At 72.4% G+C, this 112,159-nt stretch carries 104 protein-coding genes and 2 pseudogenes (1 of these 106 cut by a window edge); 51 read left to right on the forward strand and 55 right to left on the reverse strand.

All coding sequences use genetic code 11. The annotated features are described in order from the left end of the window. Positions 1-94: 94 nt before the first annotated feature. The 4 genes and pseudogenes from AB0G35_RS07740 to AB0G35_RS07755 all read left to right on the forward strand — a co-directional run. Positions 95-1,174: pseudogene (locus tag AB0G35_RS07740) on the forward strand (APC family permease); the annotation flags it as partial. A gap of 97 nt (positions 1,175-1,271) precedes the next feature. Beyond that, a complete protein-coding gene (gene xseA, locus AB0G35_RS07745; protein ID WP_360945365.1) occupies positions 1,272-2,507 on the forward strand; it encodes an exodeoxyribonuclease VII large subunit in 1,236 nt (411 codons plus the stop codon). Between the two features lie 187 nt (positions 2,508-2,694). Continuing rightward, entirely contained in the window at positions 2,695-2,898 is a 204-nt protein-coding gene (locus tag AB0G35_RS07750) for an exodeoxyribonuclease VII small subunit (protein WP_360946025.1), read from the forward strand. A gap of 383 nt (positions 2,899-3,281) precedes the next feature. Then, positions 3,282-3,875: a malonic semialdehyde reductase gene (locus tag AB0G35_RS07755; protein WP_360945368.1), complete on the forward strand. Its 594-nt coding sequence runs from the start codon at positions 3,282-3,284 to the stop codon at positions 3,873-3,875. 114 nt (positions 3,876-3,989) lie between these two features. Here the strand turns inward: AB0G35_RS07755 and AB0G35_RS07760 are convergent, their stop codons facing one another. Further along, positions 3,990-4,499 (reverse strand): DUF4245 domain-containing protein, encoded by a 510-nt coding sequence (locus tag AB0G35_RS07760; protein ID WP_360946028.1) that lies wholly within the window; start codon positions 4,497-4,499, stop codon positions 3,990-3,992. Positions 4,500-4,762: 263 nt separating this feature from the next. Here AB0G35_RS07760 and glpX point away from each other — a divergent pair, with 263 nt between their 5' ends. Beyond that, positions 4,763-5,794 (forward strand): class II fructose-bisphosphatase, encoded by a 1,032-nt coding sequence (gene glpX / locus AB0G35_RS07765; RefSeq protein ID WP_360945371.1) that lies wholly within the window; start codon positions 4,763-4,765, stop codon positions 5,792-5,794. A gap of 86 nt (positions 5,795-5,880) precedes the next feature. Here glpX and AB0G35_RS07770 read toward each other — a convergent pair whose 3' ends face one another. Beyond that, complete coding sequence (locus tag AB0G35_RS07770; RefSeq protein WP_261955911.1) at positions 5,881-6,240, reverse strand: WhiB family transcriptional regulator; 360 nt, start codon at positions 6,238-6,240, stop codon at positions 5,881-5,883. Positions 6,241-6,465: 225 nt separating this feature from the next. Next, complete coding sequence (locus AB0G35_RS07775) at positions 6,466-7,227, reverse strand: DUF1707 domain-containing protein (RefSeq protein ID WP_360946031.1); 762 nt, start codon at positions 7,225-7,227, stop codon at positions 6,466-6,468. Between the two features lie 291 nt (positions 7,228-7,518). On the opposite strand from AB0G35_RS07775, the gene AB0G35_RS07780 reads away from it, so the two are divergent. The 5 genes from AB0G35_RS07780 (at position 7,519) to AB0G35_RS07800 (ending at position 15,070) form a co-directional block, all read left to right on the forward strand. Next, positions 7,519-9,195 carry a fumarate hydratase gene (locus AB0G35_RS07780; RefSeq protein ID WP_360945374.1) on the forward strand — a complete coding sequence of 559 codons (1,677 nt, stop codon included), beginning with the start codon at positions 7,519-7,521 and terminating at the stop codon, positions 9,193-9,195. 113 nt (positions 9,196-9,308) lie between these two features. Continuing rightward, complete coding sequence (locus AB0G35_RS07785; protein WP_360945377.1) at positions 9,309-10,721, forward strand: class II fumarate hydratase; 1,413 nt, start codon at positions 9,309-9,311, stop codon at positions 10,719-10,721. A gap of 146 nt (positions 10,722-10,867) precedes the next feature. Then, entirely contained in the window at positions 10,868-11,596 is a 729-nt protein-coding gene (locus AB0G35_RS07790) for a DUF402 domain-containing protein (RefSeq protein ID WP_360946034.1), read from the forward strand. 222 nt (positions 11,597-11,818) lie between these two features. After that, complete coding sequence (locus AB0G35_RS07795) at positions 11,819-12,502, forward strand: class I SAM-dependent methyltransferase (RefSeq protein ID WP_360945380.1); 684 nt, start codon at positions 11,819-11,821, stop codon at positions 12,500-12,502. 90 nt (positions 12,503-12,592) lie between these two features. After that, on the forward strand, positions 12,593-15,070 hold the full coding sequence (locus AB0G35_RS07800) for a SpoIIE family protein phosphatase (protein WP_360945383.1): 2,478 nt from the start codon (positions 12,593-12,595) through the stop codon (positions 15,068-15,070). A gap of 81 nt (positions 15,071-15,151) precedes the next feature. Here AB0G35_RS07800 and AB0G35_RS07805 read toward each other — a convergent pair whose 3' ends face one another. Then, entirely contained in the window at positions 15,152-17,449 is a 2,298-nt protein-coding gene (locus AB0G35_RS07805) for a transglycosylase domain-containing protein (RefSeq protein WP_360945386.1), read from the reverse strand. A 402-nt stretch (positions 17,450-17,851) separates the two neighbouring features. Here AB0G35_RS07805 and AB0G35_RS07810 point away from each other — a divergent pair, with 402 nt between their 5' ends. The 5 genes from AB0G35_RS07810 (at position 17,852) to AB0G35_RS07830 (ending at position 21,673) form a co-directional block, all read left to right on the forward strand. Then, positions 17,852-18,754: an SPFH domain-containing protein gene (locus AB0G35_RS07810; RefSeq protein WP_360946037.1), complete on the forward strand. Its 903-nt coding sequence runs from the start codon at positions 17,852-17,854 to the stop codon at positions 18,752-18,754. Beyond that, on the forward strand, positions 18,751-19,020 hold the full coding sequence (locus AB0G35_RS07815; RefSeq protein WP_360945390.1) for a hypothetical protein: 270 nt from the start codon (positions 18,751-18,753) through the stop codon (positions 19,018-19,020). Before AB0G35_RS07810 ends, AB0G35_RS07815 begins: the two co-directional genes overlap by 4 nt. An 84-nt stretch (positions 19,021-19,104) precedes the next feature. Continuing rightward, positions 19,105-19,629, forward strand: a complete 525-nt coding sequence (locus tag AB0G35_RS07820; RefSeq protein WP_360945393.1) for a PadR family transcriptional regulator — start codon at positions 19,105-19,107, stop codon at positions 19,627-19,629. Beyond that, positions 19,626-20,315: an ABC transporter ATP-binding protein gene (locus AB0G35_RS07825; protein WP_360945396.1), complete on the forward strand. Its 690-nt coding sequence runs from the start codon at positions 19,626-19,628 to the stop codon at positions 20,313-20,315. The genes AB0G35_RS07820 and AB0G35_RS07825 overlap by 4 nt, the downstream gene beginning before the upstream one ends. Beyond that, complete coding sequence (locus AB0G35_RS07830) at positions 20,312-21,673, forward strand: hypothetical protein (RefSeq protein ID WP_360945399.1); 1,362 nt, start codon at positions 20,312-20,314, stop codon at positions 21,671-21,673. The genes AB0G35_RS07825 and AB0G35_RS07830 overlap by 4 nt, the downstream gene beginning before the upstream one ends. Before the next feature lie 7 nt (positions 21,674-21,680). Here AB0G35_RS07830 and AB0G35_RS07835 read toward each other — a convergent pair whose 3' ends face one another. After that, on the reverse strand, positions 21,681-22,640 hold the full coding sequence (locus AB0G35_RS07835) for a hydrogen peroxide-inducible genes activator (protein WP_360945402.1): 960 nt from the start codon (positions 22,638-22,640) through the stop codon (positions 21,681-21,683). Positions 22,641-22,771: 131 nt separating this feature from the next. Between AB0G35_RS07835 and AB0G35_RS07840 the strand changes: the two genes are divergently transcribed. Both AB0G35_RS07840 and AB0G35_RS07845 read left to right on the forward strand, forming a co-directional pair. Further along, positions 22,772-23,326, forward strand: coding sequence for a peroxiredoxin (locus AB0G35_RS07840; RefSeq protein WP_360945405.1), 555 nt, complete (start codon positions 22,772-22,774; stop codon positions 23,324-23,326). A 5-nt stretch (positions 23,327-23,331) separates the two neighbouring features. Next, positions 23,332-23,865, forward strand: a complete 534-nt coding sequence (locus AB0G35_RS07845) for an alkyl hydroperoxide reductase (RefSeq protein ID WP_030412180.1) — start codon at positions 23,332-23,334, stop codon at positions 23,863-23,865. Positions 23,866-23,945: 80 nt separating this feature from the next. On the opposite strand, the gene AB0G35_RS07850 is transcribed toward AB0G35_RS07845, so the two are convergent. The 4 genes from AB0G35_RS07850 to AB0G35_RS07865 all read right to left on the reverse strand — a co-directional run bounded on the left by AB0G35_RS07850 (position 23,946) and on the right by AB0G35_RS07865 (position 29,360). Beyond that, positions 23,946-25,460 (reverse strand): AI-2E family transporter, encoded by a 1,515-nt coding sequence (locus tag AB0G35_RS07850; protein ID WP_360945408.1) that lies wholly within the window; start codon positions 25,458-25,460, stop codon positions 23,946-23,948. A gap of 124 nt (positions 25,461-25,584) precedes the next feature. After that, positions 25,585-26,286 carry a transglycosylase SLT domain-containing protein gene (locus tag AB0G35_RS07855; protein ID WP_360945411.1) on the reverse strand — a complete coding sequence of 234 codons (702 nt, stop codon included), beginning with the start codon at positions 26,284-26,286 and terminating at the stop codon, positions 25,585-25,587. A gap of 452 nt (positions 26,287-26,738) precedes the next feature. Continuing rightward, positions 26,739-28,076: a PhoH family protein gene (locus tag AB0G35_RS07860; RefSeq protein WP_360945414.1), complete on the reverse strand. Its 1,338-nt coding sequence runs from the start codon at positions 28,074-28,076 to the stop codon at positions 26,739-26,741. Positions 28,077-28,580: 504 nt separating this feature from the next. Further along, on the reverse strand, positions 28,581-29,360 hold the full coding sequence (locus tag AB0G35_RS07865; RefSeq protein WP_360946040.1) for an isoprenyl transferase: 780 nt from the start codon (positions 29,358-29,360) through the stop codon (positions 28,581-28,583). Between the two features lie 140 nt (positions 29,361-29,500). Here AB0G35_RS07865 and mgrA point away from each other — a divergent pair, with 140 nt between their 5' ends. Then, a complete protein-coding gene (gene mgrA, locus AB0G35_RS07870) occupies positions 29,501-30,535 on the forward strand; it encodes an L-glyceraldehyde 3-phosphate reductase (RefSeq protein WP_360945417.1) in 1,035 nt (344 codons plus the stop codon). Between the two features lie 278 nt (positions 30,536-30,813). On the opposite strand, the gene AB0G35_RS07875 is transcribed toward mgrA, so the two are convergent. Continuing rightward, positions 30,814-31,548, reverse strand: a complete 735-nt coding sequence (locus AB0G35_RS07875) for an A24 family peptidase (RefSeq protein ID WP_360945420.1) — start codon at positions 31,546-31,548, stop codon at positions 30,814-30,816. A 58-nt stretch (positions 31,549-31,606) separates the two neighbouring features. Here AB0G35_RS07875 and AB0G35_RS07880 point away from each other — a divergent pair, with 58 nt between their 5' ends. Next, on the forward strand, positions 31,607-31,981 hold the full coding sequence (locus AB0G35_RS07880) for a DUF192 domain-containing protein (RefSeq protein WP_360945423.1): 375 nt from the start codon (positions 31,607-31,609) through the stop codon (positions 31,979-31,981). Positions 31,982-32,124: 143 nt separating this feature from the next. On the opposite strand, the gene AB0G35_RS07885 is transcribed toward AB0G35_RS07880, so the two are convergent. Continuing rightward, positions 32,125-32,496 carry an ArsR family transcriptional regulator gene (locus AB0G35_RS07885; RefSeq protein WP_360945426.1) on the reverse strand — a complete coding sequence of 124 codons (372 nt, stop codon included), beginning with the start codon at positions 32,494-32,496 and terminating at the stop codon, positions 32,125-32,127. A 163-nt stretch (positions 32,497-32,659) separates the two neighbouring features. On the opposite strand from AB0G35_RS07885, the gene AB0G35_RS07890 reads away from it, so the two are divergent. Further along, a complete protein-coding gene (locus tag AB0G35_RS07890) occupies positions 32,660-33,928 on the forward strand; it encodes an MFS transporter (RefSeq protein WP_360945429.1) in 1,269 nt (422 codons plus the stop codon). 86 nt (positions 33,929-34,014) lie between these two features. Here AB0G35_RS07890 and AB0G35_RS07895 read toward each other — a convergent pair whose 3' ends face one another. Beyond that, positions 34,015-34,596 carry a TetR/AcrR family transcriptional regulator gene (locus tag AB0G35_RS07895; protein WP_360945432.1) on the reverse strand — a complete coding sequence of 194 codons (582 nt, stop codon included), beginning with the start codon at positions 34,594-34,596 and terminating at the stop codon, positions 34,015-34,017. Between the two features lie 117 nt (positions 34,597-34,713). Here AB0G35_RS07895 and AB0G35_RS07900 point away from each other — a divergent pair, with 117 nt between their 5' ends. Beyond that, on the forward strand, positions 34,714-35,238 hold the full coding sequence (locus AB0G35_RS07900; protein ID WP_360945435.1) for an RDD family protein: 525 nt from the start codon (positions 34,714-34,716) through the stop codon (positions 35,236-35,238). On the opposite strand, the gene AB0G35_RS07905 is transcribed toward AB0G35_RS07900, so the two are convergent. From AB0G35_RS07905 to AB0G35_RS07965, 13 genes are all read right to left on the reverse strand, one after another. After that, on the reverse strand, positions 35,213-35,851 hold the full coding sequence (locus tag AB0G35_RS07905; protein ID WP_360945438.1) for an OmpA family protein: 639 nt from the start codon (positions 35,849-35,851) through the stop codon (positions 35,213-35,215). The two genes, AB0G35_RS07900 and AB0G35_RS07905, sit on opposite strands and share 26 nt — an antisense overlap. A gap of 12 nt (positions 35,852-35,863) precedes the next feature. Beyond that, positions 35,864-36,451 carry a hypothetical protein gene (locus AB0G35_RS07910; RefSeq protein ID WP_360945441.1) on the reverse strand — a complete coding sequence of 196 codons (588 nt, stop codon included), beginning with the start codon at positions 36,449-36,451 and terminating at the stop codon, positions 35,864-35,866. 61 nt (positions 36,452-36,512) lie between these two features. Further along, entirely contained in the window at positions 36,513-37,223 is a 711-nt protein-coding gene (locus AB0G35_RS07915; protein WP_360945444.1) for a pilus assembly protein TadG-related protein, read from the reverse strand. 20 nt (positions 37,224-37,243) lie between these two features. Beyond that, entirely contained in the window at positions 37,244-37,408 is a 165-nt protein-coding gene (locus tag AB0G35_RS07920) for a membrane protein (protein ID WP_033266190.1), read from the reverse strand. Positions 37,409-37,857: 449 nt separating this feature from the next. Beyond that, positions 37,858-38,751, reverse strand: coding sequence for a DUF5936 domain-containing protein (locus tag AB0G35_RS07925; RefSeq protein ID WP_360945447.1), 894 nt, complete (start codon positions 38,749-38,751; stop codon positions 37,858-37,860). A gap of 77 nt (positions 38,752-38,828) precedes the next feature. Next, positions 38,829-39,818 carry a type II secretion system F family protein gene (locus tag AB0G35_RS07930; RefSeq protein WP_360945450.1) on the reverse strand — a complete coding sequence of 330 codons (990 nt, stop codon included), beginning with the start codon at positions 39,816-39,818 and terminating at the stop codon, positions 38,829-38,831. Beyond that, positions 39,815-41,155, reverse strand: a complete 1,341-nt coding sequence (locus tag AB0G35_RS07935; protein WP_360945453.1) for a CpaF family protein — start codon at positions 41,153-41,155, stop codon at positions 39,815-39,817. Before AB0G35_RS07935 ends, AB0G35_RS07930 begins: the two co-directional genes overlap by 4 nt. Beyond that, on the reverse strand, positions 41,152-41,661 hold the full coding sequence (locus AB0G35_RS07940) for a TadE family protein (RefSeq protein WP_360945456.1): 510 nt from the start codon (positions 41,659-41,661) through the stop codon (positions 41,152-41,154). Before AB0G35_RS07940 ends, AB0G35_RS07935 begins: the two co-directional genes overlap by 4 nt. Continuing rightward, positions 41,658-42,041, reverse strand: a complete 384-nt coding sequence (locus AB0G35_RS07945) for a TadE/TadG family type IV pilus assembly protein (RefSeq protein ID WP_360945459.1) — start codon at positions 42,039-42,041, stop codon at positions 41,658-41,660. The genes AB0G35_RS07940 and AB0G35_RS07945 overlap by 4 nt, the downstream gene beginning before the upstream one ends. 3 nt (positions 42,042-42,044) lie before the next feature. Further along, a complete protein-coding gene (locus tag AB0G35_RS07950) occupies positions 42,045-43,484 on the reverse strand; it encodes an AAA family ATPase (RefSeq protein WP_360945462.1) in 1,440 nt (479 codons plus the stop codon). 13 nt (positions 43,485-43,497) lie between these two features. Beyond that, the gene (gene cpaB, locus AB0G35_RS07955) at positions 43,498-44,217 is read right to left on the reverse strand and encodes a Flp pilus assembly protein CpaB (protein ID WP_360945465.1); all 720 of its coding nucleotides are present in this window, start codon (positions 44,215-44,217) and stop codon (positions 43,498-43,500) included. 111 nt (positions 44,218-44,328) lie between these two features. Further along, the gene (locus AB0G35_RS07960) at positions 44,329-45,762 is read right to left on the reverse strand and encodes a hypothetical protein (protein ID WP_360945468.1); all 1,434 of its coding nucleotides are present in this window, start codon (positions 45,760-45,762) and stop codon (positions 44,329-44,331) included. Between the two features lie 393 nt (positions 45,763-46,155). After that, positions 46,156-47,031 carry a trypsin-like peptidase domain-containing protein gene (locus tag AB0G35_RS07965; protein ID WP_360945471.1) on the reverse strand — a complete coding sequence of 292 codons (876 nt, stop codon included), beginning with the start codon at positions 47,029-47,031 and terminating at the stop codon, positions 46,156-46,158. Positions 47,032-47,277: 246 nt separating this feature from the next. On the opposite strand from AB0G35_RS07965, the gene AB0G35_RS07970 reads away from it, so the two are divergent. Next, positions 47,278-48,648 (forward strand): M14 family metallopeptidase, encoded by a 1,371-nt coding sequence (locus tag AB0G35_RS07970; protein ID WP_360945474.1) that lies wholly within the window; start codon positions 47,278-47,280, stop codon positions 48,646-48,648. Positions 48,649-48,726: 78 nt separating this feature from the next. Here AB0G35_RS07970 and AB0G35_RS07975 read toward each other — a convergent pair whose 3' ends face one another. Further along, on the reverse strand, positions 48,727-48,918 hold the full coding sequence (locus AB0G35_RS07975; RefSeq protein ID WP_360945477.1) for a hypothetical protein: 192 nt from the start codon (positions 48,916-48,918) through the stop codon (positions 48,727-48,729). Positions 48,919-48,930: 12 nt separating this feature from the next. Beyond that, on the reverse strand, positions 48,931-49,740 hold the full coding sequence (locus AB0G35_RS07980; RefSeq protein WP_360946043.1) for a helix-turn-helix transcriptional regulator: 810 nt from the start codon (positions 49,738-49,740) through the stop codon (positions 48,931-48,933). Between the two features lie 174 nt (positions 49,741-49,914). Between AB0G35_RS07980 and AB0G35_RS07985 the strand changes: the two genes are divergently transcribed. After that, complete coding sequence (locus tag AB0G35_RS07985; RefSeq protein ID WP_360945480.1) at positions 49,915-50,247, forward strand: hypothetical protein; 333 nt, start codon at positions 49,915-49,917, stop codon at positions 50,245-50,247. 69 nt (positions 50,248-50,316) lie between these two features. Here AB0G35_RS07985 and AB0G35_RS07990 read toward each other — a convergent pair whose 3' ends face one another. The 4 genes from AB0G35_RS07990 to AB0G35_RS08005 all read right to left on the reverse strand — a co-directional run bounded on the left by AB0G35_RS07990 (position 50,317) and on the right by AB0G35_RS08005 (position 54,264). Beyond that, positions 50,317-51,804 carry a gluconate:H+ symporter gene (locus tag AB0G35_RS07990; RefSeq protein WP_360945483.1) on the reverse strand — a complete coding sequence of 496 codons (1,488 nt, stop codon included), beginning with the start codon at positions 51,802-51,804 and terminating at the stop codon, positions 50,317-50,319. A gap of 146 nt (positions 51,805-51,950) precedes the next feature. Then, on the reverse strand, positions 51,951-52,361 hold the full coding sequence (locus AB0G35_RS07995) for a RidA family protein (RefSeq protein WP_360945486.1): 411 nt from the start codon (positions 52,359-52,361) through the stop codon (positions 51,951-51,953). 2 nt (positions 52,362-52,363) lie between these two features. Beyond that, on the reverse strand, positions 52,364-53,122 hold the full coding sequence (locus tag AB0G35_RS08000; protein WP_360945489.1) for an IclR family transcriptional regulator: 759 nt from the start codon (positions 53,120-53,122) through the stop codon (positions 52,364-52,366). Beyond that, a complete protein-coding gene (locus AB0G35_RS08005; protein ID WP_360945492.1) occupies positions 53,119-54,264 on the reverse strand; it encodes a sugar kinase in 1,146 nt (381 codons plus the stop codon). Before AB0G35_RS08005 ends, AB0G35_RS08000 begins: the two co-directional genes overlap by 4 nt. Positions 54,265-54,475: 211 nt before the next feature. Between AB0G35_RS08005 and AB0G35_RS08010 the strand changes: the two genes are divergently transcribed. Together AB0G35_RS08010 and AB0G35_RS08015 are read left to right on the forward strand one after the other, a co-directional pair. After that, positions 54,476-55,765, forward strand: a complete 1,290-nt coding sequence (locus AB0G35_RS08010) for an amino acid deaminase (RefSeq protein ID WP_360945495.1) — start codon at positions 54,476-54,478, stop codon at positions 55,763-55,765. A gap of 59 nt (positions 55,766-55,824) precedes the next feature. Continuing rightward, entirely contained in the window at positions 55,825-57,462 is a 1,638-nt protein-coding gene (locus AB0G35_RS08015; protein WP_360945498.1) for a D-aminoacylase, read from the forward strand. A gap of 72 nt (positions 57,463-57,534) precedes the next feature. Here AB0G35_RS08015 and AB0G35_RS08020 read toward each other — a convergent pair. Continuing rightward, positions 57,535-59,568, reverse strand: a pseudogene (locus tag AB0G35_RS08020) (P-loop NTPase fold protein); the annotation flags it as partial. A 199-nt stretch (positions 59,569-59,767) separates the two neighbouring features. Here AB0G35_RS08020 and AB0G35_RS08025 point away from each other — a divergent pair. Next, on the forward strand, positions 59,768-60,979 hold the full coding sequence (locus tag AB0G35_RS08025) for a pyridoxal phosphate-dependent aminotransferase (RefSeq protein ID WP_360945501.1): 1,212 nt from the start codon (positions 59,768-59,770) through the stop codon (positions 60,977-60,979). An 85-nt stretch (positions 60,980-61,064) separates the two neighbouring features. Continuing rightward, positions 61,065-61,526: a hypothetical protein gene (locus AB0G35_RS08030; protein ID WP_360945504.1), complete on the forward strand. Its 462-nt coding sequence runs from the start codon at positions 61,065-61,067 to the stop codon at positions 61,524-61,526. Positions 61,527-61,824: 298 nt separating this feature from the next. Here AB0G35_RS08030 and AB0G35_RS08035 read toward each other — a convergent pair whose 3' ends face one another. Next, complete coding sequence (locus tag AB0G35_RS08035; protein WP_360945507.1) at positions 61,825-63,654, reverse strand: phosphoenolpyruvate carboxykinase (GTP); 1,830 nt, start codon at positions 63,652-63,654, stop codon at positions 61,825-61,827. A 238-nt stretch (positions 63,655-63,892) separates the two neighbouring features. Between AB0G35_RS08035 and AB0G35_RS08040 the strand changes: the two genes are divergently transcribed. Beyond that, positions 63,893-64,609: a hemolysin III family protein gene (locus tag AB0G35_RS08040; protein WP_360945510.1), complete on the forward strand. Its 717-nt coding sequence runs from the start codon at positions 63,893-63,895 to the stop codon at positions 64,607-64,609. Between the two features lie 174 nt (positions 64,610-64,783). After that, entirely contained in the window at positions 64,784-65,470 is a 687-nt protein-coding gene (locus tag AB0G35_RS08045) for a TetR family transcriptional regulator (RefSeq protein ID WP_360945513.1), read from the forward strand. Here AB0G35_RS08045 and AB0G35_RS08050 read toward each other — a convergent pair. The 4 genes from AB0G35_RS08050 to AB0G35_RS08065 all read right to left on the reverse strand — a co-directional run bounded on the left by AB0G35_RS08050 (position 65,460) and on the right by AB0G35_RS08065 (position 70,423). Beyond that, a complete protein-coding gene (locus AB0G35_RS08050; RefSeq protein WP_360945516.1) occupies positions 65,460-65,678 on the reverse strand; it encodes a hypothetical protein in 219 nt (72 codons plus the stop codon). The genes AB0G35_RS08045 and AB0G35_RS08050 overlap by 11 nt on opposite strands. After that, on the reverse strand, positions 65,675-67,051 hold the full coding sequence (locus AB0G35_RS08055; protein WP_360945519.1) for an amidase: 1,377 nt from the start codon (positions 67,049-67,051) through the stop codon (positions 65,675-65,677). The genes AB0G35_RS08050 and AB0G35_RS08055 overlap by 4 nt, the downstream gene beginning before the upstream one ends. A gap of 180 nt (positions 67,052-67,231) precedes the next feature. Further along, positions 67,232-68,242 carry an NADP-dependent oxidoreductase gene (locus AB0G35_RS08060; RefSeq protein WP_360945522.1) on the reverse strand — a complete coding sequence of 337 codons (1,011 nt, stop codon included), beginning with the start codon at positions 68,240-68,242 and terminating at the stop codon, positions 67,232-67,234. A gap of 135 nt (positions 68,243-68,377) precedes the next feature. Beyond that, positions 68,378-70,423 carry a thioredoxin domain-containing protein gene (locus AB0G35_RS08065; RefSeq protein ID WP_360945525.1) on the reverse strand — a complete coding sequence of 682 codons (2,046 nt, stop codon included), beginning with the start codon at positions 70,421-70,423 and terminating at the stop codon, positions 68,378-68,380. 146 nt (positions 70,424-70,569) lie between these two features. Between AB0G35_RS08065 and AB0G35_RS08070 the strand changes: the two genes are divergently transcribed. Further along, positions 70,570-73,881 (forward strand): tetratricopeptide repeat protein, encoded by a 3,312-nt coding sequence (locus AB0G35_RS08070; protein ID WP_360945528.1) that lies wholly within the window; start codon positions 70,570-70,572, stop codon positions 73,879-73,881. 252 nt (positions 73,882-74,133) lie between these two features. Here the strand turns inward: AB0G35_RS08070 and AB0G35_RS08075 are convergent, their stop codons facing one another. Beyond that, a complete protein-coding gene (locus AB0G35_RS08075) occupies positions 74,134-74,385 on the reverse strand; it encodes a hypothetical protein (RefSeq protein WP_360945531.1) in 252 nt (83 codons plus the stop codon). A 4-nt stretch (positions 74,386-74,389) separates the two neighbouring features. Continuing rightward, the gene (mca, locus tag AB0G35_RS08080; RefSeq protein ID WP_360945534.1) at positions 74,390-75,262 is read right to left on the reverse strand and encodes a mycothiol conjugate amidase Mca; all 873 of its coding nucleotides are present in this window, start codon (positions 75,260-75,262) and stop codon (positions 74,390-74,392) included. 137 nt (positions 75,263-75,399) lie between these two features. On the opposite strand from mca, the gene AB0G35_RS08085 reads away from it, so the two are divergent. Continuing rightward, a complete protein-coding gene (locus AB0G35_RS08085) occupies positions 75,400-75,810 on the forward strand; it encodes a DUF4307 domain-containing protein (protein ID WP_360945536.1) in 411 nt (136 codons plus the stop codon). A 397-nt stretch (positions 75,811-76,207) separates the two neighbouring features. Beyond that, positions 76,208-76,705 carry a transcription elongation factor GreA gene (gene greA / locus AB0G35_RS08090; protein WP_360945539.1) on the forward strand — a complete coding sequence of 166 codons (498 nt, stop codon included), beginning with the start codon at positions 76,208-76,210 and terminating at the stop codon, positions 76,703-76,705. A gap of 408 nt (positions 76,706-77,113) precedes the next feature. Here greA and AB0G35_RS08095 read toward each other — a convergent pair whose 3' ends face one another. The 3 genes from AB0G35_RS08095 to ilvA form a co-directional block, all read right to left on the reverse strand. Continuing rightward, entirely contained in the window at positions 77,114-77,962 is an 849-nt protein-coding gene (locus AB0G35_RS08095; RefSeq protein ID WP_360946046.1) for an ABC transporter permease, read from the reverse strand. Between the two features lie 44 nt (positions 77,963-78,006). After that, on the reverse strand, positions 78,007-79,080 hold the full coding sequence (locus tag AB0G35_RS08100) for an ATP-binding cassette domain-containing protein (protein ID WP_360945542.1): 1,074 nt from the start codon (positions 79,078-79,080) through the stop codon (positions 78,007-78,009). Positions 79,081-79,324: 244 nt separating this feature from the next. Next, the gene (ilvA, locus tag AB0G35_RS08105; RefSeq protein ID WP_360946049.1) at positions 79,325-80,488 is read right to left on the reverse strand and encodes a threonine ammonia-lyase; all 1,164 of its coding nucleotides are present in this window, start codon (positions 80,486-80,488) and stop codon (positions 79,325-79,327) included. 286 nt (positions 80,489-80,774) lie between these two features. On the opposite strand from ilvA, the gene AB0G35_RS08110 reads away from it, so the two are divergent. From AB0G35_RS08110 to AB0G35_RS08120, 3 genes are all read left to right on the forward strand, one after another. Continuing rightward, complete coding sequence (locus tag AB0G35_RS08110) at positions 80,775-81,275, forward strand: MarR family transcriptional regulator (protein WP_360945545.1); 501 nt, start codon at positions 80,775-80,777, stop codon at positions 81,273-81,275. A gap of 219 nt (positions 81,276-81,494) precedes the next feature. Further along, positions 81,495-81,947, forward strand: a complete 453-nt coding sequence (locus AB0G35_RS08115; protein WP_360945548.1) for a sigma factor-like helix-turn-helix DNA-binding protein — start codon at positions 81,495-81,497, stop codon at positions 81,945-81,947. Continuing rightward, the gene (locus tag AB0G35_RS08120; RefSeq protein WP_360945551.1) at positions 81,944-82,228 is read left to right on the forward strand and encodes a hypothetical protein; all 285 of its coding nucleotides are present in this window, start codon (positions 81,944-81,946) and stop codon (positions 82,226-82,228) included. The genes AB0G35_RS08115 and AB0G35_RS08120 overlap by 4 nt, the downstream gene beginning before the upstream one ends. An 84-nt stretch (positions 82,229-82,312) precedes the next feature. Here AB0G35_RS08120 and AB0G35_RS08125 read toward each other — a convergent pair whose 3' ends face one another. After that, positions 82,313-83,473 (reverse strand): cystathionine gamma-synthase, encoded by a 1,161-nt coding sequence (locus AB0G35_RS08125; protein WP_360945554.1) that lies wholly within the window; start codon positions 83,471-83,473, stop codon positions 82,313-82,315. 240 nt (positions 83,474-83,713) lie between these two features. On the opposite strand from AB0G35_RS08125, the gene AB0G35_RS08130 reads away from it, so the two are divergent. From AB0G35_RS08130 to AB0G35_RS08145, 4 genes are all read left to right on the forward strand, one after another. Next, entirely contained in the window at positions 83,714-84,844 is a 1,131-nt protein-coding gene (locus AB0G35_RS08130; RefSeq protein WP_360945557.1) for a hypothetical protein, read from the forward strand. Positions 84,845-84,943: 99 nt separating this feature from the next. Beyond that, the gene (gene msrA, locus AB0G35_RS08135) at positions 84,944-85,618 is read left to right on the forward strand and encodes a peptide-methionine (S)-S-oxide reductase MsrA (protein ID WP_360945560.1); all 675 of its coding nucleotides are present in this window, start codon (positions 84,944-84,946) and stop codon (positions 85,616-85,618) included. A gap of 50 nt (positions 85,619-85,668) precedes the next feature. Next, positions 85,669-85,995 (forward strand): DUF6247 family protein, encoded by a 327-nt coding sequence (locus tag AB0G35_RS08140; RefSeq protein ID WP_360945563.1) that lies wholly within the window; start codon positions 85,669-85,671, stop codon positions 85,993-85,995. A 494-nt stretch (positions 85,996-86,489) separates the two neighbouring features. Beyond that, complete coding sequence (locus tag AB0G35_RS08145; RefSeq protein ID WP_360945566.1) at positions 86,490-88,421, forward strand: SpoIIE family protein phosphatase; 1,932 nt, start codon at positions 86,490-86,492, stop codon at positions 88,419-88,421. Between the two features lie 214 nt (positions 88,422-88,635). Here the strand turns inward: AB0G35_RS08145 and AB0G35_RS08150 are convergent, their stop codons facing one another. Beyond that, positions 88,636-89,475, reverse strand: a complete 840-nt coding sequence (locus AB0G35_RS08150) for a helix-turn-helix transcriptional regulator (RefSeq protein WP_360945569.1) — start codon at positions 89,473-89,475, stop codon at positions 88,636-88,638. Positions 89,476-89,625: 150 nt separating this feature from the next. On the opposite strand from AB0G35_RS08150, the gene AB0G35_RS08155 reads away from it, so the two are divergent. Together AB0G35_RS08155 and AB0G35_RS08160 are read left to right on the forward strand one after the other, a co-directional pair. Beyond that, entirely contained in the window at positions 89,626-90,363 is a 738-nt protein-coding gene (locus AB0G35_RS08155) for an SDR family oxidoreductase (protein WP_360945572.1), read from the forward strand. A 164-nt stretch (positions 90,364-90,527) separates the two neighbouring features. Continuing rightward, positions 90,528-91,433 (forward strand): phosphorothioated DNA-binding restriction endonuclease, encoded by a 906-nt coding sequence (locus tag AB0G35_RS08160; protein ID WP_360945575.1) that lies wholly within the window; start codon positions 90,528-90,530, stop codon positions 91,431-91,433. Positions 91,434-91,627: 194 nt separating this feature from the next. Here the strand turns inward: AB0G35_RS08160 and AB0G35_RS08165 are convergent, their stop codons facing one another. Together AB0G35_RS08165 and AB0G35_RS08170 are read right to left on the reverse strand one after the other, a co-directional pair. Continuing rightward, entirely contained in the window at positions 91,628-92,950 is a 1,323-nt protein-coding gene (locus tag AB0G35_RS08165; protein ID WP_360945578.1) for a DUF2786 domain-containing protein, read from the reverse strand. 4 nt (positions 92,951-92,954) lie between these two features. Next, entirely contained in the window at positions 92,955-93,365 is a 411-nt protein-coding gene (locus AB0G35_RS08170) for a helix-turn-helix domain-containing protein (protein WP_360945581.1), read from the reverse strand. Positions 93,366-93,444: 79 nt separating this feature from the next. On the opposite strand from AB0G35_RS08170, the gene AB0G35_RS08175 reads away from it, so the two are divergent. Next, positions 93,445-93,939 carry a DUF4440 domain-containing protein gene (locus AB0G35_RS08175; RefSeq protein ID WP_360945584.1) on the forward strand — a complete coding sequence of 165 codons (495 nt, stop codon included), beginning with the start codon at positions 93,445-93,447 and terminating at the stop codon, positions 93,937-93,939. 28 nt (positions 93,940-93,967) lie between these two features. Here the strand turns inward: AB0G35_RS08175 and AB0G35_RS08180 are convergent, their stop codons facing one another. Together AB0G35_RS08180 and AB0G35_RS08185 are read right to left on the reverse strand one after the other, a co-directional pair. Further along, positions 93,968-95,236: an Ig-like domain-containing protein gene (locus AB0G35_RS08180; RefSeq protein WP_360945587.1), complete on the reverse strand. Its 1,269-nt coding sequence runs from the start codon at positions 95,234-95,236 to the stop codon at positions 93,968-93,970. A 294-nt stretch (positions 95,237-95,530) separates the two neighbouring features. Continuing rightward, a complete protein-coding gene (locus AB0G35_RS08185; protein ID WP_360945590.1) occupies positions 95,531-95,869 on the reverse strand; it encodes a hypothetical protein in 339 nt (112 codons plus the stop codon). 110 nt (positions 95,870-95,979) lie between these two features. Here AB0G35_RS08185 and AB0G35_RS08190 point away from each other — a divergent pair, with 110 nt between their 5' ends. Beyond that, positions 95,980-96,330, forward strand: a complete 351-nt coding sequence (locus AB0G35_RS08190) for a hypothetical protein (protein ID WP_360945593.1) — start codon at positions 95,980-95,982, stop codon at positions 96,328-96,330. A 70-nt stretch (positions 96,331-96,400) separates the two neighbouring features. Here AB0G35_RS08190 and hutH read toward each other — a convergent pair whose 3' ends face one another. From hutH to AB0G35_RS08215, 5 genes are all read right to left on the reverse strand, one after another. Then, positions 96,401-97,945, reverse strand: coding sequence for a histidine ammonia-lyase (hutH, locus tag AB0G35_RS08195; protein ID WP_360945596.1), 1,545 nt, complete (start codon positions 97,943-97,945; stop codon positions 96,401-96,403). Positions 97,946-98,055: 110 nt separating this feature from the next. Then, positions 98,056-99,162 (reverse strand): diguanylate cyclase, encoded by a 1,107-nt coding sequence (locus AB0G35_RS08200; protein WP_360946052.1) that lies wholly within the window; start codon positions 99,160-99,162, stop codon positions 98,056-98,058. A gap of 233 nt (positions 99,163-99,395) precedes the next feature. After that, on the reverse strand, positions 99,396-100,208 hold the full coding sequence (locus AB0G35_RS08205) for an enoyl-CoA hydratase-related protein (RefSeq protein WP_360945599.1): 813 nt from the start codon (positions 100,206-100,208) through the stop codon (positions 99,396-99,398). A gap of 129 nt (positions 100,209-100,337) precedes the next feature. Then, positions 100,338-101,492 carry an adenylate/guanylate cyclase domain-containing protein gene (locus tag AB0G35_RS08210; protein WP_360945602.1) on the reverse strand — a complete coding sequence of 385 codons (1,155 nt, stop codon included), beginning with the start codon at positions 101,490-101,492 and terminating at the stop codon, positions 100,338-100,340. Between the two features lie 227 nt (positions 101,493-101,719). Continuing rightward, positions 101,720-102,592 carry a biotin--[acetyl-CoA-carboxylase] ligase gene (locus AB0G35_RS08215; protein WP_360945605.1) on the reverse strand — a complete coding sequence of 291 codons (873 nt, stop codon included), beginning with the start codon at positions 102,590-102,592 and terminating at the stop codon, positions 101,720-101,722. A gap of 131 nt (positions 102,593-102,723) precedes the next feature. On the opposite strand from AB0G35_RS08215, the gene AB0G35_RS08220 reads away from it, so the two are divergent. The 8 genes from AB0G35_RS08220 (at position 102,724) to AB0G35_RS08255 (ending at position 109,292) form a co-directional block, all read left to right on the forward strand. Beyond that, on the forward strand, positions 102,724-104,313 hold the full coding sequence (locus tag AB0G35_RS08220; protein WP_360945608.1) for an acyl-CoA carboxylase subunit beta: 1,590 nt from the start codon (positions 102,724-102,726) through the stop codon (positions 104,311-104,313). Positions 104,314-104,383: 70 nt separating this feature from the next. Then, positions 104,384-104,599, forward strand: a complete 216-nt coding sequence (locus AB0G35_RS08225) for an acyl-CoA carboxylase epsilon subunit (RefSeq protein ID WP_360945611.1) — start codon at positions 104,384-104,386, stop codon at positions 104,597-104,599. A gap of 138 nt (positions 104,600-104,737) precedes the next feature. Then, positions 104,738-104,866 (forward strand): hypothetical protein, encoded by a 129-nt coding sequence (locus tag AB0G35_RS08230; RefSeq protein ID WP_360945614.1) that lies wholly within the window; start codon positions 104,738-104,740, stop codon positions 104,864-104,866. A gap of 161 nt (positions 104,867-105,027) precedes the next feature. Further along, a complete protein-coding gene (locus tag AB0G35_RS08235; RefSeq protein ID WP_360945617.1) occupies positions 105,028-106,512 on the forward strand; it encodes a penicillin-binding protein 2 in 1,485 nt (494 codons plus the stop codon). A gap of 43 nt (positions 106,513-106,555) precedes the next feature. Continuing rightward, positions 106,556-107,170 carry a nucleoside triphosphate pyrophosphatase gene (locus tag AB0G35_RS08240; RefSeq protein WP_360945620.1) on the forward strand — a complete coding sequence of 205 codons (615 nt, stop codon included), beginning with the start codon at positions 106,556-106,558 and terminating at the stop codon, positions 107,168-107,170. A 49-nt stretch (positions 107,171-107,219) separates the two neighbouring features. Further along, the gene (locus AB0G35_RS08245; RefSeq protein ID WP_360945623.1) at positions 107,220-107,747 is read left to right on the forward strand and encodes a hypothetical protein; all 528 of its coding nucleotides are present in this window, start codon (positions 107,220-107,222) and stop codon (positions 107,745-107,747) included. 90 nt (positions 107,748-107,837) lie between these two features. Next, a complete protein-coding gene (locus tag AB0G35_RS08250; protein WP_360945626.1) occupies positions 107,838-108,668 on the forward strand; it encodes an MOSC N-terminal beta barrel domain-containing protein in 831 nt (276 codons plus the stop codon). Positions 108,669-108,725: 57 nt separating this feature from the next. Continuing rightward, a complete protein-coding gene (locus AB0G35_RS08255; protein ID WP_360945629.1) occupies positions 108,726-109,292 on the forward strand; it encodes a DJ-1/PfpI family protein in 567 nt (188 codons plus the stop codon). Between the two features lie 40 nt (positions 109,293-109,332). Here the strand turns inward: AB0G35_RS08255 and AB0G35_RS08260 are convergent, their stop codons facing one another. Together AB0G35_RS08260 and AB0G35_RS08265 are read right to left on the reverse strand one after the other, a co-directional pair. Further along, entirely contained in the window at positions 109,333-111,465 is a 2,133-nt protein-coding gene (locus AB0G35_RS08260) for a PQQ-binding-like beta-propeller repeat protein (protein ID WP_360945632.1), read from the reverse strand. 48 nt (positions 111,466-111,513) lie between these two features. Continuing rightward, a protein-coding gene (locus AB0G35_RS08265) for a protein kinase (RefSeq protein WP_360945635.1) crosses the window boundary here: on the reverse strand, positions 111,514-112,159 show its end. Its footprint extends 1,592 nt past the window's final position; only the last 646 of its 2,238 coding nucleotides appear in the window; its start codon lies beyond the right edge, outside the window — the gene reads right to left on this strand; the stop codon is at positions 111,514-111,516.

Consider the following 112,159-nt stretch of genomic DNA (forward strand, 5'->3'; position numbering starts at 1 on the left):
CCACGACTCGATCTGCTCAACCGTCAGCGACTTCTCACACAGTCACACCAACGAGCCCCACCCCACACAGTCACACCACATGCGGTTGCAGTACTTGGTGCCGTCGGTGCACTAGTGGGTGTGGACGGCGCTGGCCGTGGTGGTGACGACGCTGCTGAACCTGTGGGGCGTGCGGACCGCTGCGGTGGCCGGCTTCGCGGTGCTGGCCATGGAACTCGTGGTGCTGCTGGTCTTCGTCGGGGCGGCGGTGTACGTGCTGGTCACGGAGGGGGCGCGGCGGGGCTGGAGCGAGCCGTTCACCGGCGAGGGCGGCTTCTCCCCCGTGGCGGTGCTCGCGGCGGTGTCGGTCGCGGTCCTGTCCTTCCTGGGCTTCGATGCGATCGCTTCGTTCGCGGAGGAGTCGGCGGGGAGCCCGTCGCGGGTGGCGCGGGCGGTGCTGACCTGTCTGGGGGTGGCGGGGGTGCTGTTCGCCGTGCAGACGTATCTCGCGGCGTTGCTGGCCCCGGTGTCCGCGGCCGGACTGGCGGCATGGCCGGGTGAGCAGGGCGGCGCCTTCTACGCGACGGCGGAGGCGGCCGTCGGACCGTGGCTGGGGCAGCTGGTGGCGGCCGGCAAGGCGGTCGGGGCCGCGTTCGCGGCGCTGGCGGGGCAGGCGGCGGCCGGGCGGCTGCTGTTCGCGATGGCCAGGGACCGGCGGCTGCCGGGGGCGATGGCCGAGGTGGACGCCCGCCGCGGGGTGCCGCGCCGGGCGCTGCTGACTTCGGCCGTGGTGACGCTGGTGGCGGCGGTGTGGGCGGCGCGCCGCGACGACGGGCTGGACCAGCTGTCGTCGATCGTGAACGTGGGGGCGCTGACCGCGTTCGGGCTGCTGCACGCCTCGGTGATCGGGTGGTTCCGCTTCCGGGCGCGGGAGCGGGCCGGGGTGCCGGGCGTGCTGCGGCACGTGGTGGTGCCGCTGCTGGGGCTCGCGGTGGTGGTCGCGGTGCTCGTGGCGGCGTCGCCGACGGCGCAGGTGGTGGGCGGGTGCTGGCTCGTGGTGGGGCTGGTCGCGCTGGCGGTGCAGTACGGGCGGCGTGCGCGGGCCGGAAGGGCGGCGGCCGAGGGCGCGGCGGGGACCGAAGGCGGACGGGGGACCGCGGGCGAGGCCGAGGGCGAGGGCGTGGCGGGGGACTGAGGGCGAGGGCGTGGCGGGGGACCACGGGCGAGGCCGAGGCGGGGGACTGAGGGCGAGGCGGCCGGCGCTGTCGGTGGCCGCCGCTACTCTCGCTCGTATGGCTGTCTCCACGTCCCCCGAAACGCCGATCCCGGTCGGCGAGGTGTCCCGGCTCATCGGCGGCTGGATCGACCGGCTCGGCGCGGTCTGGGTCGAGGGGCAGATCACCCAGCTCTCCCGCCGTCCGGGCGCCGGGGTGGTCTTCCTGACGCTGCGCGATCCGTCCTACGACATCTCGCTGCGGGTGACGTGCTACCGCCAGGTTTTCGACAAGGTCGCGGACGTGATCAGCGAGGGCGCCCGGGTGGTGGTGCACGCCAAACCGGAGTGGTACGCCCCGCGCGGTCAGCTGTCGCTGCGGGCCGCCGAGATCCGGCCGGTCGGGGTCGGTGAGCTGCTCGCGCGGCTGGAGCAGCTGAAGAAGTCGCTCGCGGCGGAGGGGCTGTTCGCGGCGGACCGCAAGAAGCCGCTGCCGTTCCTGCCGCAGCTGATCGGGCTGGTCTGCGGGCGGGCGAGCGCCGCGGAGCGGGACGTGCTGGAGAACGCCCGGCACCGCTGGCCGGCGGTCCGCTTCGAGGTGCGCAACGTACCCGTGCAGGGGGTGCATGCGGTGCCGCAGGTGATCGCGGCGGTGCAGGAGCTGGACGCGCTGCCCGAGGTGGACGTGATCATCGTGGCTCGCGGCGGCGGCAGCGTGGAGGACCTGCTGCCGTTCTCCGACGAACAGCTGGTCCGGGCGGTGGGCGCGGCGGTGACGCCGGTCGTCTCGGCGATCGGACACGAGCCGGACACCCCGCTGCTGGACCTGGTGGCCGATCTGCGCGCCTCGACGCCGACGGACGCGGCGAAGAAGGTGGTGCCGGACGTGGGCGAGGAGCTGGCCCGGGTGCAGCAGCTGCGGGAACGGGCGCTGCGCGCGGTCGAGGGCTTCCTGCAGCGGGAGGAGCGGGGGCTGGCGGCGGCGCTGCACCGGCCGTGCATAGAGCGTCCGCAGCGGATGGTGGAGGAGCGCGAGGAGCAGGTCACGGCCCTGATGGAGCGCGGCCGGCGGACACTGGGGCATCTGCTGGACCGGGCCGACTCGGAGCTGACGCACACCCTCGCGCGGGTGGTCGCGCTCTCCCCCAGGGCGACGCTGGAGCGCGGTTACGCGGTGCTCCAGAAGGCGGACGGCGCGGCGGTGCGCTCCCCGGGAGAGGTCGAGGCCGGCGAGGAGCTGCGGGCCCGGGTGTCCGCAGGTGAGTTCCGGGTGCGGGTGGACGGCGTCCAGGGCGCTGTCGGTGGCCCCGAATAGGGTGGGAGACATGGCGAAGGCGCAGGCGAAGACGGAGCGGGAGACGGACGGCGTGGCGGAGACGGAGCAGGGCCCGGCGGCCGGCGCGGACACCGGCGCGCGGACCGCGGGGAGCGCGGAGCCCGCCGCGGAGCCGCGTCCGGACGCCGCCGGAGCGGAGCCGGGCGCGCCCGGGGCGGCGGACGGGGTGCCCCCGGTGGAGTCCACGCTCGGCTACGAGCAGGCGCGGGACGAGCTGATCGAGGTCGTCCGCAGCCTGGAGGCGGGCGGTACGACGCTGGAGGAGTCGCTGGCGCTGTGGGAGCGCGGCGAGGCGCTGGCGAAGGTGTGCCGCCGCTGGCTGGACGGCGCCCGGGCCCGGTTGGACGCGGCGCTGGCGGAGGAGCGCTAGGCACGGCAGGCGCAGCAGGAGGCCGAACCGCCAGGCCGGCCGAGCCACGAGGCGCCAGGCCAGCCGAGCCACGAGGCCGGCCGAGACGGCGAGGCCGGCCAAGCCGCTGGCCGCACGTAGATCGGGCGTCACACAGATCAGGCGTCACACAGATCGGGCTTCAGGCAGATCAGGCGTCACGCAGCACGTCCCTTCACCCCAACCATGTGAACCGGCTCACAACACCCACGATTTAGTTGAACATTAATCTATCTGCTTTAGAGTGGAAAGCACGGAGAACCGTGCAGTATGTGGACTGCGGTATCCGCATCGTGGTACTCGCCGCCCCCGCGGCGGCTGCCGCAGACCGTTGAACACCGAGCTGACCACCGAGGTGCCCTTTTATGTCTCTCGCCCTTGACGCCGCCGCGCAGGACCTCCTGTTCCGCGAGGCCCAGACCGCCAACACGTTCACGGACGAGCCGGTGACGGACGAGCAGGTCCAGGCGATCTACGACCTGGTGAAGTTCGGCCCGACCGCCTTCAACCAGTCGCCGCTGCGGATAACCCTGGTCCGCTCCCCCGAGGCCCGGCAGCGCCTGGTCAACCACGCCATGGGTGCCAACGGCCCGAAGACCCTGACGGCGCCGCTGACCGCGATCCTCTCCGTCGACCTGAACTTCCACGAGAAGCTGCCGGAGCTCTTCCCGCACGCCCCCGGCATCAAGGACACCTTCTTCGCCGAGGCCGCCGTCCGCGAGGTCGCCGGCACCCAGAACGCCACCCTGCAGGCCGGCTACTTCATCGTCGGCGTCCGCGCCGCCGGCCTGGCCGCCGGCCCGATGACCGGCTTCGACTTCGCCGGCGTCGACAAGGAGTTCTTCGGCGACGGCAAGCAGAAGTCGTTCCTCGTCATCAACATCGGCAAGCCGGGCCCGGACGCCTTCTTCCCGCGCTCGCCGCGCCTGACCTTCGACGACGCCGTCAGCACCGTCTGAGGCCGTAACGGAAACCACGAAGGGGCCGCCGCACCCAGCCCGGGTGCGGCGGCCCCTTCGCGCGTCCCTGCACATCTCCGTGCCGGCCCGGCACGGCTCGGCGCCGCGTCGCGGTCAGCCCTTCTTCGCCACCAGCGCGGCCGCCAGGTCCGCCAGCCGCCCGTACGGCGCGGTGCCGGTGACAACGGTGGTCACGCCTTCCTCCTCGCGGACCAGCGCCCGGTACTTGTCGCCCTCGTAGCGGTCCCACTTCTTGCTGCCGACGGCCTGCTTGCCCTCGGTCCTGGTGGCGCCGAGCGTGACCTCCTGGATGAACTTCCGCGCCGGCGCGTCACTCTGCTCGACCGCCGCGTACTCCTCCTCCGGATCGAGCAGGCCCAGGTGCCAGGCGCCGCCCTTGCCGTCGTCGCTCGCCTTGTAGGAGACGGAGGTGGCGCGCCAGGTCTTGGGGAGGCCCTGGGGCGCGGCGACCGGATAGGGCGCCGCCCGCCGGGCGGTGATCAGCTCGACGCGGTAGTCGACCGCCTTCACCGCGCTCTTCGCCGCGTCCGCGCTCTCGTCGTGCGGGATGAAGATGTAGATCGCCCCGACCAGGACGCCGATCACTGCCAGCGACAGGACCATGTCCCGCACCGTCTGCCTGCCTCGCATACCTGCCACGCCCCTATGGTCCCCCATCCCGGCGCCGCGCCTGACAGGCCCCCCGGTGACGCCTGTCACCTGCGCAAACACCGCGCCGCACATCCCTCGGTCGGCCGCTCATGCGAAGGGCCCTCTGCTCATTTTGGCGACGTGCGGATACTGTGAACCTCTGGGGGAGACCCCCGCGCCCCCGCACAGCCACCCTCACTCCTCCACGGCCGTCGCCGTACAGAAAGGTGCGCTCGATGACCGAGCATCATCTCCCGTCCCAGCTTGAGGTCAGCCCCGAGGCCCCCGACCGCAACCTCGCCCTGGAACTCGTCCGGGTCACCGAGGCCGGTGCCATGGCGTCGGGCCGCTGGGTGGGGCGAGGTGACAAGAACGGCGCGGACGGCGCGGCGGTCAAGGCCATGCGCGCCCTGATCCACACGGTGTCCATGAACGGGGTCGTGGTCATCGGGGAGGGCGAGAAGGACCACGCCCCGATGCTGTACAACGGCGAACGCGTCGGGGACGGCACCGGCCCGGAGTGCGACGTGGCCGTGGACCCGGTGGACGGTACGACGCTGACCGCCAAGGGCATGGCCAACGCGGTCTCCGTGATGGCGGTCGCCGAACGCGGCTCGATGTTCGACCCGTCCGCGGTCTTCTACATGGACAAGCTCGCCACCGGCCCGGAGGCGGCGGACTTCGTCGACATCACCGCCCCGGTGGCGGTGAACATCAAGCGGATCGCCAAGGCGAAGAAGTCCGCGGTCGAGGACGTCACCGTGGTGATCCTGGACCGGCCGCGCCACGAGGGCCTGGTCAAGGAGGTCCGGGAGGCGGGCGCCCGGATCAAGTTCATCTCGGACGGCGACGTCGCCGGCGCGATCATGGCGGCGCGTGAGGGCACCGGCGTCGACCTGCTGCTGGGCATCGGCGGTACGCCCGAGGGCATCATCACCGCCTGTGCCATGAAGTGTCTGGGCGGTACGCTGCAGGCGAAGCTGTGGCCCAAGGACGACGAGGAGCGGCAGCGCGCCCTGGACGCCGGCCACGACCTGGACAAGGTCCTGGAGATCGACGACCTGGTCCGCGGCGACAACGTCTTCTTCGTCGCCACCGGCATCACCGACGGCGAGCTGCTGCGCGGCGTGCGCTACCGCGCCGAGACCGCCTACACCCAGTCTCTGGTGATGCGGTCCAAGTCCGGCACGATCCGGCAGATCGACTCCCAGCACCGGCTGTCGAAGCTGCGCGCGTACAGCTCGGTGGACTTCGAGCGCCCGAGCTGACGGCTCCCGCCGGAACGGCCGCGGACGCACTTCGCCCCCGCCGGAGAGGCTCCGGCGGGGGCGAAGTGGCCCATACGCGCGGTCGGTCAGCCGGCCGCGGGCATATGGGCCGCACGCTGCAGCTCGGACTCCCGGCGCCGGCGCCGGGTCAGCACGACCCTGCGCTCGGCCGCGGTGAGCCCGCCCCAGACGCCGTACGGCTCCGGCTGGAGCAGCGCATGCTCCCGGCACTCGACCATCACCGGGCAGCGGGCACAGACCCGCTTCGCGGCTTCTTCCCTGGCCAGCCGCGCGGCGGTCGGCTCCTTGGACGGGGCGAAGAACAGCCCGGCTTCGTCCCGGCGGCACACCGCCTCGGAATGCCAGGGACCGGCCTCGTCGCGCGCAGGCACTCGCGGGGACGGAACGACAGCGGCATCCTGCAGGGGCTGATGCGGTAGCAGCACGGTCTACTCCTGACGACGGCTTCGGCGAGAGAAATCACCCTTGCCCGTCTCGCTGCGCACGGCCTTTTTCCGCACCCCGCAGCCGTACGAGAGACGATGCACCAGCCCTACCCGCTGTGCGCACGCTTATGCACACCGTGGCGATCGTGCGGAAACGAGATCACGCGACAACGCGAAAAGTCGCACCGCACCCACGGGACGTCCGTACGCCAGCGGCCGTCGTCGCTACCTCCTGCGGAAGCGGTCCCGGCGCTCCTGCCGCTCCAGGCGCAGCCGTTCGTGCCGCTCGCGGTGCTCCTCGCGCAGCTGCCGGCGCAGCTCGCGGTGGTCCTCCCACAGCCGGTCACGCAGGTCGCGGATCAGCGCCCCGCGCTTGGGCCGGGCCTCCACGCTGCCCAGGACGGCATAGCCGGTGACCTGGATCTGCGGGGCGTCGCCGTCCTCCGCCTCATGGGTGTCGATCTCGAACGAGCCCAGGATTCCGGAGCCGCTGCTGCGCAGCGTGACGTTCTCCGGCACCCGTATCTCCACGCTCCCGAAGAGGGAGGTGACGGTGATCTGGACCTGCTGCTGCGGGAAGACCGCCTCGGTGAGGTCGATCTCGACGGAGCCGAAGACCGCGACGGCGTTGATCCGCGCCGGGACGTGCCAACGCCCCTTGCGGGTGGCGGCGCTGAAGATCGCGACGAGGTTCTGGTCCGGGGGCGGCGCTCCGGTGCCGTGCGCGGGCGCCGCGCCCGGCCCGGGCTGCGGGCGGCCGCCGGTCGCCGCCGGCAGGTCGCGGACCACCGGCTCCAGTTCGCCCAGGGTCTTGGCGCGGTAGACCGTGTCGATCCGCTCGGCGTGCTCCTCGGGATCGAGGCGGCCCTCGGCCAGCGCCTCGCGGAGTATCCCGGCGATCCGGTCGCGGTCCGCGTCGGACGCCCGGATGTCCGCCTCGGCCACGGGCGTGCCCGCTGGCCTGGTCGCGGCCTTGGTCAGGTCCACCGATTGCGGGGTCTCGGGGCCCACTCGTCCCCCGTTGTCTGCATCCACCACCCCAGCGTACCGAAACGCGATAGATCGCGACTAGGGATCGCGGCGGCGGACCGCACCTCGGCCGGACCGGCACCGGACCCGGAACCGGACCTGGACCCGGACCCGGAACCGGCCCTGGAACCGGAGCCTGCCGCCGACTGAGCCTTACCTCACAGCCGCGTCCGCGCGCCGGGGTTCTACGCTGTTGGGGCGCTGCCGTAGAAGCCAGCCAGACCCCTCCGAGTAAGGATTGACCGCGAGATGCCGGAATTCGCCTACACCGACCTGCTCCCCACCGGCGAGGACAAGACCCCCTACCGCCTCATCACGAAGGAAGGTGTCAGCACCTTCGAGGCAGACGGCCGGACGTTCCTCAAGGTCGAGCCGGAGGCGCTGCGCAAGCTGGCGGAAGCGGCGATCCACGACATCCAGCACTACCTGCGCCCGGAGCACCTCGGGCAGCTCCGGAAGATCATCGACGACCCCGAGGCCTCGGCCAACGACAAGTTCGTCGCCCTCGACCTGCTGAAGAACGCCAACATCGCGGCCGCCGGCGTGCTGCCCATGTGCCAGGACACCGGCACCGCGATCGTGATGGGCAAGCGCGGCCAGAACGTGCTCACCCAGGGCGGCGACGCCGAGGCGCTCTCCCGCGGCATCTACGACGCGTACACCCGGCTGAACCTGCGCTACTCGCAGATGGCCCCGCTGACCATGTGGGAGGAGAAGAACACCGGCTCCAACCTCCCGGCGCAGATCGAGCTGTACGCGACCGACGGCGACGCCTACAAGTTCCTCTTCATGGCCAAGGGCGGCGGCAGCGCCAACAAGTCGTTCCTCTACCAGGAGACCAAGGCGGTCCTCAACGAGGCCTCCATGATGAAGTTCCTGGAGCAGAAGATCCGCTCGCTCGGTACGGCCGCCTGCCCGCCGTACCACCTCGCGATCGTCGTCGGCGGCACCTCGGCCGAGTACGCCCTCAAGACCGCCAAGTACGCCTCCGCGCACTACCTGGACGAGCTGCCCGCCGAGGGCTCCCCCACGGGCCACGGCTTCCGCGACAAGGAGCTGGAGGAGAAGGTCTTCGAGCTGACGCAGAAGATCGGCATCGGCGCGCAGTTCGGCGGCAAGTACTTCTGCCACGACGTCCGTGTGGTCCGCCTCCCCCGCCACGGCGCCTCCTGCCCGGTCGCCATCGCGGTCTCCTGCTCGGCCGACCGCCAGGCCGTCGCCAAGATCACCGCCGAGGGCGTCTTCCTGGAGCAGCTGGAGACCGACCCGGCCCGCTTCCTGCCCGACACCACCGACGCCGAGCTCACCAAGGGTGCCGGCCCCGACCTCGACGCGGTCGCCATCGACCTCAACCGCCCGATGGACGAGGTCCTCGCCGAGCTGACCAAGCACCCGGTCAAGACCCGCCTCTCGCTCACCGGCACCCTGGTCGTCGCCCGCGACATCGCGCACGCCAAGATCAAGGAACGCCTGGACGCCGGCGAGGAGATGCCGGAGTACCTCAAGAACCACCCGGTCTACTACGCGGGCCCGGCCAAGACCCCCGAGGGCTACGCCTCCGGCTCGTTCGGCCCGACGACCGCGGGCCGGATGGACGCCTACGTCGAGCAGTTCCAGGCCGCCGGCGGCTCCAAGATCATGCTCGCCAAGGGCAACCGCTCCCAGCAGGTCACCGACGCCTGCGCCACGCACGGCGGCTTCTACCTCGGCTCCATCGGCGGCCCGGCCGCCCGCCTGGCCCAGGACTGCATCAAGAAGGTCGAGGTCCTCGAATACGAGGAACTCGGCATGGAGGCCGTCTGGAAGATCGAGGTCGAGGACTTCCCCGCCTTCATCGTCGTCGACGACAAGGGCAACGACTTCTTCACTTCGCGGGAACCTGAGCAGCCGACGTTCACCAGCATCCCGGTGCGCCAGGGCGCCTGACCGTACGGCCCTGACCGGCCCGCCGCACACCACCGCCCCGCCGAGCGAACTGCCGGCGGGGCGGAGTGCGTCGGGCCGGGAACAGATCCCCTCCGGCGGGCACTGTCATAGGTATGAGTGACACGAGTGCAGTGGGTGACGGTGGCGGGTTCCGGGTCGAGCACGACTCCATGGGCGAGGTGCGGGTGCCCGCGCACGCCAAGTGGCGGGCGCAGACGCAGCGGGCGGTGGAGAACTTCCCCGTGTCCGGGCAGCGGCTGGAGCGGGCGCACATCGAGGCGCTGGCGCGGATCAAGGGCGCGGCCGCCAAGGTGAACGCCGAGCTGGGCGTGCTGGAGAAGGACGTCGCGGAGGCCGTCCAGGAGGCGGCCGCGGCGGTCGCGGGGGGCGAGTGGGACGCGCACTTCCCCGTCGACGTGTTCCAGACGGGCTCCGGGACGTCGTCGAACATGAACACCAACGAGGTCATCGCCACGCTGGCGAGCGAGCGGCTGGGGCGGGACGTCCATCCGAACGACCACGTCAATGCGAGCCAGTCGTCGAACGACGTGTTCCCGTCGTCGATTCATATCGCGGCCACTTCTGCGGTGCTGAACGATCTGATTCCGGCGCTGGAGCATCTGGCGGCGGCGTTCGAGCGCAAGGCGGAGGAATTCGCGGACGTCGTGAAGTCGGGGCGGACGCATTTGATGGATGCCACGCCGGTGACGCTGGGCCAGGAATTCGGGGGATATGCCGCCCAGGTGCGGTACGGGGTGGAGCGGCTGCGGAGTGCGGTACCGCGGCTGGCGGAACTGCCGCTGGGCGGTACGGCCGTCGGGACGGGCATCAATACGCCGCCGGGATTCTCCGCCGCGGTGATCGCGGAAGTGGCCCGGGCGACCGGGCTGCCGCTGACCGAGGCGCGCAATCATTTCGAGGCGCAGGGCGCGCGGGACGGGATCGTCGAGACCAGCGGGCAGTTGCGGACGATCGCCGTCGGGCTGACGAAGATCGCCAATGACCTGCGGTGGATGGCCTCGGGGCCGCGTACCGGGCTCGCCGAGATCAACCTGCCGGATCTCCAGCCCGGTTCGTCGATCATGCCGGGGAAGGTCAATCCGGTGATTCCGGAGGCGGTGCTGATGGTCGCCGCACAGGTCACCGGAAATGACGCGACGGTGGCCGCGGCCGGCGCGGCCGGCAATTTCGAGCTCAATGTGATGCTCCCGGTGATCGCGCGGAACGTCCTCGAATCGATCCGGCTGCTCGGCAATGTGGCGCGGCTGCTGGCGGACCGTACGGTCGACGGCATCACGGCGAATGCGGAACGCGCCCGCGAGTACGCCGAATCATCGCCGTCCGTCGTCACCCCGCTCAACAAGTACCTCGGATACGAGGAGGCGGCGAAGGTGGCGAAGAAATCGCTCGCCGAGCGGAAGACGATCCGTCAGGTGGTCCTGGACGAGGGGTACGTGGAGCGCGGACTGCTCACCGAGGAGCAGCTGGACGAGGCGCTGGACGTGCTGCGCATGACCCGCCCGTGACCATGGCTCCACGACCGTGACCCCAGGGCCATGACCCGCCCGTAACACCGCAAGGAAGGTACGTTACCGCGCCCGTAACGCCCGCTGCGTCCCATGTCACGGTGGGCGTCATACGGCACCTCTAAAATCTGCCCATGACAGCGGACATGGTGGGCACGACGGAAGGCGAGGCGGCCGGCGGGCGCGGGGCGGCCGGTGTGCGGCAGGTGACGGCGGGCGGCGCGGCGGGCCGCTGGGCGCCGGGCGACCACATCCTGTGGCGCTACCGCGACAACGCCGACCCGGCGCGCTTCCACATCTGCCGGCCGATGACCGTCGTCCAGGACACCGATGACCTGCTGGCGGTGTGGATGGCGCCGGGCACCGCGTGCATCAAGCCGGTGCTGGCCGACGGCACACCGGTGCACCGCGAGCCGCTCGCCACCCGCTACACGAAACCGCGCCGGACCACCCGCGACCACTGGTTCGGCACCGGTGTGCTGAAGCTCGCGCGGCCGGGCGACCCCTGGTCGGTGTGGCTGTTCTGGGAGCACGGCTGGCAGTTCAAGAACTGGTACGTCAACCTGGAGCAGCCGCGCCGTCGTTGGTCAGGGGGAATTGACTCCGAGGACCATTTCCTCGACATCTGTGTCTATCCGGACCGGCACTGGGAGTGGCGGGACGAGGACGAATTCGCGCAGGCGCAGCGGGACGGGCTGATGACGGACGCCCGGGCGGCGGAGGTCCGGTCCGCCGGACGGGCCGCGATCGCACAGATCTCGGCCTGGCGCGGACCGTACTCGGACGGCTGGGAGGACTGGCGGCCCGACCCGGCCTGGGAGGTGCCCCGGCTCCCGGAGGACTGGGACCGCCCAGCGGATCGTTTGCAGTCGTGAGGGAGTGAAGTGAAACGGGGTACACGGAGTGAGAGTGAGGTGGAGGGCCCGTGGAAAGGTGCGCCTTTGGGCAATGCTGTTCCTCGCGGGGTGCGGAGCCGGTCCGAGCCCCCTTGCTGCGCCCTGGGTCTTCAAACGTAGGATCGTCCTCCGCAAGACTGCACAGGCGCAACTCCAGAACTGGAAAACGAACTTGACCGCGGTCGCAGGAGGGGCGAGGTCGTGAGCGCGATGAGCTACGACGAGTACGAGGGCCTGAACCGGTTAGCGCTGGACCGGGCCGGGCAGGCCGACGCCTTCGACGCGATCGGCGAGCGGTACAACGAGGCCTTTCCGCACAAGGAGGCCCAGGTGTCCTCGGGCGACTGGCTGGCCGGTGCACTGCCCACGGGCGCCCGCGTCCTGGACGTCGGGTCCGGTACGGGCCTGCCGACCGCACGTCAGCTCTCCCAGGCCGGGCACCGCGTGGTCGGTATCGATCTCTCCCCCTCCATGGTCAAACTGGCCCGGGACAACGCCCCGGGCGCCGAATTCCACCGGCTGGACATCGCCGATCTGCGGGGCGGCCGGCTCGGCGGCCCCGGCTCCTTCGACGGTGTCGCCGCTTATTTCTCGCTGTTGATGCTGCCCCGTGCGGAAATCCCTTACGCACTGGGCCTGCTGCATGATCTGCTACGTCCCGGTGGCCTGATGGCCCTGTCGATGGTCGAGGCGGACGTGGACGACTTCCCGATCCCGTTCCTGGGCAACACGATCCGGGTATCGGGTTACCTGCGGGACGACTTGCGCCGGGTCGTGCACGACGCGGGTTTCGACGTCGTCGGGGAGGACGCCTACGCCTACGCCCCGGCCAGCACGGACGTACCACCCGAGATCCAGCTCTTTCTGCACCTGCGACGCGCCTGAAACGCAGCGCGTCGGGCGCGTCCCGTACGGGCTGCGCGCCCGGAACGCGGCGCGTCGGACGCGCAGCCCCGGACGGATGGAATCCCACGCGTGACGGAGCATCCCACCTCCCACGAATCGCGGCGGTCGGCCCCGACCGCCGCGCCCTCGGCGTCCCCTGCGCGGGGGCCGGGCCGGACGCCGCCGCTGGGCGCCGTCCCGGACCCGCGCGGCGCCCTGCAGCAGCCCGCCGCGGCCGGCTTCGTCCCGGCGGGGCCGCCGGCCGGCCGGGCCGACGGCGAGCCGCCCGCGGACCATGGTGCGGCCCGGGACGGCGCGGCGATTCCGTACGGGGAGGCGTACGGGGACACCTTCGGCGGCGCGGGCGCGTACCGTGGCGCGGGCATTTACGGCGGCGCGAACGCCTATGGCGGCGCGGAGACTTACGGCGGCGACCCCTGTGGCGCCGACTCTTACGGGGAGGTGGCCATGCCGGCGAGCGGGCGGCCGGGCGGCGCACCGGACGGGGAGCGCGAGGCGGCCCCGGCGCGGCGGCGGGTGGCGCAGGGCGCGGTGGGCCGCGCGGGCACACCGGATCCGGGTGAGGAGCCGCACCGCGGGGAGCGTCCGCGGCCCGGCGGTGAGGGCATCGGGCGGCCGCGGGACGGCGGCGCCGGACGGTCCCGGCCGCGCGGCGGGGAGGCCGGCGGGACGGTGCCGGGCCGGGCGCCGGCCGGTGAGGCGACCGGTGCCCAGGTGCCGGCGCCGGCCGGGCCGCCGCCGGGGCCGCCACCGGCTCCGCTGCCGCCCGCCGGTCCGGCGCGTTCGGCGCATCCCGGTGAGAGCGGTGAGGTCGCGGCGGCCCGTCAGGCGGGCGGTGACCGGCTGCGGTTCATCGGGGCGGCGACCCGGCGGATCGCCCGCGGTATCGATCTCGACGAGATCGTGCTGGGGTTGTGCCGGGCGACGGTGCCGACCTTCGCCGACGCGATCCTGGTGTATCTGCGCGATCCGCTGCCGGTGGGCGACGAGCGGCCCACCGGGCCGGTGGTGCTGCGGCTGCGGCGTACCGACCGGATCCCGGAGGAGCCGGACACCAACGGCGGGCGGCTGCCGGTGCTGCCCGCGCAGCCCGATCTGGGCCCGGCGATGGGCGGCAGTGCCGCGGAGCTGGCCGAGGTGCGGCCCGGCGGTCCGCTGGCGGAGGTGCTGCGGGGCGTACGGCCGCTGTTCGGCGAGGCGCAGGCGGCCCGGACCGCGCTGCCCGAGCTGCTGGGTCCCGATCCGCGGTTGCCCGGCGGGCACCGGGTGATCCTGGCGCCGCTGCGCGGCCGGCGGCGGGTGATCGGTGCGGCGGTGTTCCTGCGCCGGCCCGACCGGCCGGCGTTCGAGCCGGACGACCTGCTGGTGGCGGCGCAGTTGGCGACGCACACCGCGCTGGGTGTGGACAAGGCGGTGCTGTACGGGCGGGAGGCGTACATCGCCGATGCGCTGCAGCGCACGATGCTGCCGGACTCGCTGCCGCAGCCGACCGGGGTGCGGCTGGCCAGCCGCTATCTGCCGGCCGCCGAGACGGCCCGGGTGGGCGGTGACTGGTACGACGCGATCCCGCTGCCGGGCAGCCGGGTGGCGCTGGTGGTCGGTGACGTCATGGGGCATTCGATGACCTCGGCGGCGATCATGGGCCAGCTGCGCACCACCGCGCAGACCCTGGCCGGGCTCGATCTGCCGCCGCAGGAGGTGCTGCACCACCTCGACGAGCAGGCCCAGCGGCTGGGTTCGGACCGCATGGCGACGTGCCTGTACGCGGTGTACGACCCGGTCGCGCACCGGATCACGATCGCCAACGCGGGCCATCCGCCGCCGCTGATGCTGCACCGCGGCGGGCGCGCGGAGGTGCTGCGGGTGCCGCCGGGTGCGCCGATCGGCGTCGGCGGGGTGGACTTCGAGGCGGTGGAGCTGGACGCCCCCGCGGGGGCCACGCTGGTGCTGTACACCGACGGTCTGGTGGAGTCGCGGATCCGGGACGTGTGGACGGGCATCGAGCAGCTGCGGGAGCGGCTGGCGGAGACGGCCCGGCTGACGGGTCCGCATCCGCCGCCGCTGGAGCCGCTGTGCGACGAGGTGCTGGACATGCTCGGGCCGGGCGACCGGGACGACGACATCGCGCTGCTGGCGGCCCGGTTCGACGGGATCGCGCCGAGCGATGTCGCGTACTGGTACCTGGATCCGAAGGCGCAGACCGCCGGGCAGGCCCGCCGGCTGGCCCGCCGGGCGCTGGCGCGCTGGGGTCTGGACGACCTCACCGATCAACTGGAGCTGCTGGTCAGTGAGGTGGTGACGAATGCGGTGCGGTACGCGGAGCGGCCGATCACGCTGCGGCTGCTGCGCACGGACGTGCTGCGCTGTGAGGTCGGGGACGACGTGCCGCAGCTGCCGCGGCTGCGGCAGGCCCGGCCGTCGGACGAGGGCGGGCGCGGGCTCTACCTCGTCAACCGGATGGCCCGGCGCTGGGGCGCGACCCGGCTGAGCATGGGCAAGGTGGTCTGGTTCGAGCTGAGCATGCCGCCGGGGACGCCGCGCCGCTGACCTCGGCCCGTACGGCGAACAGCGCGGCCCCCGCCGGTTCGGCGGGGGCCGCGCTGTGGTCGTTCCGGACGGCTGCCGGCGTCAGTTGAAGCCGGGCACGCTGTTGGCGCCCTTGGTGCCGCCGTTGCCGGTGCCGTCGGTGCCGCCGTCGGTGGTACCGCTGGTGGTGCCGCTGGTGTCACCGCCGTCCACACCGCCGTCCGGCGGGGAGGCCGAGTCGCTCGGGGTGGTCGGGCTGCTCGGGCGGCCGCTCGGGGTGTGCGACGGCCGGCCGGACGGGGACGACGGGGTGCCGCTGGGGGTGTTGCTCGGGGTGCCGGTCGGCGACGGGGTCGTCGACGGGGTGACGCTCGGCGACGGGGTGGTGGTCGGCGGGACCGCGGCGCCCATGTCCGTCTCCAGGTCGAAGTCGGCGCCGGTGTTGCCGCCGAGCGCGTTCTCGGTGTAGTCCGCCCACACCCGGGCCGGGTAGCCGCCGCCGTTGACCCGGCCGCCGCCACCGGTGCCCTTGAGGGTCACCTGGGCGCCGCCGTTGGGCGACTCGCCGAACATGCCGACGGCGGTGACCAGCTTGGGCGTGTAGCCCACGAACCAGGCCGACTTGTTGTCGTCGGAGGTACCGGTCTTGCCGGCCGCCTTGTAGGCGGTGTTCTTGACGGCCTCCGAGGCGGTGCCGTCGTTGACCACGCCGGTGAGGACGGAGGTCAGGGTGTCGGCGGTCTTGCGCTCCAGGACCTCCTGGCCGATCGGGTCCTTGAGCTTCAGCTCGTTCTCCACGCCGTCGACGCTGTGCACGGCCTTGGTGACCATCGTGGGGGTGACCTTGACGCCGTGGTTGTCGAGCGTGGCGTAGGCCCCGGCCATCTGGAGCGGGCTGGCGCCCATGGTGCCCAGGGTCATGGCCGGCTTGACGTCCATCTTGGAGCCGTCCATGCCGAGGCTGACCGCGGTCTTCTTCACGTTGTCCAGGCCGACGTCCGCGCCCATCTGCGCGAAGACCGCGTTGACGGAGTTGTTGGTGGCGGTCTGGACGGTGATCTTGTCGTAGTCGTGCTCGTCCTCGTTGGGCGGCGCGAAGGGGATGGTGCCGCCGACGACCGGACGGCGGTTGTGGCCGTCGTAGATCGTGTTCGGGGTGATCGGCACGTTGTCCTGGGTGACCGCGTGGTTCTCCATCGCCGAGGCGAGGATCAGCGGCTTGAAGGTGGAGGCCGGCTGGTAGTCGGAGCGGGTCGCGTTGTTGCGGTAGTGCTTCGGGTAGCCGGCACCGCCGTACATCGCGACGACGTGCCCGGTCTTGGGGTCCACGGAGGCGGCGCCGAGCTGGACGTCGCCGTCGACCTTGCGCTTCTCGGGGTTGAGGTCGGCGTTGAGCTTGCGCTGGACGGACTTCTCCAGCGCCTTCTGCTTCTTGGGGTCGATGCCGAGGGTGACGGTCCAGCCGCCGGCGTCGAACCGCTTCGGGTCGACGCCCTGGGCGAAGAGCTCCTGCTTGGCCGCTTCGAGGATGTAGGCCTTCTGGCCGGTCACACCGGGCATCGGCTTGGGCGGCTTGGGCTTCTCGAACTTCTGCCGGGCGCGCTCGTCGGACGAGAGCCAGTGCATCTCGACCATGTTGTTGAGCGTGTACGCCCAGCGCTGCTTGACCAGTTTCTGGCCGGTGGGGGTGGCGTTCTGCCAGTCGTACTGGCTCGGCGCCTGGAGCAGCGAGGCGAGGTAGGCGCCCTCCGAGACACTCAGCTTCTCGGCGTCCTTGCGGTAGTACGCCTGGGCGGCGGCCTGGATGCCGTAGGCGCCGCGGCCGTAGTAGCTGGTGTTGATGTAGCCCTCAAGGATCTGGCTCTTGGACATCTTGTCGTCCACCTTGAGGGAGATGACGATCTCCTGCAGCTTGCGGCTGACCGTCTGCTCGTCGCTGAGGTAGTAGTTCTTGACGTACTGCTGGGTGATCGTCGAGCCACCCTGCTTGCCGTGCCCCATCAGCGTGTTGAAGATGCCGCGGGCGGTACCCCACAGGTCGACGCCGGAGTCGTGGTAGAAGCTCTTGTTCTCCGCGGCGACGAAGGCGTGCTGCACCTTCCGGTCGATCCGACTGAGGCTGATCGCCTCGCGGTTGAGCTTGCCGCCGCGGGCGAAGACCTTGCCGTCGGCGTACTTGAAGACGTTGGCCTGCTTGCCTGCGTCCTCGTTGCCCTTGGCGGGAATGTCCACGTACAGGTACAGCCCGATGAAGGCGGCCATGCCCAGCAGGCACACTCCGAGGAAGGTCCCGAGGATCTTCTTCCAGGTGAAGAGCCGGCGTATGCCGGACTTCTTCTGCTCCGTTTTGGCCCGGCGGACGCTCCCCTGCCGCGCCCGTCTCGCTTCCGCTCGGCCCATCGCTTCGACAACTCCAGTCGTTCCGCCCCCAGCTAACTCAGCTGTTGAAGCTAACACCGCATCTGTCAACAAATACTCATCGATCAAGGCTTTTCCCGACGTGACAAAGAGCACCCGGCCGGACGGAACCAGGGGGTGGGTGTTCTGCGTCGCCCCGCCCCCACCTGCGCACTTGTCATAAATCGGGCTCGAAGCGGCCGCTGGACGACCGGGCCGCCCGTCCGTTAATCTGCTATCACTTTGCTAGACCAGCGACATCATCGAATGCGGCGGACATCACGTGCCGCATCGGGAGAAACGGGGACCTTCATGTCCGACCAGCCCACGGCCGACCGCCTCACCGGCCCCTCCTCCGGCCCGGGGGCGGCCCCCGGCGACGATCTCGCCGTGACCGCCCCCGAGATGCCCCGCCCGCAGATCCGCGAGGTCGCGGCGCACAGCATCCCGGGCGGACTCGCCCTGCTGCTGACCGTGCTCGGCGCGGCGCTGGGCGTCGGCGCGATCGCCGTCGGCGGCATCCTCGCCGACGGCGGCAACAAGGCGGCCGGCATACCGCTGATCCTCGCCGGCGGCGTGATCCTGCTCGGCTCCCTCTTCTGCATGACCGGCGTGAAGATGGTCGCCCCCGGCGAGGCCCGGATCATCCAGCTCTTCGGGCGGTACGCCGGCACCATCCGCACCGACGGTCTGCGCTGGGTCAACCCGCTGACCACCGCCCGCAGCATCTCCACCCGCGTGCGCAACCACGAGACCGCGGTACTGAAGGTCAACGACGCCTACGGCAACCCGATCGAGCTGGCCTCGGTCGTGGTCTGGCAGGTCGAGGACACCGCCCAGGCGCTGTTCGAGGTCGACGACTTCCTGGAGTTCGTCGCCACCCAGGCCGAGGCCGCGGTCCGGCACATCGCGATCGAGTACCCCTACGATGCCCACGACGAGGACGCCCTGTCGCTGCGCGGCAACGCCGAGGAGATCACCGAGAAGCTCGCCCTGGAGCTGACCGCGCGGGTCCAGGCGGCCGGCGTCCGGATCATCGAGGCCCGCTTCAGCCATCTCGCCTACGCTCCCGAGATCGCCTCGGCGATGCTCCAGCGCCAGCAGGCCGGCGCGATGGTCGCGGCCCGCCAGCACATCGTCGAGGGCGCGGTCGGCATGGTCGAGCAGGCACTGGCGAGGATCAGTGAGCAGGGCATCGTCGAACTGGACGAGGAACGGAAGGCCGCCATGGTCAGCAATCTGATGGTGGTGCTGTGCGGCGACCGGGCCGCCCAGCCGGTACTGAACACGGGCTCGCTGTACCAGTGAGTGCCGGGAAACCGGAGGAGTCCGGCGCCGAAGGCGGACGGGCCCCCGCGCGACGGCCGCAGCAGCGCAAGCAGGTGCTGCTGCGGCTGGACCCGTTGATCCATGACGCGCTGACCCGCTGGGCGGACGACGAACTGCGCAGCGCCAACGCGCAGATCGAGTTCCTGCTCCGCAAGGCGTTGTCCGAGGCGGGGCGGCTGCCCCGGGGCGCGGGGGCGATCCCGCGCCGGGGCCGCCCGCCGAAGAAGCCGGAGGGCGAGCAGTAGCGCCGCACGCCCGCGACGGACGACCCCTGCACCTATACACCGCGGGTATACACGGCCGTTACACCGCCGAGTAAGGTGGTCGGCATGTCAATCGGTCATACGCTGCTGGGCCTTCTGGAGTCCGGCCCCCGCCACGGCTACGACCTCAAGCGGGCCTTCGACGCGCACTTCGGCCAGGACCGCCCGCTGCACTACGGGCAGGTCTACTCCACGATGTCCCGGCTGCTGAAGAACGGCCTGGTCGAGGTGGACGCCGTGGAGCCCGGCGCCGGCCCGGAGCGCAAGCGGTACGCGATCACCGACGCCGGCGTCACCGATGTCGCGCGGTGGCTGGCCCGCCCGGAGAAGCCCGAGCCGTACCTGCAGTCGACGCTCTACACCAAGGTGGTGCTGGCCCTGCTGACCGACCGCAACGCCGCCGAGCTCCTCGACGCCCAGCGCGCCGAACACCTGCGGATGATGCGCGGACTGACCGAGCGCAAACGCACCGGTGACCTCGCCGACCAACTGATCTGCGATCACGCGCTGTTCCACCTGGAGGCCGATCTGCGCTGGCTGGAGCTGACCGCCGCCCGGCTGGACAAGCTGGCGGAAACGGTCCGGCCATGACGCCCGAGGGCTCCCTGCTCGGCGCCGAGGGGCTGCACAAGACCTACGGCCGCACACCGGCCCTCGCCGGCGCGGACTTCTCCATCCACCCCGGCGAGGTCGTCGCCGTGATGGGCCCCTCCGGCTCCGGCAAGTCGCCCCTGCTGCACTGCCTGGCCGGGATCATCACCCCCGACTCCGGCACGGTCCGCTACGGCCCGCACACCCTCACCGGCCTGACCGACGCCCAGCGCAGCGCCCTGCGCCGCAGCGACTTCGGCTTCGTCTTCCAATTCGGCCAGCTGGTACCGGAGTTGACCTGCCTGGAGAACGTCGCCCTGCCGCTGCGGCTGAACGGCACCCAGCGCAAGGAGGCCGAACGCCGGGCCGGCGAGTGGCTGGAGCGCCTGGAGGTCGAGGCGGTGGCCGGCCAGCGGCCCGGCGAGATCTCCGGCGGCCAGGGCCAGCGGGTCGCGGTCGCCCGTGCGCTCGTCACCCGGCCCCGGGTGATCTTCGCCGACGAACCCACCGGCGCCCTGGACTCCCTCAACGGCGAGCGCGTGCTGACCCTCCTGACCGACGCCGCGCGCGACACCCACGCCGCCGTCGTCCTGGTCACCCACGAGGCCCGGGTGGCCGCGTACTCCGACCGGGAGATCGTCGTCCGCGACGGCACGGTGAAGGACATGCTGGCGGGCTTGGTATGAGCCGGCCGCACTCCCGCCCCGGCACCCACGGCGCGGGCGGCGGCGGCCCGTTCGGCGCCGCCCGGTCCGGCCCCGGTGCCTGGGCCCGCGACCTCGCGACGGGCATGCGGTTCGCGGCCGGCGGCGGCCGCGAGGGCTGGATCCGTACCGCGCTGACCGCCGCCGGCGTCGCCCTCGGCGTGGCCGTCCTGCTGCTCGGCACCTCCGTCCCGCACCTGATGGACGCCTGGCACGGCCGCGAGAAGGCCCGCGAGAACCTCGGCCAGGAGCACCCGCCCCGGCCCTCCGACACCACCCTGCGCTACGCCTCCACCGACACCACCTTCCACGGCATCCCGGTCCGCGGCCGGCTGGTCCGCCCCGACGGCACGCGCCCACCGGTCCCGCCCGGCATCGACCACCTCCCCGGCCCGGGCCGGATGCTGGTCTCCCCCGCCCTCAAGGAACTGCTCGGCTCCCCCGGCGGCGCCCTGCTGCGCGCCCGCCTGCCGTACGAGATCGCCGGCACCATCGGCGACGCGGGGCTGCTCGGCCCGAAGGAGCTCACCTACGTCGCGCAGAGCGACACCCTGGCCGCGCCGGACGGCTACCGCATCGACCACTTCGGCGAGGGCTGGGAGCCGCGGCCGATGAGCGCCCCGGCCGTCCTGCTGGTGATCATGGCGTGTGTGGCGCTGATGACGCCGGTGATGGTCTTCATCGGGACGTCGGTGAGGTTCGGCAACGAGCGCCGCGAGCGCCGGCTGGCGGCGCTGCGGCTGGTCGGTGCCGACGTCCCGACGACCCGCCGGATCGCCTCCGGGGAGGCGCTGTTCGGCTCACTGCTCGGGGTGGCCGGCGGCGCCGCGCTGTTCCTGGCCGCCCGCGGGCTGGCCCCGCTGATCACGCTGTGGGACATCAACGGGCCGGCTGCACGGCGGCCCGGTCTCCTGGCAACTGGCGGTCCGCAGACTCCAGTTGAACAGCGGCTCGGCCACCCGCGCGGTCAGCGGGATCACCGTCGCGGTGGCCGGCGCGATCGCCATCCACATGCTGATGACGGGCATGCAGGCCGGGTACGCCGCGGCCTACGCGGAGTCCGGCAAGCTGCCGCGGATCGGCCTGTGGGCCAACGCCAAGGACTGGCCCACGACCCCACGGGCGCTCACCGCGCTGCGGGCCACCCCCGGCGTGACGGACGCCCGCGGCGCCATCGACGGCCTCGCCGGCCCGCTCCACACCGGCCGTGCCCCCACCACCGGCGCGCACCCCGTTCACCTGGCCGGGGAGAAAGTCACCCTGCCCGAGTCGATCGGCGCCGAAGTCGTGCTGGATGTGGGGCAGGTGCTGGACGACGCCCGGCCGCCGGCCCGCCGTAGCTGACCCTCACCCCTTCACGATCCGCACCGGCAACCCCCGCAGCGCCTCCCGCAGCGCCTGGGCGAACTCTTCGAACTCCTCCTGGCGGGCCGCGCCCGTGCGCATGGCCAGGGCGATCCGGCGGGACGGGGCGGGGTCGGCGAAGTAGCCGGTGGTGAGCTGGTCGTTGCGGCCGGTCTCGACGCGGAGGGCGGTGCGCGGCAGGAGGGTCACGCCGAGGCCGCCGGCCACGAGTTGGACGAGGGTGGAGAGGCCCGCCGCGCTCGTCGTGACCGGGGTGTTCTCGTCGCGGCCGGCCTCCCGGCAGATGTCCAGGGCCTGGTCGCGCAGGCAGTGGCCCTCGTCGAGCAGCAGCAGGTCGAGTTCCTGGAGTGCCTGGCGGGGGATGTCGCCGCGGCCGCCGAGCCAGTGCTCCTTGGGTGCGACGAGCACGAAGTCCTCGTCGAAGAGCGGGAGTTCGGTGACCTGGGGCACGCCGAGGGGGACGGCGAGGAGGAGCAGATCCAGGCGTCCGTGCGCCAGGCCGTCGAGCAGGGACGCGGTCTGCTCCTCGTGGACCTGGAGGTCCAGGTCGGGGTAGGTGTCGTGGACCAGGCGGAGCACGGCCGGGAGCAGGTACGGCGCCACGGTCGGGATGACGCCGAGGCGGAGGACGCCGGTGAAGGGCGCGCGGGCCGCCTCGGCCTCCTCCATCAGGTCGCCGACGGCCTCCAGGACCGTACGGGCCCGGGCCGCCACCCGCTCCCCCGCGGGCGACAGCAGCACCTTGCGCGTCGTACGCTCCAGCAGCTGCACCCCGAGGGTCTCCTCCAGTGCGGAGACCGCGCCGGACAGCGCGGGCTGGCTCATGCCGATCTCGGCCGCCGCCTCGCGGAAATGCAGATGCTCGGCCACCGCCGCGAACGCCCGCAGCTGGGCCAGGCTGGGCTGGCGGGGCCGGCCGCTCTGGCTGGCTGATGAAGCCACTGATAACCACCTCCGATCAACATCAACCAGTCTAGCTATTTCCCTGATCAATGCCTCCTGTGGCACTGTGAGTTCCGTCCAAGCCTCAAGGAAAGCCTCAAAAGGGACTTTCTACGCAACAAGGAGAGCGCGTGCTCACTGTCGGTGACAAGTTCCCCGAGTTCGACCTGACTGCCTGTGTCTCGCTGGAGAAGGGCAAGGAGTTCGAGCAGATCAACCACAAGACCTACGAGGGCAAGTGGAAGATCGTCTTCGCGTGGCCCAAGGACTTCACCTTCGTGTGCCCGACCGAGATCGCCGCGTTCGGCAAGCTGAACGAGGAGTTCGCCGACCGTGACGCCCAGATCCTCGGCTTCTCCGGCGACTCCGAGTTCGTGCACCACGCCTGGCGCAAGGACCACCCGGACCTGACCGACCTGCCCTTCCCGATGCTCGCCGACTCGAAGCACGAGCTCATGCGTGACCTCGGCATCGAGGGCGAGGACGGCTTCGCGCAGCGCGCCGTCTTCATCGTCGACCCGAACAACGAGATCCAGTTCACGATGGTGACCGCCGGCTCCGTCGGCCGTAACCCCAAGGAGGTCCTGCGGGTCCTCGACGCCCTCCAGACGGACGAGCTGTGCCCGTGCAACTGGAGCAAGGGCGAGGACACCCTGGACCCGGTCGCGCTGCTGGCTGGTGAGTGAGACCCATGGCCCTCGATGACCTGAAGTCCGCGGTCCCGGACTACGCCAAGGACCTCAAGCTGAACCTCGGTTCGGTGATCGGCAACAGCGACCTGCCGCAGCAGCAGCTGTGGGGCACGGTCCTGGCCTGCGCGATCGCCTCCCGCTCGCCGAAGGTGCTGCGCGAGCTGGAGCCCGAGGCGAAGGCGAACCTCTCCGCCGAGGCGTACACCGCCGCCAAGTCGGCCGCCGCCATCATGGCGATGAACAACGTCTTCTACCGGACCCGGCACCTGCTGTCGGACCCGGAGTACGGCAACCTGCGCGCCGGCCTGCGGATGAACGTCATCGGCAACCCGGGCGTCGACAAGGTCGACTTCGAGCTGTGGTCGCTGGCCGTCTCGGCCATCAACGGCTGCGGCATGTGCCTGGACTCGCACGAGCAGGTGCTGCGCAAGGCCGGTGTGGAGCGCGAGACGATCCAGGAGGCGGTCAAGATCGCCTCCGTCCTTCAGGCCGTCGGCGCCACCCTGGACGCCGAGGCCGCACTCGCCGAGTGACCCGGTAGCCGTACGGCGCCCGAACACGCGGAACCCCGCGGACGCACCGTCGTCCGCGGGGTTCTCGCATGGCCGGGGTGCTACTCCTGGTCTCCGTCACCGTCGTGACGGGTCCGCCGGACCGGCGGCGGGGTCGGTGCCACCCCGAGCGCGGTGGCACCGCGCGGGGCCACCGCCATCCGCAACGCCTGCTCCCGGGAGTACGAACGCAGATAGCCGACGGCCGTGTTGGTCACCGCCACCAGGGGCACCGCGACGACCGCGCCGCCGATCCCGGCGATCAGCCCGCCGGCCGCGACCGAGAGGATCACCGCGAGCGGGTGCACCCGGACCGCCCGGCCCAGGATGAACGGCTGCAGCACATGGCCCTCGATCTGCTGCACGGCCAGCACCACCGCCAGCACCATCAGCGCCGTGAAGACGCCCTGGGTGACCAGCGCGACCACGCACGCCAGCGCGCCCGAGACCACCGCGCCGACCAGCGGGATGAAGGCGAACAGGAAGATGAAGACGGCGAGCGGGACGGCCAGCGGCACATTGAGGAAGTACAGCCCGATGCCGATGAAGATGGCGTCGATGAGCGCCACGATGACCGTGCCGCGCACATAGGCGGTCAGGGTGCGCCAGGCCCGCGGACCGGCGCCCGCCACGCCCTCCCGGGCCGCGCCCGGTACGAGCTTGAGCACCCACTCCCAGATCCGCCGCCCGTCGTAGAGCAGGAAAAGGGTGGTGAACATCGCCAGCAGGATGCCGGTGAAGACCTCCAGGACGACGGTGACGCCCTCCAGACCGGCCGAGGTGATCGCCTCGGTGTTGGCGCCGATCGCGTCCTGCAGGTTCTTGGCGATGCTGTTGATCTGACCCTCGGTCACATGGAACGGGCTCTTCAGCAGCCAGTCCTTGAGCTCGCTGATGCCCTCCTGGATGCGGCTGGAGACCGAGTCGATGTTGTCCTGGACCTGCCACACCACGAACCAGCCGACCAGGCCCATGATCACGAAGCCGCCGATGAAGGTCAGCGCGGTGGCCGGCCCGCGCGGCAGCCCGCGCCGCCGCAGCCAGCCGACCGTCGGCTGGAGCAGCGCGGTGATCAGCATCGCCGCGATGAACGACAGCACGACCAGCTGGATGCTGGTGATCACTTGCGCCAGCACCCAGAGCGTGGCGGCCAGCACCAGCAGCCGCCAGCCGGCCTCCGCGGCGACCCGTACGCCCCACGGCACGGCATCGACCGGATCGGGGCGGGCCGCCACCGCCGGCGCGTACGAGGGCGGCGCGGGCACGGAGTCCGGTACCCGCGGGGCGGCCGGCGGCGCGCTCTCCGCGTCCGTGCCCGGATGCGGTACGCCGTCCCCGGCCCCGGGCAGCTGCGTACGGGGCACGGCGAGCGTGGCGACCGGGCCGTCGTCCGCCGCCGGCGCGTCGGCCACCTGCCCGGCGGGCACCGGCGGCGCCGTACGCTCGGCACGCCTCAGCTCGTCCGGGTCCCCGGCTGCCGCTGCGGCCTCGGCGCGGCGGCGCTGTTCCTCCAGCCGCTGCGAGAGCCGCGTCAGACCGGCGCCGAGGCCACCGACCCACTGAGGCAATCTGGACATCTGCCTTCCTCTTCCCCTCCCGTGCGCCATGCTGACGGGCACGACGTTACCCGTGCGCGACGCACGAAACCCCCGACGCGGTGCGTTCGGGGGTTTCGAGAGGCGCTGTGTGCGGCCGACGGGCCTAGTACCAGCTGTTGGCCTGCCAGAACGACCAGGCGCCGCAGGGGCTGCCGTAGCGGTCGTTCATGTAGTTCAGGCCCCACTTGATCTGGGTTGCCGGGTTCGTCTGCCAGTCGGAGCCCGCGGAGGCCATCTTCGAGCCGGGCAGGGCCTGGACGAGGCCGTAGGCACCGGAAGAGGCGTTGGTGGCGCGGTAGTTCCAGCCGGACTCGTGGTCCACGATGTTGCTGAAGCACTGGAACTGGTCGCCGGCCATCATCTGACGCGCGATGGCCTGCGTCTCGGCGATGGTGTACGAGCTCTTGCCGACCAGGTCGCCCAGGTCCGCGCGGGAGGAGGAGCGGGACGCGGCCTGCTCCTTCTTCTTGCGCGCGTCGGCTTCCTTCTTGGCCTTCGCCTCGTCCGCGGCGTCCTTCTTGCTCTGCGCGGTCTCCGCGGCGGCCTTGCGTGCGGCCTCCTGTGCGGACTTGAGGGCTGCCGCGTCCGCCTGGGTGGACTGGTCGTCCGCCTGCTGCGTCAGGGAAGCCGTCTGCACCTGGGCCTGAGCGCCCGCGGGGATGTCGGCGATGGTCGTCGCGTCGGCAGCGGTGGCCTCGGCGTTGACCGTGGCGGGCTGCCCTGCAGCGACGCCGACGACGGCGCCGACGGTGGTGACCGCGGTGGCGGAGGCCACGGCGAATCCCCGGACCGAGATCCGGCTCACACGTTTTCCTTCCAGCATCGCCCGCTTAGGTGACCTCGCGGACGCAATCGTGCCCCTGGCGCTGACCTCCCCTTGTTCCGGACCCTGTTGAGCGGGCGGGACCGGCTGGTCACGGGAGGCACTGGCCCGGTACGTCCCCCTCGGGGTCCGCGTGGTGCTCGGGCGGCATACGGCGACTCACTATGAAGTTCGGTTGTTCTGCACCGCTGGGGGTGCGGATGCCGTATGCGGGGCCTGACAGGACCCAGACTCTGCCCGAACGACACACCGGGAATCAATTCCCGGCCGGGTGTGAAAGCTCACACCTCGTTTACCCCCGGGTATTTTCGGATATCGGCGCGCAGCGGAACGCCGCCCGGCTAAGCTCCTTCGCTTCACCGGGCGGCGCCCCTTTACAGCAGGTCAGATCCGGACAACTGGCCTGATCCCAGCGGTTGTCCAGGCCTGGCGGGTCAGATCCTGCCGTCCTCCAGCATTTCGGTCACCAGTGCCGCAATCGGCGACCGCTCCGAGCGGTTCAGGGTGACATGGGCGAAAAGCGGATGCCCCTTCAGCTTCTCGACGACCGCGACCACTCCGTCGTAGCGCCCGACCCGGAGGTTGTCCCGCTGGGCGACGTCATGGGTGAGCACCACCCGGGAGTTGGCCCCGATACGGGACAGAACCGTCAAAAGGACGTTTCGCTCCAGGGACTGGGCCTCGTCCACGATGACGAACGCGTCGTGCAGCGACCGCCCGCGGATGTGGGTCAGCGGCAGCACCTCCAACATGCCGCGGCCCACCACCTCTTCGATGACGTCCTTGGTGGTCACCGCGGACAGCGTGTCGAAGACGGCCTGCGCCCAGGGGCTCATCTTCTCCGCCTCGCTGCCCGGCAGATAGCCCAGCTCCTGCCCGCCGACCGCGTACAGCGGGCGGAACACCATCACCTTGCGGTGCTGCCGGCGCTCCAGCACCGCCTCCAGGCCCGCGCACAGCGCCAGCGCCGACTTGCCCGTGCCGGCCCGCCCGCCCATCGACACGATGCCGACGTCCGGATCGAGCAGCAGGTCCAGCGCGATCCGCTGTTCGGCGCTGCGGCCGTGGATGCCGAACGCCTCCCGGTCGCCCCGGACCAGCCGGACCGTGCCGTCCGCGGTGACCCGGCCGAGTGCCTTGCCACGCTCGGACTGCAGCACCAGGCCCGTGTGCACCGGCAGCCCGGCCGCCTCCGGCACGTACGCGGTCTCGGTGGAGAACAGGTCGTCGACCTGCTCGGCGGGGACGGTCACCTCGGCCATCCCGGTCCAGCCGGAGTCGGTGATGGCCAGCTCGGCGCGGTACTCCTCGGCCAGCAGGCCCACCGAGGACGCCTTGATGCGCATCGGCAGGTCCTTGGAGACGACCGTGACGTCGAACCCCTCGGCCTGGAGGTTGCGCGCCACGGCGAGGATCCGCGAGTCGTTGTCACCCAGCCGGCTGTGCCCGTTGATGAAGCCCGGGGGCAGGATGCCGGTGTCGGAGTGGTTCAGTTCGACCCGCAGCGTCCCGCCGAGCTCCCCGATGGGGAGGGGCGAGTCCAGCCGCCCGTACTGCACCCGGTATTCGTCCAGCCGGCGCAGCGCCTGCCGGGCGAAGTAGCCGAGCTCGGGATGGTGCCGCTTGGCCTCCAGTTCCGTGACCACCACGACCGGCAGCACGACCTCGTGCTCGTCGAAGCGGGCCATGGCGCCTGGATCCGCCAGCAGCACACTGGTGTCGAGGACATAAGTGCGCCGGTCGTTGTCACGGCGCTGCTTGCTGTTCACCACGGGTGGACGAACCCCCTCGGCTGAGGTTGGGGTGCGACGGCGTCGCGGGGCGGTGTGCTCCCGGGGACGTGGTACGCCCGGCGGCTGCCGGGCAGCGTCCTTGGGACCCCCGGCCATCTCATGACCGGACCGGGCTCAGGCCACGATGCGCGGGCCGAGCGCCGGCCCCTCGCGTCGCCCGTGCGGTGCGCACGGATCTCCGTGATGTGCAAAGGGCCTCCCGGGCGGACGGCCCCATGCCGTCCGCTGAGATGCGGCGCCCGATGGCTTGTTCCGGACGCCGACCTGGATGGGATATTCCCTGGAACCCGCGTGGCCATGCCACGGCATATGACGCACGGTCGATGAACCTTGGGTTACGTGTGATCGCGTGACCCGGCCGGTCGGCACGGGCGGGACGAGCGGGGCCGACCGGGTGATTTCCGGCAGAGGCGACGTCAGAAAAGCCCCCGCCGGGGCCCGTTCGGGGCCGGCGGGGGCTTCGCGCGACGAGGGTGCTGCCTGCTAGAAGCCGTAGCGGCGGTGCCGGGCCGCGTAGTCGCGCAGTGCGCGCAGGAAGTCGACCTTCCGGAACGCCGGCCAGAAGACCTCGCAGAAGTAGTACTCCGAATGGGCGCTCTGCCACAGCATGAAGCCCGACAGCCGCTGCTCGCCGCTGGTCCGGATCACCAGGTCCGGGTCGGGCTGGCCGCGGGTGTAGAGGTGCTCGGAGATCAGGTCGATGTCGACGATCTCGGCCAGTTCCTCGAAGGAGGTGCCGCGCTCGGCGTGCTCCAGCAGCAGCGAGCGCACCGCGTCCGCGATCTCCTGGCGGCCGCCGTAGCCGACCGCGACGTTGACCAGGATGCCCTTGTTGTCGAGGGTGGCCGCCTCGGACTCCTTGAGGACCTTCTGGGTGGCCTCGGGCAGCAGGTCCCGGTTGCCGACGTGGTGCACCCGCCAGCGGCCGTCGGCGGCCAGGTCCCGCACGGTGTTCTCGATGATGCCGAGCAGCGGCTTCAGCTCGGCCTCGGGCCGGTCGAGGTTGTCCGTCGACAGCAGCCAGAGCGTGACGACCTCCACATCGGTCTCCGCGCACCAGCCGAGCAGCTCGTCGATCTTGGCCGCGCCCGCCTGGTGGCCCTGTTCGGTCGTCCGCCCGTCGGCCCGCGCCCAGCGCCGGTTGCCGTCGAGGATGACGCCGATGTGCTTGGGCACCTGGTCGTGATCCAGGCGACCCTCCACCCGCCGCGCGTAAAGCCGGTAAACCAGATTCCGCAGTGCAGGCGGATACGGGATGCGCATCCCGGAAGATCGCAGCATGTGTGGTCCAGCCCCTCCGTGCCAATGGCGGTCGCCCCGTCGCCTCAAGTGGGCAACTTTACTTCTCGGCTGTCGAGACAGCCCCATCAGGTAGGTCACAGGTACGTGATAGGGAGATGAGCATGACTGGCACCGACTACCGCGCCGCGGATTCCCGCTACGACTCGATGAAGTACCGGCGAACGGGCCGCAGCGGACTCAAACTCCCCGCTATCTCCCTTGGACTGTGGCACAACTTCGGGGACGACCGCACCCTGAGCTCCCAGCGGGCCATCCTGCGACGCGCCTTCGACCTGGGTGTCACCCACTTCGATCTGGCCAACAACTACGGCCCGCCGCCCGGCTCCGCCGAGCTGAACTTCGGAAAGATCTTCGCGCAGGACTTCCGCGCCTACCGCGACGAGATGATTCTCTCCACGAAGGCCGGATATCTCATGCATCCGGGCCCCTACGGCGAATGGGGTTCGCGGAAATATCTCCTCTCGTCGTTGGATGCGTCACTGAAGCGGATGGGCGTTGATTACGTCGATATCTTCTACTCGCACCGCTTCGATCCGGACACCCCGCTGGAAGAGACGATGGGCGCCCTGGCCTCCGCCGTCCAGCAGGGCAAGGCCCTTTATGTCGGGATCTCCTCCTACAACGCCGAGCAGACCCGGGACGCCGCCCGCATACTGCGCGACATGGGCGTACGGCCGCTGATCCACCAGCCGTCGTACTCGATGATCAACCGCTGGACCGAGGACGACCTGCTGCTGGACACCCTGGAGGACGAGGGCATGGGCTGCATCTCCTTCGCGCCGCTGGCCCAGGGCATGCTCACGGACAAGTACCTCGACGGCATCCCCGAGGGCTCGCGCGCCTCCCTGGGCAAGTCCCTGGACCCGAACCTGCTCTCCGAGGAGGTCGTCCGCCGGCTGCGCGGCCTCAACGAGATCGCCGCCCGGCGCGGGCAGTCGCTGGCCCAGTTGGCCCTGGGCTGGGTGCTGCGCGACGAGCGGATGACCTCCGCGCTGATCGGTGCCAGCAGCGTCGCCCAGTTGGAGGCCAATGTCGCGGCCCTGGACGCCCCGGCCCTCACGGACGCCGAGCTGACCGAGATCGATCAGTTCGCGACGACCACGGACGGGGTCAACATCTGGGCCCGCCGGAGCTGACCGGCGCCCGGCGGCCGCCGCCCGGGAGCACTGCTTTCCGGCCACCTTCGAAGCGGCCGGTACGCCCGGCGCAGGCCGCAAAGAAAAGCGGGCCGGTCCGTGGGGGGGATACGGACCGGCCCGAGGGGGGGTTTCCACCATAACCCCGCGGAAGGGGTGCTGTGTGCACCGGCGCGCGCCGCGGCGTGGCTCCGGCGCGGCGAAGGGGGTGGAAAACGGGCCGTGCGTCCCTGCGCCCACCCGGGCGTACGGGGCCGGAAGGCGCCCCGGCGGGCGGGTCAGCGGGCCGCCAGCGCGGCCGGCAACAGGCCGCAGAACGCCCCGGCGATCATGAAGGGCCCCAGTGGCACGGCGGTTTTCCGGGCCTCGCGCCGGACGATCAGCAGCCCGGCGCCGTAGAGCCCGCCGAGCAGCACCCCGGCCGCGCCGCCGGTGACCACGGTGCGCCAGCCGTACCACCCGAGGGCGATCCCCAGTCCGAGCGCCAGCTTGACGTCACCCAGTCCGAGCCCCGCCGGGTTGACGAGGTGCAGGACCAGGTAGCAGGCGGCGAGGACGAGACCGGCCAGGAGGGCCCGCCACCAGGCGCCGGTGTCGCCGGTGAACCGGCCGGCGAGGCCCAGGGCCGCCGCGAGGACCGCGGCCAGCGGCAGGGTGAGCACGTCCGGCAGCCGCCGCACCCGCCAGTCGACGATCACCAGCAGCACCGCGGCCGGCGCCGCCAGCAGCCAGGCGGCGAGTTCCGGCCGCGGCCCGGTGGCCGCCGCGAGGGCCGCGCAGACCAGTGCGGTCAGTGCGGCCGTCGGCGGCCCGGCCGGCCCGTACGCGCCGCAGGCCGGACAGCACCCCGGCCCCAGCCAGCCGCGCGCCGCCCCGGTGATCGGATGTCCCCCCGGACACTCCGTGCGCCACTCCTCCTCGGGCGCGACGGCCATCCGGTGGGCGGGCCGCGGCAGGAGCAGCCCGGCCGCGGCCCCGTAGGCGGCGGCGAGCGCCATCAGCATCACTGACACAGCGTCGACCCTACGGGGCGGCTGTCCGGGCACGCCGGGAGCTGATAGAACGCGGGGCATGGCGCGCTGGAGGAACGGAACGGGGATGCTGTACGGCGCGGACCGTGCGGTTCCGGTGGAGATCGCGGCCTCGTACCGTGCCCGCGCCCGCGGTCTGCTGGGCCGCGACGGCATCGAGGGGGCACTGCTGCTGACCCCGGCGAGCGGGGTGCACACCTTCCGGATGCGGTTCGCCATCGATGTGGCCTATCTGAGCCGGGACTTCAGGGTGCTGGCGGTCCGCACCATGCCGCCGGGCCGCCTGGGCCGCCCGCGGCCGCGCGCCCGGCACGTGCTGGAGGCGGCGGCCGGTGCGATGACCGACTGGGGCCTGCGCCCGGGGATGCGGCTGCGCATCGAGCCGGCGCCCGCGCCGGAGGCTGCCGGGCGCTGACCCGTTCCGCCGGGCGCTGGTCCGTTCCGCCGGGCGCTGGTCCGTTCCGCCGGGAGCTGGTCCGTTCCGCCGGGAGCTGGTCCGTTCCGCCGGGAGCTGGTCCGTTCCGCCGGGAGCTGGTCCGTTCCCCGCCCGCGGTCACGTCACTGCCGCCAGTCGGCCACCAGTGCCAGCAGCCCGGGGAAGCGCGCTTCCAGGTCGTCCACCCGGACATGGCTGCGTCGCTCCAGCCCGTACTGCCGCTGCCGGATCAGACCGGCCTCCCGCAGCGTACGGAAGTGGTGGGTGAGCGAGGACTTGGGCCGGTCCAGGCCGAACCAGCCGCAGGTGTGGTCGAACTCCTCGGACTCCAGCAGCAGCGTCCGCACGATGTGCATCCGCAGCGGATCGCTCAGTGCGCCCATGACGGTCTCCAGCCGCAGTTCGTCCCGCGCCGGTTCCGGCAGCGGTTCGGGCGCACCGGCCGGCACCGGCCGCTGCGCCCGCTCGGTCCAGACACGTGGGGTGGACGACATCCGGCGCTCCTCATGATTCGGGGCGGTCGAGGCGGTCGGGGCGCAGGCGCTTCGCGACCCGACTCCCAGTACGACTTGCATCGTACTGCGTGGTGGCTGTACGAATCTCTTCATACAGCCTGTACGACTCCACTCGTACAGGCCGGAGGAGGAGGGGACACCCATGCCCGAAGCACCCACCGCGTCACCGGGGATGCGCACCACGGCGAGGAGCACGCCGAGCCCGACGCCGGCGCCCGCGGACGCCGTTACCGCAGGACCGCCCGTCCGGGAGGTCTGGTTCGCCGCCTGGCCGGTGGTCGCGATCTTCATGCTGTCGAACGCGGCGATGCCGCTGTACGCGGTCTGGCAGCGCCAACTCGGCTTCAGCTCCGGCACGTTGACGCTGATCTACGCCGCGTACGTGGTCGGGCTGCTGGGCGCGCTGCTGGTGGCGGGCGTCGCCTCGGACCGGCTCGGCCGGAAGCCGGTGCTGGTCCCGGCGCTGCTGCTGGCCCTCGTCGCCTGCCCCGTCTACGCCACCGCGCCCTCGGTGGCCGCGCTCGCCGTCGCCCGGCTGCTGACCGGCGTGGCCACCGGTGCCGCCGTCTCGGCCGGGATGGCCGCGGTCACCGACCTGGCCGCCGGCCGCCGGATCGGTCCGCTGCTGGCCTCCACCGCCATGGTGCTGGGTGCGGGGATCGGCCCCGTACTGGCCGGGGTGCTGTCGGAGACCGCGCCCGGGCCGACCGTCACCGTCTTCGTCGTCGAGGGCGTCCTGCTGGTCACGGCGCTGGCGGCGGTGGTCCGGATGCCGCTGCCGCGGCGCAGAGCGACGGCCGGCGCCGCGGCGGGCGCCTGGGTGCGGCTGCCCGCCGTCCCGCGCGCCAACCGCCGCCATCTCGCCCTGGGACTGGCCGCGTTCGCCCCGGGCATCAGCGCCACCGCGTTCGTCCTGTCGCTCGGCCCGTCGCTGCTCGCCGGGCTGCTCGGGACGACCGACCGGGCGCTGGCGGGCGGGCTGGCGCTGGCGATGTTCCTGTCCGCCACCGGCGTGCAGTTCGCGCTGCGCCGCCCGGCGGTCCGTACGGTCCTGCTGGTGTCCGGCGCGGCCACCGTCACCGGCACGCTCGCCCTGGTCACCGCGGTCCGCACCGGCACGCTGGCGCCGCTCGTGGTCGCGGTGCTGCTCGCCGGGGCGGGCCAGGGCGCGGGCCAGCTGGGCGGGCTGACCCTGCTGAGCCGCGAGGTCCCGGCCGCCCGCCGCGCAGAGGCCAACGCCGCGCTGAACGCGGGCGGTTACGCCCTGGCGGGCGCCCTCCCGGTCGCCGACGGCTACCTCAGCGACGCCATCGGCCTGCCGGCGGCCGCCACCGCCTTCGGCCTCGCCGTCGCCGCGCTTGCCGCGGCGGGTGCTGCGCTGGTGGCGCTGCGGGGCGGGGCGGGGCGGTAGCGAGAAGGGCGAGGCGGTCCGGCAGCGAGGAGGGCGGGGCGGTCCGGGCTTCCGGCGCGTACCGCCGCCACCGCGCCACCGTCCGCTCAGAACGCGCCCATCGCCGCCTCGGCCACGCCCTCCAGCGCCGCGCGGCCGAGTCCGGCCCGGGCCGAGACCCGGAGCCCGCCGATCGTGGCGATGAGGAGGTGGGCGAGCGTGCCGGCGTCGGTCCGCGAGGTGATGTCACCGGCCCGCTGGCCCGACTCGATCACCGCCCGGACCGCCGCCAGCCGTGCGCCGTAGTCCCGTTCCAGCGCGGCCGCGACCGACGGGTCGTGGGCCGACACCTCGACGCAGGTGTTGACGACCAGACAGCCGCGGCCGTCCGCGCCGGCCGCGCACTCGTCGTCGACCGTCCGCCGGAGCAGCGCGCGGATCTTGTCCCGCGCCGGCAGCTCGCTCTCCAGCAGCTCGTTCATCTCGGCGTTCTTGCGCTCCATGTAACGGGCCAGGGCGCGTTCGAAGAGGTCGTGCTTGCTCTTGAAGGTGTTGTAGATGCTGCTGCGTCCCAGCCCGGTGGCGTCGCAGAGGTCCTGGGTGGACGTCGCCTCGTAGCCGGTGATCCAGAACGCTTCCATCGCGGCGTCGAGCGCCCGGTCCTCGTCGAACTGCCTGGGTCGCGCCATGACCTCAGCCTAACAACAATTGAATCGCTCGATCCAATATCGTCCGGCCGCCTCCTCCGCACGTGGCACGGTGCCCGAGTTGCCGTTCCGCGCGCCCGAGTGACCACAATGCGCGGCATGGACACACCACGCCCCGTCATCGCCAACCCGGGCCGGCGGCTGCTCGCCGTCATCATCGACACCGTGCTCGCCGCCGTCGCACTGTCGGTCATATCGGCGGCCATCGGCCTGTTCGTCACCTTCGGCGGCTCGCGGGACAACGCGCCGTTCTACCTCACCCTCCTGACCGCCGTGGCCATGGTGTTCCTCTACTCGCCACTGCTGACGGCCACCTGCGGGGGCACGGCGGGCAAGCTGATCTGCGGTATGTCCGTCGTCCGGGTGGCCGACGGCCGCCGGCCGTCCTACGGGACGGCGCTGGCGCGGCATCTCGCGCACCTGGGGATGTGGGCGGTGCCGGTGCTCAGCCAGCTCGATGCGCTGTTCTGCCTCTGGGACCGGCCGTACCGGCAGTGCCTGCACGACAAGGCCGTGGGCACCCTGGTCCTGCGCACCCGTGTGCCCGCCCCGTCCGTCCGGCCGCCGTACCCGCCGCGGGGCACCTACGCCTCGGCGCCTACGAATTCGCCCGCGGGAAGCTGACCTCGACCCTGCGGTTCTTCTTGCGGCCTTCCTCGGTGCTGTTGTCCGCGATCGGGTACTGCTCGCCGTATCCGCGGATCTGGAAGCCGACCGCCGAGCCCAGGTCCTTGGCCAACTCCTCCTGGACGGCGGTGGCCCGCTTCTTGGACAGCACCAGTCCGTGGCCGGCGGAGCCGAGGTTGTCGGTGAATCCGAAGACCCGCAGGTTGGTGGCGTGCTGTTTCCTGACCTCGTCGGCGATGGTGCCGATCCGGGCCAGTGCGTCCGCCGTCAGCTCGGCGCTGTCCTTCCCGAACAGCACCTCGGCCTGCAGCGCGAACGTCACGTTGTCGTTGGTGTCCTGCCGCCGCTCCGACCCGTCGTCCGTCTCCACGATCGACTTGATGTTCAGCACCTTCGCCGGCGCCAGCTCGGCCCCCTGCACCATCCGCAGATCGGGGTCGTGGGGGTCGATGCGGACCGGCGGGGCGGAGTCCTCGGTCACCCCCGGCGGATCGGCATGGGCGGGGGGTGCCGACAGCGCGGCGGCCAGCAGCAGCACGACGGCGGCGGTGGCGGCACCACGGGGCGCGCGGCGCGAACGCAGGGAACAGGGCGTGGGGTTCACGGTCATCGGGCGGCCCGCTCAGTCCGTGATCTGCACGGTCGCCGGCGGCATGGTCGGCAACTGGAAGTCGACCTCGGTCACCTTGGCCGGTGGCGCCGGGAACTGCGCGAATATCGGGCGGCTCGCCCCCGGCATCAGCCCGCTCAGACCCGTCGTGCACAGGCATTCGCCGTTGGTGTCCCGCAGCACCAGATAGCGCTTCTTGCCCGCCTTGTCGACGAGGGTGGCGCCCGAGATGGACGAACGGGAGCGCAGCTCGGTCTCGTTGGAGCGCCAGTCGATGGCGTTGAAGGCGCGGCTGCCGTGGTTGGTGACCGTGCCGTTGACGGTGACGAAGCCCCCGGAGTCGCGGATCACGGAGTTCAGGGTGACCACCACGCCGTCGGGGCCCTTCATCTCGCCGATCACCTTGCTGGAGTCGGCCGCCGGGGTCCCGGGGCCGCCGTCCTTGGGCGTACTGCTGCGGGCCGGCGGCTTCTTGTCGTCCGCCCGTGCACCGCCGTCCCCGCCGCCCCCGCCGCAGCCGGCCACGACGAGAGCCAGGCCGACAGCGCTCGCCGTGGCGACCGCTCCCCTGGCGGCCTTCGTGGTGCGCCGAATGCTCATGGATGCGATTCCTTCGATCGTCGGGTGCCTGGTGCGGGACGGTGTGGTGGTCGGTGGGCGGTCAGTGGGCCAGCCGTACGGAGAAGAGGTCGGAGGCGTCGGGGAGGTGCGTCGGGTCGCCGGCGTCGAGGGTCCATTCCTTGCCGTCGCAGGTGATCGTGACGGGCGCGGGCCCGGGGTCGTCCTTGCCGCCGCCCTTGCCCCCGCCGCCACCCTTGCCGCCCTTGCCGTCCTTCCCGTCGCCGTCCCCCTTGCCGCCGTCGTCGCTCCCGGCGGGCGCGGGCGCGCAGCGCGGGCCGATCACCGAGGTCGCCTCGGCCGACGCGTGCTTGCCCGCGGTGCCGGGGATGACCGAGGCCCCCACGGTGTTCCGGGTCCGGACGGTGACGGCGAACGAGGTGGGCCAGGAGTCCGGGACGCAGCCGGAGACCTCGGCGTCGTTGCGTCCGGCGAACCAGTCCGCGCTCTCGCAGGCCGCCCCGGAGGGGGCGCCGCGCCCGTTCAGCAGGTCCTCCCAGGCGGTCTTGTCGGTCTCGTAGCTGCCGTCCCGGACGCCGTCGAGCACGCCCTTGGTGAGCAGGTCGCGGTACTTCTGCCCGGCGGCGAGCGCGGCCGCGTCGGCCGCGGTCTGGGCGCCGTTGCGGGTGGCAGCCGCCTGTCCGACGGCGAAGAAGGCGAGCGCGAGGAAGAGCAGGCCCGCGACCGCCACGAGGTACAGCGGGAAGGCCTGCCCGGCGTCACGCGCGCCGCGGCGCGGGTTGGCGACCGTCATGGCGGAAGCGGCCCGGGGCCCTAGATGCCGACGACGTCGGAGATCTTGTTGGCGATGGCGTTGGCGATCTGGCTTCCGAAGTCCGTGGTCGACAGGACCAGGACGATCGCCACGACCACCGCGATGATGCCGAGGTACTCGATCGAGGTCTGTCCCCGGTCGTTCCCCAAAACCCGCTTCGCCATCGTCTTCCCCTCCATGGGCGGCCGCACCGCTCTGGTCCGGCTGGTCTGCCCCCGTGGTGTCGGCGCGTTCGGCCGCGCTCATGACACCAGAAAAGTACGCCGGAACGGTGTTCCCCGGACAGGGATTCCGTACCCAATCCTCTTTCGGGGACACGGGCGGAAGATACAACGGCGCCTTTCGGCCAGTGCTGTGCACCTCGTCCACCCCCCGTTCCCCCTCCGGACCGCGTCCGGCGCCGATGCCCATGCGGACCGGCCGGCCTCCCCGCATCCGAGCACGATGGTGACCGCCGGCCCACCCACTGTGACACAACTGGTTGCTGTTGCGAAGGCGTTGACGGGAAAGCGGGCCGTGCACCGTACGCATCCGGCCGGGCCCGGAACGGCACCGCGGCGACCGCCGGACGCCCGGGCCGCCCGCGCCCTACGGCGCGCGGGCGGGGCCTGCCTCAATCCCCCATCAGCGAGCCGAAATTCGTCCCCGAGCCGAGGAAGAAACCCGCGATGAGCAGGATCATCGTCGCCGGCACCATGAACGTGGTGACGACCATGGTGGCCTTGGGGACGGCCCGGGCGGCGCGGCGGCGGGCGTTCTGGGCGTCGGTCCGGCGCATGTCGTTGGCGATCTGGATGAGGGTGTCGACGATCGGGGAACCGAGTTCCTCGCCCTGCTGGAGGGCGGTGACGAACTGGGCGACCTGTTCGGAGTCGTTGCGTTTGCGCAGTTCCTCGAAGGCGGCGCGGCGGCTGACCCCCATGTCCATCTGCCGCAGGGTGATCCGGAGTTCATCGGCCCACGGGCCTTCGTATTTGTCCGCGACCCGGTCGAGTGCCTGGCGGAAACTCAACCCGGCGCTGACGACGACCGCGAGCACGTCCAGGAAGTCCGGCAGGGTCCGCTCGATCGTGTCCTTGCGCTGGCGGATCGCGGCCCAGATGCCGACCTCGTTCCAGAAGAGGCCGAAGAGCACCATCAGGACGCCGAGAACCGGCTGGCCGCGCAGGAACATGACCAGGGCGCCGGTGAAGCCGAGGGCGCCGTAGACGGCGCGGCGGGCGGCGTAGCGGTCGACGGTGAGGCCGCCGGGGTTGCCGGCCAGGTCGATCCGGCGGCGGATGCGGGCGGTGCGCTTCTCACCCATCAGGCGCAGGACGAGCGGGGCGTAGCGCATGCCGAGGCGGTCCACGGCCGAGCCGACGGCCGTCGTCCGGGTCGCGCCGACCTCCAGGGACAGCGCCAGGTCGGGCGGCAGCCGGGCCTCGCGGCGGTAGAGGGCGACCCCGCAGCAGATGCCGACGACCGAGAGGGCGAAGGCCGCGGCCAGCAGAATTCCGATTCCCATCCCGTTTTTTCCCATCCCGTTGTGGCCTTCGTGCCTTCGTGCCTTCGCGCCTTCCGCTGCCGCCCGGCCCGGTCCGCTCAGACGTCGATCTTGGACAGCCGGCGGATGAAGAAGAAGCCCAGCCCGTAGAGGACGAAGGCGACGACGACCGCGAGCTGGCCGAGGAAGGAGGACGTCATGCGGTCGATGGCGCCGGGGGCGATGCGGTTCATCAGCAGCAGGGTGCCGACGCCGAGGAGCGGGACGACGTAGGCGGTGACGGTGACCTGGGAGAGCTGGGTGCGCACCTCGCGGCGGGTCTCCTTGCGCTCCTCCAGCGTCGTGGTGAGGTTGCGCAGCGAGCCGACGACGGTGCCGCCGGCGCGGTTCGACAGGACGAGGGTGGTGACGAGGACGACCAGCTCGCGCGAGGGCAGGCGTTCGGCGAGCTCCCCCAGGGCCTCGTCGATGGAGTGGCCGACGGCGAGCTTGGCCGCGACCTTGGCCAGTTCCTCGCCGGCCGGGGCCTCCAGCTCCTCGGCCGCCATCCCCAGGGCGGTGCGCAGCGCCAGCCCGGCCTGGGTGGCGTTGGCCAGGATCCGGGAGAGTTCGGGGAGCTGGTTGATGAACTTCTCGATCCGCTTCTGGCGCTGCCAGGTGAGGAACGCGAAGGCCGCCCAGACGGCGACCAGTGCGGCGATCGGCCCGAAGAAGGGCGCCAGCACGGCATGCGCGACCAGCCACAGGGCGACGACCGCGACGAGCATGCCGACGAAGAACTCGCCGGGCGTGACGTCCAGGCCGGTGGCGGCCAGCCGGAGTTCCAGGCGGCGGCCGAGGCGGGTGCCGCGCAGGGCGCGGTCCACCGACGGGAAGCGGCGGCGGGTGCCGGATTCCGGCAGCCCGTGCTCGTCGGCGAGGCGGTCGACGACGGCCTGGCGCTGGGCGCGTCCGGCCGCGAAGGTGCGGACGCCGGCGACGGCGAACACCGCGCCCAGCAGCGTGGCCCCGATGGTGAGCTGGACGAGGGGGCTCACGGGGGCCGCGGTCGGCCCTCCGGCGGCGGTGGTCAGGGCCCAGCCGGTCATGAGGTGGCCTTCCGGGTGGCGAGTTGGTCGTCGGTGGCGGCCACCCCGAAGGCGGGCGGGGTGGGCTCGCTCGCCATGAAGAGGCGTTCGGCCACCCGTCGGGGCAGCGGGAAGTAGCGGAAGCGGCCGTGCACGATCCGGTCGGCGCCCATCGGTTCGGCGTCGAACCGGCAGACCGTCGCGATCCGGTAGTCCTCGTGGCCGCGCGAGTCGAGGAGGGCGATCTCGCTGATCCGGCGGGAGCCGTCGGCGTGCCGGGTGAGCTGGACGATGCAGTCGACGGCGCTGTTGATCTGGTCCCGCAGCGCCTCGAAGGGGATCTTCACGTCCGACATGGAGGCCAGCGTCTGCAGCCGCATCAGGGCGTCCTCGGCGCTGTTGGCGTGCACGGTGGCGAGCGAGCCGTCGTGTCCGGTGGACATCGCCTGGAGCATGTCGAGGGTCTCCCCGCCGCGCACCTCGCCGACGATGACGCGGTCGGGGCGCATGCGCAGGGAGTTGCGTACGAGGTCGCGGATGGTGATCCGGCCCTTGCCCTCCACGTTGGGCGGCCGGGCCTCCAGCCGGATGACGTGGGTCTGCTGGAGCTGGAGTTCGGCGGCGTCCTCGACGGTGATGATCCGCTCGCCCTCCGGGATGAGCCCGGAGAGGGCGTTGAGCAGGGTCGTCTTGCCGGCACCGGTGGCACCGGAGACCACCACGTTGAACTTGGCGCGCACCAGCCCGGCCAGCAGCATCAGCATCTGCTCGTCGAGCGTGCCCCTGCCGATGAGTTCGGCGAGGGTGTAGGCGCGCGGGAAGCGGCGGATGGTGAGGGTGGCGCCGTTCAGGGCGAGCGGCGGGATGATGACGTTGACCCGCTCCCCGGAGGGGAGGCGGGCGTCGACCATCGGATTGGACTCGTCGACGCGGCGGTTGACGGTGGAGACGATCCGCTCGATGGTCTGCATCAGCTGTTCGTGCGAGGCGAAGCGGACCGGGACGAGTTCGACCCGGCCGGCGCGTTCGACGTAGACCTGGTCGGGCCCGTTGACCATGATCTCGGTGATCGAGGCGTCCTCCAGCAGCGGTTCCAGGACGCCCAGGCCCAGCGCCTCGTCGACCACCCGGCGGATCAGCTGGGCCCGTTCGGCGGTGGACAGCACCGGGCCCTCGCGGCTGATGATGTGGCCGAGGACGCGCTCCAGCCGGGACCGGCGCTCGGCCGCGGCCAGCGAGGACATCTCGGCGAGGTCGATCTCCTCCAGCAGCTTGGCGCGGTAGGTGGCGACCAGGTGGCTGTCGTGGCGCGGCTCGCCGGCCGGCTCGGGCGCGACGATCCGGGCTTTCAGGCTCATCGCGGGGGTGCTCCTTCGTATGTGCTCGGTGCTGCCGCGCCCTGCGCGTCGGCGGGGCGGGGCATGGTGGCGCTGCGGCTGGCCGAGCCGAAGTCGTCGACGCCGGGGATGATCGAGGGGATCGTGACCCGGGCCGTGGCGCTGACCGCGTCGCCGCCCTCGCTGACGGAGATCGTCGCGCGGTCCGCGACCCAGCCGCTCATGGCGGCCCGGCCGGCGGACCGCGGATCGGTTTCGCGGTCGGCCCGGTCCATCGAGGCGGTACGGGCCGCGGCCCGGGCGCCGGTGCCGGCCTGCTGGACGGTGTAGGCCGCCAGGCCGAGCTGGACCACGGCCAGCGCGACGACCAGCAGGATCGGCAGGAAGCCGAGGAATTCGACGGAGGCCTGTCCGCGGTCGCGGCCGCCGTGCCCGGGTCGCCGCGGCCGGGCGGCGCCCCGGCGCGGACCGGGCGCACCGGCGGCACAACGGCGGAAAGCGGCTCCGGCGCGGCGCACCGTCCTCATCGGCTGTCCTCCTTCGCGGCGCCGGCCGAGCCGGTGAGGTGTCCGGGGAAGCTGGCCAGGCCGGGGAAGAGCACCGGGACGCTGATCCGGACGGTGGCCTTCCACAGGCCGGCCTCGGTGGTGCAGGAGGCCGAGGAACCCGCCTGCCAGGCGGGCGGCAGCTGGTCCTCGGCGGCGGTACGGCAGGCGCCGGCGCCGCCGTCCCGGGTGGCGGTGGCCGCCCGCGCGCCCCGGTCGGCGGCGTGCGCGGCGAGCGAGTAGGCGTACCCGACCAGCACGAACTGCCAGAGCAGCACCAGGACCAGCAGGATCAGCGGCAGCAGTCCCAGGAACTCCACCGAGACCTGTCCGCGGTCGTCGCCGCCCAGCGGGCGCCGCACCGCTCAGCCCTCCTCGTACGGGCCGGCCGGATCGAACGGCCCCGGACCGCCGGCCGCCGTCGCCTGCCCCCGCCGGACGCCGAACCGTCCGGCGCCCGACCCCGGTACCGACCCCGACGCGGTCCCGGAGGCGGCACCCGGACCCGTCCCGGAACCGGCGGCCGCCCCCGTCGTCAGCGCCTTGCGCTTGCGCCCCGTCAGCGACGGACGCGCCCGGTGGCTGCCCCGGCCCTGCCGCGCGGCCGGTGACTCGACCAGCCCCAGCTCACCGGCGAGCGCCCAGAGCGCCTGCTTGACGGTCGACCGGGCGTCCAGGTCCTGTATCCGGCCGGCGTCCACACACGGCTGGAGTTCCTTGTACGCCGCCGGGACGTGCGCCCGGGCGGTGCGGGTGCCGGTGGCCTTGGCGACCACCGGCGGCTGGATCTCGGTACTGCGGGTGAGCCGGTTGACGACGGTGGTGGTGTCCTCCGCCTTGCGGATCTGCAGCCGGTCCCACAGCCGTACCTGCCGCTTGGCGGCGCGTACGGCGACCACGTCAGGGGTGGTCACCAGCAGGGCCACGTCGGCGAGTTCGACGGCCGCGGCGTTCGCCGACTGCATCTGGGAGCCGCAGTCGACCACCACGACCTCGTAGCGGGAGCGCAGCGCGCCGAGGATCTGCCGGGCCGCCCGGTCGTCGACCTCCTCGCCGCGCTCGCCCTCCTCCGGTGCCAGCAGCAGCGCCAGGCCGGTGTGGTGGTCGTGCACCGCGTCCTGGAGGACCCGTACGGACAGGTCCTGGATGCCCGCCAGGTCGACGACCGAGCGGCGGAACTGGACGTCCAGGTAGGAGGCCACGTCCCCGGACTGCAGGTCGAGGTCCACCAGCGCGACGCTGCGGCCCGCGGCCCGGGCGGCCAGCGCCAGCTGGACGGCGGCGACGGTGGTGCCGACGCCACCCTTGGCGCCGGTCACGGTCACCAGCCGGCCGGCCGGTCCGGGCCGGGCCTCCGGGTTTCCCCCCAGGTGCACCCGTACGCCGGCGGCCCACTGGGCGGCGGCCTGCACCCGGGCGGCCAACTCGTCGTAGCCGAGCGGCAGTCCGACGATGCCCCGGGCTCCGGCGTCCATCGCCGCGGAGAACAGTGCGGGCCCGGCGTCGGTGGTGATCAGCACGACGCCGACGGCGGGGAACCGGAGCGCGATCTCGCGGATCAGATCCAGCGCCGGGGTGGGCCCGATCCGTTCGTGGACCAGGACGACCTCGGGCAGCGCCTCGACGGCGGGGCCCGGGCCGGTGTCCACGGCGGGCTGGGCAGCGGCGCCGGCCAGGGCGTCGAGCAGCGCGGTGGCGTCGGCGACCGCGGGCGCCGGCTCGGCGTCCGGCAGCTGGTTGAGCAGCGAGGTCACCGCGCGGGCGGCGTCCGGGTCGCCGATCGCCGGGAGGATGCGGATGGTCACCTGGGCCTCCGGGTCACTTGTCGCCGTCGAGGGTGTAGGTGCGCTGGCTCGGCGGGACGCCGGCCTCGCTGCCGGGTGCGAGCAGCGCCAGCCGTACGTGGGAGGCGAACGACTCGGCGTAGGCGACCCGCTGGGCGTCCTGGGTGTTGAGCGCGAAGGTGATCGGCACGGCCTCGCCGGCCTGCCGGCTGGTGGCGTGGGTGTCGCCGGGGTCCTTGGCCTCCAGGGGCGTCAGCTTGCCGACGTCGATGACCTGGGCACCGGACACGATGACCTTGGAGACCGGCTTGTCCTCGGGGCGCTTGCCCTCGAAGGTGGCGTAGATGTTCACCCGGGCACCGGGGTTGATCTTGCCGGCCACCCCGGTCGCGGCGTCGATCATGATGGCGATCTCCTGCTGACCGGCCTTCAGCGCCGGCCGCTCGACGATCATGTCGTCCTGGAGCAGCGACCCCTTCTTCAGCGGGGTCACCGCGATCTTGCCGCTGACCTGGTCCAGATCGGTCACGGCGGTGGGCGGCAGCCAGCGCTGCGGCATCTTCACCTTCTCGAACTGCCCCGGATCCAGCGCTTTATAGGCCGCGACGTCCGTCTTCAGCCGGTACGCGGTCTTCTCGGGACCGACTTTCGACTCGACGTTCCTGATCACCGACAGCACGCCGACGAACGCGCCGACCGCACAGAGAACCGACAGGAGCAGCAGGATCACTCCGCGGCGCTGGCGTGAGTTCATGGGGGAGGGACCTCGATCGGGACGGGGGCGGGGAGGGCGGTCAGGTCGGCGGGGCGGTGGTGCCGGGGGTGGTGGCTGGTGGTGGGGTGGGTGGTGCTGCTTCTGTTCGTGTCAGCGCGCGCGGGCCACCGTCCGTGGGGCACCGGCGACGCCGGAGGCGCCGGGCACACCGGGCCCGTCCGGTTCACCGGCGAAATCGGGGTGGCCGGGGAGATGGCTGCGGCCGGGGGCGGTCCGGGGGACGTCGGTGGCGTACGGGTTCCCCGGTACGGGACGGCCGGACCCGTAGCAGGTCCCCGGAACTCCGGCCCCGGGAAAGCCGTTCGTAAGGTCCGGACCGCGGACGTCCAGCTGCCCTGGCACGCCCCGGGCGGCGGGCGCGCCTCCGTATGCGTCCGGCGTCCCCGGTACGCCGGACACGCCGGGCGGCGCCACCGGTGACAGCCCTCGCTCGGCCCAGAGCGCGGACGGCGGCGGCCCGGACTGCGGTGCCGGGGCGGAGGAAGGAGCGGAGGAAGGGGCGGCGGAGGAAGGGGCGGAGGCGGGCGGCGTCGGGTTCGGCTGAGACGCCGGGCCGGGGGCCGCGGGCGCATCGCCGGCCGGACCCCGGGCCGAGGGCTGATCCACCGCCGGGTGCGGGGCGTGCGCCGCCTCCGCCCCCGGCCCGGTTATGGCCGCGGGGCCGCACCCGGCCGGGCCGCCGCCCCGCGCCGTGCGATCCCTGGCCAGCGGTGCCGTGCAGAACGCACACCGGTCGCCGAGCACCTCCAGCCCGCACCAGCCGCACTCCTCGCGCCGTACCGACGCGACCAGTTGGCGGAGGACCGCCGGGTCGGGGATGCCCGCGGCGAATTCGATCAGCTTCTGGGTGCCCCACCACCGCGCGGACTCGGCGGGCAGCCGCACCTCGTACGCCCCCTGTACCTGCCAGGCCGGGGCGAGGGCGCCGGTGACCCAGTCCGCGGTGAGCTGGCCGCGGGCGACGGCGAGTTCGGTGGCGAAGCCGGGTGGCCGGAGCCCGGCCCCGGTCGCGTGCCGGTCCAGGTGCACCAGCTGCGGTTCGGGGTGGGCCAGGACGGCGAAGTGGGCGCCGGGCAGCCAGGACTTCACATGGGCGCGCAGATCGACCTCGATGTGGTCCAGCCCGGTGACGCTGCCCAGCAGGGCACCGGCGTGGATGTAGTGGGTCAGCAGCCGGGCCGCGCTGGCCAGGACGCCGGGGCTGAAGTCGCACAGCGACAGCTGCCGTAGCTGACGCGCCAGCAGGGCCACGCCGAGCGGTGGCAGCGACACCGGGAGGATGGCGATCCGGTCGCTCTCCAGGACGGCGCGGAGGGTGTGCAGCCGGCGGATGTGCTCGGGCGGGCAGGCGGAGGAGTACAGCGCGACGAGGTGGCCGTGGTGTTCCAGTACCGCGCTGGTCTCCGTCAACGCGTCGTCCAGCGGCGCCAGGTGCGGGGCGGGCAGGACGACGGCGGCGGGTGTCTGCCGGTCGGTCACCGGCAGTGTGAGGTCAGGGCTGGTGACTGCAATCGCGGTCGGCACGTCGCTCCCCCACTCCTTCCGGCCGCCGGGGGTCCCGGGACCGCGGATCGGCACAGCTCTGCGCCATCGGCGCCATACGCTCAGCACTTTATCCACAGAGATACGTCCCGGAGAACACGTTCTGGGCTACTCGTCATGACCGTCGCGACGGCCACCGTGACGACCTCTGCGGCGACCACCGCGACGACCTTCGCGATGACCGTCGGGCCGGAGGGAATCCGTGCATACCCACCCCGAACGACGAGGACGTGAACTCCCGTGTGAGGTAGGCACCTTGACCGGCGTGCCACAGGGAGGGCCGCCCGGTCCCGCACCGGCCCGGCCCCGTACACGCCAGGTCCCGCGCACACCGTGCACGGGACCTGGCTCCGTTCCGTCAGCGCCTGCGGCAGATCACCTCCGCACGCCCGCCGGCTTCGGCAGCGCACAGCCCTCCGCGCTCAGGTCCAGCTTGCTCCCGGCGCCGAAGCACTTCGGGATCCCGTAGGTCTCCTGGGCGTAGTTGGTGCCCTGGTGCACCGTGACGTTGCCGTTCTCGTCGACCTCGCACGGGTTGTTGACGGTGCACTTCTCGCCGTCCTCGTTACCCGTGTTGTTGATCGCCGCGACCTTGCCCGTCGTGGTGTCGATCACCGGCGAACCCGACGTGCCACCTATGGTCTTGCACTCCGGGGTGTAGCGGACCGAGTCCTTCCAGGTCCAGTCGCCCTCCTTGAGGGTGGGCACGAACCCGTCGATGCTGCAGGTGTAGATCTTCTTCCAGTAGCCGGAGACCACACTGATGCCGGCGCCCTTGGCCGGGTGCTCGGTGGCCAGTTCCAGCGGCTTGATCCCGTACTTCTGCTCGATCTGGGCGTACGTGGACCTGGTCTGGTAGATCGTGACGTCGGTGTCGGTCATCGTCGCGTAGGCGACCTTGGAGGCCCTGATCGTGCCCACGCCGCGCGCCGACTTGTCGAGCAGGGTGAAGCTGCGGCTGGACGGCTGGTCGACGATCACCTCACCCGCGCCGGGCATACCGCTTTCCAGACAGTGGCCGTTGGACATCACCAGCGCCGGGTCGTTCGCCTGCGAGGTGGGCATCCGCACCACCGAGCCGGAGCAGTTGCTCAGCGCCACGGTCCCGGCGAAGTTCACCGCCTTGGTCTTCTGCTGCGCGTGGTGCGACGCCGCCCGCGCGGGCGCCGCCTGCGCCGTTCCGACGGTGCCCACCAGGGCTGCGGCTCCCAGCACGGCCGTGGCCAGGGCGCCGACGAGAGGTCGATTCATGTGGGGGTCCTCTCAGCTTCAGTCACCGAGGGCCCGCACGAACCCTCGGTTTTGTCGTGCGCATTGTCAGCGCCAGCCCGCGCCGGAGCAACCAATTCCCCCGAACCGATGGGAAGTTGACGGGGCGCACCCATTTCCCCGCCCTGCCCCGGCGCGCCACATCTGGCCGTCCCGCACCTTGACCCGCCCATGCCAACGCCGAACACTGGCGGCGTCGCTTCGACTCACACCCCCACAGGAGACCGCATGCGACCACGGATACGCGGCGGACGGTCGACCGTCCTTGCCGCGCTGCTCTCCCTCGCGCTCGCCGCCCCGATCACCGCCGCACAGGCCCTGGACTCTCCGGCCGGGGCCGCCGTCGGCGCCACGGCGGGTGGCGCGGGCCAGGAGGGCCACCCACAGGACCCGCAGGCCCATCAGTACGAGGTGACCGGCCCCGCCACGCCGGCCGCTCGTACCGCGCTGGCGGCGACCGGTGTCAGCATCGACGAGGTGCACGCCGGGGCCGTCGTCATCACGGCCGACCGGTCCCAGGCCGCCGCCGTCCGCCACCTCGGTTACGCCGTACGCCGGCTGCCCGATCCGCCGCAGGCCGCACCGGCCGCTCCGGGCACCCGCGTCAAGGACTTCCCGACCGGTTACACCGGCTACCACACCTACGCCGAGGCCACGAAGGAGATCGACACCCTCGTCGCCAAGTACCCGAAGATCCTGTCCAAGCAGGTCATCGGCAAGTCCCACGAGGGCCGCGACATCCTCGCCCTCAAGCTCAGCAAGAACGTCACCAAGGACGAGAACGAACCCGAGGTGCTCTTCACGTCCCATCAGCACGCCCGGGAACACCTCACCGTCGAAATGGCCCTCTACCTCCTCAACGAGTTCACCTCGAAGTACGGCTCGGACCCCCGCATCACCAAGATCCTCGACTCCCGGGAGGTCTGGATCGTCCCGGACCTGAACCCGGACGGGGGCGAATACGACATCGCCTCCGGTTCGTTCCGCAGCTGGCGGAAGAACCGGCAGCCCAACGCCGGGAGCAGCGAGGTCGGCACCGACCTCAACCGCAACTGGGACTTCAAGTGGGGCTGCTGCGACGGCTCCTCCGACGACCCGGGCGACGAGACCTACCGCGGCGCCTCCCCCGCCTCCGCCCCCGAGGTGCAGGTCGTCTCGAAGTTCGTCCGCAGCCGGGTCGTCGGCGGTAAGCAGCAGATCAAGGCCGCCATCGACTTCCACACGTACAGCGAACTCGTCCTGTGGCCCTTCGGGTTCACCAACGACCCCACGGGCCCCGGCATGACCCAGGACGAGCACGACACCTTCGCCACTCTCGGCAAGAAGATGGCCGCCAGCAACGGCTACACCCCGGAGCAGTCCAGCGAGCTCTACATCACCGACGGTTCCATCGACGACTGGCTGTGGGGGGACCAGAAGGTCTTCGCCTACACCTTCGAGATGTATCCGTCATCGGGCCACGGCGGTTTCTACCCGAAGGACTCGGTGATCACGAAGGAGACCTCGCGCAACCGTGAGGCGGTGCTCCAGCTGTTGGAGACCGCGGACTGCATGTACCGCGTGATCGGCAAGGAAGGGCAGTACTGCAAGGGCAGTTGACCGCAGGGCCGCTGACAGGAGGGGCGCCCGACCCGGATCCGACGCTTCGGGCGCCCCTCTCCCCTGCCCCCGGGTGCGCTAGAGCAGATGGTCGGCCTTGCCTGCCTTGATGTCCTGGATCAGGGCACGGAGGGCTTCCCGGCTGTCCGTCAGGTACGTCCCTTCGGCGCCGGCCACGGCTATGTAGGCGTTGCCGTCTTCGTCGGTACCGAGCCGGAAGCAGGCCGAACCCTCGGCGCAGAACGGCTCTTCCCAGCGGATGTCGTCCATGGAGTGTGCCCCTCACAGTTGACGCGCGACAGCATGGATGAAGTCGCGCGATCCTTTGGGGGAGAGGCTAACTCGCGCCATTCCGTCCATCTGAGACCGGTACCTCGTCAACTGCTTCTCCAGGTGGAGGAACTCCGGCCCGTGCGTACTGTCGACCTGCACGGCGTCGAGCTGTGGTACTGCGCCCTCCGCATACACGACCGTTTGCCCCGCTCCAGGAAACTCACCGGCCTCGAACGGGATGACCCGCAGCGTCACGTTGTCACGCTCGGACATGGCCAAAAGGTGCTTCAGCTGGGCCCGTGCGATCACCCGGCCCCCGAACTGCATCCGCAACGCTGCCTCGTGGACGATACCCACGTATTCGCGCGGATCATCGCCGTCCAGCACTTGCTGACGTTCCATCCGAAGCGCCACCCGCAGCGCAATCTCGTGCTCCGGCATGGGAGGGACGCCCACGCGGAAGATCGTGCGCGCATGGTCGCTGGTCTGGAGCAGACCCGGGATATGCACTGTGTGTGCAGTGCGCATCCGCACCGCGTGCCACTCGAACTCGGCGATATCGAGCAGACCGGCGGGGAGAGTTCCCCGGTACTTCTCCCACCAGCCACGACTGGGCTGCGTCATGGCGACCAGGGCGTCGATGTACGCCTCATCACGGCAGTCGCAGTTGCAGGCCAGAGTGCGTAGCCGCTCCGGACTGATGGGGCGCAATCCGGCTTCCATGTTGGACAGCCTGCTCCGGTCGACACCCAGCAGGCCGGCCGCGCAGTCGGCGGACAACCCCGCCGCTGTGCGCAACTTTCTGAGCTCGCCGCCCAGACGCCGCTGGCGTTCGGTCGGCTTACGCTCGACGCAGTCGGAAGCGCATCGCGCGAGCCTGCCCGCACCTCCTCCCCTGGGAGGGGCCGGCCGCCCGCCGCGCTCGCCAGCCCGGCCGTCGCGCGTTCCCTCACCCGTACGCTCCTGGAGGCACACGGCCTGTACGACGTATCGGTGGCCGCCGTCCAGGTGATCGGTGAACTCGTCACCTGTGCCTGCCTGTTCACGCCGTCCGACAGCGTCTACCTGTCGCTGCGCTATCGCGATGACGCACTGCGGGTGAACCTTCACGACGGGCACCCGCCCCATGCGCACCGCCGCCTCGCGGCGGCCTGTGAGGCCCGCCGGCGGTCCGTGCTCCTGCTGCTGGCCGGTGTCATGCGGGCCTGTGACGGCACATGGGGCATCGGAGCACCGCCCGGGACCGGGACCGGGACCGGCGAGGGAACGCGGAGGTGGGCCGTACTGCCGCGCGCGGGGGCACGGGCGTACGGGCAGGAAGCATGAACCGACGGGGCGCCCGGTGTGGGGCCGGGCGCCCCGTCGGCGGGTACATGCCCGTGCGTACCGCGTGGCCTATACGAAGATGCTGAGGACCGCCGCCACCGCGAACCCCGCGACCGACAGGACGGATTCCAGGACCGTCCAGGTCTTCAGGGTGTCGCGTTCGGTGATGCCGAAGTACTTGCTGACCATCCAGAAGCCGCCGTCGTTGACGTGCGAGGCGAAGATCGAGCCCGCCGAGATCGCCATGATGACGAGCGCGACGAAGGGCGGTGAGTGGTGACCCGCCTCGACCAGCGGCCGGACGATGCCGGCCGTGGTGACGATGGCGACGGTCGCCGAGCCCTGGGCCACCCGCAGGACCAGGGAGATCAGGTAGGCGAGGACGATCACCGGCAGGCCGATGCCCTTGAAGGTGTCGGAGAGCGCCTGGGCGACGCCGCTGCCCTTGAGGACCGCGCCGAAGATGCCGCCGGCGCCGACGACCAGCAGGATGTTGCCGACCGGCTTCAGCGAGGCGGTGGACACCGTCTCCAGGGACCTGCGGGACCAGCCGCGGCGGATGCCGAGCAGGTAGTACGCGAGGAGCAGGGCGAGCGTCAGGGCGACGAAGGGGTGGCCGAAGAACTCGATGACCGAGCGGGCGGTGGAGGGCGCGAGGGCGATCGAGGAGAAGGTGGCGAGGAGGATCAGGACGAGCGGGGTGCCGATGATGGTGAGGACGGTGCCGAGCGGGACCGGCTTCTCGGTCGGTGCGGCACCGGCCTTGCGCCGTTCCTCGGCGAGTGCGGCCTTCGCCTCCTCCGCGGCCTCGACCATGTCCTGCGGTACGGGCACGAAGATCCGCCTGCCGATCCAGGCCGCCCAGCCCCAGGCGGCGAGCACGGCGGGGATGCCGCAGACGATGCCCATGAGGATGACCCAGCCGAGGTCGACGTGGAGCAGGCCCGCCGCCGCCACCGGGCCCGGGTGCGGGGGCAGGAAGGCGTGGGTCATGGACAGGCCGGCGAGCAGCGGCATGCAGTAGAGGACGATCGAGCGGCCACCCCTCTTGGCGGCCGCGTAGACGATCGGTGCGAGGACGAAGATGCCGACGTCGAAGAAGACCGGGATGCCGAAGATCAGGCCGGTCAGGCCCATGGCGAGCGGTGCCCGCTGCGCACCGAAGAGGCGGAGCAGGCGGGAGGCCAGCACCTCGGCGCCGCCGGAGACTTCGAGCACCGCGCCGAGCATGGTGCCGAGGCCGATGATGACCGCCACGTGGCCGAGGGTGCCGCCCATGCCGGATTCGATGAGCGAGACGGCGTCGGACTTCTGGACGGTGCCGAAGAGTTCGGTGACCGAGAGGCCGGCGCCGAGTCCGACGGCGGTCGAGACCGCGAGGAGGGCCACGAACGGCTGGAGCCTGACCTTGATGATCAGGAAGAGCAGCAGCACGATGCCGAGCGCGGCGACGGTCAGCAGCCCGGTGGTGCCGCCGATGAGAGGGAGGATGCCGCCGGTGTGGGGTGGGACGGGAGGTGGCGCGGGGGCGGCCGCGGCGAGGGGGGACAGGGGCATGAGGGGGGACCTCGTAATTCCATTGGGTCTTTCGGGGCAGGGGGGACCGCGGCACGGCGCACCCGGGTGGGGCGCCGCACCGTGACGACGTACGAACTGCTGGTGGTGCAACGGGAGTTGAGCCGTGGGTAGTTGAGTAGGGGCGCTCAGCCCAGGACGGCGAGCGCGTCGATCTCGATGAGCAGGCCCGCCGGGAGGCCGACGTAGACGGTGGTGCGGGCGGCGGGGGGCTGGGTCAGGCCCTGCTGCTCGAAGTACTGGTCGTAGATCTCGTTCATCTCGGCGAAGTGCGCGGTGTTCGTGAGGTAGACGCGCATCATCATCACGTCGTCCCAGGTGGCGCCGCCCTCTTCGAGGACGGCCCGGACGTTGGCGAGGGTCTGCAGGGTCTGCTCGCGCAGGGTCGGGCCGGCGGGGGTGGGGGCCTGGCCCGGGACCGCGGGGAGGAAGCCGACCTGGCCCGCGACCTGGAGGATGTTGCCCTTCTTCACGCCGTGGGAGAACTTCGCGGGCGGGGTGGTGTGGGTGGCCGGGGTGAGGGCGGTCTTCTCGCTCATGCTCATGCTTCCTTCCTCGGTGTACTGCCGGAGTACTCCCGGCTGACGGCGTCGGCGGTGCGGCGCACCAGCGGGAGCAGCGTGAGGAGTTCCCCGGCGGAGACGACGACGTTCGGTGCGGAGACCGACATGGCGGCGACGACGCGGCCGTCCGCGCCGCGGACGGGAGCCCCGACGCAGTTGATGGACTCCTCGTGGCCGCCGAGGTCGGTGGCCCAGCCCTGTTCGCGGACCTTGGCCAGTTCGGCGAGGAAGGCCGTGGCGTCGGGGGTCGAACGGGCCGTGTAGCGGGGGTAGTCGAGCCGTTCCGCGAGGGTGCGGCGCTCGGGCTCCGGGAGGTCGGCGAGGAGCAGTTTGGCGACCGCGGCGACGGTGATCGCGACGGGCTTGCCGATCCGGGAGTACATCCGGACCGGGTAGCGGCTCTCCACCTTGTCGATGTAGAGGACCTCGTTCTCCTCGTAGACGGCGAGGTGGACCGTGTGCCCGCACTTCTCGTTGAGTTCGACGAGGTGGGGGTGGGCGATCTCGCGCACGTCGAGGTTCTCGACGGCTTCCTGGGCGAGGGCGAAGAGGCGGGCGCCGAGGCGGTAGCGCTGGTCGGTCTGCCGGTAGACCAGGCCATGTTCGTGGAGGGTGCGCAGCAGCCGGAGGGCGGTGGACTTGTGCACGCCGAGCCGGTCGGCGACCTGGCCGAGGTCGGCGGGCCCTTCGGCGAGCAGCGGCAGGATGCTGAGCGCGCGGTCGACGGTCTGGCTCATGGACTCGGTACCTCCTCGGCGGCCTCATGGAGGGCTGTGGTCCAGCCGGGGCCGAGGTGCAGTTTCTCCCAGGCGTCCTCGTCGAGCGCGGCCAGCCGGTCGACGAGGGCCCGGGCGGGCGGGGCGGCGAGGTCGCCGGGGACGGTGAGGGCGGCGGCGGCGAAGAGATGGCCGTGGCGGACGCGGGTGCGCAGCGGCAGCCCGCGGAGGGTGGCGGAGAGGAATCCGGCGGCGAACGCGTCACCGGCGCCGACGGCGGCGACGACGTCCACGTCCAGCGAACGGACAGTGGTGGGGAGGCCGGGAGGGTCGTCACCGGGCCCACCGGCCCGCCCCCCGTCGTCGAAGACAACGGCCCCGCGCGCACCCCCTTTGACGACCAGGACCGCCGGCTCGGGCAGGGCCTCGCGGATCGCCCGGCCGCCGTGCAGGCCCCAGGCGTCCCGGGCCTCGTCCTCGCCGACGAAGACCAGGTCGGCCCCGCGCGCGAGGTCGAGCAGGACCCGCGGGCCGAGGGGGGTGCCTTTCTGCTCAGGCGGAGCCGAGAGCTTGGGGGAGTCGCGCCACAGGCCGGGCCGGTGGTTGACGTCGAACGAGACGAGGGGACGGCGGCCGGGGCGGCGGCCGGTCAGGGTGCGCAGCAGGTCGAGGCAGTCGGCGGAGAGGGCCGCGGTGATGCCGGAGAGGTGCAGGACGCGGCAGTCCCGGAGGGCGCCGGTGTCCACGGTGGTCACGGACATCGCGGAGGCCGCGGAGCCGGCCCGGTAGTAGGCGACCTCGTGGGCGTCGGTGGCGCGGTCGCCGGCGGTGCGGAAGTAGACGCCGGTGGGGCGGTGGCGGTCGCGGCGCACCGCGGAGGTGTCGACGCCGTATCCGGCGACGGTCTCGACGAGGTGGTCGCCGAAGCCGTCGGCGCCGACCCGGCTGACCCACTTCGTGCGGTGGCCGGCGGCGGCGAGCATGCAGGCGACGTTGGACTCCGCTCCGCCGATGGCGCGGTCGAAGGAGGGGACGTCGGCGAGCCGCCCGGGCCGGCCGGGCAGGAAGGTGACCATGGACTCGCCGAGGCAGACGGCGTCGGCGGCCGGGGCGGGGGTGCCGCCCGGGCCGTGGGTGCCGCTGGCGTCCGGGGTCGTGGTCACGATCGTGTCCGCTCCTTCGCTGGGGCGTGCCCGGGCGGGCCGCGCGGCGGCCCGCCGTCCCCGGAGGTCGTCCCGGCGAGGTCCGCCGTTTCCTGCGAATTCCCGCCGTGTTTCCCACCATTGACCGGGCGATGGCCCGGATGTTAGACAGCAGCCAGCGATATGCGCAATGGTCGTTGCACAGCATGCAACACGATCTTGAGGAGGCCCCATGACGGGGGAGCGGCTCGCGCAGGGACTTGCGGAACTCGCGGACGAACGTGTCGACCACCGCTTCAAGGGACTTCCCCCGGACGCCGACGGCCTGACCGTCGGCGAGCTGGCCGCCGAGCGCCGCAACCTCTTCGACGGCGGGTTCACCACTCCCGTCCTGGCTCTCTCCGCGGAGGCCGTCGAGCACAACCTGGCCGCCCTGGAGACCTATTCCACCCGGCACGGCCTGGCCTTCGCCCCGCACGGCAAGACCTGTATGGCGCCCCAGCTCTTCGCCCGCCAGCTGGAGCACGGCGCCTGGGGCATCACCGCGGCCGTGCCGCACCAGGCCCGGGTCTACCGCACCTACGGCATCCAGCGGATCTTCCTGGCCAACGAGTTGGTGGACGCCGCCGCGCTGCGCTGGCTGGCCGGTGAACTGGCCGCCGACCCCGACTTCCGCTTCGTCTGCTACGTCGACTCGCTGCCCGGCATCGCGCTGATGGACGCCGCGCTGCGGGAGGCCGGCGCCGACCGCCCGGTCGACGTGGTCATCGAACTCGGCGCGGGCGAGGGCGCGCGCACCGGCGTCCGCACCGAGGCCGAGTGCCTTGAACTCGCCGACGCCATCGCGGGCGTGGACACCCTCCGGCTGGTGGGCGTCGCCGGGTACGAGGGCGAGGTGCCGGACGCCGACGGCGAGCGGGTGCGCGCCTGGCTGCGCCGGCTGGTGGCGCTGGCCGTGGAGTTCGACAAGGCCGGCCGGTTCGCGGACCTGGACCGGATCATCGTCAGCGCCGGCGGCAGCGCCTGGTTCGACGCGGTCGCCGAGGTCTTCGAGGAGATCCCCGTCCTGTCGGCGCCGGTGTTGAAGCTGCTGCGCTCGGGCGCGTACGTCTCGCACGACGACGGCCACTACCGCCGGCTGACCCCCTTCAACCGCGTCCCCGAGGAGGGCGGTCTGGAGCCCGCCTTCCGGCTGTGGGCGCAGGTCGTCTCCCGCCCCACGCCCGGCCAGGCGTTCCTCAACGCGGGCAAGCGCGACGCGGCGTACGACCTGGATCTGCCGCAGGCCCAGGTCGTACGGTCCGGGCGGGACGGCACCGAGCGGCCGGCGGACGGCATCACCGTCACCGGGCTGTCCGACCAGCACGCCTGGCTGGCCACGGAACGGTCCGGCGACGTCGAGGTCGGTGACTGGGTCGGGCTGGGCCTGTCCCACCCGTGCACGTCGTTCGACAAGTGGCAGCTGATCCCGCTCGTCGAACGGGACGGCACGGTCGTCGACTTCGTCCGCACCTTCTTCTGATCGCCGGCTCCCGCCCGAGCTCTGCTCCCCCGCTTCCGCCCGATCCGGGAGGCCCCGCCATGGACCTGGTCATCCGCGACGTACGCGTCCTCGACGGCACCGGCGGCGCCTCCTACCGGGCGGACGTCGCGCTCGACGGCGGCCGGATCGCCGCCGTCGTGCGCGCGGGCGACGGCCGCCGCCCCTCCGCCCGCCACACCCTGGACGCCGCCGGCCTCGCCCTCTCCCCCGGCTTCATCGACATGCACGCGCACAGCGACCTGGCGCTGCTGCGCGACCCGGTGCACGAGGCCAAGGCCGCCCAGGGCGTCACCCTCGAAGTCCTCGGCCAGGACGGCCTGTCGTACGCCCCGGTCGACGACCGCACCCTCGCCCAGGTCCGCCGGGCCGTCACCGGCTGGAACGGCGGCGCGCCCGGGGACACCTCCGTCGACTTCGACTGGCGGACGGTCGGCGGGTACCTGGACCGGCTGGACCACGGCTTCGACGGACAGGGCATCGCGGTCAACGCCGCCTACCTCGTCCCGCAGGGCACGGTCCGGATGTACGCGGTCGGCTGGGACGACCGGCGCGCCACCCCCGCCGAGCTCGACCACATGAAACGCCTGGTCGCCGAGGGCATGGAACAGGGCGCCGTCGGCATGTCCTCCGGCCTCACCTACACCCCCGGCATGTACGCCGAGGACGCCGAACTCACCGAACTCTGCCGCGTCGTGGCCGCCTACAACGGCTACTACTGCCCCCACCACCGCAGTTACGGGGCGGGCGCCCTGGAGGCGTACCAGGAGATGGTCGAGCTCTCGCGGGCCGCCGGCTGCGCCCTGCATCTCGCCCACGCCACCATGAACTTCGGCGTGAACAAGGGCCGGGCCGCCGAGCTCCTCGCCCTCCTCGACGAGGCGATCGCCGCGGGCGCGGACCTCAGCCTCGACACCTATCCGTACACCCCCGGCTCCACGACCCTCGTGGCCGTGCTGCCCAGTTGGGCGGGCGAGGGCGGTCCCGAGGCCACCCTCGCCCGGCTCCGCGACGACGCGACCGCCGAGCGCATCCGCCACCACGTCGAGGAGCTCGGCTCGGACGGCTGCCACGGCGTACCGATCGAGTGGGACACCATCGAGATCTCCGGCGTCGCCGACCCGGGCCTCGCCTCCTGCGTCGGCAAGACGATCACCCAGGCCGCCACCGCACGCGGCGAGACCCCCTGGACCACGGCCCGCCGCCTCCTCCTCGACGACCGTCTCGGCTCGACGATCCTGCAGCACGTCGGCCACGAGGAGAACGTCCGCGCGATCATGAAGCACCCGGTGCACACCGGCGGCAGCGACGGCATCCTCCAGGGCGACAAGCCGCACCCGCGTGCGTACGGCACCTTCCCGCACTACCTCGGCCACTACGTCCGCGATCTGGGCGTGCTGTCCCTGGAGGAGTGCGTGGCCCATCTGACGGGCCGCCCGGCGGCCCGGCTGCGGCTGCCCGACCGCGGGCTCGTCCGCGAGGGCCACCGGGCCGATCTGGTCCTCTTCGACCCCGACACGGTGGCGGCGGGCTCGACGTTCGACGCGCCGCGCACGCTACCCGTCGGCATCCCGCACGTGCTGATCGACGGCCGCTTCGTCATCGAGGACGGCCGCCGGACGGACGTCCTGGCGGGACGGGCGGTGCGGCGCACCCGTTGGGGCGCCTCCTCGGGGTGAGAGCCCCTCCCAGAGGGCGGCCCCGACGAGCTCGTGCAGCTCCTGCTCGTTGTTGGTGAGCCGGGCGCCCAAGGCGGTGGCGCGCTCCTCGCGCTCCGGGGACCGGCGGATGGTGAAGAAGACCACCGGTCCGTCGTAGTGCCCGTCCTCCTTGAGGCGTTCCACCATGGCGAAACCCGCGGTGTGGTCCCGCCCCCGGCTGATGTCGGAGATCAGCAGATCGGGGGCGTGGGTGCGGAGCGCCCGCACGGCGTCGGCACTGTTCTCCACATGCGTCACCTGCACCCCGAGACCCTCCAGCACCGTACGCACCACGGCCTTGCGGTCCGGCTGGTCGTCGACCCACAGGACCTGGAACGGCGGTGCCTCGTACCCGCGGCCCTGCTGCGGATATCCGCCCTGCTGCATCTGCGGCGGATACACCGGCTCCTGCATCGGCTGCGGGGAGCCGTAGCCGCCCTGCGGCCCCGGCTGCGGGTACGGGGAGGCGGGCTGCTGCCGGGCCGCCGGTGCCGGCTGCTGCGGCACCCCGTATGCGGGCAGCTGCTGTCCCGGGTAGGGGCCCGCCGCCGCGTACGGTTCCTCGCCCGGCCATGCCAGCGGCGGGCCGAACCCGGTGCCGTAGCCGTCCGCGCGGACGCCCGGCAGGCCCTGCCACACCGGGGCCCACTCCTGGGACATCCGGGTCGGCTCGCCGCCCGAGCCCCGCGGGCCCTCGCGCAGCCGGAGCAGCAGCCGGTCCGCGTCCGGGCGGGCGGTCAGCTCGTCGACCAGCGAGGTGAACGCCGGGTTGACCACCAGATCGGGGAATTCCGTGGGGAGTTGGCGCTCCAGCGTGGCCAGCACCGCCTCGCCCGCCCCGTCGAGCCGGTCCGGCGCCGGCAGGTCGTACGAGGCCAGGAAGGTCCGTACCCTGTCGTGTTCCTGGATCGGGACCGGCGCCGCGGCCGCGGACAGCAGCGTGCGCCGCACCTCGCGGTAGGTGCGGAACTCGGCCACCACATCGCCGTCCACCGTGCCGGACGGGCCGGTCATCATCCGGTAGAAGTCGGGATAGAAGTACTGCAGCAGCAGCGTCCTGATCACCGCGTCGGGGCCGAAGTCACGCCAGACCGGGTTCAGGGTCGCTTCCAGGACGAAGCCGTTGACCAGCCGTTTGATGCGGCGCGGGTTGCGGTCCGAGCGCTGGGCCAGCAGATCCACCAGGGCGTCGTCGAGCAGCGGCTCGATGCCCGCGGTCCGGGCGCACCAGCGGATGTAGTCCTTGACGCCGTGGTTGTCGGGGGCCGGAATCCGGTAGCTGGTCTGGAAGATCTTCTCCATGAACGCCGAACCGGCCGGCGACAGGTCGCGCAGCAGCCCGTTGGGGCCCAGCGCCGACCGGTCGCAGCCGACCATGAACGCCAGCCCGGGCACGTCCAGATAGACCTTCACCGCCTCGCAGACCGCGAGCACCGTCTCCTCCGAGCAGCGGTCGAGGTCGTCGATGAAGACCACCAGGAGCCGGCGCGGCCGGAACTCGGTGTTCTGTGACCACTCCTGCACCAGCTCGCCGATCGCCCCGCGCATCTCGTTGCGGGCCTGGGAGTCGACCGACAGGCTCTTCCACAGCTCGTCGACGAGACCGGCCGCCCCGAGCGGCCCGGCGACGACGGTGGTCAGCGCCCGGGCCGCGCGCAGCAGGGCGCGCCGCTCGCTGACCCGTGCCAGACCGCGGCGCAGCACCCGCCGGTCGAACCGCATCAGAACGGACTTGATCAGCCCTTCCAGCGCATCGGCACCGGTCGAGGTCCAGGCGTTGTACCAGACCGTGTGGACGTCGGGGGCGTGCGCCAGTTCCGCGTCGACCAGCCGCATCAGGCTGCTCTTGCCCATGCCCCAGCCGGCGTCGACGGCCAGGGTGAAGGGCGTGGACTCCCGGGAGGCCACGAGCAGACCGGCGAGCTGGCGGGCGGCGCGGCCGGCACCGAGCAGATCCGCGCCCGGCTCGGCCACCGGCTCGTCGTTGAGCAGCGCGAACGGGCCGTGCGGCGGGGGTACGGGGGCGGCCGGTGCGGCCCCTGCGGGGACGGGCGCGGCGGGCGGTAACGGGGCCGAGGTGGGCATGCGCCCGGAGCGTACCGGGACCGCCGCGCGCCCGCGCACACCGCCGCGGAATCAGCAGCGCCCGGCCGCCCCCGGCAGCGGCGGGCGCGGCACCCGGACCCCGGACCGTCACCAACGGTGACGAACCCCACACTCTGCGCCGACCGACGTGGGGAAAAACACCGGGCGGGCGGCGAAACACGCCCGTAAGGTGGCGGACATGCAGGTGATCCAGTCAACGAAGCTCGCCAACGTCTGCTACGAAATCCGTGGCCCGGTGCTTGAGGAGGCCATGCGGCTGGAGGCGGCGGGTCACCGCATCCTCAAGCTGAACACCGGCAACCCGGCGGCGTTCGGCTTCGAGTGCCCGCCCGAGATCCTGGAGGACATCCTCCGCACGGTCGGGACGGCACACGGCTACGGCGACGCGAAGGGCCTGCTGTCCGCCCGCCGTGCGGTGATGCAGCACTACCAGACCATGGGCATCGAGCTCTCCGTCGACGACATCTACCTGGGCAACGGCGTCTCCGAGCTGATCCAGATGTCGATGCAGGCGCTGCTGGACGACGGCGACGAGGTGCTGGTGCCGGCCCCGGACTACCCGCTGTGGACCGCCGCGGTCTCGCTGTCCGGGGGCACCGCCGTGCACTACCGCTGCGACGAGCAGGCCGACTGGATGCCCGACCTGGCCGACATCGAGCGCAAGGTCACCGACCGCACCAAGGCCATCGTCGTCATCAACCCCAACAACCCGACCGGCGCGGTGTACGACGACGCGCTGCTCCAGGGCATCGCGGAGATCGCCCGGCGGCACAACCTGATCGTCTGCGCCGACGAGATCTACGACAAGATCCTCTTCGACGGGGTCACCCACACCCCGTTCGCCGCGCTCGCCCCGGACCTGCTGACCCTGACCTTCAACGGGCTGTCCAAGGCGTACCGGGTCGCCGGCTACCGCAGCGGCTGGCTGGCGGTCTGCGGCCCGAAGGCGCACGCCTCCTCGTACATCGAGGGGCTGACGATCCTCGCCAACATGCGGCTGTGCGCCAACATGCCGGCCCAGCACGCGGTCGCCACGGCGCTCGGCGGGCGGCAGTCGATCCGGGACCTGGTACTCCCCGGCGGCCGGCTGCTGGAGCAGCGCGACACCGCGTACGAGCTGCTGACGCAGATCCCCGGGGTCAGCTGCGTGAAGCCGAAGGGCGCGCTGTACGCCTTCCCCCGGCTGGATCCCAAGGTGTACAAGATCAAGGACGACCGGCAGATGGTGCTGGACCTGCTGCGCGCCGAGAAGATCATGATCGTGCACGGCACCGGCTTCAACTGGCCCGAGCCGGACCACTTCCGGCTGGTCACCCTGCCCAACAAGGACGACCTGGCGGACGCGGTGACCCGGATCGGCTCCTTCCTCGACGGCTACGGACAGTACTGAGCCGCACCGACTTCTGTACGACCCACAACTTTAGACAGCGTCTAAGCTAGGATGGCTTCCTGGACGTTTTTCAGGAGGCCGTCCCATGTACGAACCGATCCGCACCAAGTCGGTCCACGCCATGGCCGCCGCCCCGGAGATCCCGCACCGCTCCCGCGAGGAGGAGCTGGACATCCGGCTCGCCGGACAGCTGACCGCGCTGCTCACCGTCACCGACGAGCTGCACGCCCTGGCCCGGCGCCCGGACGCCCGCCCGGCCGGCGACCCCGCCGCCGGACCGGCCCTGGACGCCGCCGCACTGGCCGAGGCCGCCGACCGCATCGCCGAGCAGGTCGCCCGGCTCAGCGGCGGCCACTACCCGCTGCGCGCCGAGCCCTCGGACGCCGGCAGCCCGCACCGCGCGGCAGCCCTCCAGCAGCGCGCCCGCACCCTGGCCGGCAACGCCCTGGCGGTCGCCACGTCCCGGGACGACACCGCGGTGATCGCCCTGACGGCCGAGCGGATGGAGGCCCACACGGGCCCGGTGCGCGACCTGGCGACGGCCTGAGACGGGTCCCGAAGAGCCCTGGGCGGCCACCGCTCCCCGGCCCGGCCGGCGGCCGGTTCACCCCACCGGCCCATCGGGCCCGGCCTACTTCCGGCAGGGCGATTCCCGGGGACCGGCCCACGTCCGCCGCACCCAGCCGGCGTCACCGGGGCCCTCGCTGATCAACTCCGGCGCGCTCGTCCGGTCTTGCACCTGTCGCCCCGGGCCGCCGGCCCGTTCCGCGCAAGGGCCGGGGCCCCGCACCATCGGTACGGGGCCCCGGCCGGATGCCCGTGGGCAGCGGTGACGTCGGCGGCGGTCAGCCGAGCCGCTGCACCAGCGCGCGGTACTCGTCCCACAGCTCCTTCGGCGTGTGGTCACCGAAGGTGTTGAGGTGCTCGGGGACCAGCGCCGCCTCCTCGCGCCAGACGTCCTTGTCGACGGAGAGCAGGAATTCGAGGTCGCTGTCGCTGAGGTCGAGGCCCTCGGTGTCCAGCGCGCCCTTGGCGGGCAGCACGCCGATGGGGGTCTCCACACCCTCGGCCTTGCCGTCCAGCCGCTCGACGATCCACTTGAGCACCCGGCTGTTCTCGCCGAAGCCCGGCCACACGAAGCGGCCCTCGTCGTCCTTGCGGAACCAGTTGACGTAGTAGATCTTCGGCAGCTTGGACTGGTCCTTGTCCTTGGCCACGTCGATCCAGTGGGCCATGTAGTCGCCCATGTTGTAGCCGCAGAACGGCAGCATGGCGAACGGGTCGCGGCGCAGCTCGCCGACCTTGCCCTCGGCCGCCGCGGTCTTCTCGGACGCCACGTTCGCGCCGAGGAAGACGCCGTGCTGCCAGCTCAGCGACTCGGTCACCAGCGGTACGGCGCTGGCCCGCCGGCCGCCGAAGAGGATCGCCGAGATCGGCACGCCCCTGGGGTCCTCCCACTCGGGCGCGATGATCGGGCACTGCCCGGCCGGGGTGGTGAACCGGGCGTTGGGGTGGGCCGCCGGGGTCTCCGACTCCGGGGTCCAGTCGTTGCCCTTCCAGTCGGTGAGGTGCGCGGGGGTCTCCGCCGTCATGCCCTCCCACCACACGTCGCCGTCGTCGGTGAGCGCCACGTTGGTGAAGACGGAGTTGCCCCACAGGGTCTTCATGGCGTTGGCGTTGGTGTGCTCACCGGTGCCGGGCGCGACACCGAAGAAGCCGGCCTCGGGGTTGATCGCGTAGAGGCGGCCGTCCTCACCGAAGCGCATCCAGGCGATGTCGTCGCCGATGGTCTCGACCGTCCAGCCGGAGATCGTGGGCTCCAGCATGGCGAGGTTGGTCTTGCCGCAGGCCGACGGGAAGGCGGCGGCCACGTACTTCGACTCGCCCTGCGGCGGCGTCAGCTTGAGGATCAGCATGTGCTCGGCCAGCCAGCCCTCGTCGCGGGCCATCACCGACGCGATGCGCAGGGCGTAGCACTTCTTGCCGAGCAGGGCGTTGCCGCCGTAACCGGAGCCGTAGGACCAGATCTCGCGGTCCTCGGGGAAGTGCGAGATGTACTTGGTGGAGTTGCACGGCCACGGAACGTCGGCCTCGCCCTCCGCCAGCGGGGCGCCGAGGGTGTGCACCGCCTTGACGAAGAAGCCGTCCTCACCGAGCTCGTCGAGGACCGGCTGTCCCATGCGCGTCATCGTGCGCATGGAGACCGCGACGTACGCGGAGTCGGTGATCTCCACGCCGAGGGCGGCCAGCGGCGAGCCCAGCGGACCCATGCAGAACGGAACGACGTACATCGTCCGGCCCTTCATCGCACCGCGGAAGATGCCGCCCGTACCGCCCGTGCCGGTGAAGATCTCCCGCATCTCGGCGGGCGCCTTCCAGTGGTTGGTCGGGCCGGCGTCCTCCTCCTTCTCGGAGCAGATGAAGGTGCGGTCCTCGACGCGGGCGACGTCCGAGGGGTCGGAGGCGGCGTAGTACGAGTTGGGGCGCTTGATCGGGTCGAGCTTCCGGAACGTGCCCTTGTCGACGAGCTCCTCGCACAGGCGCTCGTACTCCGCCTCCGAGCCGTCACACCAGACGACCCGGTCGGGCTGGGTGATCGCTGCAATTTCGTCGACCCAGGCGATGAGGCCCTGGTGACGGGTCGGGACGGTGGGAGCCGCGTTGTCGCGCGCCACGATCGCTCCTAGATGAGGGTGTGGACGGATATATGCCCGGTGTGCCGGGAAAATCCGCTTCTTTTAGTTGTTGCCCCTTGGGGGCCGCGACCCGGATGCTTCGTGACCGCTCATCCGGTGCCGTCCGCACTCATTTGATCATCCGACCCGAATACCGATCTGTCCAGAGGGCACCTTCGTGACCGTCACCACTCGTGGACGAACCGGTAACCTACGGTCGCGTAGCTAGCATTGCGCCATGACTTCCGCGCCTGACGCCGCCGACAGCCGGCCCGCCACCGCGTCCCCCGCGGCCGCGGCGGTCGCCGCCGCGGCCGCCCCGCTCAAGCCCAAACTCCGCGGCTGGCTGCACGCCGGGATGTTCCCCGCCGTCCTGCTCTCCGGTGTGTTCCTCACCGCATTCGCCGACAGCCCCCGCGGCCGGCTGGCCTGTGCCATCTACACCCTGACCGCCTGTCTGCTGTTCGGCGTCAGCGCCCTTTACCACCGCGGCAATTGGGGCCCCCGTGCGGACCGCGTACTGCGCCGCCTCGATCACGCCAATATCTTCCTGATCATCGCCGGCACCTACACCCCCTTCACGATGCTGCTCGTGCCCGGATCACGCGGGCAGCTGCTGCTCTGGGCGGTCTGGGCGGCCGCCCTGGCCGGCATCATCTTCCGCGTCTTCTGGGTCGGCGCGCCCCGCTGGCTCTACACCCCCTGCTACATCGCCATGGGCTGGGCCGCCGTCTTCTTCCTCCCCGATTTCCTGCGCACCGGCGGGATCGCCGTCCTCGTCCTCGTCGTCGTCGGCGGTCTGCTCTACAGCGCCGGCGGCGTCATCTACGGCATCAAGCGCCCCAACCCCTCCCCCCGCTGGTTCGGCTTCCATGAGGTCTTCCACTCCTTCACACTCGCCGCCTTCGTCGTCCACTACATCGGCATCTCACTGGTGGCGTACACACACGCCTGAGCCCCCTTCTCCGATGCAACTCCCGTGATCCACACAGCCGCCCCGCTCACGCTGTGTGCATCACCTCGCTTCACAGCGTGACACACGGCACTGACAACGGCCGCGGCTCGGCCGCGGCCCCGGCCCTCGCGCGACCGTGGCCCGCCGGACGACCGGTGCCCGAGAATGCTGTGCATGGTCTTTGCACGCACCGCCGCCACCGATCCCGGAAACCCGAAGCCCGGGCTGCGGGAGCGGAAGAAGATCAAGACCCGGCAGGCGATCCGGCGGGCCGCGTACCGGCTCTTCGCGGAACGGGGCTACGACGCGACCCCCGTCGACCGGATCGCCGAGGCCGCCGATGTCTCGCCGAGCACGGTCTTCCGCTACTTCCCCACCAAGGAAGACCTCGTACTCACCGACGAGTACGACACCGTGCTGGCCGACGGCCTGCGGTCCCGGCCGGCGGACGAGCCGATCGTCGAGTCGGTCCGCCAGGTCACCATCGAGGCGCTGCACCGACTGACCCCGCAGGACCGCACCGACCTCGTCCAGCGCATCCGGCTGGTCCGCGAGGTGCCCGCCATCCGCGGCCGTACGGCGGAGAACACCGCCCGGGACACCGCCACGCTCAGCGCAGTCCTGGCCGAACGCACCGGCCGCCCGGCCGACGACCTGGAACTCCGGATCATCAGCGCGGCCGTCCTGGCGGCCCTCCAGGAGGCGATGCTGGCCTGGGTGGCGGAGGCCGGGCCGTCCGGGGAAGACGGGAGGCCCGGGGACGGCGGGAGGCCCGGGAAGGACCGTACGCCCGGTCTGGAGGCGCTGGTCCGGCTGGTTCACCGGACGATGGACGTGCTGGCGCGCGGGCTCACGCCGTAGCGGCGGCACGGGCCTGCGAGGACGGTGCGGCGCCCGGACCGTCCGCGGGTGCGCCCAGGTGTGCCGCGAGCCGCGCCCGTGGTCGAGAGAGCCGCCCGATACGGGCATCCCGGTCCGCGAGCCGGCGCCGGGCCACCGCTTCGGCCGTCGAACACCGCTGCGCGCCGGGGCCCTTGGGGATCAGTGCGGGGCCCGCGTCCCCGATCACCCGCCCGCTTCCTCGCCGCCCGCCCCGTTCAGGGCGCGCTCGATCCCGGTCGCCGCGTCCAGCAGGGCCTCGTCCGCGCCCTCGGCGGCGACGAGTTGGAGCCCCAGCGGCAGCCCGTCGGCGGCCCGCCCGGCGGGCAGGCTGAGGGACGGCAGACCGGCGTTGCTCCAGGGCAGGCACATGATCGAGGTGCCGGTGGTGGTGAGGTCGGCGGGGGCCGGGCCGGTGGCCGCAGGGGCGATCCACAGGTCGGTGCCGGCGCCGTCCGACGCTGCGGCGAGCCGCGCACGGAAGGCGGTGCGGCGCGTCCGGGCCGCTTCGTAGGCGGCGTCCCCGATCGCCTGCCCCTGCCGGATCGCCGCCGTGGTCTGCTCGCGGTAGCGGTCGCCGAAGCGTGCGAACCAGTCGGCGTGGGCCCGGGCGACCTCATAGCGGTTCATCGTGAACAACTGCTCCACGACCGCGTCGAAATCGTCCATCACCGGGACCTCGCGGACCTCGTACCCGGCGGCGGCCAGCAGCTCGCGCTGCTCCTTGAAGGCGCGCAGCGCCTCCTCGCCGGCCCGCTCCAGATAGGGGCCCACCGGCACGCCCAGCACCGGGCGTGCGGCCCCGCCCGGGCGCCCGGCCGGCTCCCGGCGTGCCGGACCGCCGCCCCCGCCCCGCCCGCCGCGCCAGCCGTCGAGCAGCACCGAGGCGGCGAGGGCGACGCCCGCCACGTCCGTGGCGTACCACCCCAGGGTGTCGAAGCTGAGGGCGTTGGGGATCACGCCGTCGAGCGGTATCCGCCCGTAGGTGGGCTTGAAGCCGACCACGCCGCAGTAGGCCGCGGGCCGGATCATCGAGCCGACGGTCTGCGTCCCGATGGCCAGCGGCACCATGCCGGCCGCGACGGCGGCCGCCGAACCGCTGCTCGAACCGCCGGGCGTGTGGGCGGGGTGGTGCGGGTTACGGGTCGGCCCGGGGGCCGTGACGGCGAACTCCGCGGTGACGGTCTTGCCCGCCACCAGGGCACCGGCGGCGCGCAGCCGGTCCACCACGGCGGCCTGCGCACCGGCCAGCACCTCGGGCGGCAGAGCCGATCCGGCGCGGGTGGGCAGTCCGTCCACCCGCACGATGTCCTTGATGCCGACCGGTACGCCGTAGAGCGCGGGCCGCGCGGCGGGGTCCGGCGGGCCGGCCGCGGCCAGCTCCCGCGCCGCCTCCAGGAGCCGCGTACGCCGCCCGTCCTCGGGCACGAAGGCCCGCACCTGTGCATCGACGGCGTCGACGCGGTCGCATGTGCGCCGCACCGCGTCGACGGGGTCGTCCGCGCCGGACCGGAGCGCCGCGGCTTCCTGGACCAGGGGTCGATGCCCCAGCAAGGTCATCACGCCGGCAGGCTACAACCGGCCGCTGACAACGGCCGGTTGAGCGACGGCTGCGACAAGCCGGGCACCCGGACCCCTGCCCGGCACCAGGACCTCTACGCCCTGCCCCCGCACGAGGACGGCTGCCCCCTGCCCGGCACCAGGACGGCCGCCCGGACCGCTGCCCGGACCGCTGCCCGGGCCTCACAACTCCACGATGACCGCGCCCAGATGGCGTCCCTCGGTGAGCTCGCGCAGTGCCCGCGGCGCCTGTTCGAGGCCCTGCAGCCGGGCGTGCGGGAAGGTGAGGGTGCCGTCCCGGAGGCCCGCGGCGAACCGCCGGTTCCACTGGGGGATCAGGTCCCGGTGGTTGTAGAGCGCGACGCCCCGCAGGGTGATGCTCCGGATGAGCAGCGAGAGGGAGTCGACCTCCACCTTGACGGCGGTCGTGCCGTCCTGGGAGAGCTGGCTGGCCAGCGCGCCCACGATGGCGACCCGGGCGTCGCGGTTGGCGAGCGCGAGGGCGGCCTCCAGCTGCTCGCCGCCGACGTTGTCGAAGACCGCGTCGATGCCGTCCGGGGCCGCCTCGCGCAACTGCTCCTCGACGGGGCCCGCGCCGCGGACGACCACCGCGTCGAAGCCCAGTTCCTTGATCAGCCGCTCGGCCTTCTGCGGTGACCCGGTGCTGCCGATGACCCGGGTCGCGCCGAACTGGCGGGCGACCTGGCCGGCCAGGGTGCCCACGCCGCCGGCCGCACCGGTGACGAACACCGTGTCGCCGGGCCGTACTTCGGCTCCGCGCTCGATGCCCATCAGGGCGGTGGCGCCCTGGGAGAGGTACGCGGCGGGGTCGGGCATCAGGTCCGGGTCGAGGCGGGTCGCCGAGTCCGCGTCGAGCAGCGCGTACTCCCGCCAGCCGAGTTGGTGTTCCACCAGGTCACCGGGGTTGAGGTCGGTGCCGGGAGCGGCCACGACCTCGCCGATCGCATGGCCGTGCAGCGGTGCGCCGACCTCGTAGGAGGGGATGGGCACGTCGTTGTGCTCGTCCATCAGGCTGCGCATCACGGCGCCGAGCCCCATGTGGGTGTTGCGGACCAGCACCTGGCCGGGGCCGGGTTCGGGGACCGGTACCTCCACGATCTCGAAGAGGTCATCGGTGACCGGCCCCGTGGGGCGGGCGGCCAGGCGGACTTCGCGGTATGTGCGGTTCGTCATGACCCGAGGCTAAAACGTGATGCGCACGTCAAGGTCATTCCGGTCGCCGGACCCAGGACTTGGGACGGGCTCCCAGGGCGTGAGCCGAAGGACCCACCCTCCGGGGCCGCCCCTGGGAGGCCCCGGCTCATGAGGTCACCCCCGGAGGCGCTCCGCCAGGTCCTCCGGGTCCGTCGTGGGCCGCTCACACGTGAAGTGACGGCACACGTAGGCGGCGGGTGCGCCGTCGACCAGCGGCCGGTCCTTGAGGAGCGGCACCGCGTCGGCCTCCTCGGTCCCGGGGGTGCCCAGCGCGACGACCGCGCCCGGTGCCGTGCCGAGCAGCGCGGCGCGATGCAGGGCGGCGGTGGCCGGGTCGCCCTGCGGGCCGACGACCGCGATCTCCCGCGGACCGTCCAGCGCCGCCTCGGCGACCGCGAGCCCCCAGCCGATGAAGCGCGGGGCCCGGCCGCCGAGCGCGGTGACGACACCCAGGGCGCGTTCCGCCGCACTCCGGTGGAGGTCGCTGCCGGTCAGCGCCCCGTACGACAGGAGGGCACCGGCCGCCGCGGTCCACCCGGAGGGCGACGCGTTGTCGGTGGGGTCCTGGGGGCGGCGGATCAGTGACTCGGCGTCGGCGGCGGTGTCGTAGAGCGCCCCGTCCTCGGTGGTGAACTGGAGCAGCACGGTGTCCAGCAGGAAGCCCGCGAAGTCCACCCAGACGCCTTCGCCGCTGACCGAGGCGAGGGTGAGGAAGCCCTCGGCGACGTCGGCGTAGTCGTCCAGGACGCCGGAGTTGGCGCCGGGCGCGCCGTCGCGGGAGGTGCGGTGCAGCCGGGCCTGCCAGTCCATGTGGACGCGGACCAGCAGGTCGGCGGCGTCGGTGGCGGCCTGGACGAGGTCGGGGCGGTCGAAGTAGGCGCCGGTCTCGGCCAGCGCGGCGATGGCCAGGCCGTTCCAGGCGGCGACGACCTTGTCGTCCCGGCCGGGGCGCGGCCGCTGCTCACGCACCGCCAGCAGCCGCTGCCTGACGGACCCCACCCGCTCGGCGTCGACCAGCCCGTCGGTGTCGGCGAGTTGGAGCACCGAGGCCCCTTCCTCGAAGGTGCCCTCCTCGGTGACGCCGAAGTACGTGGCGGCGAACTCCGCGTCCTTCTCCCCCAGTACGGCGCGCAGCTGCTCCGGTGTCCATACGTAGTAGGCGCCCTCGACGTGCCGGCCGGTGCCGTCGTCGCTGTCGGCGTCCAGGGCCGAGGCGAAGCCGCCCTGGTCGGTGCGGAGCTCGCGGACCATGAAGTCGGCGGTCTCCACGGCGATCCGGCGGGCCAGGTCCGAGCCGGTGGCCCGCCACAGGTGCGCGTAGGTGCGGCACAGCAGGGCGTTGTCGTAGAGCATCTTCTCGAAGTGCGGCACCGTCCAGGTGGCGTCCACCGCGTAACGGGCGAACCCGCCGCCGAGCTGGTCGTAGATGCCGCCGCGGGCCATCGCCGCGCAGGTCGCCTGCACCATCTCCAGGGCCCCCGCCGAACCGGTACGGGCGTGGTGGCGCAGCAGGAACTCCAGCACCATGGACGGCGGGAACTTGGGCGCTCCGCCGAACCCGCCGCGCACCGCGTCGAAGTCCCGGGTCAGGCCCATCAGGGCGGCGTGCAGCTCCTCGGGCCGGGGCGGGCGCCGGTCGGCGGGCAGCGAATCGGTCAGCGAGCGCCCGGCCAGGTCGGCCACGATCCGCCCGGCGACCTCGCCGACCTCGTCCCGCCGGTCGGCCCAGGCCGCGCGCACCCCTTCGAGGATCTGCCCGAACGACGGCATGCCGTGCCGCGGCTCGGGCGGGAAGTACGTACCGAAGTAGAAGGGCTCGGCGTCGGGGGTGAGGAACACGGTCATGGGCCAGCCGCCCTGGCCGGTGGCGGCCTGCACGGCCTCCATGTACACCGCGTCGACGTCCGGCCGCTCCTCGCGGTCGACCTTGACCGCGACGAAGTGCTCGTTGAGCAGCGCGGCGGTGTCCGCGTCCTCGAAGCTCTCGTGGGCCATGACGTGGCACCAGTGGCAGGAGCTGTAGCCGACGCTGAGCAGCACCGGCACACCGCGCCGGCGGGCCTCGTCGAACGCCTCGGTGGACCACGGCCACCAGTCGACGGGGTTGTCGGCGTGCTGGAGCAGATACGGGGAAGTCTCATGGGCCAGGCGGTTCGGCATGAGTCCATCCTCTCCCACCGAGGGCCGCCGGGGCGGGAGCGGAGGGAGTTATCCACAGGCCTGCCGGAATCCGTGCGGAGACGGAACACTGTTCGTGACGGCGAAGATCGCCGCCGGAGACTGCGGTAACTGCGGAGGGGGACGTCATGCCGGTCTCACTGGCTGCGCTGCGCGAGGACCATCGCGCGGACGCGGAGGCCCTGTTGACCAGGGCCGTCGAGGAGGAAGTGCGCCGCTCGGGCGGGCGGCTGGACGGGGCGGCGCTGCTCGGCAGAGCGCGGGCGGCGCTGGACGGTGTGGCGGGCAGCGCCGCCGAGGAGTACACCGCCTATGTCCGGGCGCTGGACGAGGCGGCCGCCGGCCGGCCGTCGCTGGGGCAGCGGCTGGCGCCGAGGGAGCTGGGCACCCCCGCGGTCGCGACGGCCGTCGCAGCGGTGGCGGCGTTCGGCACGGACCTCGCGTACGGCACGGGCGCCGGCGCGGCACTGGGGGTCGGGGCCGCGGTGCTGGTGGCGGGCGCGGCGGCGACGGTGCTGAAGCTGACCGCGGGCCACTGGCCGGCCGCGCACCGTGAGGCGGGGCGGCGGGGGCAGCCCGGCGGCGCGGAGCAGCTGCGGCTGCAGTGGCTGACGGCGCTGGAGGTGCGCGGCATCCGGCCGTTCCTGGACCAGCAGCGGATGCTGACGGCGGCGGCCCGGAGCGGCGGCACGACGGACGGCACGGCGACCAAGAAGACCACCCGGGGGCCGCAGCTGCGCGGCGCCGACCGGAGCGCGGCGGCCCGGCAGCGGTCCGTCCTGGAGCACTCGTTCTCCCAACTTCCGCAGCCGGACGGCCCGTTCGCCGGCCGACGGGCCGAGCTGGGCCGGATCGCGCAGTGGGTGCAGGCGGCCCGGGCGTCCACGGAGACCCGGCCGACGGTGGTGGTGCTGCACGGCGAACCGGGATCGGGGCGCACGGCGCTGGCGGTGCGGGCCACCCATCAGCTGCGCGACCAGTTCCGCGGCGCCTGCGTGGTGGACCTGCGCGGCGACACCCCGGGCGAAGCGCCGCTGCCGACCCGGGACGCGCTGCTGCATCTGCTCAACCGTCTCGGTGCGCCGCGCGAGCAGTTGCTGTTCCGCGAGCGCCCCTCCCAGGAGCAGCACGTCAAGCGGCTCACCGAGCTGTACCACCAGCATCTGACGGGCCTGCCGGTGACGGTCCTGCTGGACGACGCCGTGGACCCGGAGCAGGTGCGCACGCTGGTGCCCGAGCGGTCCGACAGCCTGGTGCTGGTGACGTCCCGGGAGCCGCTGAAGCTGCCCGCCGACCTTGAGGCGTGGGTGCACCACCTCCCGGTGGGGCCGCTGGACGCCGCGGGCACGGAGGAGCTGCTGCGCGCCGCCGCGGCGGCCGGCGAGGGGGCGGCGGGCGCGCGGGAGTCCCGGCCCCGGCCGGCGGACGCCCCGGCGGAGCCGTACGACGCCCGGGCGCTCGACGAGATCTCCGGGCTGTGCGGCGCTCTGCCGCTGGCCCTGCGAGTGGCGGGTTCCTCGCTCGGGCCGCGCACCCCCGCCGAGCTGGCGGCGGCCCTGGCGGCCGGTCCCGCGGCCCCGCCGGTGGAGCGGGCGCTGGCGCTGGGCTACGCCGACCGTCCCGAGCCGGCCCGGCGGCTGCTGCGCCGGCTGGCGCTGGTGGGCCGGGCGAGCCTGGGGGCGGCGGCCGCCGCCGCGCTGCTCGGCGTCGAGACCGCCGAGGCCGAACGGCAGTTGGCGGACCTGGCCCGGGCCGGCCTCATCGAGCACGTCCGCGGCGAGCGCTACCGCCTGCACACCCTGGTGCACGCCTTCGCGCACGCCCGACTGGTGGACGAGGAGGAGCCCGGTGAGCGCGGCGCGGCCCAGGAGCGGCTGATCCGCGGCTATGCGGAGCTCGCCGACTCGGTCATCCGGCTGGTCGACGGCCGTACCTCGACCCGCGCCGACCGCTTCGGTTCGCACGGCTTCACGTCCCTGGACGCGGCCCTGCAGTGGCTGGACGACGAGTCCAGCTTCATCACGGCCGCGCTGCGCCACGCCGACCAGGACGTCGACCAGGACGCGGTCTCGCACCTGCTGGGCGCGCTGGCCGACTACTGCCTGCTGCGCGGTGACCTCTACCGCCTCGGTGAGCTGAGCGAGCTGATCCGGGCCGTCGGCCAGGGGCTGCTGGTCCGCTCGGTGCAGTGGCGCACGGGTGTGGCGGCCCGGCAGCTCGGCGAGCTGGACAAGGCGCGGACGACCCTGTCGTCGGTGGTCGATCTCTACTTCGAGGCGCAGCATCCGGCGGGCGCCGCGCGGGCGTTGCGCGATCTGGGCATCACCCTCCAGCAGCAGGGCAATCTCCAGGAGGCCGCGGTCAAGCTCCGGGAGGCGCTGGAGCTGCAGTCCGGCCCGGACATGCACGGCGACCGGGCCTGGACGCTGCACGCCCTCGCGGCCGTGGAGCGGGACCGGGCGCAGCTCGCCGAGGCCCTCGCCATGCTGCACGAGTCCCTGGAGCTGCACGAGGAGAGCGAGAGCGTGCACGGCCAGGCGTGGGCGCACTTCCAGCTCGGCCAGGTGTATCTGCGGACGGGCGAGGTGCCGCGCGCCGAACAGGCGCTGCACGCGGCGCTGGAGCTGTACGGCCGTACCCAGGACGAGCGCGGCGCGGCCTGGGCGATGACCCAGCTGGCCCGGGCCCGGCTGGTGGCCGGCGAGCCCGGGCCGGCCGCCGACCGGCTGCGGCAGGCGCTGCCGCTGCACCGCCGGCACGAGGACGCCCGTGGTGAGGCGTGGACGATGTACTACCTCGGCCAGGCGCTGGAGGAGCGCGGTGAGCGGGACGCGGCGCTGCGGCAGCTGGAGCGCTCGCGGACGATGTTCAGCCGGATGCAGGACGGCTACGGCCTGGCCTGCGCCCGGCACCACTCCGGGCGGGTCACCCGCGATCTGCGGGCCGAGCAGACCGGTTCGCTGCGCAACAGCGGATTCGCCCGGCAGCTGCTGCAGGACGCCCGCAAGGACTTCGCGCGGATCGGGGTGCCGCACGGTGAGGCGTGGTCCTGCCTGGAGCTGGTGATCATCGACGCCGGCAACGGGCGGGCGGCCCAGGCACTGGAGCTGGCCGACGAGGCGGCCGGGATGTTCGCCGGCTACGGCGACCGGCGCGGCGAGGACTGGGCGCGCTTCCTGCGCTGCACGCTGCTGCCGTTCGCCTCACCGGGCGGTTCGGTGGTGGGCACCGCCGTCGCGCAGGAAGAGCTGGCGGGGCTCATACGGGACAAGCACGCGACCCGCGACGCGAAGCTGGAGGACTGCGCGGAGGCGTTCGCCCTGCTGCTGGAGCGTGGCGTGGAGCCGGAGACGGGCTGGCAGGCATGGCGGCTCGGCATGGTCCCGGACCGCCACGCCCGCGAGGTCATGGGCGTCCTGGCCACGGCCGTCGGCGACTGACGGGCCCGCCGGGGAAGCGCCGGCGGCGGGCAACGGCCGGCCCGGGTGCCGCAGGCTCGTCGCGCAAGGACCCGTCGCACGGGACAGGTGGTCGCCGAAGTAAGGACCCGCCGCACGCAACGGCTCGTCGCGGGCGCAAGGCCTCGCCGCACGCGACGGCTCGCCGGCCGCTCGGGTCGGCGAGCCGCCGGGGCGGTCAGCCGGTCGCTGCCAGGAGACCGGCCGTCGACCGCACCCGGTCCTCGGGCGTCCTCAGCCGGTCTTCGGCTTCGGGGCGGACGGGGCGGCGGAGGCGGTGCTGCCCGCCTCGGCCTCCTCCGGCTGCTCCTCGAAATTGACCTTCTTCATCTGCTTGTTCATGGACTTCATCAGCAGCCACACGGCGCCGCCGATGACCGCGAAGACGATGAAGCCGAGGACGCCGGGGGTCACCTTGTCCTTGTCGAAGCTGTCGGCAAGGGTGACGAAGTGCGTCAGGGCGAGGGTGCTGGTCGCGCTCATCATGGGGTCAATTGTTGCGGATGCCCGCGAACAGGTCGTCCTCGGGGAGGGAAGTGTCCACGAGCGACTTCGCGAGCTCGTACTCCTCCGTCGGCCAGACCTCACGCTGGATGTCCATCGGCACCCGGAACCACCCGCCGTCGGGGTCGATCTGGGTGGCGTGCGCGATCAGCGCCTTGTCGCGGATCTCGAAGAACTCGTCGCACGGGATGTACGTGGTCAGCGTGCGCTCGCGGCGCTCGAACTGCTTCCAGCGCTCCAGCCACTCCCCGTACGGCGACTCCATGCCGCGGGCCAGCAGCGCCTCGTGCAGCGCGATGGTGCGCGGCTTGTTGAAGCCCTGGTTGTAGTAGAGCTTCAGCGGCTGCCAGGGCTCACCGGCCTCCGGGTACTTCTCCGGGTCACCGGCCGCCTCGAAGGCCACCATCGTGATCTTGTGCGTCATGATGTGGTCCGGGTGCGGATAGCCGCCGTTCTCGTCATAGGTCGTGATGACCTGCGGCTTGAACTCCCGGATCAGCTTGACCAGCCGCCCGGCCGCCTCGTCCACGTCCTGGAGGGCGAAGCAGCCCTCGGGGAGCGGCGGCAGCGGATCGCCCTCGGGCAGCCCGGAGTCGACGAAACCCAGCCACTCCTGCTTGACACCGAGGATCTCCCGAGCCTCGTCCATCTCCTTCTTGCGCACCTCGTGGATGTGCTCCTCGATGTACGGGTCTCCCTGGAGCTTGGGGTTGAGGATGGAGCCTCGCTCACCGCCTGTGCAGGTGGCGACCAGCACGTCCACCCCCTCGGACACGTACTTGGCCATGGTGGCCGCACCCTTGCTCGACTCGTCGTCGGGGTGGGCGTGCACCGCCATCAAACGCAGCTGCTCAGTCAAGACTCGATCCTCAGTTAAGGGCCGGAGAAGATGCCTCCTATAGTGACCGAAGCGAGGGGGCGCTGTATTCCCTGGGGCGGGGACCCCCCGGGGGTTCCCGAGCCGGTTCCAGGTCCCCGTACCAGGAGGATGGATCGATGGCCGCGGTGCGCGAAGGGCTCCCCGAGGGACGCTACGGCCGCTCCGCGGACCAGCGCGCGGACCGCAAGCTCAAGATCATCGGCTCGGTACTCGGCGTCGGGCTCCTCGGTGTGGTCGGCTGGCTCGGTACGTCGTACGTCTCCGGGCAGGACCTCAGCGGCCGCGTGATCGCCTGGGACGCGGTGTCCGACCACGCCGTCAAGGTCCATCTGGAGGTCGTCAAGGGCGCCGACGACAAGGGCGTGTGCACCCTGCGCTCGCAGGCGTCGGACGGGTCCGAGGTCGGCCGCAAGGACGTCACCATCGACCAGCGCACGGGCCAGGTGGACACCGAGGTCACGGTACGGACGACGAAGCGCGCGACCAACGCGGTACTGGTCGGCTGTACGTCGTCCTCCTCGTCATAGGCCCGCACGGAGCCCTCGTACGCCCGCACGGAGCCCTGGCAAGGCCCATCCCCCGGAGCCTGGAGCCCCGTACGAGCCCGTGTGAGGAGCTTCACCGGTTCCTCGCCGCCGTCCAGCGCGGGCCGAGGTGTGCGCGGGGTGCGCACGTACCACCGCAGCTGCTCTCCGCCACCGTCCGCCCCCCGTCCGCCCCTCGGGCGCCTCACGCGCCGCGCTCCGGCATGGCGTGTCATGACCGCCTCTGATCAGCGATGATGTCTTCCTGTGCGGTCACTGTGAATTTCCTCTTCCCCCTTTTGTGCCGGAATTGTTAGGCTCGTGGTTTCGCCCACCCGTGAAGGCGCAAACCTTCCTGGTAGGGCGTTTGATTTATCCCCAGTACCGACGAGGAGCACCTGTGACCCAGACCAGCGAGAACGTCACCTGGCTGACCCAGGAGGCGTATGACCAGCTCAAGGCCGAGCTGGAGTACCTGTCTGGTCCCGCTCGCACCGAGATCACCGAGAAGATCCAGGCGGCCCGCGAGGAAGGTGACCTGAAGGAGAACGCCGGGTACCACGCGGCCAAGGAAGAGCAGGGCAAGCAGGAGCTTCGGGTCCGGCAGCTCACCCAGCTGCTGCAGACCGCGAAGGTCGGCGAGGCCCCCGCCGCCAACGGCGTCGTCGCTCCCGGCATGGTCGTCACCATCGCGTTCGACGGGGACCCGGACGACACGCTGTCGTTCCTCCTGGCCTCGCGGGAATACGCGAGCTCGGAGATCGAGACCTACTCCCCGCAGTCGCCGCTGGGTACGGGTGTGAACGGCAAGAAGATCGGCGCCGACGCGGAGTACGAGCTCCCGAACGGCAAGAAGGCGAGCGTGAAGATCCTCGACGCCAAGCCGTACACCGGCTGATCCGGCCCCGAGCCGGCCGGTCCGGCTGACCGCAGCCGTACGGACACGGCACCGGCCGGGGCGGGACGCCCGCAAACGGAAGGAAGCGGCCCGGAGCCTCGCGCTCCGGGCCGCTTCGCCGTGCGTGCGGCCGACCCGTGTGGGGCCGACCCGTGTGGGGCCGGCCTGTGTGGGGCCGACCCGTGTGGGGCCGGCCTGTGTGGGGCCGACCCGTGTGGGGCCGGCCTGTGTGGGGCCGGCCTGTGTGGGGCCGGCCTGTGTGGGCCGTGGGGCGGGGGTGCCGTGGGCCGGGGCGCCGGGGGGCGTCGGGCCGTGGGGGCTCGGCCGCCGTGGCCCCGTGGGGCCGAAGAGCCGTGGGACCTTCGGGGCGCCCACCCCGCCCCCTCCGGGCCCGTCGCTTCGCTCCGCTCAGGCCGTCGCCGAGCGGTACTTGCGGACCGCCAGCGTCCGGAACACCGCGATGATCAGGACCGACCAGATCACCGAGGCCAGCACCGGGTGCTCCATCGGCCAGGCACCGGTCACCGACTTGGGCACCCGGTCGATCGTGTTGCCGAACAGCTCGCGGGCCGCGGCCACCGTCGCACTGAACGGGTTCCACTCCGCGACGTGCTGGAGGAACGCCGGCATGCCGTCGACCGGCACGAACGCATTGGAGATGAAGGTCAGCGGGAAGAGCCAGATCAGCCCGCCGGAGGTGGCCGCCTCGGGCGTGCGCACCGAGAGCCCGATCAGCGCACCGATCCAGGAGAAGGCGTAGCCGAGCAGGAGCAGCAGGGCGAAGCCGGCCAGGACGTCGGCGAGGTTCTCGTGGGTGCGCCAGCCGATCAGCACCGCGACGGCCGCCAGCACCACCAGCGTCAGCGCGGTCTGCACCAGGTCGGCGAGGGTCCGGCCGGTGAGCACCGCGCCCCGGGACATTGGCAGTGACCGGAAGCGGTCGATGAGGCCCTTGTGCATGTCGTCGGCGATCCCCGCGCCGGCGCCCGCCGTGGCGAACGTGACGGTCTGCGCGAAGATCCCGGCCATCAGGAACTCGTGGTACGCCTGGGCGTCGCCCACCGGGGCACCGGGGATGTTGATCGATCCACCGAAGACGTAGGTGAACAGCACCACGAACATGATCGGCTGGATCAGCCCGAAGATCACCACCTCGGGGATCCGCACCATCCGGATCAGGTTCCGCTTGGCCACGACCAGGGAGTCGCGTACCAGCCGGCCGACGCCGCCGCGGGCCGGCGGCGCTCCGAGCGGCATTCCGCCGGCGCCCCCGGCCGCCGTGCCCGCCGTACTCGTCGTGGTCATTGCACACCCTCCTTCCGGCGCCCGGCGGCGCTCGCCGCGCGACTGCCGTCCGTCGTTCCGCTCCGTTCCGTACCGCTCCGTTCCGTACCGCCGCCGGCGCCACCGTCGCCGACGCCCTCGCCGTCCGCGGACTCGGCGGTATGCCCGGTCAGCGCGATGAAGACGTCGTCGAGGGTCGGGCGGCGCAGGCCGATGTCGTCGATCTCCACGCCCCGGACGTCCAGTTCGCGGATCACCTCGGCGAGCAGTTTGGCGCCGCCGGTCACCGGGATCGTCAGCCTGCGGAGGTGCGGCTCGACCGTGCCCTCGCCCTTGGCGAAGCCGCGCAGCACCTCGTCGGCGATGGCCAGGTGCTCAGGGGCGTGCACCACGACCTCGACGCACTCGCCGCCGGTGCGCGCCTTGAGCTGGTCGGAGGTGCCGCGGGCGATGACCTTGCCGTGGTCGACGACGCAGATGTCGTGCGCGAGGCGGTCGGCCTCCTCCAGGTACTGGGTGGTGAGCAGCAGGGTCGTGCCGCCCGCGACCAGCTCCTGTATGACGTCCCACAGCGCCTGGCGGTTACGCGGGTCCAGTCCCGTGGTCGGCTCGTCCATGAACATCACCGGCGGGCTGACGACCAGCGCGGCCGCGAGGTCGAGGCGGCGGCGCATACCACCGGAGTAGGTCTTGGCGGTGCGGTCCGCCGCGTCGCCGAGGTGGAAGCGTTCCAGCAGTTCGGCGGCCCTGCGCTTGGCGTCCCGGCCGCTCATCTGGTAGAGCTGCCCGACCATCGTCAGGTTCTCCCGACCGGTCAAGTACTCGTCCACCGCGGCGAATTGGCCCGAGAGACCGATGGAGCGGCGTACCTTGTCGGGATGGGCGAGCACGTCGATCCCGGCAACCTCCGCCTTGCCGCGGTCGGGTCGGAGCAGGGTCGTCAGGACACGTACGGCAGTGGTCTTGCCGGCACCGTTCGGGCCGAGCATGCCGAGGACGGTCCCTTCGGGGACGTCGAGGTCGACGCCGTCCAGTGCCCTCACGTCGCCGAAGGTCTTCACCAGCCCTTCGGCGTAAATGGCGCCTGGCATATGGGTACCCCCATGACTTGGGTGAGTTCCAGGTCGAAATATGTCGAATGTTACGTTCAGAGGACAGAGCCCACTTCAGGGCATTTGTCCGCAGCGGAACGCCATGGCGCACAGGGCGCACCGGCATCCCGCACCCGGGATGCTACTCCGAAACGCGATACATCGCGATACAAATAAGGGATCGGGTGTTCGGTGCGACCGGGGCCCCGAGCCCTCCGGGCGGGCTCCGCCGGCCCGCTCCCGCCTACTCCAGGACGACGTAACCCGCCTCGGCGAGCGCCGTGCGCACCTCGTCGCAGTGCTCCGGGCCCTTGGTCTCCAGATGCAGTTCCACCTCGACCTCGGTCAGCCCGAGCCGGGGATCGGTCCGTACGTGCCCCACGTCGACGATGTTCGCGTCGACCACCGTCAGCACCCCGAGCAGGGTCTCCAGCGCCCCCGGCCGGTCCGTCAGCCGCAGCCGCAGCGAGAGGTAGCGGCCCCCGGCGGCCATGCCGAACCGCAGGATGCGCTGCATCAGCAGCGGATCGACGTTCCCGCCGGACAGCACCGCCACCACCGGCCCCTCGAACGACCCCGGATCGGCGAGCAGCGCCGCCACCGGGCTCGCCCCGGCCGGCTCCACGACCAGCTTCGCCCGCTCCAGGCACAGCAGCAGCGCACTGGACAGGTCGTCCTCGGTGACCGTCCGGACCTCGTCCACCAGCCGCTCGACGATCCCGAAGGTCACATCGCCGGGCCGGCCGACCTTGATGCCGTCCGCCATGGTCGACAGCCCCTCGACCACCACCGGGTGCCCGGCGGCCAGCGACGGCGGATAACAGGCCGCGCCCGCCGCCTGCACCCCGACGACCTTCACGTCCGGGCGCAGCGCCTTGACCGCCAGCGCGATCCCCGCGGCCAGCCCGCCGCCGCCGATGCCGACGACGATGGTGCGCACCTCCGGGCACTGTTCCAGGATCTCCAGCCCGACCGTGCCCTGACCGGCGATGATGTCGCGGTGGTCGAAGGGGTGGATGAAGACCGCACCGGTCTTCCGCGCGTACTCCTCGGCGGCGGCCAGCGTCTCGTCCACCACGTGGCCGTGCAGCCGTACCTCGGCTCCGTATTCGCGGGTCGCCGCGACCTTCGGCAATGGGGCGCCGACCGGCATGAAGACCGTGGACCGCACGCCGAGCAGGGACGCCGCGAGGGCCACCCCTTGGGCGTGGTTGCCGGCGCTCGCGGCCACCACACCGGCGGCCCGTTCCTCCGCGGAGAGCCCGGCGATCCGTACGTAGGCGCCGCGGATCTTGAACGAACCGGTGCGCTGGAGGTTCTCGCACTTGAGGTGCACGGGGGCGCCGACCAGCCCGGACAGATAGCGGCTGCCCTCCATCGCGGTGGCCCGCGCCACGCCGGAGAGCATCTTGTGCGCCTCCCGGACGTCCTCGATCGTGACCGGAGCCGTGCCGGGACCCGGCTCCTGCGGCGGACGCGACGGGCTCGACAGGTGCGACGGACGCGGCGGATGAGGCAGATGAGCAGCCATACCGCCAGTCTCGCAGTTCGACGGTGGCCGGGCCCGCCCGCCCACGGGCACCAACGGGGGTTACGGCGCGTTATCGGAATGGACGGCGCGGTACGCGGTGCGCTGGGTCCGCGTACGCTGTCCTCCCATCCATACGCACTTCCACCGAAGCGAGCTCCCGGCCATGCCCACCTCTTCGGACATGACGACCCACACCGACCCCGCTCTCCTCGACGCGCTGCAGCACCAAGTGGCCGTCTTCGCCCGCCGCGCCGAACAGAGCCGGCTCGGCGGCGTCGGGCAGGCGCGCAATTCCATGGACCGCGCCGCCTACCTGCTGCTCAACCGCCTCGACCAGGAAGGCCCGATGGGCGTCAAGGCCCTGGCCGCCGGCATGGGCATCGACTCCTCGACGGTCACCCGGCAGGTCGCCCCGCTGGTCGACTCCGGGCTCGTCAGCCGGGCGACGCACCCGGAGGACGGCCGCGCCGTGGTGCTCGAACTGTCCGAGCGCGGCCACGCCCGGCTGGACGAGGTGCGCGCCTCGCGCCGTGCGCTGATGGCCCTGGTCACGGAGAAGTGGACCGACGAGGAGCGCGAGGCGTTCACGACGCTGCTGACCCGCTTCAACGCCTCCCTCTCCGACATCACGGCGTCCCTGACACCCAGCGGGCAGACGTCCTGACGCACGCGGGACCGGCGTCCTGACGCCGACCGCTCCAGCCGGCCGGGGCCCCGCGACCCGGCCGCCGGCCCGCCCCGTCCCGGCCGGTGACGCACCGCGGCCCCACCGGCGGCGCGCCGCGGCCCGGATCCGGGGAAGTCGTCGCGCCTCTTGACCGGGTGGCCGCGCTGCCGTGCTATAGGAGCCCAGGGGTCGGGCGTCCGTCATCCGGGAGGCGCGGTGCGAGAGCGGCGGCTGATACAGCAGCGCCGCCACGCCCGGGAGTTCGAGTCGTTCGTGGCGGGCGCGGCGGGGCGGCTGTGGCACGCCGCGACCCTCTTGACCGGCGAGCCCGCCGCCCATCCGGCCCCGGCCGCCGAGGAATTGCTGATCCACGCGCTGGCCCGGACGTACGCCGACTGGGGCCGGCTGCGCGGCGAGGACCCGTACGAGCGCACCCGACGGGAGCTCGCCGACCGTTTCGCCCGCAGCGCCCGGCGGCACCGCCGGCCGCGCGGCGGGCCGCTGGACCGGCTGACCCCGCAGGAGCGCCTGGTCCTGGTGCTGCGGCTGCACGAGGGGGTGGCGGAGGAGCAGACCGCGGCCCAACTCGGCCTGCCCGCCGCGCGGGTACGCGCGCTGTGCCGGCACGCCGTCGCCGCGCTCCGCAGCCACCGGCCGGCCGCGCCGTGAACCTCTTCCCCGAGACCGCCCTGCCGGACCCGGGCGTCCCCGACCGCAAGGAGGCCGAGGCCCGGCGGATGCTGGCCGGGCTGCCGCTGCCGCCCGTACCGCCGGAGCTGACCGCCCGGGCCCTCGCCCGCGGCCGGCGGCTACGTGCGCACCGCCGGCTGCGGCGCCGCCTCGGCTGGCTGCTGGCGCTGCTCGCCGTCGCGGCACTGGCCTGGACGGCCACGGCCCAGCCCTGGCTCCCGCCGCCGTCCCGCACCACCCCTCCGGTCGAGGGGTGGTGACGGCCCTCCCCGGCAGACCGTGGAGGGAGGGTGACGGGCGAGCGGCAGGAGCAGCCGACCGCCCGCGGCAGCGAACGGCGGGGGTCAGCCCAGCGCCTGCGCCAGGTCGGCCAGCAGGTCCTCGGCCGACTCGATGCCGACCGAGAGGCGTACCAGGTCGCTGGGGACCTCCAGCTGCGAGCCGGCCGTCGACGCGTGCGTCATCCGCCCCGGGTGCTCGATCAGCGACTCGACGCCGCCCAGCGACTCACCGAGGGTGAACAGCTCCGACCGGTTGCAGACCTCGATGGCCGCCTGCTCGCCGCCCGCGACCTGGAACGACACCATGCCGCCGAACGACCGCATCTGCTTGGCCGCGACCTCGTGCCCCGGGTGCTCGGACAGACCCGGGTAGTAGACGCGGGTCACCTTGTTGTGGGAGGTGAGCAGCTCCGCGATCCGCTCGGCGTTGGAGCTGTGCCGGTCCATCCGTACGGCGAGGGTCTTGATGCCGCGCATCACCAGCCACGAGTCGAACGGGCCGGCGACCGCACCCATCGCGTTCTGGTGGTAGGCGAGTTCCTCACCGAGGGTGTCGTCGTTGACGACCAGGGCGCCGCCGACCACGTCCGAGTGGCCGCCCATGTACTTGGTCGTGGAGTAGACCACCACGTCCGCGCCGAGGGCCAGCGGCTGCTGGAGGTAGGGGCTGGCGAAGGTGTTGTCGACGACGAGGCGGACCCCGGCGTCCCGCGAGACGGCGGCCAGCGCCTCGATGTCGCTGATGCCGAGCAGCGGGTTGCTGGGCGTCTCCACCCAGATCAGCTTCGTACGGGGCCGCAGGGCCTCGCGCACCGCCCGCGGGTCGGAGGTGTCGGCCACCGACCACTCCACACCCCACCGCTCGACGACCTTGGAGATCAGCCGGAACGTTCCGCCATAGGCGTCGTTGGGGATGACGATGTGGTCACCGGGGACCAGCAGGGTGCGCAGCAGGGTGTCCTCGGCCGCGAGGCCGGAGGCGAACGCGAGCCCGCGGCGGCCGCCGTCGAGCGCGGCGAGGTTCTCCTCCAGGGCGGTACGGGTCGGGTTGGCGCTGCGGCTGTACTCGTAACCGCCGCGCAGCCCGCCCACGCCGTCCTGCTTGTAAGTGGACACCTGGTAGATGGGCGGAACCACCGCGCCGGTCGTGGGGTCGGGTTCCTGACCTGCGTGGATGGCAAGGGTCTCGAAATGCTGGGGGCGCTGTTCGCGCTGATCGCTCATGCCTGCCGAGGGTAGTCGGCCGCGCGGCCGGCGTTCCCGGAACTTTCTGGTTCGCTTGGTAGTGGATACGTACGAGGGGTCGCACACTGGTTCCCGCCCCGTCCCCTCAGCCCCGCCCGATCCCACCCGCCGCCCCCGAACCGCCCCCGCCGAGCCACCCAGCCAGCCTTCCCTCCCCTCTCCCCCGCCCCGCCCCGCCCCGCCCCGCCACCCACAGGTACAGGACACAGGACACACCCCATGGACGCTCTGCTGGTACTCCTCGCCTCGCTCGCGCTGGGCGGCCTCGTCTTCCTGCCCTGGATGCGCCGCCGGCGGGCCGTCCAGGACACCCGGCAGGGGCTGGCGGTGGCCTCCGACCCGATGAAGGGCTACGGCTTCGTCCCGCTGGACGAGCTCGACGTACGGCTGCCCGGCCCGGACCGGGAGCTGGAGGACGCGCTGGACGCGGTGCGGCGCACGCACGACTGGCGCCCGGCGGCCGAGCTGCTGAAGTCCACCGGTGACGACTGGGAGCGCCGCTGGCAGCGGGTGCAGACGCTGGCCGGCGCGGCCGCGTTCGAGCTGGCCGCGGACGGGGCGGCGCAGGACGGCGGGGGGCGGACCGGCGGCATCTGGCTGCGCACCTGGCGCTCGGAGGCGCCCAAGGACCCCGGCGGCGCCGAGACGCACGCCCAGTTCCTCGTCGTCCAGGCGCTGCGGGACCCCGGCTCGCAGGACTTCCGGATGATCCTGGAGGAGGCCCGCACGGTCTGCCGGGAGGCGGGCCTGCTGGCACCGGGCAGCCCGATCCCGTACGTCATCGAGCTGGCCGTGGCCCGCGGTCTGCACGACCGGCCCGCCGACTACCAGGAGCTGTGGTCCGAGGTCGCCCGCCGCGCCCCGCACCACATGGGCGCCCACCTCGCCGCCCTCCCTTACTGGTCGCAGAAGTGGCACGGCTCCCGCACGGAGGCCGAAGCCTTCGCCGAGCGCGCCGCGGCCGGCGCCCCCACCGGCTCCCTCCTCCCGGCCCTCCCCCTCTTCGCGGTCTACGAGCACCTGCCCGAGGCCAACATGGTCCGCAGCCTCTATCAGAGCGCGGTCGTCGAGCGCGCCATCGAGGGCGCCCACTTCGCGCTCCGCGAGGCCCCGGCCGACCACCCCATGGCCCCGCACGTCCGGCACCTGCTGGTCTGGTTCCTGGTACGCGCCGAGCGCTACGCCGAGGCCATGGAGCAGCTGCGCCAGGTCGACGGCCACGTCGGCGCCGTGCCGTGGTCGTACGGCCGCAGCCCGGCCGCCGAATACGCCGCCTACCGCGCCCTGGCCATCGCCGGCTGGGAACAACTGGGCGGCACGTCGACGGGCTTCCCCCAGGACCGCCCGTAACCACGGCCCGCCGGGCCGCGCCGGCGCCCGGAATGCCACCGCACCCCCGAACGTTGTCGGAAGGGCCCGCCCCTCCCGCCCGCCCCTGGAGCCGCCGTCATGCTCTTCTCCCGCTTCAAGACCCAGCTCCCGACCCCCGAGGAAGCACTCGCAGGCCGCGCGGAACCGGCCTTCGCCGTCCCCGAGCGGCACACCGTCCTCGGCAACCCGCTCCTGGGCCCGTACCCGGAGGGCCTGGAGATCGCCGACTTCGGCCTGGGCTGCTTCTGGGGCGCCGAGCGGAAGTTCTGGCAGACCGAGGGCGTCTGGACCACCCTCGTCGGCTACCAGGGCGGCCACACCCCGAACCCCACCTACGAAGAGGTCTGCAGCGGCCACACCGGCCACACCGAGGCCGTCCGCGTCGTCTACGACCCGTCAGTGGTCCCCTACACGTCCCTGCTGAAGCTCTTCTGGGAGTCCCACGACCCCACCCAGGGCTTCCGCCAGGGCAACGACGTCGGCACCCAGTACCGCTCCGCCATCTACACCCACTCCCCCGCCCAACAACAGACCGCCGAAGCCTCCCGCGACGCCTACCGCACCGTCCTCCACAACTCCGGCTACACCGACATCACCACCGAAATCCTCCCGGCCGACACCACCCGCCCGTTCTATCCGGCGGAGGCGTACCACCAGCAGTACCTTTCGGACGCCAAAAACCCGGGCGGGTACTGCGGGATCGGGGGGACGGGGGTGAGCTGCCCGGTGGGCGTGGCGCCAGCCGAAGGCTGACGCTCGATACGCTGGCCAACGGGATCAGAATCACGCCCGTGGGAGTAGCCATGACCACCTCCGCCGCTGGGCAGCCACTCATTCCCCAGCCCCCTGCCACGGTCGCCTCGCTCCGACAGGCCGTCAGTCAGATCGCGCCGGCAGCGTTGCCTGCGTTCACGCGGGAGCTGGACCAAGCGGCCGACCGGTCCCGGCAGGGCTCCGACCTGGCGCCGCTCCAGCGGTTCATCGCCCAGTGGGCCGTCTACGTCCATATCCAGCGTCGGCCCGAAGCGGCAGCGGACCTCCGCCGCTGGGAGGACGCTGCCCAATCGGGCGACGCGGCTCAGGCGCGGAAGGCCGCCTCCGCGATCGGCCGGATCTTCGATGCGCTGTAGTCGTCACCACTGACCATCTCGCGTGCCAGGGGCTACCTGGCACGCGCCCCTCGGGAGGGACGGGCCTGAGCTGCCCGGTCGGGGTGTGGCGCTCGCCGGCGAATGAGCCCGGTTGCGACCGCGGGCGGCTCGCCGCGCTGTAGCAGCGGCAGCGCACCAGCGGCAGCGGGAGCGGCAACGGGAGCGGCAACGGCAACGGCAGCGGCCCGTGGGACCGCTCATCGCCTGTGGAGAAGCGGGAGCCGCATCGCCTGGCCGGCGGGTCCTGGATCAACCGCCGTTCACCAGGAAAATCAACACACCACCTCTTATCTTGGTGAAGATGGCAAGAACGTGAGTGATGGCGCGTGCCATCCCGTGCGCACGTGCGCGTTCGCGCTGTTGGGACGGTGTGCAAGGTGGACTCTGCGCATGCGGGAGGTCGGCCTGGTAGGCGACCTGCGTCGGCACCGTTCGTAGTGGTCGAGCCACGACCCGGGACGCCGCTCGCCACAGTGCTCATCGATCCCGACGGACGCATCCAGCTCTGGAGCGATGGCGCAAAGGCGCTGACCGGCTATCCGGATCAGGAGGTCATCGGCCGGGACGCGGCGCTGCTCGCCGACCGGACGGGGGTACGGGGAGGTGCGCTCGTCCAGGCACTGCTGCGCACCGCCGACGGCGTCCGCACCGACTGGCTCCGCTGCCGCGACGGCACATGCCGCAGCGTCGCCTGGCACCCCGTGCCGGTTCCGCTGGCGACCGGTACGGGCGTACTCGCCGTGGCGGTGCCCGAGGCGCAGGTGACCAGCCAGGGCCACACGGTCACGCTCGACCGTCTTCTGCATTCCTCACCGGTCGGCCTGGCGGTGGTCGACACGGAACTGCGCTACGTGTACGTCAACGAGACGTACGCCCGCGTGCATCGCATCCCCGTCGAACAGCATCTGGGCCGGTCCGCCTTCGAAGTTCTGGACCTGCTCGATCCGGAAGCGGTCGAAAAGATGCTGCGCCGCATCGTGGACAGAGGGGAGAGCGTGGAGAACGTCCGGGTGGCGGCCCACAGGCCGGACGGCGATCCGTACGAGGTCGTCGGAAACCTGTTCCCGCTCCACGGGCCCGACGGCGGGGTCATGGGCGTAGGAGGCATCGTCTATGAGTTGACGGACGGTGAAGGGGAGCTCCTGGACACGGCCCACGTGCGGCGCAGGCTGGAACTGCTGGGCCGGGTCAGTGCCAGGCTCGGCCAGGGGCTGGACCCGCGAACCGTCGCGACCGAGCTCGTGGCAGCCTGCGTTCCGGGATTCGCCGAAGCCGTCGAGGTCGATCTGCTGGAGAGCGCCGCGCAGCCGACCGCCGATTCCTTCGATACCCGTGCGGCGGAATCCGGCGAGCAGCCCGCTGCCTCACCGGAGCCTCTCTTCCACCCCCTGAACCTCACGTCAGGCGCCAGCAGGCCACGTCCCGAGGACGCGCTGCCGCAGCCGCGTCCGACGCTCCGGGCCGCCGCCCAGTGCGTCAGCTCGGCGCGGCCCGTGGCATTCGAGACCGCGAAGAAGGACGGGTCCGCACTGCACGGCATGGCGGTGCCGCTGATCGCGGTCGGCAGGATGATCGGGGCCGTGACCTTCCTCCGGCAGGTGGATGGCTTCAGTTCCGAGGACACGCTCCTGGCGCGCGAGATCGCGGCCCGTACCGCCACCGCGATCGACAACGCGCTGCGCTATCGACGCGAACGGCTGGCCGCTCTCGCGCTCCAGCGCCACCTGCTCCCCACCCAGCTGCCATCGGCGAAGTGGTTCCAACTGGCGTACCGCTACCGCCCGGCCGAAGACGACACCTTGGCCGGGGGCGACTGGTACGACGCGGTGTGCCTCCCGGGCGGCCGGATCGGGTTGGGGATCGGTGACGTGATCGGCCATGGCGTGGGCGCCGCCGCCGCGATGGGCTGCTACCGCTCCTCGGTGCACGCGCTGCTGGCCGTGGGCCTGCAGCCGGGACAACTGCTCACCCGCTTGGACGGGTTGTTCACCGGAAGCGACGGCGAACTCGCCGCGACCTGTACCTGCGTCGTGTACGACGGGGGTGTGGGACGCTGCCGCATCGCACTCGCCGGACACCCGCCCCCTCTGCTGGTGATGCCGGACGGATCAGTAGCCCTGCTGGAGTGCGAACCAGGGCCGCCCGTGGGGATGGGCCTCCACGACGTGTACGCCGACCACGAACACCCCGTCCCACCGGGGAGCCTGATAGTCCTCTACACGGACGGGATGATCGAGGACCGCAACGCGGTGCTGGACCTCGACCAGGGAATCGCGCTCCTGAGCCGTGCCGTCCGCGACCCGAAGGCGCCTCTGGACGAGATCTGTGACGCGATAACGGCGGTGCGTCCCGCCAATTCCGCGGACGACGCCGCGCTCCTTGTCGCACGACTGGGCCGGCTCTGAAACGCTGCCGTAGTGCCGTACTGCCGTACTTCCGTCCTGCCGTCGTGCCGCCCTGCTGTACTGCCGTCCTGCCGTCCTGCCGGGGCCGTACTGCCCTTGCCGGGAGCGCAGCGAAAGGAGCACCGACGCCGCTGGTCGGCCTCCTTCCCCCGGCCACCTGGCACGGTTGCCGCGCTGCGGCAGGCCACAGCCGGCGCCGCAGCCATGGTCATGGTCATGGTGGCGGTGGCGGTGGCGGTGCCTGAGGGGCCACTGCCGCCTCGAAGTAGATCACCAGGGTCTGTTCCGGGTGTTCTGCCAGGTGGAAAGCGGTGAAGCGGTAATCGAGCGTTCCGCGGGTGGGGTGGCGGAGGCGTTTGTGGCCGCTGTGGCGGGGTTGCAGTTCGTAGTGGGGCCACCAGGTGCGGGCTTCGGGGCTTTGCTCGTGGAGTTCGTCGATCAGGTGCGTGTAGCGCGGGTCGTCCGGGTGGCGGGTGGAGAGGGTTCGGAGGCGGGCGAGGAGGGCGCGGGCCTCGGGCTCCCAGTCGACCAGGACCTCGCGGGCCGCGGGGTCGAGGAAGACCCAGCGGACGAGGTTGGGGGGCCGGTCCGCTGCTGCGGTGAGGTGGGGGAAGAGCTGGGCGGCTGCCTGGTTGTGGCTGAGCACGTCGTAGTTGCCGGCGATGAGGTACGCCGGGTGGGGGTGCAGGAGGAGGGGGACGGCGGCCGCCTCGGGGGTGAGGGGCTCGGGTTCCTCGGCCTCGGGTGCGGGTGTGTGGCCGGCGAGTTGGAAGAGGTGGTCCCGCTCGTGCCGGTCGAGTCGCAGGGCTGAGGCGAGGGCGTTCAGTACGTGCTCGGAGGCGCGGATCTTGCGGCCCTGCTCCAGGTACGTGTACCAGGTGGCGCTGATTCCGGCGAGCAGGGCGAGTTCCTCCCGGCGGAGCCCCGGAGTGCGGCGGCGGCCGGTCTGCGGCAGGCCCACGTCGGTGGGGGTGATGCGCTCCCTGCGGGTGCGCAGGAACGTGCCGAGCTGGCGCCGGAGTGGGTCCGGCTGCGGTGGCGGCGGCTTCGACATACGCGGGCACCTCTCGTGGCGCGTCTCGTGGCACCTCTCGCCTCTCGCGTGGCACCGCTGGTTCCAGAATGAGTTCGGTCTGTATACCAGGCTGAGCGGCTCTCAGACTGCTGGTGTCGGGCAACGGGCCCGGACAGTGAGGGAGATGCGATGTCTGGTGTCGAGGGCAAGGTCGTGGCGGTCACAGGGGCCAGCGGCGGGATCGGCGAGGCGACGGCGCTGTTGCTCGCCGAGCGGGGGGCGCGGCTCGTGCTGGGGGCGCGCCGGTCCGAGCGTCTTGCGGAACTGGTGGGGCGGATCGAGGAGGCGGGTGGCGCGGCCGTACAGATCCGTACCGATGTGACCCGGCGGGAGGATCTGGAGGGATTGGTGGCGCTGGCCGTTGAGCGCTTCGGACGGCTCGACGTACTCGTCGGCAACGCCGGGGTGGGCACGATCTCACCGCTCGACGATCTGCGGGTCGAGGAGTGGGATCACATGGTCGATGTGAATGTGAAGGGGGTGCTCCACGGGATCGGCGCGGCGCTCCCGGTCTTCCGGGCCCAGGGCACCGGGCACTTCATCACCACCGCGTCCACGGCCGCCTTCCGTGTCGTGCCGGCCATGGCGGTGTACGCCGGTACCAAGTTCGCGGTGCGGGCGATCTGCGAGGGGCTGCGCCAGGAGGCAGGTGGGGCACTGCGGGTAACCACCGTGTCCCCGGGCCCGATTGCCACCGACTTCGCCGAGGCGTCGACCAACAGCCGGGTGCGGGCCGAGATCACGGCCATGCGGGATCGCCTCGCCATCCCGCCCGACGCGATCGCCCGGGCCATCGCGTTCGCCGTCGAGCAGCCTGCGGAGGTGGACGTGAACGAGATCGTGGTGCGGCCCACCGCGCAGGGCTAGCCCGTTCCGCCCTCCCACTCCTTTCTCTCTGCCTCGACCTCCTCTGCGTCGACTTCCTGTGCCTCGACCTCCTCTGCGTCGGCTTCCTCTGCCTCGACCGGCTCGGTGCCCCATTGCGTAAGCGAGCGGATCGTTGGCGGGGGCTCGTCCTACAGTCGGCTGTCATGGACTGGGTCGAGCGGGTGGGGAAGCTGCGGCAGTGGTCGCGGAACGGGGCGCGGGCGCCGCACAAGCCGTTGTTGATGTTGTACGCGCTGGGGCGGTTCCGGCGGCAGCCCGACGGGGGCATGCGGTACTCGGACGTGGAGCAGGATCTGCGGGATCTGCTGGCGGATTACGGGCCGGCGCACCAGACGTCGCCGGCGTATCCGTTCCACCATCTGGTGAGTGACGGGGTGTGGGAGGTCCGGACGGACAGGGGGGCGGGGAGTCCGGGGACCGGGGTGCAGGTGTTGCGGGAGAGCGGTGCGCGGGGGCAGTTGGCGCCCGGGTTGCGGTCTGCGCTGTCCGAGGACCCCGCTCTGCTCGGGCGGTTGGCGCGGGTGTTGCTGGACGTGCACTTCCCGCCGTCGATCCATGGGGACATCGCTGCCGCCGTCGGTCTTGACCTGGAGACGGGTGGTGGGGCGGTGCTGCCCGGCGGGGGTACGGAGCCCGGCCGGCGGCGGGCGGAGGATCTGCGCAGGCAGGTGCTGATCGCCTACGAGTACCGCTGCGCCTTCTGCGGGTTCGACGGGGCGGTGGGCCGGGTGCCGGTCGGGCTGGAGGCGGCCCATGTGCGGTGGTGGGCGTTCCAGGGGCCGGACGATCTCGGGAACTGCCTGTGTCTGTGCTCGCTGCACCACAAGCTGTTCGACCGGGGGGTGTTGGGGCTGGACTCCGGGCGGCGGATCACCGTTTCCCGGGAGTTCGTGGGGCGGAGCCACGCGGCGAAGGGGCAGGTGCTGGACCTCTCGGGTCGGGCGCTGATCGGTCCGCAGGGCGGCAGTGCGCGGGTCGCGGGCGAGCACATCGCGTGGCACACGGCGCAGGTCTTCCGCGGTCGGGCGCGCGTGCCGGAGGCCGTCTGAGGGCGCGCGGGGGCCGGGGGCGGGGGTACGCCGCCTCGTGCCGGCCCGGAGGACCTCGCCTCACCCCGCCTTCGGCCGCGCCCGTCCTCCCGCCTCCCCTCTCCTTCGGCCGCGCCCGTCCTCCCGCCTCCCCTCTCCTTCGGCCGCGCCCGTCCTCCCGCCTCACTCCCCCTGAGCCGCGCCTTTCCCCCGCCTCACTCCTCCCTGAGCCGCGCCCGGTCCGCCGCCGCTCGGCCCTGGTGCCAGCCGGCCTCGTCGCGGACGCCGCGGAGGCGGACCGGGGCGGTGTCCGGGAAGAGGGCGCCGGTGGTTTCCTCGACGGCGAGTTCGCGGGCGGCGAGGACGGGGAGGAGGTCCGGGGCGGTGGTGGCGGACTCGGCGGTGGCGGCTGCCGTGGCGGCCGCGGTGGCCGCCGTGAGCCGGTCGCGGATGCGGTCCGCGTACGCGACGAGGAAGGTCTGGCGGAAGTCCCGGGTGCGGCGGGCACGGCCGCGGGCGTGGTGGTCGTCGCCCGCGCGGTTCATGGCCGCGGTGGCCTGCAACAGCAGCGAGGTGTAGAGCAGTTCGGCCGCCTCCAGGTCGGGCGGGAAGCCGACGACGGTGGAGAAGCCGGCCTCGGCGGCCCAGACGGCCTGGCAGCGGTTGGCGGCCGCGACCGCGTCCAGGAGCAGCGCCTTGGCCTGTTCGTACGGGCCCTCGATGCCGATGCGGACCGCCGACGGGCCGCCGGCCGGGCCGCCCGCGGTACCGTGCGCGCCGTCCAGCAGTGCTTCGTCGATGCTGTGCCGGGCCATCAGCTCCTGCGCCTTGGCGGAGAGCGCCTCGGCCTCCTCGGCGTAGGTCGTCGCCTCGGCCTTGGCGAGCAGGGCGCGGATCCGGCCGAGCGCCCGGGAGGCGGCGGTGGGCGTGGTGCCGGACGGAGAGCCGGGCTGCGGCGCGGACGGCGGCGGGGGCGGCGGCAGCGGGGTGATGCGGGGCAGCCGGGCGAGCAGGCGCAGCGCCGCCAGGACGGCGTGGACGGCCTCGAAACGGGAGGTGCGGCCGCGCCGGGCGAGGGCGTCCAGGTAGCCGCGGTCGCCGTCCCACCAGACCTCGGCGCCGAGCCGGCGCAACTGCTCCTGCCAGCGGGGATCGCGTGCCGGACCGGTCCCGGACGTCTTCTTGCCGCGGCCCGGCCGGGCGGCCTCGGCGGCGATGGCGTCCACGACGATCGCGACGGGCGCGCGGTCGTCGGCCTCCCGCCGGACGATGCGCTCCAGGTCGGCGGGGTGCCAGCCGCCCGCCCAGCACTGCCGTACGCCGTCGACCGCGGCCGCGACCAGCGCCGCGCTCACCGCTTCAGGGCCGGAAGCCGGCCCGGCTTCGGCGGCGGCCAGGAGCGAGGCGCCCGCCTCGATGGCGTCCTCGGCCGCCGTGCCGTCGGGCGCGTAGCGGACCCGGCCGAGCACCTCGGCGACCAGCTCGTCGGCCGCCGGGCGCCGCGGCCCGCCGCGTCCTCTGTTTCCGCGCTCACTCACCCGTTCACTCTACGGAGGGGCCGGGCGGAGCCGCGTCGCGGTGGCCGGCGGTGGCCGCTCCCCAGTCCCAGAGGGACTGCAGGACGGGGCCCAATGCGCGGCCCCGCTCGGTGAGTTCGTAGCGGACGGTGGGCGGCCAGCCGGGGGTGCGGTCGCGGTGCGCGACGCCGTCGGCGACGAGCTGGCCGAGGCGGTCGGTGAGCACCTTGTCGGAGAGCGCGGGGAGGGCGGCGGCGAGCTCGCTGTAGGTGTGCGGGCCGCGCAGCAGTTCGCGGAGGACGAGCGTGGTCCAGCGTCCGCGGAGCGCGCCGAGCGTGATCTCCACGGGGCAGTCGGGCGACGGCGCGCGCACCGCTGCCCGGGCGTCGTCGGGCAGGCCGGGCGGCGGTACGTGCCGAACCGTTCGGTGAGTCACGAGGGGGCCTCCTAGGGTTGCGCCCGCGCTCCGCGGACCGCCGCAGTGCGCACGGACCACCACCGAGGAGGCGACGACCGTGCCCCACCATTCTGATCGGCCCGCCACGTCCCCGACCGCGCCGGGCACGCCCACGCCGGGCACACCCACGCCGGGCACGCCGCCGGGGCTGCCGCGTACCGCCCAGGACGTGCCGTACGTCTTCGCGGCGCGGTTCAACGCGGGGGATGCGGACGCGGTGCAGGAGATGTACGCGCCGGACGCGGTCTTCGTGCCGCCGGACGGCGTGCCGGCCACCACGCCGGAGGAGATCCGCCGCGCCAACGCCGGCTTCCTCGCGCTCGGCCTGCCGATCACCGTGCGGCCGCGCCAGGTGCGGGTCGCCGGCGACACGGCGCTCCTGGTCGTCGACTGGGAGATCGGCGCCGAGGAGGGGGCGGCGGGTGGTGGCGGTGAGGCGCACGGCGCCGTGGCCGGCCCGGTGTGCGGGACGGCCACGGATGTGGCCCGGCGGGGGCCGGACGGCCGCTGGCGCTATCTGATCGACAGCCCCTTCGGCGGCAGCCCGGCCTGACCGGGCCGGGCTGCGGCGGGACAGCGGGTCACTGCAGCGCGCTGCCCGCCACCCACTGCGACCAGTCCATGTTCCAGCCGTTCAGGCCGTTGTCCGGCTTGATGGTGCGGTCCGGCGAGTTGATCACCCGGACGACGTCGCCGGTCCGGGAGTGGGTGAAGAACCAGGCGCCGGCCGTCTTCGGGTCGTCGGCGCCCTTGACGTCCTCCAGGCCGATGCAGCCGTGGCTGGTGTTGGCGGTGCCGAAGATGCCCTTGCCCCAGTAGTTGCCGTGGATGAAGGTGCCGGAGGACGACAGGCGCTGGGCGTGCGGGACATCGGGGATGTCGTACTCGCCCTTGCCGTCCTTCTTCTTGAAGCCGACGGTCGAGCCGTCCATCCGGGTCTGCTTGAACCGCTCGGAGATGACCATCTGGCCGTTGTAGGTCGGGTGCTCCTTGCTGCCGGCCGAGATCGGGATGGTCTTGATCGGCCGGCCGTCGCGCACCACGGTCATCTCGTGGCTCTTGGTGTCCACGGTGCTGATCTGCGAGTGGCCGACGGTGAAGCTGACGGTCTTGTTCTGGATGCCGGTGACGCCGGGGGACGCCTGGACGCCGTCCAGGCCGAGCGTCATGGTCACCTTGGAGTGGGCCTTCCAGTACTCCTGGGGGCGGAAGTCCAGCCGGGTGTCGCTGAACCAGTGGCCGACGACCTGCTGGTTGCTGCTCGACGACACCTTGATCGCGGATTCGACGGCGGCCTTGTTCCTGACCGGCTTGTCGAAGTTGAGCGACACCGGCATGCCGACGCCGACCGTCGAGCCGTCCTCCGGGGTGAAGTTCCCGATGAAGCTGTGGGCCGGGGCGACCGTGGTGAAGCGGGAGTTCTCCACCGCCCTGCGGCCCTGGGAGTCCACCGCGTGGGCGGTGACCTTGTACGTGGTGGAACGCTGCAGCGGCTGGTCCGGCTGCCAGGAGGTGCCGTCGGCGGAGAGGGTGCCGTCGACGGTGCGCTGGGAGTCGACCGCGGTCATGGTGACGTCGGTGAGCTTGCCGCCACTGACGGTGACCTTGGCGTCGTCGCCGTTGATGCCCGCGTCGGTGGCCCCGTCCACGGGCGTGACGGTGATGGTGGCGTCGGAGGCGTCCTTGGCGGCCGCCTCGTCCACCTGCTGGGCGTTCTCGTGACGGGTACCGCCCGCACCGCCACTGCCTCCGTCAGCCGCATTGCTGCCGCCACACGCTGTCACCGCGAGTACGCCCCCGAGCAGCGCGGCGCTGGCTATGAGGCCCTTGCGGCGCTTGCTGTCCGTCATCACACGCTTCTCCATTGCTACCGGTTTCGCACGTTTTCCCCGAGCGAGGCGCCAACTGAACGCAGGCATATCTGGACGCAGGCATTCCGGCCGACGCCATAGAAACGCCTTTTCGGTTTCGCCCGTTCCATTCCTCCGCAAAGTGTGGCCTAGGACACTTTCAGCGCGGAACGGCACAGAAACAGCGCAGCCCGGACAGAAGGGCGACCCCCGTACGAAACATCTCGTACGGGGGCCGCGCGGAAAGGAACGGGGTGGGGTGGGGACGGCGGGGCGGCGGGCGCTTCCGCGAGATCAGCCGGCTCCCTCCGAGTCGTCCGCCAGGTCCCACTCCGCGGCCTCCCACTCGGCGTCCGGGTCGTAATCGGTCAGCTCCTCGCTGCTCCAGGACGCCTGGGCGAGTTCGGCGCCCGGTACGGCGGCGACGAGGTCGAACGGGTCGACCAGCTGGGCCAGCGCCTCGGCCGGCTCCTCCCGGACGGCCTCCTGGGACTGCCGGCGCTCCTCCTCGGGCAGCGAGGGGTCGCCGTCGATGCGCGAGAGGGCGGCGCCGGTCAGCAGGTCGGAGTCCGTGACCTCCATGATCAATTCGACATGAAGCCGCACAAAACGTGATGTCTCACCATTGCTCATAGCACGGAGGTTAGGCATGACCGGCTCCGGACTTCCCCGCGACCCGCGGCGGTCATTAACATCTGAGGTCAACGGCCAATTCACCGAACCCACAAGGGGGATCGTTCGCCGTGACCGCACGACGACCACTGCTGACCGCCGCTGCCGCGGGATCGGTGCTGTTCGCCCTGTGGTTCGTCCCCTCCGCGCATGCGATCGTCGGCACCCAGGGAGCGGACGGAACGAAGAATTCCGCCGCGGACCGGGAGGTGCGGACGCAGTCCGTGCCGGCGGAGCCGGGGGCGGCCGGCGGGGCGCAGCCGGACCGCGAGGCCGGGTCCCCCGTGGCCCCGTCGCACTCCCTCGCCGACACCGGCAGCCCGGACACCACGCCGTACGTGATCGGCGGCGCCGCCTGTCTCGCCCTCGGGGCGGGCCTGGTCAGCTACTCGGTGCGCCGCAGCCAGGGCGGAGCCGTCTGAGAGGCGGCCCCGGAACGTCACGGGGCGCCCGGCGCGGGAACGACCCCGCGCCGGGCGCCCCGTTTCCGTATCAGGCCAGCTCTCCGGTGACCGCCTCCACGGCCGCCACCAGCTTCCCGTCCCGGACGAACGCGTACGCGGCCTCCAGGTCCGGCGCCAGGAAGCGGTCCTCGCCGGGGCCCTGGATGCCCGCGGCACGCACCGCGTCCAGCACCGCGCGGGTGGCCGGCGCCGGGGTCAGGCCCTCGCGCAGTTCGACGGCGCGGGTCGCGGCGAAGAGCTCGACGGCGACGACCCGGGTCAGGTTGTCGACGGCGGTGCGCAGCTTGCGCGCCGCCGACCAGCCCATCGAGACGTGGTCCTCCTGCATGGCCGAGGACGGGATGGAGTCCACCGAGGCCGGGGCGGCCAGCCGCTTCAGCTCGCTGACCAGCGCGGCCTGGGTGTACTGGGCGATCATCAGGCCCGAGTCGACACCCGGGTCGCCGGCCAGGAAGGCGGGCAGGCCGTGCGAGCGGTTCTTGTCCAGGAGGCGGTCGGTGCGGCGCTCGGCGATCGAGCCGAGGTCGGCCGCGGCGATGGCGAGGAAGTCCAGGACGTAGGCGACCGGCGCGCCGTGGAAGTTGCCGTTGGACTCGACCCGGCCGTCGGGCAGCACGACGGGGTTGTCGACCGCGGCGGCCAGCTCGCGGTCGGCGACCAGCCGGGCGTGCGCGAGGGTGTCCCGGCCGGCGCCGGCGACCTGCGGGGCGCAGCGGATGGAGTAGGCGTCCTGGACCCGCGGGGCGTCGTCCTGGTGGTGGCCGGTGAGGCCCGAACCGGCCAGCACCTTGTGCATGTTGGCGGCCGAGGCGGCCTGGCCGGGGTGCGGGCGGATGGCGTGCAGCTCGGGGGCGAGGACCTTGTCCGTGCCGAGCAGCGCCTCCATGGAAAGGGCGGCGGTGATGTCCGCCGAGGTGAACAGCCGGGCGAGGTCGGCGCAGGCCATGACGAGCATGCCGAGCATGCCGTCGGTGCCGTTGAGCAGCGCCAGGCCTTCCTTCTCGCGGAGTTCGACGGGCTCGATGCCGTGCGCGGCCAGCAGTTCGCCGGCCGGCCGGACCACGCCGTCCGGGCCCTCGGCGTCGCCCTCGCCCATCAGCGTCAGCGCGCAGTGCGAGAGCGGGGCGAGGTCGCCGGAGCAGCCGAGCGAGCCGTATTCGTGCACGACCGGGGTGATGCCGGCGTTGAGTATCGCGGCCATGGTCTCGACGACCACGGGGCGGACGCCGGTGTGGCCGCTGGCCAGGGTCTTCAGGCGGAGGAACATCAGCGCCCGGACGACCTCGCGCTCGACCCGCGGGCCCATGCCGGCCGCGTGCGACCGGACGATGTTGCGCTGGAGCTGGACGCGCAGTTCGGGGCTGATGTGGCGGACGGCGAGGGCGCCGAAGCCGGTGGAGACGCCGTAGACCGGGTCGGGCTTGGCGGCGAGTTCGTCGATGAAGGCGCGGGAGGCGGTGACGGCGGCGAGGGCCTCCTCGGACAGCTCGATCCGGGCCGCGCCGCGGGCCACCGCGATGACGTCCTGTGCGGTCGTGCCGGACGTCCCCAGCACCACAGTGTGCATATCCATATTCAGGCACCCTAGAGACTGAATCGCCGAATGTCACCACCGAGTTTTGCGCTCACCCCTTACGGATCTCCACACGCCGGCCGCGCGGCCGCACACCGGTTCCCGGCGGATCACCTCCGGAAGCGGCGGCGCTCCGGGCCCGGCCGCCGGTCCGGGGTGTCCGCGAGCCGGACCACCGGGTCGTCCTTGCCGCCGTGCCGCCCGGCGACCACCGGCTCGTTCGAGAGCGCCGCCTTGGCCTTGTACTGCGCGGCGTCGGCGAGCCGGAAGAGCCGGCGGGCGCTGCGCACCGGGCCGATCGGGTCGCCGGTCGAGGCGACCCCCACCGCGACCCCCTCGCCGAGCTCCAACTCACCTGCCCGCTCGCAGAGTTCGCCGGCCACCTTGACCACGTCGTCGGCCGGCGGGCCCACCGCGAGCAGACAGAACTCGTCGCCGCCGAGCCGGGCCGCGAGGGTGCCGGGCAGCATCGCCCCGCACAGCGACAGCACCGAGCCGAACCGTTCCAGCAGCCGGTCGCCGACCGCGTGCCCGCGGGAGTCGTTGACCCGCTTGAGCCCGTTGAGGTCGCAGACCACCAGGCTGACCACGGTGCGTTCGGTGCGGTGCAGTTCCAGCCCCTCGTCCAGCCGCATGTCGACGGCGCGGCGGTTCGCCAGGCCGGTCAGGGCGTCGGTGAAGGCCAGCCGACGGGCCTCGGCCAGCCGCTCGGTCTGGGCGATCCCGGCGGCCGTGACGGCGGCCAGCACGCTCGCGAAGTCGGCGTCCGCCCGGCCGAAGACGGGCGCACCGGCGGGCCGGGCGACGTACAGCTCACCCCAGGCCCGGCCGTGCAGCACGATCGGGGCCACGACGCAAGAGCCGCGCCCCCGGCGGCGCAGCGCGGCCACCCGCTGCCGGTTGGCGGCGCCGCCCCCGCAGTCCGCCGGACCGCCGGGCGGCGGATCGACGGTCTCCACCCAGGCACTGGGCTCGCCGCCCCCGGCCCACTGTTCGTGCAGGAAGGCGACGATCTCCGGGAACTCGTGGACCGGGTAGCTCTCGTCGTCCGGGAACTCCTCCTCGTCGTCGGCGAGTTCACCGACGTTGACGAGCACCCGCAGCTGCCCCAGCTCGCGCTCCCATTTCGAGATCGCGGCGAACGACCCGCCCAGGGCCTGGCGCACACCCTGCGCAGCGGCGTGTGCCGAGTCGCGCGGCGTGTGCGCGGCCGCCATCGCCTGCGCCAGCTCCACCACGGCCCGCAGCCTCGCATCACCCTCGCCGTCAGCCGCCACCGGACCCTCACATTCCGTCACCGTGCGCACCGCTCTGTACTACAGCGTAGGAATGTTTAACCCGTTCCGCCCCCTTTAAGTGTGCAGGCAACACCTGGGCGTGATCCGCGTCCTCGGTGGTGGCGGCCGGACGCGACAGCAAGAGCCCGGCAACTACGGAGCGTTACCCGACGCTACTCCCCGGGCCAGTCCGGGTCCCGCTTCTCGTTGAAGGCTGCGACGCCCTCCGCCCGGTCCCCGGAGAAGGCCACACTGCGCCAGGCGCCGTCCTCCACCTCCAGTCCGGCCCGCAGGTCCAGCCCGTGCCCCAGGCGCAGGGCACGCTTGGCGGCGCGCAGCCCGACCGGGGAGTTCCGGGCGATCCGGGCCGCCAGCTCCAGCGCCTGGCTCCGGTCCTGCCCGTCCGCGGCCAGCTGGTCGACCAGCCCCAGCTCCACGGCTTCCGGAGCCGGCACCCGCCGGGCGGTGAACACCAGCTCGGCGGCGCGCGCGGCGCCCACCCGGCGCGGCAGCAGCTGCGTCCCGCCGCCGCCGGGGATGACGCCCACCGAGACCTCCGGCAGGCCGACCACCGCGGTGCCGTCCGCGACGATCAGATCGCAGGCCAGCGCCAGTTCGAAGCCGCCGCCGAGGGCGAAGCCGTGCACCGCGGCGAGGGTGGGCACCGGCAGCTCCAGGACGCCGGTGTAGGCGGCGCGGGTGTGCGGGCGCTGGCGCATCAGGTCCGCGTCCGTGAAGGAATTGCGCTCCTTGAGGTCGGCGCCCACGCAGAACGCCCGCTCATGGGTGGAGCTGAGCACCACGGCCCGCACGGAACGGTCCGCGGCCAGTTCGGCGCAGGCCTCGGACAGTGCGTCGGCCATGGCCGTGGACACCGCGTTCATCGCCTTCGGGCGGTCCATGACCAGTTCCGCCACGAAACCGTGGCGCCGGACGGCGACCCAGCCGTCCGCGCCGAACCGCCGCTCCTGTTCCTGCCCCTGCATCCGGCCCTCCCTGTTAACGAGCGTTGACCTGACGGACTGCTGGGATCATGCCAGGCGGACGCCCCGCGGAACAGGGCCGACCGCGCGGAACGGGCCCGGCGGACCGCACCCGGCGGGGAACCGGCAGGCTCAGGTGCGGCGGGTCAGCAGCCAGGGCTCGACGACGCCCAGCCCGCGCACCGGGCGCTGCCACATCGGCTGGAGCGCGAAGCGGTACGACGGCGGCGGCTCGCCGGTGCCCTCCTCGGCGGCCTTCTCCGCGGCCGCGGCGTCCGCCTCGGAGACCGGGGCGTCACCGATCCGGCCGAGCTCCTCGGCGAACGCCTCGTCCACCAGCACGGTGTCCTTCGGCGCTATCGAGGTGAGCCGGCTGGCCAGATTGACGGTCGTACCGAAGACGTCGCCCATCCGGGTCGTGACCGTGCCGAAGGCGATGCCGACCCGCAGCTCCGGCATGGTCTCGTCGTGGGTCATGGTCTCGATCAGCCGCAGCCCGATCTCGGCGGCGACCCCGGCGTCGTCGGCGGAGAACAGCACCTCGTCGCCGAGGGTCTTGATCAGCCGGCCGCCGTGCGCCGCCACCAGATCGGAGCAGGTGGTCTCGAACGCCTCGACCAGCTCGCCGAGTTCCTCCTCCTCCAGGCGCCGGGTCAGCCGGGTGAAGCCCACCAGGTCGGCAAAGCCCACGGCCAGCCGCCGGTCGACCATCTCGGCGTCGTCCTGGGCCCGTACGACCCGGCCGGTCGCGGCGGCGAGCTGGCGCCGCCAGACGTAGACCAGGAACTCCTCCAGCTCGGGCAGGAGCAGTTCGACCAGCGGGTAGGTGATCTCGGTGCGGGTCAGACCGGAGTCCTGGGGCTCGGTGAGGCCCTCCAGGAAGGAGTCGATCTGCCAGTCGGCCAGCCGGGCGGTGGTCTGGCCCGTGGAACGGGCGACCTGGATGGCCATCGCCTCGCTCAGCAGACCGGCCTCGACCAGACCCGCGAGCCGCCGCAGGGCCAGCACGTCGGCCTCGGTGAGCGCCTTGACCTGGCCGATGTCGGCGAAGCCCATGGCCCGCCAGAAGCGGGACGCGAGGTCCATGGAGACCCCGGCGCTGCGGGCCGCCTGGAACGGCGTGTACCGGCGGTCGGCGCCGAGGATGAGCTGTTCGAGGCGGACGGCGATGTTGTTCTCGTCGCCGTCGCCGCCGGCCCCCGGGGGGTCGCCGGCCGGGACATCGCGTACGGCATCGCCCTCGGTGGCCACATCGCGCGGGGTGGCGCCCGAGTCGTCGGCACTCACCGGCCGCTCCCTGTCCGATCCCTGCGCACTGCCCTTCCGATCACTGCTCGCCCGTGGCCCGCTCCCCGGCGGACCGCCTCAACGATACGGCAGGTGTGCTCTGGCTCACTCTCACATGTCGGCCCTGACCATGGAAGAGGTGTGGACACGCCGCCCGGTGGGGCCGGTCGGCCCGCCCGGCGCGGGGGCTCACCGGGGGCGCACGGCGGGGGCCGGGAGGGGGCTCATCAGGAGCCGTCCGCCGGGCGCAGATGGACGATGTCGCCCGCCCCGACGGGCTGCTGGACACCGTCCGCGGTGGCCAGTACCAGCCGCCCGTCACCGTCGATCGCGACCGCCTCACCGGTGATCTCCTGATCGCCCGGCAGTTCGGCGCGCACCGAACGGCCCAACGTGGCGCAGCCGGCCGCGTAGGCCTCCTGCAGACGGCTGCGGGCCGGGTCGCCGTCCGCGTCCTGCCAGCGGCCGTACCACTCCTCCAGGGAGCGCAGCACGGCACGCAGCAGCGGGTCGCGGTCGGTGTTCCGGGCGCCGGCCAGGGCCAGCGAGCCCGCGGTCGGCACCGGGAGTTCCTCGGCGGTCAGCGACACGTTGAGGCCGACGCCGAGGACGACGCCGGGGCCGGCCCGTTCGGCCAGGATGCCGCCGGTCTTGCGCTCCTGGCCGTCGACGGTGACGAGCAGGTCGTTGGGCCACTTGAGTGCGGTGTCGACGCCGGCCGCGCGGGACAGGGCCGTTGCGGTGGCGACCCCGGCGAGCAGCGGCAGCCAGCTCCAGCGCTCCAGGGGGGCGCGGGGGACGAGGAAGACGGAGAAGAACAGGCCGGAGCGCGGCGGCGCCGACCAGGTGCGGTCGAGCCTGCCCCGCCCGGCGGACTGCTCCTCGGCCACCAGAACGGCGCCCTCGGCCTCACCCTTGGCGGCCCGGGTGGCCAGGTCGGTGTTGGTCGAGCCGGTGGCGGGCACGACGTCCAGACCGGTCCACAGGCTCTCCGGCCGCACCAGGGCCCGGCGCAGCGCGGCGGCGTTCAGCGGGGGCCGGCCCAGATCGCTCCAGCGGCCGGCATCTTTGTCCCGGTTTCCCGGTGGTTGAGGCGTCATGCCACCAGCCTAGGTGTGGTCAACGACGCAGTGCCGGTGAGCAGTCCCGCCGATACGCTACGGATTGGTAGCCACACACGTACCACCCTCAGTACGAGCACCAGTCCAGGACGAGCAGGAGCCGCATCCCGATGTCCGAGCCGGAAGCAAACACCCACACCACCGCGGGCAAATTGGCGGATCTGCAGCGGCGGATCGAAGAGGCCACCCATGCCGGTTCCGCCCGCGCGGTGGAAAAGCAGCACGCCAAGGGCAAGTTGACGGCGCGTGAGCGCATCGATCTGCTGCTGGACGAGGGCTCGTTCGTCGAGCTGGACGAGTTCGCGCGGCACCGTTCGACGAATTTCGGGATGGAGCAGAGCCGCCCGTACGGCGACGGCGTGGTGACCGGCTACGGCACCGTCGACGGCCGCCCGGTCGCCGTCTTCTCGCAGGACTTCACGGTCTTCGGCGGGGCGCTCGGCGGGGTCTTCGGCGAGAAGATCGTCAAGGTGATGGACTTCGCCCTGAAGACCGGCTGCCCGGTCATCGGCATCAACGACTCCGGCGGCGCGCGCATCCAGGAGGGCGTGGTCTCGCTCGGCATGTACGGCGAGATCTTCCGCCGCAACACCCATGCCTCGGGCGTGATTCCGCAGATCAGCCTGGTCGTCGGCCCGTGCGCGGGCGGTGCGGTCTACTCCCCCGCGATCACCGACTTCACCGTCATGGTCGACCAGACCTCGCACATGTTCATCACCGGACCGGACGTCATCAAGACGGTCACCGGTGAGGACGTGGGCTTCGAGGAGCTGGGCGGGGCCCGGACGCACAACACCACCTCCGGTGTGGCGCACCACATGGCGGGCGACGAGAAGGACGCCATCGAGTACGTCAAGGGCCTGCTGTCGTACCTGCCGTCCAACAACCTCTCCGACCCGCCGGTGTACCCGGAGGAGGCGGACCTGGAGACCTCGGACGCCGACCGCGAGCTGGACGCGCTGGTCCCGGACTCGGCCAACCAGCCGTACGACATGCTCACCGCCATCGAGCACGTCCTGGACGACGGCGAGTTCCTGGAGACCCAGGCGCTCTTCGCCCCGAACATCGTCACCGGCTTCGGGCGGGTCGAGGGCCACTCGGTCGGCGTGGTCGCCAACCAGCCGATGCAGTACGCGGGCACCCTGGACATCAAGGCCAGCGAGAAGGCCGCGCGGTTCGTGCGGACCTGCGACGCGTACAACATCCCGGTGCTGACCTTCGTCGACGTCCCGGGCTTCCTGCCGGGCACGGACCAGGAGTACGACGGCATCATCCGGCGCGGCGCCAAGCTGATCTACGCGTACGCCGAGGCGACGGTCCCGCTGATCACCGTCATCACCCGCAAGGCGTTCGGCGGCGCCTACGACGTCATGGGCTCCAAGCACCTGGGCGCCGACCTGAACCTGGCCTGGCCGACCGCGCAGATCGCGGTGATGGGCGCCCAGGGCGCGGTCAACATCCTGCACCGCCGCACGCTCGCCGCGATCGAGGACCCCGCGGCGCAGGAGCAGCGCCGCCAGGAGCTGATCCGGGAGTACGAGGACGCCCTGCTCAACCCGTACGTGGCGGCCGAGCGCGGCTACGTCGACGCGGTGATCATGCCGTCCGAGACCCGCCGGCACATCGTCCGGGGGCTGCGCACGCTGCGCAACAAGCGCGAGGCGCTGCCGCCGAAGAAGCACGGCAACATCCCGCTCTGACCGGCCGGTACACGGCGGACCGGCAGTACACGGCGAGGACCGGCGAGGACCGGCGAAAGGAGCCGTCTCGATGATCAAGGTCGTACGGGGCAATCCGACACCCGAGGAGCTGGCCGCCGCACTGGCAGTGGTGCAGGCCCGTGCCGCGGCGGCCGCTGCCGCAGGGCCCGGGGGCGGCGAGCACGGCAGGACCGAATGGGCCGATCCGGCGGCCACGGTCCCGGCGCGGTCGCGGCTGCCGCACCACGGCCCGCGAGCCTGGCGGACGAGCTACTGGCCGCGCTGACCGCCCGCCGGCCGGCCGGTGCGGTGCCGCCCGCCCCTCCGGCCGATCGATGCATGATGCATTGACTAGTCCTTCGGACCGTGGCGCCTGAGTACGCGTACTCAGGCGCCACGAGCGTCATGGGCACAGGATCGTTACATGCTGTGGTCCGATCCGCCCGATGAACCGCCCGAGGAGCTGCGCGACGCGCAGGCCAAGCTCCGCCGGCTGGGCATCGTGCTGGCGGTCGCCGCAGTGGTGCTGATGGTCATGCTCGCCGAACGGTGACCCGGGCGGACCCGCGGACGGCCGCCCCGGGGAGGTAACGCTCACACCCGCCGACCGTTCCCGACCGCAACCATCCCCCCGTCTTTCGCATCTTTCCCTCTTGACAGCGCAATTCGGACGCCCGGCCTCCGGGCCGGCCGCCGACGGTGAGTGGGAGAGCGATGAACAGGCCGCTGAGGCACATAGCCGTCTTCTGCGGGGTACTGGTGCTGGCCCTGCTGGTACGGGTGACCTGGGTCCAGTTCGTCCAGGGCGACGAGCTCTCCAACGACCCGTACAACCGCCGCGTGAAGATCGAGGCGTTCTCCTACCCGCGCGGCAACATCATCGTCGGCGGCAAACCGGTCACCGGCTCGGTGGCCACCTCCGGCGACTTCAAGTTCAAGCGGACGTACACCGACGGCCCGATGTACGCCCCGGTCACCGGCTTCGCCTCGCAGGCCCAGGGCACGACCTTCCTCGAAGGCATCTACAACAAGCTGCTCAGCGGCAAGGACGACAAGCTCGCCCTCAAGCAGGCCCAGGCCATCCTGACCGGCGAGAAGCCGCGCGGCGGCGATGTGATCACCACCATCGACCCCAAGGCCCAGAAGGCCGCCTACAAGGGGCTGACCGACCTGAACGCCAAGGGCGCGGTGGTCGCCCTCGACCCGCGCGACGGCCGGGTCCTCGCGCTGGCCTCCACCCCCTCGTACGACCCCTCGGTCTTCGCGGGCATCTCCAACTCCGAGGCCCGGAAGTTCAAGGCGCTGGACGCCGACAAGAGCAAGCCGCTCAGCAACCGGGCGCTGCGCGAGACCTACGCCCCCGGCTCCACCTTCAAGATCGTCACCGCCGCGGCCGCCCTGGAGCACGGCGTGGTCACCGACATCGACGCCCACACCGGCGCCCCCGCCCCGTACCAGCTGCCGCTCAGCACCACCAAGATCGGCAACGACGTGGCCGGTGCGCCCTGCGACAAGGCGTCCCTGAAAGTCGGTATGCAGTGGTCCTGCAACAACGTCTTCCTCGACACCGCGCTGAAGGTCGGCAAGGACAAGATGCGCGAGACCGCCGAGAAGTTCGGTTTCAACTCCGACGTCTACGACAAGGAGCTCGGCGACCTGCTGGCCACCAAGAGCCTCTACCCGGAAAAGCTCGACAAGCCGCAGACCGCGCTCACCGGCATGGGCCAGGGCAGCCTGACCAGCACCCCGATGCAGATGGCGATGGTCGCCGCCGCGCTCGCCAACGACGGCAAGCTGATGATGCCGCACATCGTCGACGAGCTGCGCGGCCCCGACCTGACCACGATCCAGAAGTTCGAGCCGAAGATGATGTCCCAGGCCGTCTCCGCCGACACCGCGAAGAAGGTGCAGCAGATGATGGAGTACACCGTCGCGGAGGGCACCGCCGACAAGGCCAAGATCGACGGCGTGACGGTCGGCGGCAAGACCGGCACCGCCCAGCACGGCGCGAACGTCAACGACGAGCGGCCCTACGCCTGGTTCGTCTCCTACGCCAAGCAGAGCGACGGCTCCTCCCCGGTCGCGGTCGCCGTCTTCGTCGACCCCAAGGACATGGACATCCCGCGCTCCGAGATCGCCGGCGGCAAGCTCGGCGGCCCGATCGCCAAGCAGGTCATGCAGGCCGTCCTCGGCAAGTAGTCCGCCTGCCGCCGGCCGGTCCCGGCTCCGTACGATGGCGGGCATGACCGAACAGCCGCGCCCCCGCCGTCTCGTCCTCGCCTCCCAGTCACCCGCCCGGCTGGGCCTGCTGCGCCAGGCCGGGCTGGCGCCGGAGGTCATCGTCAGCGGCGTCGACGAGGACGCGCTCACCGCCGACAGCCCCGCCGAGCTGGCCCGCATCCTGGCCGAGGCCAAGGCCGCCGCGGTCGCCGCCCGCCCGGATGCGGCCGGTGCGCTGGTCGTGGGCTGCGACTCGGTCCTGGAGCTGGACGGCCGGCCGCTCGGCAAGCCGGCCGACGCGGAGGACGCCACCGCCCGCTGGAAGTCGATGCGCGGCCGGTCCGGCGTGCTGCAGACCGGCCACTGCGTCATCGACACCGCGGCGGGCGGCCGCCGGGTCTCCGCCACGGCCTCGACCACGGTCCGTTTCGGCGAGCCGACCGACGCCGAGATCGCCGCCTACGTCGCGAGCGAAGAGCCGCTCTTCGTCGCCGGTGCCTTCACCCTCGACGGCCGCTCGGCACCCTTCATCGACGGCATCGACGGCGACCCCGGCAACGTCATCGGCCTGTCCCTGCCGCTGCTGCGCCGCCTGCTGGCCGAACTGGACGTGGCGATCACCGACTTGTGGACCTGAGCCGCCGGGCAGGCGGCTCGACCAGGGGAACAACTCAAACGGGGGGATCATGAACCACCACGCGCCGGCGCATGCCGCGACGGCCCACACCGCGCTCAACCACAACGTCGGCCTGCTCATCGGGCTGCTCGTCGTCGCCGTGATCATCCGCCGCCAGCTGCGGACGCGTCCGGTGCGGCCCAGGGCGTCCCTGATCGGCCCGGCCGTCCTCGGCGTCCTGGGCGTGGCCGCGCTGTCCTTAGGCGTCGCCTCGGTCGTCGAGGAACACCCGCTGACGCCGGCGACCGCCGCCCTGGTCGTCGCCACCCTCGCCCTCGGAGTGCCGCTCGGCCTCGTCCGGGCGACGACCGTACGCGTCTGGCACGACCCGGAACGCGGCGCCCTGCGCAAGGGCACGCTGATCACCACCGCACTGTGGCTGGTGTCCGCCGCCCTGCACGCCGGCATGGCGCAGTGGATCGACCACACCGCGGCGGCCGGCCTGCTGGGCTTCTCGACGCTCTACCTCTACCTGTGCGTGACGTACGGCGTGCAGGGCCACGCGGTACGCCGCCGGGCGGCCCGGCTCCCGGCGTAACGCGGGCGGCCGGGGGACGGGGTGCGACCGGGGGCGTCCCCGGGCGGATATCCGCCCCCCCGGCGGCGGTTCGGCCTCTACTCTGCCCCCATGGCAACTGTCGTCGAACTGATCAGCTACCCCGTCAAGGGCTGCGCCGGTGTGCCGGCGGACGAAGCGGAGCTCACCGAGGCCGGGCTCGCCCATGACCGCAGCTTCCTGGTCGTCGGTGCGGACGGCGTCTTCCGCAGCCAGCGCACCGACCCCCAACTGGCGGTGATCCGCCCGGAGATCAGCGCCGACGGCACCCGGCTCACCCTCTCCGCCCCGGGCACCGGGCCGCTGCACTGCCGCATCGAGGACGGCACCGCCTCGCCCGCCAGGGCGGACGTCACGATGTTCGGCGCGCCCTACCGCGCCGTCGACCAGGGCGAGGCGGTCGCCGGGTGGCTGTCCGAGGTCCTCGGCGCGCCCAGCCGGCTCGTCCGCGTCCCGCCGGAGCACGACCGGGTCACCGACGGCCTCACCCCCGGCACCTCCGGCTTCGCCGACTCCAGCGCCGTCCACGTCCTCTCCCGCGCCTCCCTCGACGACCTCAACTCCCGTATCACCGCGGCCGGCCGCGCACCGGTCCCGATGACGCGCTTCCGCCCCAACATCGTGGTGGACGGCTGGGACGCCCCGCAGACCGAGGACCGCGCCCGGCGGGTCACGGTCGGCGGCGGCGAACTGGGCTTCACCAAGCTCGCCATCCGCTGCGCGGTCACCCTCGTCGACCCGGCGACCGGCACCAAGGCGGGCCCCGAGCCCCTGCGCACCCTCGCCGGTTACCGCCGGATGCCCGAGGGCGGCGTCGCCTTCGGCGCGAAGTTCTCCGTGACGGCCACCGGAAAGGTGACGGTCGGCGACGCATTCCACGTCACGTCGTGGGGAACCGATTGACCCGATAAGCCCGGTCGGCCCGACCGGCCCGGGTCCGTCCACCCAAGGAGTGCGCTGATGCCCCGGATCCTGCTCGTCGCCGGTGACGCCACCGAAGACCTGGAGTTCTTCTACCCGTACCAGCGGCTGCTGGAGGAGGGCTACGAGGTCCACGTCGCGGCCCCGTCCCGCAAGAAGCTGCGGTTCGTCGTGCACGACTTCGTCGAGGACTTCGACACCTACGTCGAACGCGAGGGCCACTCCTGGCCGTCCGACGTGGCCCTGTCGGAGGTCGACCCGGCCGAGTACGCCGCGCTGGTCCTCCCCGGCGGCCGGGCCCCCGAATACCTCCGCAACGACACCGACTTCCGCCGCGTCGTCACCCACTTCTTCGACGCCGACAAGCCCGTCGCCCACATCTGCCACGCGGCCATCACCCTGGCCCCCCTCGGCGTCCTCAAGAACCGCCGCACCGCCGCCTACCCCGCCTGCGCCCCCGACGTGGACCTCGGCGGCGGCACCTTCGTCGACGCCTCCGCAGTGGTCGACGGCAAGATCGTCTCCGCCCGCGCCTGGAACGACCACCCGGAATGGATGCGCGCCTTCATGGAGGTGCTGCGGGAGCATGCGCCGGTGAAGGGGTGACCGGCCGACGCCCCGGGGAGCCGGTCGGCGCCCCGGGGCGTCAGAACACCGGCAGGGCGTACAGCGACGTGCCGTTCATGACGAAGACGCGGTTGCCGTCGGCCGCCAGCCAGCGGCGGTCCGCCGTGGGCAGCTTGTAGGACCAGACGGGATAGCCGGTCTCCTGGTCCACCGCGTTGACCTGGTTCCAGATGTCCTCGTCGATGAACCACACGCCGCTCCCCTGGACGAGCACCGGGCGGCTGAGGTCGGCCGTGCCACGGCATTCCATGATCTTGCTACCGTCGCTGCGCTTGATCTTGCGGGCCCAGTTCCCGTGCGTCGCGTAGAGCAGATCGCCGTCGTACGGGGTCGCGGGCCCCCAGTCCTGGTGTTTGTGCCAGGCCGCATCCCGCGCCTCGACCTTCCACAGCTCCTTGCCGTCGGCCAGTCTCCGGGCCGTGAGGGTGGTGCCGCCCAGGTAGACGGCCGAGCCGTGCACCGCCGGCCGGAGCTCCCCGTCCCCCTGCTTGTCCAGCTTCCAGACCCGGTGACCGTCAGAGGTGGCGAACGCCAGGACGTCGCCCTTGTCGGTGGAGACGACCAGCCGGCCCTCGGCGGCGACGCCCGGCGGGGTGAGGGCGCCGCGGAAGTCGCCGGTGGGCCGCGCCGTCCAGCGGACCTTCGCGTCGGACCGGCCGACGGCACGCAGCCGGTGGTCCTTGGTGACGAGGTAGACCGACTCCTCGTCCGCGGCCAGGAGTTGGTCGGCGTCGGCGTCGGCGGTCCAGCGGGGTTCGCCCGTGGAGGCGACGTAGGTGCGCAGCGTCCCCTTGGTGTCGACCGCGGCGATCAGGCGGTCGGAGAGCGAGAGGTAGCGGCCCTGGCCGCGGATGCCCTTCGCGGCCCAACGGCGTTTGCCGTCCACGACGTTGTACGCCGCGATGCCGCCGCCGGCCGCGCCGACGACGATGACGTCCCGTACGGGCAGCGGTGCCGGGGTGTCCTCGGCGAGCACGTTGATCGGGCCCCACAGCGGCTTCGGTGAGCCGCCGACGAGGTAGTCGCCGTCGTCGCCGTTGAGGACGTGCGCCATCGGGGTCTTGACGGCCGGCGGGAAGGCGAAGAGGTCGGTCTTCTTCCGGGGGGTGGCCTCGGTACGCGGCCAGAGTGCGGCGGCCGCGCCGCCGCTCGCCGCGACGACCACCCCGCCGACGGCCAGGCCGGTGAGCAGCCGGCGCCGGGTCACCGCCTTCGGGGCGCCGGGGGCGCCGGGTGTGCCGGGGACACCGGGGGTGAGCGCCACGGCCATGGTGGTCAGGTCGCGGATCCTGGTCTCCCGCTCCTTGATCGCGTCCGCCACCTTGCCGCGCCGCCAGGCCCGTTCGGCGCCCTTGGGCGGTGCGAGGGCCGCGGCGATCTGGGCCGGCGTGGGCCGGGCGGCCGGGTCCTTGGCGAGGAGGGGGAGGAGCAGCGGGCGCAGTGCCTCCGGGACGCCGGTGAGGTCGGGTTCGTCGTGGACGACCTTGTACTGGAGCGCGGCGATGTGGCTCGCGTCGAAGGCCCGCCGTCCGCCGGCCGCGTGCACGAGGACCGCGCCGAGGGAGAAGACGTCGGCGGGCGGTGCCACCCGGCGGCCCAGGACCTGTTCGGGCGCACCGTAGCCGGGGGTGACCGGGATCTGCCCGGTGGAGGTGAGGGTGAGGCCGTGCTCCGGGCGGGCGATGCCGAAGTCGATGACGCGCGGGCCGGTCGAGGTCAGCACGATGTTCGGGGGCTTGAGGTCGCGGTGGATCAGGCCCGTGGCGTGGATGTCCGCCAGCGTGCGGGCGATCGAGGCGGCGAGGGCGCGGACGGCCGGTTCGTCGAACGGGCCGTACGCCTCGACGGCCTCGTCGAGGGTCGGCCCGGCGAGGAACTCGGTGGCGATCCACGGCCGGCCGCCCTCGGTCTGCGCGCCCAGCACCCGCGCCACGCCCTTGCTCGTCACGGCCTGCGCCGCCTGCGCCTCCCGGACGAAGCGCTGCACGAGGTTGGTCTCGTGGGTGAGTTCGGGCCGGAGCACCTTGACCGCGGCGACGGTCCCGGTGCCGTCCTGGCCGACGTAGACCTTGCCCATACCGCCTTCGCCGAGCACGCCGAGGAGGCGGTACGGGCCGAGGCGAAGGGGGTCGCCGGTGCCGAGCGGGTTCATGGGAGGAAGCCTTCTACGGGGTCGGGGGGCGGGTGTGGCGCGGGCAGGTCACTGGAGGGGGAAGGCGGCCAGGAAGTCCTTCCCGGACGCGAGGATCACCTTGCCGCGCTCCAGCGCGGTGAAGCGGTCGCCGTTGGCCTGGTAGAGGTGGGCGGTGGTGCGCGCGGAGCGGTCGATCGCCCGGAGCGCACCCTCGTCCTCGTGGTACGTGTACGCGAAGCGGGTGCCGATGACCGGGCGGGAGGTGAGGGACGCCCGGACCCCGTCGCCGCCCTTCTCCGTCCAGCGCGGCTTGCCGCTGCGGGCGTCGGCACCGACCAGGCCGCGGCCCGCCTGCACCGCGTACACCACACCGTCCTTCAGCAGCGGCACGCCGTGGCTCGTCCCCGCGGGCGCCGCCCACGCCTGCCGGCCGTCGCTCAGCCGCAGCGCCCGCAGCCGTCCGCTGCCCAGGTAGAGGTGGCTGCCGTCGGCCGCGAGCGGCCGGCGTGCGTCGTCCGGTTCGATGCCGTCCCACGGCTCGTCCCAGGCGACCTTGCCGGTACGGGTGTCCCGGGCGACGATCCGGACCGTGCCGTCGTTCCGCTCCTGCAGGAGCAGCAGCCGGTTGCCGACGAGCCTGGCCGCGAGGAAGTGGTCCTGGAACGACTTCTGCGGCCGGAACTCCAGCGGCACGGTCCACCGGCGGTTCCCG

This window comes from Streptomyces sp. NPDC021749, assembly GCF_040640655.1.
GTDB lineage: Bacteria > Actinomycetota > Actinomycetes > Streptomycetales > Streptomycetaceae > Streptomyces.

What these genes read in the sequence shown, in the direction of transcription:
- AB0G35_RS07830 (WP_360945399.1), top strand. Translation starts at nt 20,312, where the DNA reads ATGAGCCGGCCGCACTCCCGCCCCGGCACCCACGGCGCGGGCGGCGGC.
- AB0G35_RS08250 (WP_360945626.1), top strand. Translation starts at nt 107,838, where the DNA reads ATGGCAACTGTCGTCGAACTGATCAGCTACCCCGTCAAGGGCTGCGCC.
- AB0G35_RS07990 (WP_360945483.1), bottom strand. Translation starts at nt 51,804, where the DNA reads ATGCCCCTGTCCCCCCTCGCCGCGGCCGCCCCCGCGCCACCTCCCGTC.
- cpaB (WP_360945465.1), bottom strand. Translation starts at nt 44,217, where the DNA reads ATGAACTCACGCCAGCGCCGCGGAGTGATCCTGCTGCTCCTGTCGGTT.
- AB0G35_RS07880 (WP_360945423.1), top strand. Translation starts at nt 31,607, where the DNA reads ATGGCGCGCTGGAGGAACGGAACGGGGATGCTGTACGGCGCGGACCGT.
- AB0G35_RS08100 (WP_360945542.1), bottom strand. Translation starts at nt 79,080, where the DNA reads ATGCCAGGCGCCATTTACGCCGAAGGGCTGGTGAAGACCTTCGGCGAC.
- AB0G35_RS07925 (WP_360945447.1), bottom strand. Translation starts at nt 38,751, where the DNA reads ATGGGAATCGGAATTCTGCTGGCCGCGGCCTTCGCCCTCTCGGTCGTC.
- AB0G35_RS08065 (WP_360945525.1), bottom strand. Translation starts at nt 70,423, where the DNA reads ATGCCGAACCGCCTGGCCCATGAGACTTCCCCGTATCTGCTCCAGCAC.
- AB0G35_RS08010 (WP_360945495.1), top strand. Translation starts at nt 54,476, where the DNA reads ATGACGGGGGAGCGGCTCGCGCAGGGACTTGCGGAACTCGCGGACGAA.
- AB0G35_RS08000 (WP_360945489.1), bottom strand. Translation starts at nt 53,122, where the DNA reads ATGAGCCAGACCGTCGACCGCGCGCTCAGCATCCTGCCGCTGCTCGCC.
- ilvA (WP_360946049.1), bottom strand. Translation starts at nt 80,488, where the DNA reads ATGCTCTCCGGCGTGGCGCGGGCCACCGCGATGGAGGGCAGCCGCTAT.
- AB0G35_RS08220 (WP_360945608.1), top strand. Translation starts at nt 102,724, where the DNA reads ATGTCCGAGCCGGAAGCAAACACCCACACCACCGCGGGCAAATTGGCG.
- AB0G35_RS07865 (WP_360946040.1), bottom strand. Translation starts at nt 29,360, where the DNA reads ATGCGCATCCCGTATCCGCCTGCACTGCGGAATCTGGTTTACCGGCTT.
- AB0G35_RS07930 (WP_360945450.1), bottom strand. Translation starts at nt 39,818, where the DNA reads ATGACCGGCTGGGCCCTGACCACCGCCGCCGGAGGGCCGACCGCGGCC.
- AB0G35_RS07760 (WP_360946028.1), bottom strand. Translation starts at nt 4,499, where the DNA reads ATGGTCCTGTCGCTGGCAGTGATCGGCGTCCTGGTCGGGGCGATCTAC.
- AB0G35_RS08230 (WP_360945614.1), top strand. Translation starts at nt 104,738, where the DNA reads ATGCTGTGGTCCGATCCGCCCGATGAACCGCCCGAGGAGCTGCGCGAC.
- AB0G35_RS08150 (WP_360945569.1), bottom strand. Translation starts at nt 89,475, where the DNA reads ATGTCGAAGCCGCCGCCACCGCAGCCGGACCCACTCCGGCGCCAGCTC.
- AB0G35_RS07975 (WP_360945477.1), bottom strand. Translation starts at nt 48,918, where the DNA reads ATGGACGACATCCGCTGGGAAGAGCCGTTCTGCGCCGAGGGTTCGGCC.
- AB0G35_RS08060 (WP_360945522.1), bottom strand. Translation starts at nt 68,242, where the DNA reads ATGACGAACCGCACATACCGCGAAGTCCGCCTGGCCGCCCGCCCCACG.
- AB0G35_RS07890 (WP_360945429.1), top strand. Translation starts at nt 32,660, where the DNA reads ATGCCCGAAGCACCCACCGCGTCACCGGGGATGCGCACCACGGCGAGG.
- AB0G35_RS07920 (WP_033266190.1), bottom strand. Translation starts at nt 37,408, where the DNA reads ATGGCGAAGCGGGTTTTGGGGAACGACCGGGGACAGACCTCGATCGAG.
- AB0G35_RS08110 (WP_360945545.1), top strand. Translation starts at nt 80,775, where the DNA reads ATGCCCACCTCTTCGGACATGACGACCCACACCGACCCCGCTCTCCTC.
- hutH (WP_360945596.1), bottom strand. Translation starts at nt 97,945, where the DNA reads ATGGATATGCACACTGTGGTGCTGGGGACGTCCGGCACGACCGCACAG.
- AB0G35_RS07905 (WP_360945438.1), bottom strand. Translation starts at nt 35,851, where the DNA reads ATGACCGTGAACCCCACGCCCTGTTCCCTGCGTTCGCGCCGCGCGCCC.
- AB0G35_RS08225 (WP_360945611.1), top strand. Translation starts at nt 104,384, where the DNA reads ATGATCAAGGTCGTACGGGGCAATCCGACACCCGAGGAGCTGGCCGCC.
- AB0G35_RS08180 (WP_360945587.1), bottom strand. Translation starts at nt 95,236, where the DNA reads ATGACGGACAGCAAGCGCCGCAAGGGCCTCATAGCCAGCGCCGCGCTG.
- AB0G35_RS08030 (WP_360945504.1), top strand. Translation starts at nt 61,065, where the DNA reads ATGTACGAACCGATCCGCACCAAGTCGGTCCACGCCATGGCCGCCGCC.
- AB0G35_RS08015 (WP_360945498.1), top strand. Translation starts at nt 55,825, where the DNA reads ATGGACCTGGTCATCCGCGACGTACGCGTCCTCGACGGCACCGGCGGC.
- AB0G35_RS08045 (WP_360945513.1), top strand. Translation starts at nt 64,784, where the DNA reads ATGGTCTTTGCACGCACCGCCGCCACCGATCCCGGAAACCCGAAGCCC.
- AB0G35_RS07780 (WP_360945374.1), top strand. Translation starts at nt 7,519, where the DNA reads ATGCCGGAATTCGCCTACACCGACCTGCTCCCCACCGGCGAGGACAAG.
- AB0G35_RS08070 (WP_360945528.1), top strand. Translation starts at nt 70,570, where the DNA reads ATGCCGGTCTCACTGGCTGCGCTGCGCGAGGACCATCGCGCGGACGCG.
- AB0G35_RS07965 (WP_360945471.1), bottom strand. Translation starts at nt 47,031, where the DNA reads ATGAATCGACCTCTCGTCGGCGCCCTGGCCACGGCCGTGCTGGGAGCC.
- glpX (WP_360945371.1), top strand. Translation starts at nt 4,763, where the DNA reads ATGACCGAGCATCATCTCCCGTCCCAGCTTGAGGTCAGCCCCGAGGCC.
- AB0G35_RS08095 (WP_360946046.1), bottom strand. Translation starts at nt 77,962, where the DNA reads ATGCCGCTCGGAGCGCCGCCGGCCCGCGGCGGCGTCGGCCGGCTGGTA.
- AB0G35_RS08235 (WP_360945617.1), top strand. Translation starts at nt 105,028, where the DNA reads ATGAACAGGCCGCTGAGGCACATAGCCGTCTTCTGCGGGGTACTGGTG.
- AB0G35_RS07935 (WP_360945453.1), bottom strand. Translation starts at nt 41,155, where the DNA reads ATGAGCCTGAAAGCCCGGATCGTCGCGCCCGAGCCGGCCGGCGAGCCG.
- mgrA (WP_360945417.1), top strand. Translation starts at nt 29,501, where the DNA reads ATGACTGGCACCGACTACCGCGCCGCGGATTCCCGCTACGACTCGATG.
- AB0G35_RS07910 (WP_360945441.1), bottom strand. Translation starts at nt 36,451, where the DNA reads ATGAGCATTCGGCGCACCACGAAGGCCGCCAGGGGAGCGGTCGCCACG.
- AB0G35_RS08155 (WP_360945572.1), top strand. Translation starts at nt 89,626, where the DNA reads ATGTCTGGTGTCGAGGGCAAGGTCGTGGCGGTCACAGGGGCCAGCGGC.
- AB0G35_RS08260 (WP_360945632.1), bottom strand. Translation starts at nt 111,465, where the DNA reads ATGAACCCGCTCGGCACCGGCGACCCCCTTCGCCTCGGCCCGTACCGC.
- AB0G35_RS07915 (WP_360945444.1), bottom strand. Translation starts at nt 37,223, where the DNA reads ATGACGGTCGCCAACCCGCGCCGCGGCGCGCGTGACGCCGGGCAGGCC.
- AB0G35_RS08130 (WP_360945557.1), top strand. Translation starts at nt 83,714, where the DNA reads ATGGACGCTCTGCTGGTACTCCTCGCCTCGCTCGCGCTGGGCGGCCTC.
- AB0G35_RS07900 (WP_360945435.1), top strand. Translation starts at nt 34,714, where the DNA reads ATGGACACACCACGCCCCGTCATCGCCAACCCGGGCCGGCGGCTGCTC.
- AB0G35_RS08140 (WP_360945563.1), top strand. Translation starts at nt 85,669, where the DNA reads ATGACCACCTCCGCCGCTGGGCAGCCACTCATTCCCCAGCCCCCTGCC.
- AB0G35_RS08085 (WP_360945536.1), top strand. Translation starts at nt 75,400, where the DNA reads ATGGCCGCGGTGCGCGAAGGGCTCCCCGAGGGACGCTACGGCCGCTCC.
- AB0G35_RS08200 (WP_360946052.1), bottom strand. Translation starts at nt 99,162, where the DNA reads ATGGCGGCCGCGCACACGCCGCGCGACTCGGCACACGCCGCTGCGCAG.
- AB0G35_RS07995 (WP_360945486.1), bottom strand. Translation starts at nt 52,361, where the DNA reads ATGAGCGAGAAGACCGCCCTCACCCCGGCCACCCACACCACCCCGCCC.
- AB0G35_RS07805 (WP_360945386.1), bottom strand. Translation starts at nt 17,449, where the DNA reads ATGGGCCGAGCGGAAGCGAGACGGGCGCGGCAGGGGAGCGTCCGCCGG.
- AB0G35_RS08245 (WP_360945623.1), top strand. Translation starts at nt 107,220, where the DNA reads ATGAACCACCACGCGCCGGCGCATGCCGCGACGGCCCACACCGCGCTC.
- AB0G35_RS08040 (WP_360945510.1), top strand. Translation starts at nt 63,893, where the DNA reads ATGACTTCCGCGCCTGACGCCGCCGACAGCCGGCCCGCCACCGCGTCC.
- AB0G35_RS08205 (WP_360945599.1), bottom strand. Translation starts at nt 100,208, where the DNA reads ATGCAGGGGCAGGAACAGGAGCGGCGGTTCGGCGCGGACGGCTGGGTC.
- xseA (WP_360945365.1), top strand. Translation starts at nt 1,272, where the DNA reads ATGGCTGTCTCCACGTCCCCCGAAACGCCGATCCCGGTCGGCGAGGTG.
- AB0G35_RS08075 (WP_360945531.1), bottom strand. Translation starts at nt 74,385, where the DNA reads ATGATGAGCGCGACCAGCACCCTCGCCCTGACGCACTTCGTCACCCTT.
- AB0G35_RS07940 (WP_360945456.1), bottom strand. Translation starts at nt 41,661, where the DNA reads ATGAGGACGGTGCGCCGCGCCGGAGCCGCTTTCCGCCGTTGTGCCGCC.
- AB0G35_RS08160 (WP_360945575.1), top strand. Translation starts at nt 90,528, where the DNA reads ATGGACTGGGTCGAGCGGGTGGGGAAGCTGCGGCAGTGGTCGCGGAAC.
- AB0G35_RS07785 (WP_360945377.1), top strand. Translation starts at nt 9,309, where the DNA reads ATGAGTGACACGAGTGCAGTGGGTGACGGTGGCGGGTTCCGGGTCGAG.
- AB0G35_RS07970 (WP_360945474.1), top strand. Translation starts at nt 47,278, where the DNA reads ATGCGACCACGGATACGCGGCGGACGGTCGACCGTCCTTGCCGCGCTG.
- AB0G35_RS08125 (WP_360945554.1), bottom strand. Translation starts at nt 83,473, where the DNA reads ATGAGCGATCAGCGCGAACAGCGCCCCCAGCATTTCGAGACCCTTGCC.
- AB0G35_RS08215 (WP_360945605.1), bottom strand. Translation starts at nt 102,592, where the DNA reads ATGACGCCTCAACCACCGGGAAACCGGGACAAAGATGCCGGCCGCTGG.
- AB0G35_RS07845 (WP_030412180.1), top strand. Translation starts at nt 23,332, where the DNA reads ATGGCCCTCGATGACCTGAAGTCCGCGGTCCCGGACTACGCCAAGGAC.
- AB0G35_RS08025 (WP_360945501.1), top strand. Translation starts at nt 59,768, where the DNA reads ATGCAGGTGATCCAGTCAACGAAGCTCGCCAACGTCTGCTACGAAATC.
- AB0G35_RS08240 (WP_360945620.1), top strand. Translation starts at nt 106,556, where the DNA reads ATGACCGAACAGCCGCGCCCCCGCCGTCTCGTCCTCGCCTCCCAGTCA.
- AB0G35_RS07825 (WP_360945396.1), top strand. Translation starts at nt 19,626, where the DNA reads ATGACGCCCGAGGGCTCCCTGCTCGGCGCCGAGGGGCTGCACAAGACC.
- AB0G35_RS07790 (WP_360946034.1), top strand. Translation starts at nt 10,868, where the DNA reads ATGGTGGGCACGACGGAAGGCGAGGCGGCCGGCGGGCGCGGGGCGGCC.
- AB0G35_RS07755 (WP_360945368.1), top strand. Translation starts at nt 3,282, where the DNA reads ATGTCTCTCGCCCTTGACGCCGCCGCGCAGGACCTCCTGTTCCGCGAG.
- AB0G35_RS08255 (WP_360945629.1), top strand. Translation starts at nt 108,726, where the DNA reads ATGCCCCGGATCCTGCTCGTCGCCGGTGACGCCACCGAAGACCTGGAG.
- AB0G35_RS07895 (WP_360945432.1), bottom strand. Translation starts at nt 34,596, where the DNA reads ATGGCGCGACCCAGGCAGTTCGACGAGGACCGGGCGCTCGACGCCGCG.
- AB0G35_RS08185 (WP_360945590.1), bottom strand. Translation starts at nt 95,869, where the DNA reads ATGAGCAATGGTGAGACATCACGTTTTGTGCGGCTTCATGTCGAATTG.
- AB0G35_RS07850 (WP_360945408.1), bottom strand. Translation starts at nt 25,460, where the DNA reads ATGTCCAGATTGCCTCAGTGGGTCGGTGGCCTCGGCGCCGGTCTGACG.
- AB0G35_RS07810 (WP_360946037.1), top strand. Translation starts at nt 17,852, where the DNA reads ATGCCCCGCCCGCAGATCCGCGAGGTCGCGGCGCACAGCATCCCGGGC.
- AB0G35_RS07885 (WP_360945426.1), bottom strand. Translation starts at nt 32,496, where the DNA reads ATGTCGTCCACCCCACGTGTCTGGACCGAGCGGGCGCAGCGGCCGGTG.
- msrA (WP_360945560.1), top strand. Translation starts at nt 84,944, where the DNA reads ATGCTCTTCTCCCGCTTCAAGACCCAGCTCCCGACCCCCGAGGAAGCA.
- AB0G35_RS07820 (WP_360945393.1), top strand. Translation starts at nt 19,105, where the DNA reads ATGTCAATCGGTCATACGCTGCTGGGCCTTCTGGAGTCCGGCCCCCGC.